This is a genomic window from Streptomyces sp. NTD91 (assembly GCF_059510455.1).
Window position 1 is genome coordinate 1 of the sequence record NZ_JCAJZW010000002.1, and the last position, 112,496, is coordinate 112,496.

At 71.2% G+C, this 112,496-nt stretch carries 103 protein-coding genes and 2 pseudogenes; 33 read left to right on the forward strand and 72 right to left on the reverse strand.

Annotated elements, in window-relative coordinates; genetic code table 11:
• The 4 genes from AC5WRT_RS02695 to AC5WRT_RS02710 all read right to left on the reverse strand — a co-directional run.
• Window positions 1-693 (reverse strand): aggregation-promoting factor C-terminal-like domain-containing protein (locus tag AC5WRT_RS02695; RefSeq protein ID WP_496099893.1); only part of this gene is annotated, 693 nt, incomplete at its 3' end.
• A gap of 422 nt (window positions 694-1,115) precedes the next feature.
• Window positions 1,116-2,441: an RNA 5'-3' helicase PhoH2 gene (phoH2, locus tag AC5WRT_RS02700; RefSeq protein ID WP_496094513.1), complete on the reverse strand. Its 1,326-nt coding sequence runs from the start codon at window positions 2,439-2,441 to the stop codon at window positions 1,116-1,118.
• 346 nt (window positions 2,442-2,787) lie between these two features.
• The gene (locus AC5WRT_RS02705) at window positions 2,788-3,561 is read right to left on the reverse strand and encodes an isoprenyl transferase (protein ID WP_496094514.1); all 774 of its coding nucleotides are present in this window, start codon (window positions 3,559-3,561) and stop codon (window positions 2,788-2,790) included.
• Between the two features lie 682 nt (window positions 3,562-4,243).
• Window positions 4,244-5,029, reverse strand: a complete 786-nt coding sequence (locus AC5WRT_RS02710) for a class I SAM-dependent methyltransferase (RefSeq protein ID WP_496094515.1) — start codon at window positions 5,027-5,029, stop codon at window positions 4,244-4,246.
• A gap of 52 nt (window positions 5,030-5,081) precedes the next feature.
• Between AC5WRT_RS02710 and AC5WRT_RS02715 the strand changes: the two genes are divergently transcribed.
• Window positions 5,082-5,591, forward strand: coding sequence for a DinB family protein (locus tag AC5WRT_RS02715; protein ID WP_496094516.1), 510 nt, complete (start codon window positions 5,082-5,084; stop codon window positions 5,589-5,591).
• 12 nt (window positions 5,592-5,603) lie between these two features.
• Here the strand turns inward: AC5WRT_RS02715 and AC5WRT_RS02720 are convergent, their stop codons facing one another.
• Window positions 5,604-6,095, reverse strand: coding sequence for a GNAT family N-acetyltransferase (locus AC5WRT_RS02720; protein WP_496094517.1), 492 nt, complete (start codon window positions 6,093-6,095; stop codon window positions 5,604-5,606).
• Window positions 6,096-6,141: 46 nt separating this feature from the next.
• Window positions 6,142-7,014, reverse strand: a complete 873-nt coding sequence (locus AC5WRT_RS02725) for an LLM class flavin-dependent oxidoreductase (protein ID WP_496094518.1) — start codon at window positions 7,012-7,014, stop codon at window positions 6,142-6,144.
• Between the two features lie 92 nt (window positions 7,015-7,106).
• Here AC5WRT_RS02725 and AC5WRT_RS02730 point away from each other — a divergent pair, with 92 nt between their 5' ends.
• Window positions 7,107-7,481 (forward strand): DUF192 domain-containing protein, encoded by a 375-nt coding sequence (locus AC5WRT_RS02730; RefSeq protein ID WP_496094519.1) that lies wholly within the window; start codon window positions 7,107-7,109, stop codon window positions 7,479-7,481.
• Between the two features lie 54 nt (window positions 7,482-7,535).
• Here the strand turns inward: AC5WRT_RS02730 and AC5WRT_RS02735 are convergent, their stop codons facing one another.
• The 3 genes from AC5WRT_RS02735 to AC5WRT_RS02745 form a co-directional block, all read right to left on the reverse strand.
• On the reverse strand, window positions 7,536-8,021 hold the full coding sequence (locus tag AC5WRT_RS02735; protein ID WP_496094520.1) for a hypothetical protein: 486 nt from the start codon (window positions 8,019-8,021) through the stop codon (window positions 7,536-7,538).
• Between the two features lie 92 nt (window positions 8,022-8,113).
• Entirely contained in the window at window positions 8,114-9,961 is a 1,848-nt protein-coding gene (locus AC5WRT_RS02740) for an alpha/beta hydrolase (protein WP_496094521.1), read from the reverse strand.
• Complete coding sequence (locus AC5WRT_RS02745) at window positions 9,958-10,332, reverse strand: hypothetical protein (protein ID WP_496094522.1); 375 nt, start codon at window positions 10,330-10,332, stop codon at window positions 9,958-9,960. Before AC5WRT_RS02745 ends, AC5WRT_RS02740 begins: the two co-directional genes overlap by 4 nt.
• A 472-nt stretch (window positions 10,333-10,804) precedes the next feature.
• On the opposite strand from AC5WRT_RS02745, the gene AC5WRT_RS02750 reads away from it, so the two are divergent.
• A complete protein-coding gene (locus AC5WRT_RS02750; RefSeq protein WP_496094523.1) occupies window positions 10,805-11,227 on the forward strand; it encodes a DUF3224 domain-containing protein in 423 nt (140 codons plus the stop codon).
• 370 nt (window positions 11,228-11,597) lie between these two features.
• Here AC5WRT_RS02750 and AC5WRT_RS02755 read toward each other — a convergent pair whose 3' ends face one another.
• The 14 genes from AC5WRT_RS02755 to AC5WRT_RS02820 form a co-directional block, all read right to left on the reverse strand.
• Window positions 11,598-12,212: an OmpA family protein gene (locus AC5WRT_RS02755; RefSeq protein WP_496094524.1), complete on the reverse strand. Its 615-nt coding sequence runs from the start codon at window positions 12,210-12,212 to the stop codon at window positions 11,598-11,600.
• A gap of 7 nt (window positions 12,213-12,219) precedes the next feature.
• On the reverse strand, window positions 12,220-12,804 hold the full coding sequence (locus AC5WRT_RS02760; RefSeq protein ID WP_496094525.1) for a hypothetical protein: 585 nt from the start codon (window positions 12,802-12,804) through the stop codon (window positions 12,220-12,222).
• Window positions 12,805-12,838: 34 nt separating this feature from the next.
• Window positions 12,839-13,426, reverse strand: a complete 588-nt coding sequence (locus AC5WRT_RS02765) for a pilus assembly protein TadG-related protein (protein ID WP_496099938.1) — start codon at window positions 13,424-13,426, stop codon at window positions 12,839-12,841.
• Complete coding sequence (locus tag AC5WRT_RS02770) at window positions 13,423-13,620, reverse strand: Flp family type IVb pilin (protein WP_496094642.1); 198 nt, start codon at window positions 13,618-13,620, stop codon at window positions 13,423-13,425. The genes AC5WRT_RS02765 and AC5WRT_RS02770 overlap by 4 nt, the downstream gene beginning before the upstream one ends.
• A 134-nt stretch (window positions 13,621-13,754) precedes the next feature.
• Entirely contained in the window at window positions 13,755-14,507 is a 753-nt protein-coding gene (locus AC5WRT_RS02775; protein WP_496094526.1) for a response regulator, read from the reverse strand.
• A gap of 15 nt (window positions 14,508-14,522) precedes the next feature.
• Window positions 14,523-15,911, reverse strand: coding sequence for a sensor histidine kinase (locus AC5WRT_RS02780; RefSeq protein WP_496094527.1), 1,389 nt, complete (start codon window positions 15,909-15,911; stop codon window positions 14,523-14,525).
• 7 nt (window positions 15,912-15,918) lie between these two features.
• Entirely contained in the window at window positions 15,919-16,806 is an 888-nt protein-coding gene (locus AC5WRT_RS02785) for a DUF5936 domain-containing protein (RefSeq protein ID WP_496094528.1), read from the reverse strand.
• Between the two features lie 13 nt (window positions 16,807-16,819).
• Window positions 16,820-17,764: a type II secretion system F family protein gene (locus AC5WRT_RS02790; protein ID WP_496094529.1), complete on the reverse strand. Its 945-nt coding sequence runs from the start codon at window positions 17,762-17,764 to the stop codon at window positions 16,820-16,822.
• 6 nt (window positions 17,765-17,770) lie between these two features.
• Complete coding sequence (locus AC5WRT_RS02795) at window positions 17,771-19,108, reverse strand: TadA family conjugal transfer-associated ATPase (RefSeq protein WP_496094530.1); 1,338 nt, start codon at window positions 19,106-19,108, stop codon at window positions 17,771-17,773.
• A 16-nt stretch (window positions 19,109-19,124) separates the two neighbouring features.
• Window positions 19,125-19,466: a TadE/TadG family type IV pilus assembly protein gene (locus AC5WRT_RS02800; protein ID WP_496099894.1), complete on the reverse strand. Its 342-nt coding sequence runs from the start codon at window positions 19,464-19,466 to the stop codon at window positions 19,125-19,127.
• Window position 19,467: 1 nt separating this feature from the next.
• Window positions 19,468-19,845, reverse strand: a complete 378-nt coding sequence (locus tag AC5WRT_RS02805) for a TadE/TadG family type IV pilus assembly protein (protein WP_496094532.1) — start codon at window positions 19,843-19,845, stop codon at window positions 19,468-19,470.
• Window positions 19,846-19,852: 7 nt separating this feature from the next.
• Window positions 19,853-21,085, reverse strand: a complete 1,233-nt coding sequence (locus AC5WRT_RS02810) for a CpaE/TadZ family protein (protein WP_496099895.1) — start codon at window positions 21,083-21,085, stop codon at window positions 19,853-19,855.
• Window positions 21,086-21,097: 12 nt separating this feature from the next.
• Complete coding sequence (gene cpaB, locus AC5WRT_RS02815) at window positions 21,098-21,805, reverse strand: Flp pilus assembly protein CpaB (RefSeq protein ID WP_496099896.1); 708 nt, start codon at window positions 21,803-21,805, stop codon at window positions 21,098-21,100.
• Between the two features lie 57 nt (window positions 21,806-21,862).
• The gene (locus AC5WRT_RS02820; protein ID WP_496094643.1) at window positions 21,863-22,693 is read right to left on the reverse strand and encodes a hypothetical protein; all 831 of its coding nucleotides are present in this window, start codon (window positions 22,691-22,693) and stop codon (window positions 21,863-21,865) included.
• A 360-nt stretch (window positions 22,694-23,053) separates the two neighbouring features.
• Between AC5WRT_RS02820 and AC5WRT_RS02825 the strand changes: the two genes are divergently transcribed.
• The gene (locus AC5WRT_RS02825) at window positions 23,054-24,769 is read left to right on the forward strand and encodes a chitinase (protein ID WP_496099897.1); all 1,716 of its coding nucleotides are present in this window, start codon (window positions 23,054-23,056) and stop codon (window positions 24,767-24,769) included.
• 107 nt (window positions 24,770-24,876) lie between these two features.
• On the opposite strand, the gene AC5WRT_RS02830 is transcribed toward AC5WRT_RS02825, so the two are convergent.
• Together AC5WRT_RS02830 and AC5WRT_RS02835 are read right to left on the reverse strand one after the other, a co-directional pair.
• Window positions 24,877-26,403, reverse strand: coding sequence for a GMC family oxidoreductase (locus AC5WRT_RS02830; RefSeq protein WP_496099898.1), 1,527 nt, complete (start codon window positions 26,401-26,403; stop codon window positions 24,877-24,879).
• 243 nt (window positions 26,404-26,646) lie between these two features.
• Window positions 26,647-27,906 (reverse strand): MFS transporter, encoded by a 1,260-nt coding sequence (locus tag AC5WRT_RS02835; protein WP_496094537.1) that lies wholly within the window; start codon window positions 27,904-27,906, stop codon window positions 26,647-26,649.
• Between the two features lie 152 nt (window positions 27,907-28,058).
• On the opposite strand from AC5WRT_RS02835, the gene AC5WRT_RS02840 reads away from it, so the two are divergent.
• Window positions 28,059-28,661 carry a CGNR zinc finger domain-containing protein gene (locus AC5WRT_RS02840; protein ID WP_496094538.1) on the forward strand — a complete coding sequence of 201 codons (603 nt, stop codon included), beginning with the start codon at window positions 28,059-28,061 and terminating at the stop codon, window positions 28,659-28,661.
• Window positions 28,662-28,691: 30 nt separating this feature from the next.
• Here AC5WRT_RS02840 and AC5WRT_RS02845 read toward each other — a convergent pair whose 3' ends face one another.
• The 9 genes from AC5WRT_RS02845 to otsB form a co-directional block, all read right to left on the reverse strand.
• Window positions 28,692-29,480 carry a Gfo/Idh/MocA family protein gene (locus AC5WRT_RS02845; RefSeq protein ID WP_496094539.1) on the reverse strand — a complete coding sequence of 263 codons (789 nt, stop codon included), beginning with the start codon at window positions 29,478-29,480 and terminating at the stop codon, window positions 28,692-28,694.
• A gap of 520 nt (window positions 29,481-30,000) precedes the next feature.
• Complete coding sequence (locus tag AC5WRT_RS02850; protein WP_496094540.1) at window positions 30,001-30,507, reverse strand: flavin reductase family protein; 507 nt, start codon at window positions 30,505-30,507, stop codon at window positions 30,001-30,003.
• A gap of 60 nt (window positions 30,508-30,567) precedes the next feature.
• On the reverse strand, window positions 30,568-31,485 hold the full coding sequence (galU, locus tag AC5WRT_RS02855) for a UTP--glucose-1-phosphate uridylyltransferase GalU (protein WP_496094541.1): 918 nt from the start codon (window positions 31,483-31,485) through the stop codon (window positions 30,568-30,570).
• A 97-nt stretch (window positions 31,486-31,582) separates the two neighbouring features.
• On the reverse strand, window positions 31,583-33,103 hold the full coding sequence (locus tag AC5WRT_RS02860; protein ID WP_496094542.1) for an alpha,alpha-trehalose-phosphate synthase (UDP-forming): 1,521 nt from the start codon (window positions 33,101-33,103) through the stop codon (window positions 31,583-31,585).
• Window positions 33,104-33,195: 92 nt separating this feature from the next.
• The gene (locus AC5WRT_RS02865) at window positions 33,196-34,149 is read right to left on the reverse strand and encodes an IS481 family transposase (RefSeq protein WP_496099899.1); all 954 of its coding nucleotides are present in this window, start codon (window positions 34,147-34,149) and stop codon (window positions 33,196-33,198) included.
• 123 nt (window positions 34,150-34,272) lie between these two features.
• Window positions 34,273-35,340 (reverse strand): zinc-dependent alcohol dehydrogenase, encoded by a 1,068-nt coding sequence (locus AC5WRT_RS02870; RefSeq protein WP_496094543.1) that lies wholly within the window; start codon window positions 35,338-35,340, stop codon window positions 34,273-34,275.
• A gap of 59 nt (window positions 35,341-35,399) precedes the next feature.
• Entirely contained in the window at window positions 35,400-36,611 is a 1,212-nt protein-coding gene (locus AC5WRT_RS02875) for an acyl-CoA dehydrogenase family protein (RefSeq protein ID WP_496094544.1), read from the reverse strand.
• A gap of 162 nt (window positions 36,612-36,773) precedes the next feature.
• Window positions 36,774-37,772: a ParB/RepB/Spo0J family partition protein gene (locus AC5WRT_RS02880; RefSeq protein WP_496094545.1), complete on the reverse strand. Its 999-nt coding sequence runs from the start codon at window positions 37,770-37,772 to the stop codon at window positions 36,774-36,776.
• Window positions 37,769-38,683 carry a trehalose-phosphatase gene (gene otsB / locus AC5WRT_RS02885; protein WP_496094546.1) on the reverse strand — a complete coding sequence of 305 codons (915 nt, stop codon included), beginning with the start codon at window positions 38,681-38,683 and terminating at the stop codon, window positions 37,769-37,771. The genes AC5WRT_RS02880 and otsB overlap by 4 nt, the downstream gene beginning before the upstream one ends.
• 663 nt (window positions 38,684-39,346) lie before the next feature.
• Here otsB and AC5WRT_RS02890 point away from each other — a divergent pair.
• Window positions 39,347-40,429 carry a helix-turn-helix transcriptional regulator gene (locus AC5WRT_RS02890; RefSeq protein WP_496094547.1) on the forward strand — a complete coding sequence of 361 codons (1,083 nt, stop codon included), beginning with the start codon at window positions 39,347-39,349 and terminating at the stop codon, window positions 40,427-40,429.
• 87 nt (window positions 40,430-40,516) lie between these two features.
• Here AC5WRT_RS02890 and AC5WRT_RS02895 read toward each other — a convergent pair whose 3' ends face one another.
• The 4 genes and pseudogenes from AC5WRT_RS02895 to AC5WRT_RS02910 form a co-directional block, all read right to left on the reverse strand.
• Entirely contained in the window at window positions 40,517-41,074 is a 558-nt protein-coding gene (locus AC5WRT_RS02895) for a hypothetical protein (protein ID WP_496094548.1), read from the reverse strand.
• Window positions 41,075-41,142: 68 nt separating this feature from the next.
• Entirely contained in the window at window positions 41,143-41,553 is a 411-nt protein-coding gene (locus AC5WRT_RS02900) for a RidA family protein (RefSeq protein WP_496094549.1), read from the reverse strand.
• Window positions 41,550-42,311, reverse strand: coding sequence for an IclR family transcriptional regulator (locus tag AC5WRT_RS02905; protein WP_496094550.1), 762 nt, complete (start codon window positions 42,309-42,311; stop codon window positions 41,550-41,552). The genes AC5WRT_RS02900 and AC5WRT_RS02905 overlap by 4 nt, the downstream gene beginning before the upstream one ends.
• A gap of 77 nt (window positions 42,312-42,388) precedes the next feature.
• Window positions 42,389-42,595 (reverse strand): annotated as a pseudogene (locus AC5WRT_RS02910) (sugar kinase); the annotation flags it as partial.
• A 121-nt stretch (window positions 42,596-42,716) separates the two neighbouring features.
• On the opposite strand from AC5WRT_RS02910, the gene AC5WRT_RS02915 reads away from it, so the two are divergent.
• Window positions 42,717-43,985 carry an amino acid deaminase gene (locus tag AC5WRT_RS02915; RefSeq protein ID WP_496094551.1) on the forward strand — a complete coding sequence of 423 codons (1,269 nt, stop codon included), beginning with the start codon at window positions 42,717-42,719 and terminating at the stop codon, window positions 43,983-43,985.
• A gap of 19 nt (window positions 43,986-44,004) precedes the next feature.
• A complete protein-coding gene (locus tag AC5WRT_RS02920; RefSeq protein ID WP_496094552.1) occupies window positions 44,005-45,621 on the forward strand; it encodes an N-acyl-D-amino-acid deacylase family protein in 1,617 nt (538 codons plus the stop codon).
• A 768-nt stretch (window positions 45,622-46,389) separates the two neighbouring features.
• Here AC5WRT_RS02920 and AC5WRT_RS02925 read toward each other — a convergent pair.
• Window positions 46,390-47,223 (reverse strand): S1 family peptidase, encoded by an 834-nt coding sequence (locus AC5WRT_RS02925; protein ID WP_496094553.1) that lies wholly within the window; start codon window positions 47,221-47,223, stop codon window positions 46,390-46,392.
• Window positions 47,224-47,604: 381 nt separating this feature from the next.
• Window positions 47,605-48,189 carry a hypothetical protein gene (locus tag AC5WRT_RS02930; protein WP_496094554.1) on the reverse strand — a complete coding sequence of 195 codons (585 nt, stop codon included), beginning with the start codon at window positions 48,187-48,189 and terminating at the stop codon, window positions 47,605-47,607.
• 412 nt (window positions 48,190-48,601) lie between these two features.
• Here AC5WRT_RS02930 and AC5WRT_RS02935 point away from each other — a divergent pair, with 412 nt between their 5' ends.
• From AC5WRT_RS02935 to AC5WRT_RS02950, 4 genes and pseudogenes are all read left to right on the forward strand, one after another.
• Window positions 48,602-49,813, forward strand: a complete 1,212-nt coding sequence (locus AC5WRT_RS02935; RefSeq protein ID WP_496094555.1) for a pyridoxal phosphate-dependent aminotransferase — start codon at window positions 48,602-48,604, stop codon at window positions 49,811-49,813.
• A gap of 32 nt (window positions 49,814-49,845) precedes the next feature.
• Window positions 49,846-50,193: pseudogene (locus tag AC5WRT_RS02940) on the forward strand (SCO4983 family protein); the annotation flags it as partial.
• Window positions 50,194-50,492: 299 nt separating this feature from the next.
• Window positions 50,493-51,047: a tetratricopeptide repeat protein gene (locus tag AC5WRT_RS02945; RefSeq protein ID WP_496094556.1), complete on the forward strand. Its 555-nt coding sequence runs from the start codon at window positions 50,493-50,495 to the stop codon at window positions 51,045-51,047.
• 53 nt (window positions 51,048-51,100) lie between these two features.
• The gene (locus AC5WRT_RS02950) at window positions 51,101-52,375 is read left to right on the forward strand and encodes a glycosyltransferase (RefSeq protein ID WP_496094557.1); all 1,275 of its coding nucleotides are present in this window, start codon (window positions 51,101-51,103) and stop codon (window positions 52,373-52,375) included.
• An 83-nt stretch (window positions 52,376-52,458) separates the two neighbouring features.
• On the opposite strand, the gene AC5WRT_RS02955 is transcribed toward AC5WRT_RS02950, so the two are convergent.
• A complete protein-coding gene (locus AC5WRT_RS02955) occupies window positions 52,459-53,595 on the reverse strand; it encodes a glycosyltransferase (protein WP_496094558.1) in 1,137 nt (378 codons plus the stop codon).
• Window positions 53,596-53,936: 341 nt separating this feature from the next.
• Between AC5WRT_RS02955 and AC5WRT_RS02960 the strand changes: the two genes are divergently transcribed.
• Window positions 53,937-54,386, forward strand: coding sequence for a tetratricopeptide repeat protein (locus AC5WRT_RS02960; RefSeq protein WP_496099900.1), 450 nt, complete (start codon window positions 53,937-53,939; stop codon window positions 54,384-54,386).
• Between the two features lie 102 nt (window positions 54,387-54,488).
• Here the strand turns inward: AC5WRT_RS02960 and rfbD are convergent, their stop codons facing one another.
• The 7 genes from rfbD to AC5WRT_RS02995 form a co-directional block, all read right to left on the reverse strand.
• Window positions 54,489-55,400 carry a dTDP-4-dehydrorhamnose reductase gene (gene rfbD / locus AC5WRT_RS02965; protein WP_496094560.1) on the reverse strand — a complete coding sequence of 304 codons (912 nt, stop codon included), beginning with the start codon at window positions 55,398-55,400 and terminating at the stop codon, window positions 54,489-54,491.
• Complete coding sequence (rfbB, locus tag AC5WRT_RS02970; RefSeq protein WP_496094561.1) at window positions 55,397-56,371, reverse strand: dTDP-glucose 4,6-dehydratase; 975 nt, start codon at window positions 56,369-56,371, stop codon at window positions 55,397-55,399. The genes rfbD and rfbB overlap by 4 nt, the downstream gene beginning before the upstream one ends.
• Window positions 56,372-56,541: 170 nt before the next feature.
• Entirely contained in the window at window positions 56,542-57,201 is a 660-nt protein-coding gene (locus AC5WRT_RS02975; protein ID WP_496094562.1) for a hypothetical protein, read from the reverse strand.
• A 225-nt stretch (window positions 57,202-57,426) separates the two neighbouring features.
• A complete protein-coding gene (gene rfbC / locus AC5WRT_RS02980) occupies window positions 57,427-58,071 on the reverse strand; it encodes a dTDP-4-dehydrorhamnose 3,5-epimerase (RefSeq protein ID WP_496094563.1) in 645 nt (214 codons plus the stop codon).
• A 106-nt stretch (window positions 58,072-58,177) separates the two neighbouring features.
• A complete protein-coding gene (gene rfbA, locus AC5WRT_RS02985; RefSeq protein ID WP_496094564.1) occupies window positions 58,178-59,122 on the reverse strand; it encodes a glucose-1-phosphate thymidylyltransferase RfbA in 945 nt (314 codons plus the stop codon).
• A 168-nt stretch (window positions 59,123-59,290) separates the two neighbouring features.
• Window positions 59,291-60,382: a tetratricopeptide repeat-containing glycosyltransferase gene (locus tag AC5WRT_RS02990; RefSeq protein ID WP_496094565.1), complete on the reverse strand. Its 1,092-nt coding sequence runs from the start codon at window positions 60,380-60,382 to the stop codon at window positions 59,291-59,293.
• Window positions 60,383-60,566: 184 nt separating this feature from the next.
• Entirely contained in the window at window positions 60,567-62,048 is a 1,482-nt protein-coding gene (locus AC5WRT_RS02995; protein WP_496094566.1) for a DUF2079 domain-containing protein, read from the reverse strand.
• 801 nt (window positions 62,049-62,849) lie between these two features.
• Here AC5WRT_RS02995 and AC5WRT_RS03000 point away from each other — a divergent pair.
• The gene (locus AC5WRT_RS03000) at window positions 62,850-63,293 is read left to right on the forward strand and encodes an SCO4983 family protein (RefSeq protein ID WP_496094567.1); all 444 of its coding nucleotides are present in this window, start codon (window positions 62,850-62,852) and stop codon (window positions 63,291-63,293) included.
• 112 nt (window positions 63,294-63,405) lie between these two features.
• Here AC5WRT_RS03000 and AC5WRT_RS03005 read toward each other — a convergent pair whose 3' ends face one another.
• Window positions 63,406-63,582 (reverse strand): hypothetical protein, encoded by a 177-nt coding sequence (locus AC5WRT_RS03005; RefSeq protein WP_496094568.1) that lies wholly within the window; start codon window positions 63,580-63,582, stop codon window positions 63,406-63,408.
• Between the two features lie 184 nt (window positions 63,583-63,766).
• Window positions 63,767-65,587: a phosphoenolpyruvate carboxykinase (GTP) gene (locus AC5WRT_RS03010; protein ID WP_496094569.1), complete on the reverse strand. Its 1,821-nt coding sequence runs from the start codon at window positions 65,585-65,587 to the stop codon at window positions 63,767-63,769.
• Window positions 65,588-65,893: 306 nt separating this feature from the next.
• Here AC5WRT_RS03010 and trhA point away from each other — a divergent pair, with 306 nt between their 5' ends.
• The 3 genes from trhA (at window position 65,894) to AC5WRT_RS03025 (ending at window position 68,715) form a co-directional block, all read left to right on the forward strand.
• The gene (gene trhA, locus AC5WRT_RS03015) at window positions 65,894-66,607 is read left to right on the forward strand and encodes a PAQR family membrane homeostasis protein TrhA (RefSeq protein ID WP_496094570.1); all 714 of its coding nucleotides are present in this window, start codon (window positions 65,894-65,896) and stop codon (window positions 66,605-66,607) included.
• 710 nt (window positions 66,608-67,317) lie between these two features.
• Window positions 67,318-67,950 carry a TetR/AcrR family transcriptional regulator gene (locus tag AC5WRT_RS03020; RefSeq protein WP_496094571.1) on the forward strand — a complete coding sequence of 211 codons (633 nt, stop codon included), beginning with the start codon at window positions 67,318-67,320 and terminating at the stop codon, window positions 67,948-67,950.
• A 33-nt stretch (window positions 67,951-67,983) separates the two neighbouring features.
• Complete coding sequence (locus AC5WRT_RS03025; protein WP_496094572.1) at window positions 67,984-68,715, forward strand: Mut7-C RNAse domain-containing protein; 732 nt, start codon at window positions 67,984-67,986, stop codon at window positions 68,713-68,715.
• Window positions 68,716-68,767: 52 nt separating this feature from the next.
• Here AC5WRT_RS03025 and AC5WRT_RS03030 read toward each other — a convergent pair whose 3' ends face one another.
• The 4 genes from AC5WRT_RS03030 to AC5WRT_RS03045 form a co-directional block, all read right to left on the reverse strand.
• Complete coding sequence (locus AC5WRT_RS03030) at window positions 68,768-70,804, reverse strand: thioredoxin domain-containing protein (protein WP_496094573.1); 2,037 nt, start codon at window positions 70,802-70,804, stop codon at window positions 68,768-68,770.
• Window positions 70,805-71,309: 505 nt separating this feature from the next.
• Window positions 71,310-71,762 carry a nucleoside deaminase gene (locus AC5WRT_RS03035; RefSeq protein ID WP_496094644.1) on the reverse strand — a complete coding sequence of 151 codons (453 nt, stop codon included), beginning with the start codon at window positions 71,760-71,762 and terminating at the stop codon, window positions 71,310-71,312.
• A gap of 181 nt (window positions 71,763-71,943) precedes the next feature.
• The gene (locus AC5WRT_RS03040) at window positions 71,944-72,336 is read right to left on the reverse strand and encodes an FAD binding domain-containing protein (RefSeq protein WP_496094574.1); all 393 of its coding nucleotides are present in this window, start codon (window positions 72,334-72,336) and stop codon (window positions 71,944-71,946) included.
• A gap of 383 nt (window positions 72,337-72,719) precedes the next feature.
• The gene (locus AC5WRT_RS03045; protein WP_496094575.1) at window positions 72,720-73,382 is read right to left on the reverse strand and encodes a helix-turn-helix domain-containing protein; all 663 of its coding nucleotides are present in this window, start codon (window positions 73,380-73,382) and stop codon (window positions 72,720-72,722) included.
• A 674-nt stretch (window positions 73,383-74,056) separates the two neighbouring features.
• On the opposite strand from AC5WRT_RS03045, the gene AC5WRT_RS03050 reads away from it, so the two are divergent.
• Complete coding sequence (locus tag AC5WRT_RS03050) at window positions 74,057-77,260, forward strand: tetratricopeptide repeat protein (protein WP_496099939.1); 3,204 nt, start codon at window positions 74,057-74,059, stop codon at window positions 77,258-77,260.
• Between the two features lie 8 nt (window positions 77,261-77,268).
• Here AC5WRT_RS03050 and AC5WRT_RS03055 read toward each other — a convergent pair whose 3' ends face one another.
• Complete coding sequence (locus tag AC5WRT_RS03055) at window positions 77,269-77,520, reverse strand: hypothetical protein (protein ID WP_496094576.1); 252 nt, start codon at window positions 77,518-77,520, stop codon at window positions 77,269-77,271.
• On the reverse strand, window positions 77,513-78,373 hold the full coding sequence (gene mca / locus AC5WRT_RS03060; RefSeq protein ID WP_496094646.1) for a mycothiol conjugate amidase Mca: 861 nt from the start codon (window positions 78,371-78,373) through the stop codon (window positions 77,513-77,515). The genes AC5WRT_RS03055 and mca overlap by 8 nt, the downstream gene beginning before the upstream one ends.
• 136 nt (window positions 78,374-78,509) lie before the next feature.
• Between mca and AC5WRT_RS03065 the strand changes: the two genes are divergently transcribed.
• Both AC5WRT_RS03065 and greA read left to right on the forward strand, forming a co-directional pair.
• Entirely contained in the window at window positions 78,510-78,908 is a 399-nt protein-coding gene (locus AC5WRT_RS03065; protein ID WP_496094577.1) for a DUF4307 domain-containing protein, read from the forward strand.
• Window positions 78,909-79,098: 190 nt separating this feature from the next.
• Complete coding sequence (greA, locus tag AC5WRT_RS03070) at window positions 79,099-79,599, forward strand: transcription elongation factor GreA (RefSeq protein ID WP_496094578.1); 501 nt, start codon at window positions 79,099-79,101, stop codon at window positions 79,597-79,599.
• Window positions 79,600-79,822: 223 nt separating this feature from the next.
• Here the strand turns inward: greA and ilvA are convergent, their stop codons facing one another.
• Window positions 79,823-81,052: a threonine ammonia-lyase gene (gene ilvA / locus AC5WRT_RS03075; RefSeq protein ID WP_496094579.1), complete on the reverse strand. Its 1,230-nt coding sequence runs from the start codon at window positions 81,050-81,052 to the stop codon at window positions 79,823-79,825.
• Between the two features lie 161 nt (window positions 81,053-81,213).
• On the opposite strand from ilvA, the gene AC5WRT_RS03080 reads away from it, so the two are divergent.
• The 3 genes from AC5WRT_RS03080 (at window position 81,214) to AC5WRT_RS03090 (ending at window position 82,640) form a co-directional block, all read left to right on the forward strand.
• Window positions 81,214-81,720 carry a MarR family winged helix-turn-helix transcriptional regulator gene (locus AC5WRT_RS03080; protein WP_496094647.1) on the forward strand — a complete coding sequence of 169 codons (507 nt, stop codon included), beginning with the start codon at window positions 81,214-81,216 and terminating at the stop codon, window positions 81,718-81,720.
• Between the two features lie 133 nt (window positions 81,721-81,853).
• Window positions 81,854-82,357: a sigma factor-like helix-turn-helix DNA-binding protein gene (locus AC5WRT_RS03085; RefSeq protein WP_496094580.1), complete on the forward strand. Its 504-nt coding sequence runs from the start codon at window positions 81,854-81,856 to the stop codon at window positions 82,355-82,357.
• A gap of 34 nt (window positions 82,358-82,391) precedes the next feature.
• Window positions 82,392-82,640, forward strand: coding sequence for a hypothetical protein (locus AC5WRT_RS03090; protein WP_496094581.1), 249 nt, complete (start codon window positions 82,392-82,394; stop codon window positions 82,638-82,640).
• Between the two features lie 100 nt (window positions 82,641-82,740).
• Here the strand turns inward: AC5WRT_RS03090 and AC5WRT_RS03095 are convergent, their stop codons facing one another.
• Window positions 82,741-83,895 carry a cystathionine gamma-synthase gene (locus AC5WRT_RS03095; protein ID WP_496094582.1) on the reverse strand — a complete coding sequence of 385 codons (1,155 nt, stop codon included), beginning with the start codon at window positions 83,893-83,895 and terminating at the stop codon, window positions 82,741-82,743.
• A gap of 242 nt (window positions 83,896-84,137) precedes the next feature.
• Here AC5WRT_RS03095 and AC5WRT_RS03100 point away from each other — a divergent pair, with 242 nt between their 5' ends.
• A complete protein-coding gene (locus AC5WRT_RS03100; RefSeq protein ID WP_496099901.1) occupies window positions 84,138-85,256 on the forward strand; it encodes a hypothetical protein in 1,119 nt (372 codons plus the stop codon).
• A 958-nt stretch (window positions 85,257-86,214) separates the two neighbouring features.
• Here the strand turns inward: AC5WRT_RS03100 and AC5WRT_RS03105 are convergent.
• Window positions 86,215-87,255, reverse strand: a complete 1,041-nt coding sequence (locus AC5WRT_RS03105) for an NAD(P)-dependent alcohol dehydrogenase (protein ID WP_496094584.1) — start codon at window positions 87,253-87,255, stop codon at window positions 86,215-86,217.
• A 170-nt stretch (window positions 87,256-87,425) separates the two neighbouring features.
• Between AC5WRT_RS03105 and AC5WRT_RS03110 the strand changes: the two genes are divergently transcribed.
• Window positions 87,426-88,337 (forward strand): helix-turn-helix domain-containing protein, encoded by a 912-nt coding sequence (locus AC5WRT_RS03110; RefSeq protein WP_496094585.1) that lies wholly within the window; start codon window positions 87,426-87,428, stop codon window positions 88,335-88,337.
• 67 nt (window positions 88,338-88,404) lie between these two features.
• Here the strand turns inward: AC5WRT_RS03110 and AC5WRT_RS03115 are convergent, their stop codons facing one another.
• From AC5WRT_RS03115 to AC5WRT_RS03135, 5 genes are all read right to left on the reverse strand, one after another.
• The gene (locus tag AC5WRT_RS03115) at window positions 88,405-91,701 is read right to left on the reverse strand and encodes a S8 family peptidase (protein ID WP_496099940.1); all 3,297 of its coding nucleotides are present in this window, start codon (window positions 91,699-91,701) and stop codon (window positions 88,405-88,407) included.
• A gap of 242 nt (window positions 91,702-91,943) precedes the next feature.
• Entirely contained in the window at window positions 91,944-92,627 is a 684-nt protein-coding gene (locus AC5WRT_RS03120; RefSeq protein ID WP_496094586.1) for an ABC transporter ATP-binding protein, read from the reverse strand.
• 44 nt (window positions 92,628-92,671) lie between these two features.
• Window positions 92,672-94,126 carry an ABC transporter permease gene (locus AC5WRT_RS03125; protein ID WP_496094587.1) on the reverse strand — a complete coding sequence of 485 codons (1,455 nt, stop codon included), beginning with the start codon at window positions 94,124-94,126 and terminating at the stop codon, window positions 92,672-92,674.
• 170 nt (window positions 94,127-94,296) lie between these two features.
• The gene (locus AC5WRT_RS03130; RefSeq protein WP_496094588.1) at window positions 94,297-95,541 is read right to left on the reverse strand and encodes a L,D-transpeptidase; all 1,245 of its coding nucleotides are present in this window, start codon (window positions 95,539-95,541) and stop codon (window positions 94,297-94,299) included.
• 221 nt (window positions 95,542-95,762) lie between these two features.
• Window positions 95,763-96,128: a hypothetical protein gene (locus AC5WRT_RS03135; RefSeq protein WP_496094589.1), complete on the reverse strand. Its 366-nt coding sequence runs from the start codon at window positions 96,126-96,128 to the stop codon at window positions 95,763-95,765.
• Window positions 96,129-96,237: 109 nt separating this feature from the next.
• On the opposite strand from AC5WRT_RS03135, the gene AC5WRT_RS03140 reads away from it, so the two are divergent.
• A complete protein-coding gene (locus tag AC5WRT_RS03140; RefSeq protein WP_496094590.1) occupies window positions 96,238-96,543 on the forward strand; it encodes an LAETG motif-containing sortase-dependent surface protein in 306 nt (101 codons plus the stop codon).
• A 42-nt stretch (window positions 96,544-96,585) separates the two neighbouring features.
• The gene (locus tag AC5WRT_RS03145) at window positions 96,586-97,362 is read left to right on the forward strand and encodes a hypothetical protein (RefSeq protein ID WP_496094591.1); all 777 of its coding nucleotides are present in this window, start codon (window positions 96,586-96,588) and stop codon (window positions 97,360-97,362) included.
• Window positions 97,363-97,419: 57 nt separating this feature from the next.
• Here the strand turns inward: AC5WRT_RS03145 and hutH are convergent, their stop codons facing one another.
• The 3 genes from hutH to AC5WRT_RS03160 form a co-directional block, all read right to left on the reverse strand.
• Window positions 97,420-98,958 (reverse strand): histidine ammonia-lyase, encoded by a 1,539-nt coding sequence (gene hutH, locus AC5WRT_RS03150; RefSeq protein ID WP_496094649.1) that lies wholly within the window; start codon window positions 98,956-98,958, stop codon window positions 97,420-97,422.
• Window positions 98,959-99,046: 88 nt separating this feature from the next.
• Complete coding sequence (locus AC5WRT_RS03155) at window positions 99,047-100,192, reverse strand: GGDEF domain-containing protein (RefSeq protein WP_496094592.1); 1,146 nt, start codon at window positions 100,190-100,192, stop codon at window positions 99,047-99,049.
• A gap of 123 nt (window positions 100,193-100,315) precedes the next feature.
• Window positions 100,316-101,110, reverse strand: coding sequence for an enoyl-CoA hydratase/isomerase family protein (locus AC5WRT_RS03160; RefSeq protein ID WP_496099902.1), 795 nt, complete (start codon window positions 101,108-101,110; stop codon window positions 100,316-100,318).
• 180 nt (window positions 101,111-101,290) lie between these two features.
• Between AC5WRT_RS03160 and AC5WRT_RS03165 the strand changes: the two genes are divergently transcribed.
• Entirely contained in the window at window positions 101,291-101,875 is a 585-nt protein-coding gene (locus AC5WRT_RS03165; protein WP_496094594.1) for a hypothetical protein, read from the forward strand.
• Between the two features lie 31 nt (window positions 101,876-101,906).
• Here the strand turns inward: AC5WRT_RS03165 and AC5WRT_RS03170 are convergent, their stop codons facing one another.
• Together AC5WRT_RS03170 and AC5WRT_RS03175 are read right to left on the reverse strand one after the other, a co-directional pair.
• The gene (locus tag AC5WRT_RS03170; protein WP_496094595.1) at window positions 101,907-103,013 is read right to left on the reverse strand and encodes an adenylate/guanylate cyclase domain-containing protein; all 1,107 of its coding nucleotides are present in this window, start codon (window positions 103,011-103,013) and stop codon (window positions 101,907-101,909) included.
• A gap of 309 nt (window positions 103,014-103,322) precedes the next feature.
• A complete protein-coding gene (locus tag AC5WRT_RS03175; protein WP_496099903.1) occupies window positions 103,323-104,183 on the reverse strand; it encodes a biotin--[acetyl-CoA-carboxylase] ligase in 861 nt (286 codons plus the stop codon).
• Window positions 104,184-104,294: 111 nt separating this feature from the next.
• On the opposite strand from AC5WRT_RS03175, the gene AC5WRT_RS03180 reads away from it, so the two are divergent.
• From AC5WRT_RS03180 to AC5WRT_RS03195, 4 genes are all read left to right on the forward strand, one after another.
• Complete coding sequence (locus tag AC5WRT_RS03180; protein WP_496094597.1) at window positions 104,295-105,887, forward strand: acyl-CoA carboxylase subunit beta; 1,593 nt, start codon at window positions 104,295-104,297, stop codon at window positions 105,885-105,887.
• Between the two features lie 9 nt (window positions 105,888-105,896).
• Window positions 105,897-106,106 carry an acyl-CoA carboxylase epsilon subunit gene (locus tag AC5WRT_RS03185; protein ID WP_496094598.1) on the forward strand — a complete coding sequence of 70 codons (210 nt, stop codon included), beginning with the start codon at window positions 105,897-105,899 and terminating at the stop codon, window positions 106,104-106,106.
• Between the two features lie 78 nt (window positions 106,107-106,184).
• Window positions 106,185-106,313, forward strand: coding sequence for a morphogenic membrane protein MmpB (gene mmpB / locus AC5WRT_RS03190; RefSeq protein WP_496094599.1), 129 nt, complete (start codon window positions 106,185-106,187; stop codon window positions 106,311-106,313).
• Window positions 106,314-106,365: 52 nt separating this feature from the next.
• Window positions 106,366-106,983, forward strand: coding sequence for a Maf family protein (locus tag AC5WRT_RS03195; protein ID WP_496099904.1), 618 nt, complete (start codon window positions 106,366-106,368; stop codon window positions 106,981-106,983).
• On the opposite strand, the gene AC5WRT_RS03200 is transcribed toward AC5WRT_RS03195, so the two are convergent.
• On the reverse strand, window positions 106,955-107,515 hold the full coding sequence (locus AC5WRT_RS03200; protein ID WP_496094601.1) for a hypothetical protein: 561 nt from the start codon (window positions 107,513-107,515) through the stop codon (window positions 106,955-106,957). The genes AC5WRT_RS03195 and AC5WRT_RS03200 overlap by 29 nt on opposite strands.
• A gap of 392 nt (window positions 107,516-107,907) precedes the next feature.
• On the opposite strand from AC5WRT_RS03200, the gene AC5WRT_RS03205 reads away from it, so the two are divergent.
• Window positions 107,908-109,680, forward strand: a complete 1,773-nt coding sequence (locus AC5WRT_RS03205) for an acetyl/propionyl/methylcrotonyl-CoA carboxylase subunit alpha (protein ID WP_496094602.1) — start codon at window positions 107,908-107,910, stop codon at window positions 109,678-109,680.
• 235 nt (window positions 109,681-109,915) lie between these two features.
• Here the strand turns inward: AC5WRT_RS03205 and AC5WRT_RS03210 are convergent, their stop codons facing one another.
• Entirely contained in the window at window positions 109,916-110,848 is a 933-nt protein-coding gene (locus AC5WRT_RS03210; protein ID WP_496094603.1) for a DeoR/GlpR family DNA-binding transcription regulator, read from the reverse strand.
• A 170-nt stretch (window positions 110,849-111,018) separates the two neighbouring features.
• Window positions 111,019-112,467: an NAD(P)H-quinone dehydrogenase gene (locus AC5WRT_RS03215; RefSeq protein WP_496094604.1), complete on the reverse strand. Its 1,449-nt coding sequence runs from the start codon at window positions 112,465-112,467 to the stop codon at window positions 111,019-111,021.
• Between the last annotated feature and the right edge of the window lie 29 nt (window positions 112,468-112,496).

Here is a 112,496-nt window from a genome sequence, read left to right on the forward strand (position 1 = left end):
CCAGTGGTTGGCCTGCCAGAAGGACCACGCCTGGCAGGGGCTGTGGTACCGGCTGTTCATGTAGTTGAGGCCCCACTTGATCTGGGTCGCGGGGTTGGTGCGCCAGTCGGCGCCGGCGGAGGCGTACTTGCCGGCGGGCAGGGCCTGGAAGAGGCCGTAGGCACCGGAGGAGGCGTTGACCGCCTGGTAGTTCCAGCTCGACTCGTTGTTCACGATGTTGCTGAAGCACTGGAACTGGTCGGCCGCCACCATCTGACGTGCCATCGCCTGGATCTGCGCGACGGTATAGCTGCTCTGGACCGGGAAGCTGGAGGAGTCGCGGGCGCTGTCACGGCTGGCCGCGGACTTGGCCTCGGCGCGCGCCTTGGCGTCCTTGGCAGCCTGCTCGGCCGCCGCCTTCTTGGCGATGGCGGTCTCGGCGGCCGCCTTGCGGGCCGCCTCCTCGGCGTCCTTCTTGGCGCTCGCGTCCGCCGCGATGGCCTGGGCGTCGGCCTGATGCGTCAGCGACGCGGACTGGACCTGCGCCTGCTGACCCGCGGGTATGTCGGCGAGGAGCGTGGTGTCGGCTGCCGTCGCCTCGGCGTCGTTGTTGTTCTGCGCGACGCTGCCCGAGGCAACTCCGACGACGCTTCCGACGGCGGTGACCGCGGTGGCCGAGGCCACTGCGAATCCCCGGACCGAAATCCGGCTCACACGGTTTCCTTCCAGCATCGCCCGCTTCGGTGACCCTGGCGGACGCAATCGTGCCCCTGACGCTGGCCTCCCAACTGCGGGGTCACGGGAGGCACGGGCCCGGTGGGCAACTCCCGCTGCGGGGAGAGGCCGCGTGGTGCTCGGGCGGCATACGACGAACTCTATGGAGTTGGTGGTGCTGCACCTCCCCCACTGCCTTGAGGGCGTGGGCGGTGCGCCCAGGGGTACAGGTGTGTCGTATGCGGGGCCTGACAGGACTGAGACTCTGCCGTAACCGGACGCCGGGTGGCAATTCTGTGTTGCGTGTGAAAGCTCACATCCCGTTTGGCCCTGGGGATTTCCGGAAAGCTCCACACGCCGAGGCGCCGTCCGGCTAGGCTCTGGGCCTTTGCCGAACGGCGCCAACGGCCGCGCGCGAGGGGTCAGATGTGGCCGTCCTCCAGCATTTCGGTCACAAGTGCCGCGATCTGGGACCTCTCGGACCGGGTCAGCGTGACGTGCGCGAAGAGCGGGTGCCCCTTCAACTTCTCCACCACGGCGACGACTCCGTCGTAGCGCCCGACGCGCAGATTGTCCCGCTGCGCCACGTCATGGGTGAGAACCACCCGTGAATTGGCGCCGATCCGGGACAGAACGGTCAGCAGCACGTTCCGCTCCAGCGACTGCGCCTCGTCCACGATCACGAACGCGTCGTGCAGCGAACGGCCCCGGATGTGGGTGAGCGGGAGCACCTCCAGCATCCCGCGCGCGGTGACCTCCTCGATGACCTCGCGGCTGGTGACCGCCGAGAGCGTGTCGAAGACGGCCTGCGCCCACGGACTCATCTTCTCCGCCTCGGTGCCGGGCAGATAGCCCAGCTCCTGCCCGCCGACCGCGTACAGCGGGCGGAACACCATCACCTTCTGGTGCTGACGGCGCTCCAGGACCGCCTCCAGGCCCGCGCACAGCGCCAGCGCCGACTTGCCGGTGCCGGCTCGGCCCCCCATCGAGACGATCCCGACGTCGGGGTCGAGCAGCAGGTCGAGCGCGATGCGCTGCTCGGCGCTGCGACCCTTGATGCCGAACGCCTCCCGGTCGCCGCGCACCAGGCGGATGTTGCCCTCGGCGGTGACCCGGCCGAGCGCCTTGCCGCGCTCCGAGTGAATGGTCAGGCCAGTGTGCACGGGCAGTTCGGCGGCCTCGGGGACGTACAGGCGTCCTTCCTCGAAGAGGATGTCCACCTGCTCACCGGACAGCGTCAGTTCGGACATTCCGGTCCAGCCGGAATTCTCCGTGATGGCGAGTTCGGCGCGGTACTCCTCGGCGAGCAGCCCGACGGAGGACGCCTTGATCCGCAGGGGCAGGTCCTTCGAGACGACCGTGACGTCGTATCCCTCGGCCTGCAGGTTGCGGGCGACCGCGAGGATGCGGGAGTCGTTGTCCCCCAGGCGGTAGCCGGTGGGCAGCACGCTGGGGTCCGAGTGATTGAGCTCGACACGGACGGTGCCGCCGAGATCCCCGATCGGGATGGGGGCATCGAGACGGCCGTTCCGGACCCGGTAGTCGTCCAGCAGGCGCAGGGCCTGGCGGGCGAAGTAGCCGAGTTCCGGATGGTGCCGCTTGGCCTCCAGTTCCGTGACCACCACGATGGGAAGCACGACCTCGTGCTCGTCGAAGCGGGTCAGGGCGTTCGGGTCGGCCAGCAGGACGCTGGTGTCGAGAACGTAGGTGCGCCGGTCTGGCTTGTGGCGCTTTGCGCTGGTCACCACGGAAGGACGTACCCCCTCGGATGAGGTCGGGGAGCGACGAGAACGAGCTGGACCGGTCGACGGCCGCCCTGCGCGGGCCGCGAACCGGCCCCCCGCCTCTTCGTCCGTGCTGTGACCGCACGATCGGGCTGGTGCAAAGGGCCTCCCGGGCGGACGGCCCCGTGCCGCCCGCTGAGATCCGACACCCGTGGTTCGGGTGTCGACCTGTCTGGCTTATGCCCTCGAACATGCACCGCCATGCAAAAGCGGCCACCGGCGTGCCGGTGAACTCCTCGTTACGTCCGCACGAATCCGGGGTACAGGAACGCCCCGCCGGTGCGGTGGCCGGCGGGGCGTCGGGTGCGGTTCAGCCACCGTAACGGCGGTGACGTGCGGCGTAGTCGCGCAGGGCGCGCAGGAAGTCGACCTTGCGGAAGGCAGGCCAGAAGACCTCGCAGAAGTAGTACTCGGAGTGCGCGGTCTGCCACAGCATGAATCCGGACAGCCGTTGCTCACCGCTGGTGCGGATGACCAGGTCCGGGTCGGGCTGGTCACCGGTGTAGAGGTGACGGCCGATCATGTCGATGTCGACGGACTCGGCGAGGTCCTCCATCGTGCTGCCCTTGTCGTGGGCGTCGAGCAGCATGGAGCGCACGGCGTCGGCGATCTCCTGCCGGCCGCCGTAGCCGATGGCCACATTGACGAGTATGCCGTCGACGTGGGCGGTGGCCTCCTCGGCCTCCTTCAGTGTGCGCTGCATCCCGGCCGGCAGCAGGTCCATCGTGCCGACGTGGTGCACCCGCCAGCGGCCGTCGGCGGCGAGGGTGCGCACGACGTCCTCGATGATGCCGAGCAGCGGGACGAGCTCCTCCTGCGGCCGGTCGAAGTTGTCCGTGGACAGCAGCCACAGGGTGACGACCTCGACGTCGGTCTCGGTGCACCAGCCGAGGAATTCCTCGATCTTGTCCGCGCCGGCCCGGTGGCCGTGGACGGTGGTGGAACCGGACGCCTTCGCCCAGCGGCGGTTGCCGTCCATGATGACGCCGATGTGCTTGGGCACCTGAGCGTGGTCCAGGTGGCCCTCCACCCGGCGTGCGTAGAGCCTGACGAGCAGGCTGCGCAGGTTGTCGCGCAGGTTCACGGGGCCCTCCGGGGGTTTGGCGGCGGGATCGGGGTGCGGTGGGTGCCGGAGCCGTTGAGCCTACCCCCGCCGCAGGCTCGGCTCCGGCCCGGGGTTTGGGGCCTGGGGGCGGGGACTTGGCCCCTTCCCTGGGACGCCGGGCCGGCGCCCGCCGGTTCCCGCGGTTCCCGTCGAAAGGCCCGCGGACGGCCGGGACGAAAAACGGGCCGGTCCGTGGGGGGGAGACGGACCGGCCCGAGGGGGGGTTTCCACCATAACCCTTCGTGAGGGATCGCGGGTGCATCAGCGACCCACCACTACTCTCCGGAGTCGACCGGCGACGCCCCGGTGAGCGTGGAAGGTGCGGTTCAGGGGGGCCTCATGGCTGATTCACAGCCGATTCCCAGGGAAAAACGGTCGGATACGACCTGATTCGGAGGGTTCTGAAAGGTTTACGCCGTCCAGTGGGCATGTCGGTGAGTCGCATCCGGCGTCCCCCCGACGGGCTACCGTGTCGGCGAACGGCGACTTGACGGTTCCGGTGCATCGTCCGGTTTCACGGCACCGCGCAGCCCCCTCCTCTGCGCGGTACCGGCCGCGCGGGTTTGCCAACGCGCATTACCTTGGTCTGAACCTATGTGACGGATGAGGCCGCCGTGAACCTCACGGGATAACGATGTGGAAACCTTCGGTCCCGGGTCCGTCAGCGGGTCGGTTTGCGGGCATCGAAGAGGTGTCGGGTGCTGTGCGCCACGAACGGGCCCTCCTTCTCGATCCGCCCGTGCAGCGCGCGAAGTCGGGGCTCGTACGCCTCCACCGTGAAACCCGGCACCATCCACACCACCTTGCGCAGGAAGTGGACGACGGCGGCGATGTCGTGGAACTCCATCCGCAGCCGCTCCGCACGCAGCCCGGCCACCTCCAGGCCCGCCGCCTCGGCCCCGGCCCGCTCGCGCTCCGGATCCCGGCCGGAGCGCACCTCCTGAGGCAGTGGCCCGAGGAAGTACTCCACCAGCTCGAAGACGCTGGCGGGCCCGACGTGCTGGGCGAAGTACGTTCCGCCCGGCCGCAGCACCCGGGCGATCTCGCCCCAGTAGGGCCGCACCGGATGGCGGCTGAGCACCAGGTCGAACGTCTCGTCGGCGAACGGCAGCGGCGCGTCGTCCGGGGCGGCGACCACCACGACCCCGCGTGGCCGCAGCAGCGCGCTCGCCTTGGCCACGTTCGGCGGCCAGCCCTCCGTCGCGGCGGCCAGCACCGGCCGGGCCGGGGCCGCGGTGGTGAGGACGAAGTCGAGCACCTCGCCACCGCCGGTCTGGATGTCCAGCACGGCCTCCGTCCCGGCCACCCGCTCCCCCGCCGAGGCGGCGTAGCCCCACGAGGGCCGCTCCTCGCTCGCCCGCCCCTCGAACCAGGAGAAGTCCCATCCCTCGGTCGGCACGGCGACGCCCTCGGCCACGAGGTCTTCGAACGAACGGTTCATCGGCATGTGCGCCATGGTTCCAGGGCGATGTCCACAGGGCCTGCTATTTTCCGCCCGCATGACGACGCCTACGACGACGTACTTCGCCGGTGAGAAGCAGACGCTGCACGCGAGCCTGGACCGGCACCGGAACGCCGTGCTCTGGAAGCTCGACGGCCTCGACGACGAGCAGCTGCGCCGGCCGATGACCCCCAGCGGCACCAACCTGCTGGGACTGGTGAAACACCTGGCCTCGGTCGAGTACGCCTGGTTCGTGGAGACGTTCGGCGACGAGCCCGAACCGCTGTGGTTCGACCCGCACGACGACATGCGGGTCACCCCCGAGGAGACGACCGAGCGGATCGTCGGCTTCTACGGCCGCGCCCGCGCCGCCGCCGACGCCGTGATCACCCGGCTGCCGCTGGACGCCCAGGGCAGCCCGGCCTGGCGGGACGTCACCGTCAGCCTGCGCTGGACCCTGGTCCACATGGTCGAGGAGACGGCGCGGCACGCGGGCCACATGGACATCCTGCGGGAGCTGATCGACGGCGCGACCGGCGACCATCCGCCGGTCACGGGCTCCGGCTGACCGCGATCGAGGTCACGCGGTGGCCCCCGGACCGCCGAGCACGAGCAGGACGTGCTCGGCGTCCCCGTGCCGCACGGTGCCGACCCGCTCGAAGCCGTGTCTCTCCAGCAGGCGGACGGAGGCGGTGTTCGCGTGGAAGGGGTCGGCGTACAGGGGCCGCACGCGCTCCAGCTCCAGGAACATGCCGAGCGCACGGGTGCCGACGCCACGCCCCCAGTACGGCCGCCCGAGCCAGTACCCCACGAACCGCCGCTCGTCCTCAGCCGTCCAGGAGACGACGTGCCCGGCCGCCTCGCCGCCCACGGTGACGGTCCGTACGAGGCAGCCGGGATCACCGAGGACGCGCTGGCGCCAGTGCGTGAGGAAGGCCTCCCGCGGCCGAGGGGAGAACCTCGACCGCCGGACGGCCTCCGGCTCGTGCTCGTAGGCGAGGAAGACGAGCAGATCCTCGTCGCTGACACCCCGCAGCCGCACTTCACTCCGCCCGTCGCGCTCGTCGCTCATGCCAGGAAGTGTGTCAGCCACCACTGACAACGCCCACCACCTGCGGTTACGGCACCAGCGGCCGGACTTCAGCGGCGGCGAACCGCACGAACCCCTCCGGGTCGGGCTCGTCTCCCGTCGGCTGCAGTACGACGGTGTCGGCACCGGCCTCGGCGAGCCGCCGTACGGCCGCGGCCACGGCGCCCGCGTCCCCGGCCACTCCCACCTCCGTGGCCGACGCCAGCCCCTCGGCGGCGAGTTCGGCGCGCAGCCGGGCGGAGGCGTCGGCCCCGGTGGCGGCGAGCAGATAGACGACGACCTGGTGACGCTCGCCGCGCCCGGCCTCCTTCTGCCCCTCCTCGATGAGCCGCCGGGCCCGCCGTACGTCGTCCGGGGAGCAGGAGGCGGTGAGGACCGTGCCGTCCGCCTTGGCTCCGGAGAGCCGGAGCGTACGCGGCCCGGTGGCACCGGCGAGGACCGGCACCGGCCGCTTCGGCGCCCAGTCGAGGCCGACGTCGTCCAGGGACACGTACCGCCCCCGCACGGTGAGGCGTTCGCCACCCAACAGGGAGCGCAGGGCGTCCAGATGCTCACCGAGGAGGGTGAGCGGCGAGGCCGGACGGGCACCGACCTGCCCCATCCAGTCCTGCACCCCGTGCCCGACGGCGACGGTCGCGCGCCCCGGGAACATGCGGTGCAGGGAGGCGGCCTCCATCGCGGTGAGCGCCACGTTCCTGAGCGGCACCGGCAACAGCCCGACCCCCACCCGCACCCGCTCGGTCCAGGCGAGTGCGGCTGCGGCGGTCGACATCCCGCCCTCGCGGAAGCAGTCCTCCCACAACCACAGCTCCTCGAGCCCCGCTTCGTCCGCCACACGGGCCACGTCCTTCAGCCGCTCGGGCGGGAGCTGGGGGCGGAAGACGACACCGAGTCCAGTCATGAGGTTCTTCCTAGTGGGGAGAACGTGGGGTGACAACTGGTTTCTGCTGGTGGAGGGTTGGCGGCGCCGAGGGATCCCGGGAGGAGACGGACGTGGGAAGACGCTGGCGGGACGGCGCAGGCAGGTTGATCGTACCCGGGCCTGAGGAAGGGGCAGCCCCGCTGGTCCTTCCCTTGGAAGTCTCCGCTTCCCACCGGGCCCGGACGAAGGGCCTGCTGGGCCGCGACTCGATCACCGGGGCGATGCTGCTGTCACCGGCAAGCGGGGTCCACACCTTCGGCATGCGCATCCCGATCGACGTCGCCTACCTGGACCGCGACCTCACCGTCCTCGCCGTCCGAACGATGAAGCCCGGTCGCATGGGCCTGCCCCGGCTACGGGCGCGGCACGTGTTGGAGGCGGAGGCGGGTGCCATGGCGGGGTGGGGGCTTGCCGCCGGCGTTCGGGTTGCGGTCGAGGCGAACTGAGCGTCGTCGCGTGGCGCGGCCCGGCAGCCTGACGCACCGCCTGCCGACGTCGCCTCAGAACTCCTTGCTGAGATCCGTTCCTTTGGGGGCGCGGAAGCAGCCGGAGACGACGTGGACCTGGATCATGGGTTGCTGGGTTCCCTCTGAGCCCGTGATGTGCAGGGAAGCGTTGACCGAGAAGGGCTCAGTTTGCGAATCGGCGGTGATTTCGAGGTTCTTGTTGGCACTGGTGTCACGGCCGTATGCGACAACTTTCCAACCGTTCTTGGGCAGACTCTCCCTCAGGCGGCGGAAACCGGCCTTCAGTTTGTCAGGAGCCACTTCGTAGATCGACCACGGGTGACGCATGCGGTAAGAGTGTTCAGGGTCGTCGTCGCAAAGGGAGACACCAGCGCCCCCGCCTGCCACCCTGCCTCCATCGATTCCGATCATGTCAAGAATCTGACTGGAGAGGCGGTTGGCTTTCGTCCTTGCCTGGTCGACCGCGAGAGTCGCCCGCTGAGCGGTATGATCGGCAGAACTCACGTCATCGCTTTTCATGTCGTTTGAGCACCCCGTCATGACGAGGGCCAAGACACCGGCTGCTGAGCAGAAGGCCAGTCGGCGCCAAGCCAGTTGCTGCCTGCGAGGGTTCACTTCTCTTCCTTGACGTCACCGTATTTACCGACTACAACCGCCCCCTGGTTCCCCAGTGACGTCGATCCTCTGTCCCAGTAGCCGCTGTGCCCACTGGTGTCCACATCCATCCGGTGACCCCCGAACGCCTCGTCGGACGGGATGGTCGTGATGTAACCGACGTCGTAGGGAATCCCGTGGTAATGGTGCACGCCCCACTTCTCCCCACCGAGGAACCCCCGGCCGATGTAGGGCACCGGATCGTCGCCGGCGGCCTCGGACCATACATGGTTGCTCCCCACGCCCAAGTCGCTCGCGTCGCCGACCAGCATGCCCGGACTGCCCGCAACCACGATGTCGTGGGCCGCGATGTGGTGTTCCTTGGTGGCAGCGCCGACGACGGTGGTGCCGTAACTGTGGGCAATGACCGTGGTATGGCTCGACGGCGTACATGCGCCGGAGCCGCTGCGAGCGGTCTGCAGACCGTCCAGGAAGTTGTTGAGCCTGGGGGCGGAGTCGTAGGCGTAGCTCGACGACGGGGAGTCGGTGAGGACGTTCTGCGGAGCGTCGTAACCGATCCAGGTGATGGTGGACGTGGTCTTGCCCGGAGCCTGCGCATGCGCCTCCTGCCACGTATCCGTCATCCGCTTGATGTCGCCACCGGCATTCGCCAACCGCGACCCCGTCCCCGGCACGTAAACGGCTGTGTTGTCCGCGGTATCCGGGTTGCCGTTGGCGATGACCGCGTGTCCGAGGCCCTTGGTGTCGAAGCCGAGCAGGTACGCCTGTGGCAGGCCGGGCCTGCCATCCGGGCCGGGCACGCCGCTGGCGTCCAGCCGGTCCTGGATCGCGTCCATGCCCTTGAGCATCTCCCGCACCCGCACGCCGCCGACCCTCTGCCACTGCTGCCAGTTCGGGTTGACGACGGCTGACGGAGGGTCGCCGCCCTGGACGTACTGCGGCGGCTCCGGCCCCAGCCGGTCGTACTCCTGCGCGAATTGCGCCCGTGTTTCCGCCAGCACGATCCGGTTGGAGGTGTCACGCACCTCGGACGGCAGGCCGTCGAGCGCGCCGATCTCGGCGGGGTGGAGGGTCGCGTACTCATCGCGCTGGGCGTCGGTGAGGCTGTCCCACCACTTCCTGTTCTCGGCGGGAGACTTTCCGTGCGGGACCTTTCTCTCGTCGAGGTGGTGGGCGACGGCCTTCTGCACGGCTCGCATGTCCTCGGCCGCGTCGACCAGCATGCCGTCGGTGACGTCCAGCCCGGCTGGGGCCTTGAGCCTGCGGAGCACCGACGCGTAGCGCGCGTCGATCTCGCCTGCCTCGCGCATCGCGCTCGCGATGCGTTCGGCGATGTCCTCGGCCAGGGCCTTGTTCGGATTGCCGCCGCCCTCACCCTTGCCCGGCGGACAAGGGACAGGCGCACCCGCCCGCGCCGTACCACCGCCCACGCCCGGAACCGACGGGGCCGACGCCGGGACGCCGTCCTTCGGGGCAGGCGGCGGATACGTCACCGAGCCGTCCCCGTTCACCGTGAACTTGAACGCCTCGGCGTCTTCCAACGCCTGCTTCAGCTTTCGCTGAGTTCCTTCCAGATCGGCGGCGAGGGACTCCAGCGTCGTCCGGACCAGCCCGCACTCGCCGTGGACGTACTGGTAGTTACGACTGAGACGGTCCAACTCGCCTGCCGCCCTGGTGGCCGTCTCCCCCTTCTGGGTGGACCGGACCGGAATCGTCATCTCCCGGTCGACCCGGAGTCGGGCGGCGTCCGCGCGGTGGCTCACCCTGCCCCAGCCGTCGGCGGCGTCCCGGTACTCCGACGGCTTCAGGTCGCGAAGTTGCTGCCAGGTGGGCACGAGCCTCACCGGGCCCAGTCCGGGGTGCTGCCCACGGGGACGCCGCGCACTCGGCCCGCGACGTGGTGGTCGACCTCGCCGAAGCGCTTTCCCGTCCCGGCCAGGGTTCCGTGCAGCCGGCCGCATTCGTTCCGGACGGCGGCGAGCCGGGCCTCCCAGGTGGCGCGTACCTCATTCAGCGCGGCCGTACAGTCGAATCCCTCGGCCCCACGCGTCACACCAACCCCGGTCTCCTTGAGGTCGGTCAGACCGTTGTCTGTACCGGTGTGCAGTTCGTCCGCCACGCGGGACGCGCTCGTCCACGGTGTCCTGCTGATCCGCAGATCGGGGTCGCCGACGCGGGGCGGAACGCCCACGGCCTTCTCCCAGTCAAAGCCCACGCGCCGGCCCTTCTTCCACCATGCGTGGTCCCTCCCCGTGTCTCTCGTCGGCTGCTGCGACCGCGTCCAGCTCGCTGCCGCACTGCCGGCGTGGTCGAGGAAACTGTAGCTACCGCGTGTAATCGACCCGTTCATATCAGTCACCACGCGGCATCGGCGTTCGTCCTCGGACCGCGTGATCGTCTGCCGTGTGGGGAGTGCGTCCCTCCGGCAGAAACGATTCCGGGCTGTGGCTGCCGCCCTGGGGCTTCGCGGCTTCCTGACGGTGACGCGCGGCACCGATTGGCCGGAAACCGACTGCTGCCCGCAGGCTTGCCGCCGTTGACACTCCCACGGCAGGTCACCGACGAGGGGTCCCCCACTCCCTCGCTCAGTCGTGTGCCGGCGTCGTATGCGTCGTCCCCGCGGCCGTCGGCGGCTTCCCCCTCCCGCAGGCACCCCCGTTGTCAGTGGCGCGCCCTAGCATCGCGGCATGCGAGCTTCAGGGACGTTCAGGGTCGAGGAGTTCACTCCGGCTCAGGTGCGACTGCCGGAGCCGGTCGTCGAGACGGCGGTGCCGGTCGGGGTGGCCACGATGCGGAAGCGGTACGAGGGCGAGGTCGCCGGCGTTTCGGGGACGCTGTTCACCGCGGCGTACGACCAGTCCACGGGGACCGGCACCTATGTCGCCATGGAGTCCTTCGAGGGAAGCCTCGGCGGGCTGAGCGGCGGCTTCAACTTCGCCCACTCTGCGACGACCCTCGGGGAAGGCAGAGAGGCTGAGTTCTTCGTGATCGTGCCGGGGAGCGGGACGGGAGCACTCGCCGGGATCCGCGGGGCCGGCGGTGTGCGGATCGAGGCGGACGGCACCCATCGGATCTGGTTCGAGTACGAGGTGAGCGGCGGCGGTTCCTAGAGTCCGGTCGGGCTTGTCGCCCGCGGCGTGGTCAGCGGTTCAGCGGCGTGACGCCGAATCCGGATCCGTCATGGGCTTCCGGTGCGACGGTGGCCATCAGCGCCCCGTCCGGGAGCACGGGATTCCGCCGTGCCACGCGCACGGCCGCCGCGACGCCGAAGGCCGCGATCCGCCCGCGCCCTGATCTGCGCAGGAGTCAGCGTCCGAGCCGCTCTTTCCTGCAGGAGGGCATGCAGACTGGTCTCTCGTGCCTCCGCCACGATGGCGAGCCGGTCACGGACTTCGGCGGGTACGCGGATCACGCCATCAGCCATTCCGGCAGATACGTCGCGTACACACCGAGCGCCGCCCTCTTCCCGACCGGTACCGGTCAGCTCGACGAGCGCGGGAACGACACCTCCACGCGGCGGTTCTTGCGCCGACCCTCCTCCGTGGAGTTGTCCGCGATCGGGTACTGCTCGCCGTAGCCTCGGACCTCGAAGGTGATGTTCGGGTCGTTCAGGTCCTGGTCCAGGACGGCCTGTACGGCGTCGGCGCGTTGCCGGGACAGGACGTCGCCGTGGGCGGCGGAGCCGAGGTTGTCGGTGAAGCCGAAGACACGGACCTGGGCCGCGTTCTGCTTCTTGATCTCCTCCGCGATCGTGGCGATGCGGGACTTGGCCTCGTCGCCGAGTTTGGCACTGTCCTTGCTGAAGAGGACCTCCGCCTGGAGCGCGAAGGTCACGTCGGCGTTGGTGTCCTCCCGGCGCTCGTCCCCGCTCTGGTCCTCCACGACCGACTTGATGTCCAGCACCTTCGGCGCGGCCAGGGTGGCGCCCTCGGGGAGTTTCAGGTCGGGGTCCTTGGGGTCGATCTTCACCGGTGCCGCGGCGGAGGGCGCCGTGTCCGGAGGCGGGCTGGGGTCCGTGTCGTCGGCCTGAGCCGGGGTGACGGCGAGGAGGAGGGCGACGGCCGTCAGGGTGAGGGCGAGGCGGGGTGTGGTCACTTCGGCCTCATCCGGAGATCTTGATGGTGGCGGAGGAGAAGGTCGGGAGTTGGAACTCCACCTCGGACGTGTTCGTCGGCGGAGCCGGGAACTGCATGAAGACGGCCAAGGTTTCACCGGCCTTGAGCGTCGAGAAGCCCGTGGTCGTCAGCGGGCGGCCCTCGGTATCCCGCAGTACGTAGTAACGCTTCTTGCCCTGCGGGTCGACCAGTGTCGCTCCGCCCAGAGACCTGCCGTTCTTGATGATCTCGGTTTCATTGCCGCTCAGAGCGGACGGGATGACAACGGTCTGGGCCTCGTCGTTCTTCAATGTGCCGTTGACCGTGACGAAGCCACCCGAATCACGCTGAGCAGAGGTGATCTGGAGGAGCAGGCCGTCCGACCCCTTCAACTCGGCCAGCGGCTGGTCCGCCTGCCCCTCCTGAGTGCTCGGGTTCGCGCCACTTGTCCTGGACGCGGGCGCCGAACGTTCCGGCTTCTTGTCGTCCCCGCCGCCGCTTCCACCGCAACCGGCCACGCCGACGGCCAGACCAGCCGCAACGGTCAATGCGACCATCCCCCTGCGGGCCCTCGCAGTGAACCGCATGCTCATCGCTCCGCTTCCTTCGTCATTGATCGTTCGCTCGTCAGTCGGTCAGGTGGACGTCGAAGAGGTCTTCCGGCTTCGGCAGCCCCGCCGTGTCGTCCGGCTCGAGATGCCAGACCTTGTCCCTGCACGTGAGTTGGGGCAGCGTGCCGCCGCCGCCTGCGTCGGGAAGCTTGAAGGTGCACAGGGATTCGATTTCGGCGGTGGCGGAAGCCTTCGACTTGTAGTTCTCCGACCCGGGCACGACGGAGCGGCCGACGGACTTGTCGGTCTGCACGTCGACGCGGTACTTCAGCACCCCGGGGGGAAAGCAGTCGGTCAACACGGCATCGTTCTGCGCGGCGAGTCGACCGGCCCGTCCGCACGGGTCGTCGAACGTCACCCTGCCGTCGAAGATGTCCTGCCACTTCGTCGGGTCGGCCAGTACCTTCACCCATCGGGCCGTGAGTTGGTCGCGCTCGTTCTGCGCCGCCGCGAGCGCTGCCGCGTCCGCCGCCGTCTGGGCGCCGCCCCGGTTCACCGCGGCCTGTCCGACGGCGAGGTAGGCCAACGCAAGAAAGAGCAGGCCTGCCACCACCGTGATGTAGATGGGGAAGGCCTGCCCTGCGTCGCGGCGTGGGGGACTCAGCCGCCGGTGACCTCGGCGATCTTGTTCGTGATCGCGTCGTAGATCGACTGTCCGATGCTCGTGCCCGTAATCGCCAACACGATCGCCACCACCACCGCGATGATGCCCAGGTACTCCACCGCGGTCTGCCCCTTGTCGCTGCGGGCCGCACGGGCCTGCAGATACGCGACGGTGGTGTTGAACCAGTTGTTCATGGTGGTCCCCTCCGGGTTCGCCTCCGATCCGGGCAACGTATGCCGGGACACGGCGCCCGCCCGAGGGTCCCAGGACCCAACCCCGGACCCATTCCCCCCGCAGACCGCTCCCCCGCGTCCCCCGCGCATCCACCTCACGCCACCCCCAGCCACTTCGCGGCCGCCTGGGAGCGGCTGGTGCTCTGGAGTTTGGCGAAGATGCGGTTGATGTGGTTCTTGACCGTCTTCTCGGAGATGAAGCAGGCGGCGGCGATCTGCTGATTGGTCATGCCGGACGCGATGAGGTCCATGATCTCCGCCTCCCTCGTGCTCAGCCGGAAACGTGAACGGAACGACTTTCCCACGAATGATTGCACTTGCGAAAGAGGTTGGGGGGCGCTTTCCCCTAAGAAGGCCAGTGTTTGACGCTCAGGGTGTGCAGTTGCACTTGCTCGCAGCTCCGTCAGCAACGCCTTCGCCGCCCCCGGGGTCACATGCGGCCGCCCCTCCCGGACATCCCGCACCGCCCGCACCAACTGCTCGGTGGTGAACTCGCCGTGCACCAGGTATCCCCCCGCCCCCAGCCGCAGCGCCTCCCGTACCGTATCCGTCTCGTGGCTGTACGTGAGCATCATGACCGGCGCCAGCCGTACCAGGTGCGGCAATGCGGAGATTCCGTCGACGCGGGGCATGCGGACGTCGAGGAGGATCACATCGGGGCGGTGCCGCAGCGCGGCCTCGTACGCCTCGCGGCCGTCCGTCGCCTCCGCCACCACCGTGGTGTCCGCGCGCCCGGAGAGGAGCGCCGTCAGGCCCGCCCGGACCACGGGGTTGTCGTCGGCCACCAGCAGTCGCAACGGTGATGCGGCCGCCGCCGGTTCCGCCGGCCAGGGGTGGGTGTGCCGCATGATGCCGCTCTCCTCTCAGGCTTCCCGGGGTGAGGGGTCAGGGGTGTTCAGAGCCGAGAGCGGCAGTTCCACGCGGACCTCCGTGCCCCGTTCGTGGCCGCCCCGGCCGATGCGGATGCGGGCGCCCGCCTGTGCGGCCCGCTCGACCATGCCGAGCAGACCGAAGTGGCCGCGGCCGCGCAGTCGTTCGAGCGTGGTATGGGATGGCAGGCCGTGGCCGTCGTCGTGGATCGTGAGGCGCAGGAGGTCGCCGTGGATCGCCGCCCCTACCGCCACGTGGGTCGCGGACGCGTGCCGGTGGGCGTTCTCCAGTGCCTCGGCGGTGATGGAGAGCAGGTGACGGGCCAGGGCGGGCGGCACCGCGGGGAGGGCCGGGTCGGTTCCGGCGGGCCAGTCGCGGGTCACCCGGAGGCCCGTGCGGGCCGTGAACCGGTCCACCTCGTGGGCGAGTTCCTGCCAGAGTGGCTGTTCCTCGGGCGGATCACCCGGCTCGCGCCGCAGGTCCGCAAGCAGTTCCCGGGATTCCGCGGCGGCCCGGCGCGCCGAGCGGGACACCAGTTCCGCCTGCCGGCGGATGCGGTCGGGGTCAGGAGCGCCGGACGAGGCCGTGGCCGCCAGACCGTCCGCGGCGAGCGCCACGCCGTAGAGCGTCTTGGCCACGGAGTCGTGCATCTCGCGGGCCAGCCGGGCGCGTTCCGCGCTCACCGCCTCCGCCGCCGCGAGGCGTGCCTGGACCGTCGTCAGGGCGTGGGTCGCGGCGCCGAAGCGGAGCATCAGGCCCCGCAGGGTGGATCCCATGGCGCCGGAGATCACGCACAGGCCGGGCAGGAGCAGCGCCTCCGCGACCGGGGCGTGGCGGTCGGCCTTCAGGGTGGCGTGGACCAGCAGCAGGATCAGGGACTGAAGGGAGGCGAAGCAGGCCGCGCCGCGCCAGCTGTAGACGAGTCCCGCGAGGAGCGGGGTGCAGACGCTGACGTAGGCGAGGGTGGTGTCCGGGCCGGCGGAGATCAGCAGGAACGAGCCGAAGAGTGTGTCGGCGGCGAGGAGGCTCGGGTGGCGCAGCAGGAGGGGGCCGAAGCGTTCCCAGTCTCGGAAGAGGACGTACGACACCATGAAGGTGACCACCACGGCCGCGCCGACCAGGCGGGCGCCCAGGCCCGGGGCCGCGTGGAGCAGGGCGGCGGGGGCGGCCAGGGCGATCATGGCCAGGCGGAAGCCGAAGACCTGCCGGCACAGGGCCTGCAGGGCGCTGATCTGGATCTTCTCCGAGGGCTCGGCGGTGGCGGGATCCGTCCCGGCGGCCGTCCTGCGACGGCGTGCGAGCCGGACGAAGAACGCGCGCAACCGGCCCGCGGCCCCGGAGAACACTCCACCGCCGCGTCCCGTCAGGCCCGCCGCCGTCACGTCCGCCTCACTTCCCCGTGAGCGAGCCGAAGTCCACACCGGAGCCGAGGACCAGGCCGGCGCCCAGCAGCAGCATCGTGGCCGGGACCATGAACGTGGTGATCATCAGCGTGGCCTTGGGCACCGCGCGGGCGGCCTTGCGGCGGGCGTTCTGGGCGTCGGTGCGGCGCATGTCCTTCGCCAGGGAGACCAGCGTGTCGACGATCGGCGCGCCCAGTTCCTCCCCTTGCTGCAACGCGGTCACGAACATCGCCACCTGCTCGGAGTCGTTACGGCGCCGCAGTTCGGCGAAGGCCTGGCGGCGGCTCATGCCGAGGTCCATCTGGCGCAGGGTGATGCGCAGTTCGTCCGCCCAGGGGCCCTCGTACCGGGAGGCCACGCGGTCCAGGGCCTGGCGGAAGCCGAGGCCGGCGCCGACCACCACCGCGAGCACGTCCAGGAAGTCCGGCAGGGTGCGCTCGATGACGTCCTTGCGGACCCGGATCGCCGACCAGATGCCGACCTCCGTCCAGAACGCGCCGAAGAGCAGGAGCAGTACTGCCACGAACCACTGGCCCCGCAGCAGGAACACCAGGCAGCCGACGGCGCCCAGTGCGCCGTACACGGCGCGGCGGGCCGCGTAGCGGTCGAGGGTCAGGCCGCCGGGGTTGCCCGCGAGGTCGATCTTGCGGCGGTACCTGGCGACCAGGCGCGGGCCCATCAGGCGCAGGACGGCGGGTGCGTAGCGCATGCCCATGCGGTCGACGACGGAGCCGACCGCGCCGGTGCGGGTGGCGCCGACCTCCAGGGCCACGGCCAGGTCGCCGGGGAGCCTGGCGTCCGTGCGGTACATGCGGATGCCGGTGAAGGCGCCCCAGACGCCGAGGCCCATCAGCAGGGCGAGCAGGAAACCCATCGGATGCACCTCCTCACACGTCGATCCGGCTCAGGCGGCGGATGAGGACGAACCCGACGGCGTACATCGCGAAGGCGATCAGCACGCAGCCCTGGCCGATCGGTGACCCGGTCATGCGGGCCAGCGCGCCGTCCTTGACGCCGTTCATCAGGAACAGCGCGCCGACGCCGAGGACGGGGACGGCGTACGACGTCATGGTCACCTGACTGAGCTGGGTGCGGATCTCGCGCCGGGTCTCCTTGCGTTCCTCCAGGGTCTCGGTGAGGTTCCGCAGGGCGGACACGACCTGGCCGCCGGCGCGGTTCGACAGCACCAGGGTGGTGACCAGGACGACCAGTTCGCGGGAGGGGAGACGGTCGGCCAGTTCGCCCAGCGCGTCGTCCAGGGACTGCCCGATGGCCAGCTGGTCGGCGACCTTGGCCAGTTCCTCGCCCGCCGGGGCCTCCAGCTCCTCGGCCGCCATGCCGATCGCGGTGCGCAGGGCGAGCCCCGCCTGGGTGGCGTTGGCCAGGATGCGTGCCAGTTCGGGGAGTTGGTTGATGAAGCGCTCGATGCGTTTCTGGCGCTGCCAGTTGAGGAACTGCACCGCCGCCCAGATGCCGAGCAGGCCGGCGAGCGGGCCGAAGAAGGGGGCCAGGGTGGCCTGGCCGATCAGCCAGAGCGCGGCGACGGCCGCAAGCATGCAGACGAAGAACTCGCCCGGTGTCACGTCCAGTCCTGTCGCGGCCAGCCGGAGTTCCAGCCGGCGGCCGAAGCGGGTACGGCGCAGCCGTCGGTCCAGGTCGCGGAAGCGGCGACTGCGGCCGGTGGCCGGGACGGGGCCGGTGTGGCTGAGCCGGTCCACGAGGGCGGCGCGCCGGGCCCGGCCCGCGGCGTAGGCGTGCACCCCGGCCACCGCGAGGACGCAGGTCAGCAGCGTCACGCCGGTGGTGACCCGGACGAGGGTGTGGAGTTCCATGGGGGCCTACCTGGCTTGTCGGGTGGCGAGCTGGTCCACGGAGTGGGCGACTCCGAAGGACTGGGGGACGGGCTGGCTCGCCATGTAGAGGCGGTCGGCGGTGCGGCGGGGCAGCGGGAAGTACCGGAAGCTGCCGTGGACGCGGCCGTCGGGGGTCATGGGCTGGGCGTCGAAGCGGGCCGCGGTCGCCAGCCGGTACGGCTCCCCGCCGTGGCTGTCGAGCAGGGCGATCTCGGTGATGCGGCGGGCGCCGTCGGCGAACCGGGTGAGCTGGACGATGACGTCGACGGCGCTGTTGATCTGGTCGTGCAGGGCGACGAAGGGCACCTCGACGTCGGACATGGAGGCGAGGGTCTGGAGCCGGGTGAGGGCGTCCTCGGCGCTGTTGGCGTGGACCGTCGCCAGCGAGCCGTCGTGGCCGGTCGACATGGCCTGGAGCATGTCGAGGGACTCTCCGCCGCGGACCTCGCCGACCACGATCCGGTCGGGCCGCATGCGCAGGGAGTTGCGGACCAGGTCGCGGATGGTGACCTGGCCCTTGCCCTCGACGTTCGGGGGCCGCGACTCGAGCCGGACCACGTGCGCCTGCTGAAGCTGGAGTTCGGCGGAGTCCTCGATGGTGATGATGCGCTCGTGGGACGGGATCAGGCCCGACAGCGCGTTCAGCAGGGTCGTCTTTCCCGTGCCCGTGGCGCCCGAGACGATGATGTTGAACTTCGCCTGGACGAGGCCCGCCAGCAGATACACCATGTGCTCGTCCAGCGAGCCGAAGGAGATCAGCTCCTCGAGGGTGAAGGAGCGCGGGAAGCGGCGGATGGTGAGGACGGGGCCGGTCAGGGACAGCGGCGGGATGATGACGTTGACGCGCTCGCCGGAGGGCAGGCGGGCGTCCACCATGGGATTGGACTCGTCCACCCGGCGGTTGACCGTGGACACGATCCGCTCGATGGTCTGCATGAGCTGGTCGGAGGACGCGAACCGGAGCGGCAACTGCTCGACGCGGCCGCCGCGTTCCACGAAGATCGCGTCGGGGCCGTTGACCATGATCTCGGTGATCGACGCGTCTTCGAGAAGGGGCTCCAGGATGCCGAGGCCCAGCGCCTCGTCCACCACCCGGCGGATCAACTGCGCGCGTTCCACCGTCGACAGCACCGGGCCCTCGCGGCTGATGATGTGCCCCAGCACCCGCTCGAGCCGCGCCCTGCGCTCGGCGGCGGCCAGCGCGCTCATCTCCGCGAGGTCGATCTCCTCCAGCAGCTTGGCACGGTACGAGGCGACCAGATGCCCGTCCTCGCCCCGGCCGGCGTGCTCCTCGGGGGTGGTGATGCGTGCTCGCAGGCTCATGTCGGCACCTCCTCGGTCAGTGGTCGAGCGGCATGGTCGCGGTCTTGGTCGCGTCGCCGAAGTCCCAGACGACCCTGGGGATGTGGACCCGTGCGGTGACGGTCACGGTGTCGCCTCCTGCGCCGGACGAGCAGGTCACGGTGAGGGCGCCGCTGACGGCCTCGGAGCATGCCTGCTGGGCGTCCTGCCGTAGCGAGGCGGCGCGGGCCCCCGCCCGGGCCGCCGTACCGGCCTGCTCGGCGGCGTAGGCGACGGCCCCGATCTGGATGCCGGCCAGGCCGACGATCAGCAGGACCGGGATGAACCCGAGGTACTCGATGGCGACCTGGCCCCGGTCGCCTCCACGGCGGTACGGCATCTCAGTGCTTCACCTCCTCGACGGCACCGGCGTGGCCGGTCACAGCGGCCGGGAAGTCGATCAGCCCGGGGAAGAGGACGGGGACGTGCAGCCTGACGTCGGCCGTCACAAAGCCGCTCCCGCCGCAGGACACCGCAGCACTCCCCCTCCATGCCGCCGACAGGTGCCTGAGCCCCGCCGCCGAGCAGGCCGCCTGCCGCCCGCCCGGCGGCACCGCCGTCCCCGCCCGCACGGCCTCGTCGGCAGCATTCCCGGCGAGCGTGAAGGTGTATCCCACGAGCACGGCCTGCCACACGAGCACCAGCGTCAGGATGATCAGCGGCGTCATGCCGAGGAACTCGATGCTGACCTGTCCCCGGTCGCCGCCCGGCCTCCTCATGGCCCGCTCACTCCTTCCGCCGCCGGAATCCGCCCGGGCCGCGCCCGCTCCCCCGGTGCGCCCCTTCGGTAGCCCGCACCAGTCCCAGCTCTCCGGCGAGCGCCCACAGGGCCTGCTTGACCGTGCTCCTGCTGTCCAGTTCATGGACCCGCCCGGCGTCCACGACGGCTTGAAGTTCCTTGAAATTGGCCGGAATCGCCGTGCGGGTGAGGGCGGTGCCGGTGATGCGCTGCACCAGCGCCGGCTGGATCTCCGTGCCGCGTGTGTGCCGGTTGACGACGGCCGTCGTCTCCTCGGCCTTGCGGATCTGCAGCCGGTCCCACATCCGCACGGTCCGTTTCGCGGCGCGTACGGCGATCACGTCGGGCGTGGTGACCAGCAGCGCGGTGTCGGCCATCTCCACCACGGCGGCCCCCGCGCCGCTCAGCTGGGCGCCGCAGTCCACGACGACCACCTCGTAGCGGGAGCGCAGGGCGCTGACGATCTGGCGGGCGGCGCGGTCGGTGACCTCCTCGCCGCGTTCGCCCTCGGCGGGGGCGAGGAGCAGGGCGAGCCCGGTGTCGTGGCGGAAGACGGCGTCGGCGAGGACACGGGGCGAGATGTCGGTGATGGCGGCGAGGTCCACCACGGACCGCCGGAACTGGATGTCCAGGTAGGAGGCGATGTCCCCGGTCTGGAGGTCGAGGTCGACCAGGGCCGTCGGCCGGCCGGAGGCCTGTGCGGCGAGGGCCAGCTGGACGGCCGTGAGCGTGGCGCCGACGCCGCCCTTGGCGCCGCTGACGGTGACGACCGTGCCACCGGCTCCGCCGAACAGCTCGGCGCCGTGTCCGAGATGGCGCCGTACCCCCGTCGACCACTGGGCGACGGCCTGGACGCGGCTGGCGAGTTCCTCGTACGACAGCGGGAGCGGGACCAGGCCGCGGGCGCCGGAGTCCATGGCCGCGGAGAAGAGGCCGGGGCTCGCGTCGGTGGTGACGAGGATGACGCCGACGGCCGGGAAGCGCAGGGCGACCTCGCGGATCAGCTCCAGGGCCGGGACCGGACCGATGCGCTCGTGGACGACGACCACTTCCGGGAGTTCGTCGACGGACTCGGCGGCGAGCCGGGCGAGGTGGTCGACGAGCTGGGTGGAGTCGCCGACCGGTGGCTGGGGCTCGGCGTCGGGGAGCTGGCTGAGCAGGGTGGTCAGGGAGCGGACGGCGTCCGGGTCCGCGCCGGCCGGGAGAATCCTGGTGGGCATGCGGGCCGCCTCTCACTTGTCCGTCGCGAGTTCGTAGGTGCGGTCCTTGTCAGGGACGCTGGTCTCGCTGCCGGGCGCCACCAGGGCGAGCCGGACGCGCTGGGCGAAGGACTCGGCGTAGGTGATGCGCTGGGCATCGAGGGTGGACAGCGCGAAGGTGATGGGGACGGCCTCGCCGGGCTGCTGCTGGTTCTTGCTCTGGTCGGGGTCGAGGGCGGTGATCTGACCGACGTCCAGGACCCGGGCGTCGGTGACGATGATCTTCGACTGGTCCGGGTCGCCCTCTTTCCTGCCCGCGAAGGTGGCGTACACGTTGACGTGCGAGCCCGGGGTGATCTTCCCTGCCACTCCGGTGGCCGCGTCGATCATGATGGCGACCTCCTGCTGTCCGGGCTGGAGGGCGGGCTGGTCGACGATCATGTCGGTCTGGAGCAGGGAGCCCCTGCGCAGGGTGGTGACCGCGATCTTGCCCTGGATCTGGCGCAGGTCGGTGACGGCGTTGCCGGAGAGCCACCGCTTGGGCATCTCGATCTTCTGGAACTGGCCCGCGTCCAGGGCGGTGTACGGCTTCACGTCGGATTTCACCCGGTAGGCGCTGACCTCGGGCCCGACCTTGGAGTCGACGTCATGGACGACGGAGAGCACGCCGGCGAACGCGCCGAGAGCGCACAGGACCGACAGGATCAGGAGTATCACGCCGCGGCGCTGACGGGAGTTCATGAACCGTGCAACCTCATTGGGGGAATCGGTCGAGCGGGTGGGAACGTACGGGGCGGGTCAGGCGGGCGTGCGCTGTTCCAGGGCGCGGGGCGGGGCGGGTTCGTACGCGGGCGGGGTGGCGGAGCAGAAGACGCAGCGGTCGCCGATGACGTCGAGTCCGCACCAGTGGCAGGCGGTCTGCCGTACCGACGTGACGAGCTGGTAGAGCACGGACAGGTCGGCGAGGTAGCTGCAGAACTCGGTCATGCGGCCGGTGCCCCACCACACGGGGGACTCGGCGGGCAGCGGGACCTCGCGCAGCCCGTGCACGCTCCACCGCCCGGCGAGCCCGGTGACCCAGTCGCCCTGGGCCTGCTGTCCCTTGGCGACGAGCATCCAGGTGTTGAACTCGGGTCCCTTGAGGGTGGCGCCGGGCCCGATGCGCACCAGTTGCGGTTCCGGGTGGGCGAGTACCGCGAACTGGTTGCCGGGCATCCAGGACTTGGCGTGCGCCTTCAGTCCGACCGGCACCCGGTCCAGCTTGGCGACGGAGGCGAGGACGGCCCCGGCGTGCAGGTAATGGGTGAGCAGCCGGCCGGCGGAGGCGAGCACGCCGGGGCTCAGGTCGCAGGAGGCCAGCTGGCGCAGCTGGCGGGCGAGCACGGCGACGGCGAGCGGCGGCAGTTCGGGGCGGAACACGGCGATGCGGTCGCTCTCCAGCAGCGAGCGCAGGGTGTGCAGCCGGCGCACGACGGGCTCGGGGGTGGCGGCCGAGCAGAGGACGATCACGTATCCGTACTGTTCGGTCAGGGTGTGGAGTTCGACGAGGGCGTGCTCGAGCGGGCGCTGGTCGACACCGCCCAGCACGACGGCCGGCACGGTCCGTTCGTCCTGCGCCGGCAGTGCCATGTCGGCACTGGTGACGGCAATGGCAGTGGGCACGCGCAGCTCCCCGCTCTTCCCATCCGCCGGCCCACCGGAAGGTCACTCCTGTGCGCCGGGACGACTTCACTGCGTGACTACGTGAGCACTGTAACCACGGCCGTATGACCGGAGAACAGCGTTCGTGAAGCTCGCGTGGAACTCTGTGGGCACAACTCCCGCCAAATCCGGACAGCTTGTGCGGCGACACGGAAACGGTTTTGGTCTGGACCTCTTGACACCCCGATTGGTCTGGACCAACTTGGAGCCGGACGGTGGCCACCGCATCTCCCCCCTCATCTCCCAAGGCGCTCCCGCCCCATCCGACTTCCCCCACCGGAGGCCCCAGTGGACCATGCACCAGGCATACCCAGACCCCGCGGACGCCGAATCACCCTCTGGTCCGCCGCCACGGCTCTGGCCCTCTCCGTCGCCGGGCTCGCCGCGGCCCCGGCCTCCGCGGCGGACGTCAACAACGTGAGGAACGCGGGCTTCGAGTCGGGCCTCGCCGATTGGACGTGCACGGCCGGCAGCGGTACGACCGTCTCCTCCCCGGTGCACTCCGGCTCCTCCGCGCTCGAGGCGACCCCGGCCGGCCAGGACGACGCCCAGTGCACCCAGACGGTCGCGGTCGCGCCCAACTCGACGTACACGCTGAGCGCCTGGGTGCAGGGCAGCTACTCCTACCTGGGCGTGACGGGCACGGGCACCACGGACGTGTCCACCTGGACGCCGGACACGACCTCCTGGAAACAGCTGTCGACGACGTTCACCACCGGTGCGTCGACCTCGTCCGTCACGGTCTACACGCACGGCTGGTACGGCCAGGCGGCCTACTATGCCGACGACGTCTCGGTCTACGGCCCCGACGGCGGCGGGGGCGGCGACCCGGTCCCGACCGTCCCGGCCGCGCCGAACGGCCTGTCCGTCTCCGGTACGACGTCGTCATCGGTGTCGCTGTCCTGGAGCGCGGTGTCGGGGGCGACGGGCTACAACGTCTACCGCGACGGCGCCCAGGTGACCGCGGTGACGGGAGCGTCCGCCACGGTGACCGGCCTGTCGGCGTCGACGTCGTACTCCTTCCAGGTGACGGCGACGAACGCGGCCGGCGAGTCGGCGAAGTCGGCGGCGGTGACGGGTACGACGGCCTCCGGCGGCAGCAGCGGCGGAGGCAGCTCCCTGCCCAGGCACGCCGTGACCGGCTACTGGCAGAACTTCAACAACGGCGCGGCGGTGCAGAAGCTGTCCGATGTGCCGTCCGCCTACGACATCATCGCGGTGGCCTTCGCCGACGCGACCTCGACGCCGGGTGCCGTGACGTTCAACCTGGACTCCTCCGGCCTGGGCGGCTACACCGTCGACCAGTTCAAGGCCGACATCAGGGCCGAGCAGGCCGCCGGCAAGAAGGTCGTCGTCTCGATCGGCGGCCAGAACGGCACGGTGTCCGTCAATGACTCCGCGTCGGCGACGAACTTCGCGGACTCGGTCTACTCGCTGATGCAGACGTACGGGTTCGACGGCGTCGACATCGACCTGGAGAACGGCCTCGACGCCACCTACATGACGCAGGCCCTGCGCGCCCTGTCGTCGAAGGCGGGTCCGTCCCTCGTCATCACGATGGCCCCGCAGACCATCGACATGCAGTCGACGTCGAACTCCTACTTCCGGACGGCCCTGAACATCAAGGACATCCTCACAGTCGTCAACACGCAGTACTACAACAGCGGCTCGATGCTCGGCTGCGACGGCAAGGTCCACAGCCAGGGGTCCGTCGACTTCCTCACCGCCCTCGCCTGCATCCAGCTCCGGGGCGGCCTCGCCCCCTCCCAGGTCGGCCTCGGCCTGCCCGCTTCGACGAGCGCGGCGGGCAGCGGCTACGTCTCACCGACGGTGGTGAACAACGCCCTGGACTGCCTGGCCGCGGCCACCGACTGCGGCTCGTTCAAGCCGTCCAGGACCTACCCGGACCTGCGCGGCGCGATGACCTGGTCGACGAACTGGGACGCGTCGGCGGGGAACGCGTGGTCGAACGCGGTGGGGGCGCATGTGCACGCGCTGCCCTGACGCGGGCCGTGCCCGGCGCCGACGCCCGGGCCGTTCGGCCCGGGCGTTCACGCGGGTGCCCCGACCGGCCGGGGGATTGCCGGTCGGGGCGGTTCGCGGGGAGGGGATCACGCCTGGAGGAGTACGTCCGCGGCGCGTTCGGCGAGCATGGTGACGGGGGCGTGGGTGTGCGCCCGCACCAGGGTCGGCATCGCGGAGGCGTCCACCACGCGCAGGCCCGTCAGGCCCCGCACCCGGAACTCGGGGTCGACCACCGCGTGCTCGTCCGTGCCCATCCGGCAGGTGCTCACCAGGTGGTGGATGCTGCCGCCGGTGGCACGGACGTAGGCGATGATCTCGTCCAGGTCGTCGGAGAGCGCGCCGTCCGTGAGCGGCTTGCCCAGCCACTGGGCGAGGTCCGGCTGCCTCAGGATGCGCTGGGCGGCGCGTATGCCGTTCACCAGGGTCGCCAGGTCGTCACCCGCCTCGTCGGACAGGTAGCGGGGGTCGATCAGCGGGGCGTCGTGCGGATCGGCGCTGCGCAGGCTGATCGTGCCGCGGCTGCGCGGGCGCAGCAGGATGACGCCCAGCGCCATTCCGTGGGCCGCCGGCCGTTCGTGCTCGCCCAGCGGCACGACCAGGTGGACCACCTCGATGTCCGGGGCGTCGAGTTCCTCGCTCGTGCGCAGGAACAGCAGCGCCTCGGAGATGATCGAGTCCAGGGTGCCGGAGCGGTCCCGCAGGTACTGGTCGATCTGTCCGGGCGTTGCCGTCGCTCCGGGCGACTGGAAGCCCACGGCCTCGAAGGCGAGGGGCACCAGGAGGTGGTCCGTCAGCTCGCGGCCCACCGAGGGCAGGTCGTGGACGAGCGGGACCCCGTGCCGGGCGAGTTCCTCGGCGGGGCCGACGCCGGAGAGCAGCAACAGGTGAGGGCTGCCGACGGATCCGGCCGAGAGGACGACCTCGCGCGAGGCGTGCAGGCGCTCGGTCCCCGACGCGTTCTCCACCTCGACGCCCGTGGCGCGCGTGCCCTCGAACAGCACGCGGCGCACCAGCGTGTCCGCCAGCACGGTGAGGTTCGGTCGCTGCCGGGCGGGGCCCAGGTAGGCGTCCGCCGAACTGTGCCGCAGGCCGTCCTTGTGGGTGGCGCGGGCCAGGGCGTAGCCCTCCTGGGTCTCCGCCGCCGGGGTGTGGCCCAGGCGGGCGCAGGCGTTGACGAACGCCGGGGTCACCGGCAGCGGATAGCGCAGCCCCGCCAGGCTGATCCGCTGCTCGGCCCGCTCGAAGTACGGCTGCAGGTCGGCGTGGCCGAAGCCGGCCAGGCCCGCCTCGGCCCAGGCGTCGTAGTCCGCGCGGTGGCCGCGGGTCCACAGTTGGGCGTTGATCACCGAGGAGCCGCCGACCGCCTTGCCCCGCGGGATCGGGATGACGCGGTCGGCCAGGCCCGGCTGCGGGGTCGTGGCGAAGTTCCAGTCGAGGCCGCCGCCGAAGAGACGCGGGAACAGGATCGGCACCCGCACCTCGGGGCGGGTCTCCGGGTTCCCGGTGCCGGCCTCGATCAGCAGCACCCGCGCCGTGCCGTCGGCGCTGAGCCGGTCGGCGAGCACGCATCCGGCGGAGCCGGCCCCGACGATGACGTAGTCCCACCGGCTCACCGGGCGACCGCCTCTCGGACCGGGGCGGCGGCAGCCGGAGGCGGCGGCGTGCTCACTCCCCAGGTGGTGCTCTTCCGGCGGAGTCTCTCGACCGTGACAGCCATGACAGCTCCTTGCTGTGTGCGGTGATCTGTGGGTGGTGAACCGTTGCGGTGAACTGCGTGCGGTGGACTGCGTGCGGTGATCGGTGATCCGTGACCGGCGGCCCGGCTGCAGGCGGTCGGTGGGGTGACGTGGCGTGGCTCAGCGGGCTGCCGGTACGCCGTTCGTGCCGGCGGGCGCCGGAGCCGGGACCTCGGCGGGGGTGACCGGGCGGCGGCGCAGGGCGTGGCGGAGGAGGGCGAGGCCCGCCAGGAGGGCGACCAGGCCGCACACGCCGTTCCAGCCGAAGGCGGAGTAGGCGCGCACGCCCAGCCAGGATCCGGCGCTGCCGCCGAGGAACGCGCAGGTCATGTACGCGGTGTTGAGGCGTGCGCGGGCCTCCGGGCGCAGCGCGAAGATGCGGGCCTGGTTGGCGACCTGGCCCGACTGCATGGCCACGTCGAGCAGCAGCATCCCCGCCCCCAGGCCGATCAGTCCGGCGGCGCCGCCCAGGCGGCCGGTCAGCAGGACGGCGGCGGCGACGATCGCGCCGACCATGCAGACCAGGTTCACGGCGTCGGGCCCGCGCCGGTCCGTGCGCCGGCCGGCGATCGGCGTGGCGAACATGCTCGCCGCGCCCACCAGGGCCAGCACACCCACGGCCGGGGTGCCCAGGTCGTAGTCGGGGCCGGTGATGTACAGGGCGAGCGCGGTCCAGGCGGCGCTGAACGCGGCGAACACCAGGACCTGGTACTGGCAGGAGCGCCGCAGCAGTGGTTCGGTGCGCAGCAGGTGCAGCGTGGCACCCAGGAGGGCCGGGTAGCGCTGGTCGGTGCTGGGCGTCGTACGCGGGAGCGCGGCGGCCATCGCCAGCGTCAGGACGAGCGCCAGGCCCGCCGCCACGAGGTAGGGGGCGCGCCAGCCCAGCCAGTCGCCCAGGGTGCCGGAGAAGGTGCGGGCCAGCAGGATGCCGCCGATCAGGCCCGACAGCAAGGTACCGGTGACCGCGCCGCGGCGCTCGGGCTCGGTCAGTCCCGCCGCCATCGGGATGAGGATCTGGGGCACCACCGTGGTCAGACCGACCAGGGCGCTGGCGACGGCGAGGACGGGCAGGGACGAGGCCGTCCCCGCCAGCACGAGCCCGGCGCAGGTGATCAGCAGCAGGGTGGTGATCAGTCCGCGGTGCCGCAGCCGGTCACCGAGCGGCACCAGCAGGAAGATGCCCGCCGCGTAACCGAGTTGGGCGCAGGTGACGACGACGGCCGCGGAGGCCGCCGACACGTGCAGGCTCTTGGCGATGAGCGGGCTGATCGCCTGCGGGAAGTAGATGTTGGCCACCGCGACGCCGCAGGCGAGGGAGAGCAGCAGGATCAGACGCCTGCTCAGCGTCGGCGCGACGGAGGAAGGAGGGCCAGCGGACACGACACACACCTCGACAAGGAAGGAGGGGGACGGAGGAGAACGGAAGAGAACGGAGACGGGAGGCGGCGGCAGAAGGCCGCCCACCCCCCGAACCGGTTTAACCGGTTCCCCGAAGGTACCAGTAAAACCGGTTCCGGAGTAGGGTGGTTTTCATGGCTCTCCCCCCCGCGCCCCCGGCACCGCGCTTCCGCAGCGGCGCCGGGCGGCTCTGCCTCGACTTCATGCGCACGCTCCGGCTGCGCGGCATGGACGGCGCCAGCGAGGAACTCCCGACCCCTCGGGCACTGGCCGCCTGGGTCGCCCAACTGGGGCCCTTTCCGGACGACGTGACCGTCCCGGCCCCGACGCAGGACGTGCTCGACCAGGCGCGGCGGCTGCGGGAGGCGGTGTACGCGCTGCTGACGGCGGCCCGCGGGGAGAGCCCCGCCGGCTGTTCGCCGGACGAGCGCGCCCTGTTGAACCGGGCCGCCGCGGGTTCGCCTCCCGTTCCGGTGCTCGGCGAGGACGGCTCGGTGACGTACACCGCCGGCGATCCCGTGGGCGCCGTCCTCACCGCGATCGCCCGCGACGCGCTCGACCTCGCGACCTCCGCCGCGCTGGAGCGGGTGCGGGCCTGCGCCGGACCGCGCTGCGCCGCGTGGTTCCTGGACACCTCACGCCCGGGCAACCGGCGCTGGTGCTCGATGGACGCGTGCGGCAACCAGGCCAAGAAGAACGCCTGGCGCAGCAAGCACACCTCGGCAGCGTCGAGTTGACCGTCCCGCACCATGCGTGACCACAGCGCGTCATACGGCGGCCGCCTCGGCCACCGCCTCCATGACGCGCGCGCACGCCACGGCGTCCTCCAGGCCCGCCGGCTCCCGGGGGTCCGACAGGAAGGCGGTCGTCGCGTCGCCCGCGGCCGGCGGTCGACGCGACTCCCGGAGGATCCCGTCCGCCGTCGTCAGCGTCAGGTCGCCACCGTCGACGCGCAGCGTTCCCCGCGTCCCCTCGAGCACCAGGCGTACGCCGCCCGGGTACGACGTCCACCCCGCGTGCAGGGTGGCCGGGACCGAGCCCCACTCCAGCAGGGCGGTGCCGCCGGCGTCCCCCGGCCCGCCCGTCGGCAGCGGGGACAGCGCGGCGGCGCGCACCCGGAGTGGGGCGTCGGGGCTGAGCCGGCGCAGCAGGTCCACCAGGTGCACACCGAGATCGGCGAAGGCGCCCCGGCCGCCCCACGCGGGGCTGAGCATCCACGCCGCGTCCCCGGCGAACAGGCCGTCCTGGAGCCCGGGATGGGTGAACCGGGCGTCGCACGCCACGAGCCGGCCGAGCCGGCCGTCGGCCAGGAACTCTGCGGCCCTGCACAGCCCGGGGGCACGGCGCAGGAACATCGCCACGGCGACCGGCACCCCGGCCGCCGTGAGCCGTCCGGCCAGGTCCTCCGCCTCGGCGGCGGTGGCCGCGAGGGGTTTCTCGACGAGGACCGGCAGTCCGGCCCGCGCCACGGCCGTGACCAGCTCCGCGTGCTCGGCGGTCGTGGAGCAGATCAGAGCCAGGTCGGCATCGGCAAGAGCAGCACCGGGCTCGGCCACCAGGGGAACGCGACACAGCCCGAGCGGTCCCGGTGCGCCTGGTGGCGAAGGGAGCCCTGGTGGTCCAGGCATCCCCAGGAGCCCCGATGCCCCGGGTGATCCGGATGGCTCGGGTGGTCCCGGTGGCCCTGGCAGACCATGTGGCCCCGTCGACCCCGGTGGTCCGGGTGGCACGGGTGGCCCCGGCGGCCCGGGCAGGCCGCGCGCTCCTCGCACCCCGGCGGCCCCGACAGGCGCGTCTGCTCCGAAGGACCCGTCGGCCCCCGCAGCCCCGGCGGCCCCACACGACGGGTCGGCCCTGAAAGACCCGGCTGCCCCGAGGAACCCTGCGCCCTCCACGGACCCGGCGGCCCCGCCGGGCAGGTCGGCCCCGCGGGAAGCGCCCGTCGGATGGCGCCCCGGGTACACGGCACACACCTCGGCACGGCCGGACAGCGCGTGCAGGTGGTCGGCCAGATGGGGATGCGCCGTGCCCAGGACCGCGACCCTCGGCCGGCGCGGAGCCCCGGCCGGAGCGCGGTCACCGGGCACGGACGGCTTCCTGGGCCACGGTGCGGACGAAGCCCCGGTCGACGTACACCAGTGCCTCGCGGCCGGCGGCGGTGACGCAGTCCAGGACCCGGCCGACCAGGATGCTGTGGTCGCCGCCGTCCACGACGTCGTGCATGCGGCACACGAGCCGGACCACCGCCTCCGGGACGCCCGGCAGCCCCCGCTCCAGGGGGACAGTGTCCCCGGCGGCGAACCGGTCGATGCCGGAGGTCGCGAAGCGCCGGGCGATGTCCGCCTGGTCGTGGGCCAGGACGTTGACCATGAAGTGGCCGGCGACGGTGAAGGCGGCGTGCGTACTGGCCTTCTTCCCCAGGCTGACCGTCACCAGGGGCGGGGCCAGGGACAGGGAGACGAAGGAACTCGCGGTGAAACCCCAGTGGCGACCGCTCTCGTCGACCGTGGTGGTGACGACCACGGGGCCGGGGACACGGGCCATGGCGCGAGTGAAGTCGAGTTCTTCGGCAGCGACGGACATGGGATACGACGCCTCCTCGGGCGTGACTCACGGTTGGGGCGGTGGAAGTGCGGTTCCGGCTCAGGCGGCGAGTTCCCGCGCGGTGAACGTCCGCAGCCAGGCTCGGAACTCCGGGCCGATGTCCTCGCGCGCGCAGGCGAGGCGGACGGTGGCGCGCAGGTACTCGCCGCGGTCACCGGTGTCGTAGCGATGGCCGGTGAAGACCACCGCGTGCACCGGGCCGGCGATCCCGGGATCGCGGGCCAGGATGCGCAGGGCGTCGGTGAGCTGGATCTCGCCGCCGCGCCCGGGTTCCGTCTTGGCCAGCACCTCGAAGACACCGGGATCAAGGACGTAGCGGCCGATGACCGCGAGGGTGCTGGGCGCGCGGCCCGCCTCCGGTTTCTCGACCAGGTCGGTCACCCGTACGACGCCGCCCGGGCCGGCGGGCTCGACCGCGGCGCAGCCGTAGCGGTGGATGTGCCCGGCGCCGACGTCCATCAGGGCGATGACGCTGCCGCCCAGTTCCTCGCGCAGACCGGTCAGGTGCGCGAGGAGGGGCTCGGCCGGGTCGATCAGGTCGTCGCCGAGGAGTACGGCGAAGGGCTCGTCGCCGACGTGCGGCGCGGCGCACAGCACCGCGTGCCCGAGGCCCTTGGGGTCGCCCTGGCGCACGTAGTGGACGGTGGCGAGGTCCGTCGCGGCGCGCACCAGGTCGAGCCGGGCGGTGTCGCCCTTGCCGGTGAGGACCGCCTCCAGCTCGGCGTTGCGGTCGAAGTGGTCCTCCAGGGCGCGCTTGCCACGGCCGGTGACCATGAGGACGTCGTCCAGCCCGGCGGCGACGGCCTCCTCGACCACGTACTGGATGGCGGGCTTGTCGACGAGGGGCAGCATCTCCTTCGGGGTGGCCTTGGTCGCGGGCAGGAAGCGCGTGCCCAGCCCGGCGGCCGGGATGACGGCCTTGCGGACGCGCGGCGATGGCGGGGGTGTGGCGGGCATGGGAGGTCTCCGCGTGGTCGGGGTCGGGCGGTTCGGGACGGTGGCGGGGTGGTGTGATGCCGAGGAGTGAGCCGGCCGGCTCCCGGCGCGCCGGCCGTTACGCGACGACCGCGGCCTGCGGCGAGTCGCCGGAGTCGGACGGCAGCGCGCCGCCACCGGCGTGCAGCACGGCGAGGAAGGAGCGGGCCCAGTGGTGGACGTCGCGTTCCCGGACGCGCTGCCGCAGGTCCCGCATCCGGCGGCGTCCCTGTGCCGGGTCCTGGCCGAGGGCGGCGGCCATGACGTCCTGGAGTTCGGCCGGATGGTGCGGATTGACCAGCAGTGCCCGGGTCAGTTCGTGTGCGGCACCGGCGAACTCACTGAGGACGAGTGCCCCGCCCAGGTCGGGGCGGGCGGCGACGAACTCCTTGGCGACCAGGTTCATCCCGTCGCGCAGCGGCGTCACGAGCATGACGTCGGCGGCGCCGTAGAGGGCGGCGAGTTCGGCGCGGCCGACCGTGGTGTGCAGATAGTGCACCGGGAACCGACCGACCTGCCCGAACGTCCCGTTGATCTGCCCGACCAGGGCCTCGGTCCGGGCGCGCTGGCGCCGGTAGTGCTCGACCCGTTCCCGGCTCGGGGTGGCGATCTGCACCAGGACGGTGTCCCGCGCGCCGGCCCGGCCGTCGGCCAGGAGCGCCCGGAAGGCGCACAGCCGCTGGTCGATGCCCTTGGTGTAGTCGAGCCGGTCGACGCCCAGCATGATCCTCCGGTGCTCGCCCAGCTGCCGGCGGATCTGCCGGGCTCGGTCCCGTACGGCCTTGCTGCGGGCCAGTTCCTCCAGGCCCGCCGTGTCGACGGAGATCGGGAAGGCACCGACGCGGACCTCCCGGCCGCGCACGAGCACGCGGCCCAGCAGGGACGAGCGGGAGGCGCGGCCCACGCTGCCGCCCCGGCGCAGCCGGCGCACCAGCTGCAGGAAGTTCTGGGCGCCGCCCGGCAGTTGGAAGCCGACCAGGTCCGCGCCGAGCAGGCCGTCCACGATCTGGTCGCGCCAGGGCAGCTGGAGGAAGAGTTCCGGCGGGGGGAAGGGGATGTGCAGGAAGAACCCGATCCGCACATCGGGGCGCAGGGTCCGCAGCAGCGCCGGGACCAGCATCAGCTGGTAGTCCTGGACCCACACGGTGGCGCCGGGTGCGGCCAGGGCGGCGGTGTGCCGGGCGAACCGCTGGTTGACCCGCAGATAGCTGTGCCACCAGGCCTGGTCGAAGTCGGGCGGCACGACCACGTCGTGGAACAGCGGCCACAGCGTGGTGTTCGAGAATCCCTCGTAGTAGTCCCGGTACTCGTCCTCGGCGAGGGGCACCGGGTGCAGCCGGATGTCCTCATCCGGCAGGGTGGGGCGGTCGCCGCCGTTGACGGTGCCGGCCCAGCCGACCCAGGCGCCCCGCCGGGTCCGCAGGATCGGTTCCAGAGCGCTGACCAGTCCGCCCGGGCTGCGCCGCCAGCGCGGTGCGTCCGCCTCGCTCGTGTCGAGGTGGACGGGGAGGCGGTTGGCTACGACGACGAAGTCCGCGTCGGACGCCGCGGGTGCCTGCCGGTGCTCGCCGGCGGTGCGACCGGGCCTTGGGGTGTCCACGTCCTGCTTCCCTTCTGCGGGGGCCGGACCCGGCGGACACGGCGGGGATTCGGGCGCCCGCCGGGCTCGGCAGCATGTGCGGGGGGATTGGTCTAGGTGTATTGCCCTGTGAGGTTGGGGACGCGGCTGGCGGGTGGTTGGCCTTTCAGCGCGGTGTGTCCGCGGTGGTGATTGTAGGTGTGCAGCCAGTCGGGGAAGGCGTCGCGTCGTTCCTGTTCTGAGCGGTAGGGGCGGGCGTAGGCCCATTCGTCGAGCAGGGTGCGGTTGAAGCGCTCGACCTTGCCGTTGGTCTGCGGCCGGTAGGGCCGGGTCCGCTTGTGGGCGATCCCGGCTGCTGCCAGCGCTTCGCGCCAGTTGCGTGAGCGGTAGCAGGAGCCGTTGTCGGTCAGGACCCGCTCGACGGTGATCCCGCACTCGGTGAAGTAGGCGTGGGCCCGCTGCCAGAAGCCGGTCGCGGTTTCCTTCTTCTCGTCGGCGTGGATCTCGCTGTAGGCCAGGCGGGAGTGGTCGTCGACGGCGGTGTGCAGGTAGCTGTAGCCGGCGTTCGCCCGGTTCTTGCGCCCCGCAGCCCGGCCGAGAACCTTGTGACCGCCGCCGTCGGGGATGTTGCCGAGCTTCTTGATGTCGACGTGGACGAGTTCGCCGGGCCGGTCTCGTTCGTAGCGGCGGATGACCCGGCCCGTCGCCCGGTCCAGATGGGCGAGGCGGGCCAGTCCGTAGCGGGTCAGGACGCGGTGCACGGTGGAGGGCACCAGATTCAGCAGGTGCGCGATGCGGGCCGGTCCCCACCGGCGCAGGAGCCGGACCTTGATGATGCGGCGCTCGGTGCGGGTCGGGGTGCGGCGCGGACTGTGGCGAGGGCGGCTGGATCGGTCGGTCATGCCCGCCTCGCCGAGCCGGCGGTAGCGGTCGGCCCACCGCTGGGCCGTGGTCGGCGAGACCTGGAAGCGTTCGGCGGCCCGGCGCAGGGGCCAGCCGTCCTCGACCACGCAGCGGGCCAGGCGCAGTCGTCCGGTCTCCGTCAGGGGTGCATTACGGTGGGGCATGAGGGCCTTTCGTTGCTTCGGTGGAGATGTCGCAATCCACACCGAACCGGAAGGCCCTCACCCGTTCAAGATCCCTCAGCCGAGACCTGGCTCACCCGTCCACAACCTCCCGAGACAGAACATCTAGGCGGCGCGGAAGTCGACGATCGTCTTCAGGTCGGTGGTGCTGCGGTAGTTCTTGAAGATCTCGACCAGGCCGTCGTAGTCGCCGAACCGGTGCACGGTGGACAGCAGGCGTTTGCCGTCGACGATGCCCGACAGCAGCATCTGCATGGCCGCCTGGATCACGTTCGCGGAGTGGTGCATCGGGAACGCGGTGACGTCGAAGGGCGAGGCGCTGATGTTGATGCCCTTGGCGAGCATCAGCCAGGTGTCGAACTTCTGCATCTCCTGGGATGCGCCGTACAGCACGTACCGGCCCTTGGGCTTCAGCCGCCGCATGGCCACCCGGCGGGGGTCCTTCTCCTCGTCGTCGACCTGGACGGTGGGCAGCGCGTCGAAGACGTAGTCGAAGGTGTTCTCGTCGACCTCCGCGATGAGTTCCTCGGGCAGGTAGGCGCGCTCGGAGAAGTGCTCCTCGGCGTGCCGGTTGCGCACCGGGTTGGCGTCGACGGACACCACCAGGTTCGGGGCGAGCAGACGCTTGATGACGCTGCCGGCGATGATGCCGATCGGTCCGGTGCCCATGATGAGGACCTTGTCGCCGATCTTCGGCGGGTTGGCGAGGATCGAACGCAGCGCGCCGGTGGTGGGTTCGATGAAGGACGCCTGCAGGTCGTCCAGGGCGTCGGGCACCTTGACGGCGGCGGCCCGCAGGTCGTCGCTGAAGTTCCGGTCGGCCCAGAACACGTCCTCCTTGATCTCCCCGGAGAAGATCGGGCGCAGCGAGCGGTACTCGGCGAACCCGCCGAAGTCGGTCTGCCCCCAGTACACGACCCGGTCGCCGATCCCTATGTCGGAACGGGTGAACTCCGGGCCCTTCTCGACGACTTCGCCGAGGTACTCGTGCCCGAGGATGATCGGGTACTCGGAAGGGAAGAGGTGCCCTTCGAAGAAGGAGATGTCGGTCGAGCAGATCGACACGCAGCGGGTGCGCAGCAGCAGTCCGTCGGCGGGTACGGCCGGGCGCGGCACCTCGGCGAGGACCGTCTGGCGCGGGGCTACGAGCTGAAAGGCCTTCATGGTCGGCATGGTTGTCCTTCCGGGCGGATCACGGTTTCGGTCAGGAGCGGGGCCGGGCGTGGGCCGGGTCAGCGGCGCATGGCGAGGCCGCCGCCGAGGAGGTACTGGCCGGTCATCTCGACGTTGGTCGGCGACAGGGTGATGTGCTTGGCGGCCGAGTGCGCGTCGCGGAAGTAGCGTTCGAGCATGCTGCTCGCGTACAGCGACGAGGTGCCCGCCACGGTGAACAGGCTGGCGATCGCCGCGCAGGAGAGCTCGGCCACGGTGGACGCGGCCAGCCGGACGGTGGCGCTCAGCGCGTCCCCGCCCGTCTCGCCGCACCGTTCGGCGTGCCAGGCGGCGTCCGCCAGCAGCAGCCGGGCGGCCCGCACCTGCGCCTCGGCCCGGGCGTACCGCTCCTGCGCGGTGTGGCTCGCCGCGAGCGTGGCCGTGCCGGCCATCGGCTTCTTGGCGGTGGCGAGCCGCTGGAACTCGCGCAGCGCGCCACGGGCAGCGCCGAGGACGGTCGACGACGACCCGAACAGGCCGAAGTCGTAGTAGCTGATGCCGTAGCCGCGGGACGGGCGTGTCGGGGGCGGGGCGAACATGGCCCGCTGGTCCACCGTGTACTGCTCGGCGACGAAGACGTCGTCGATCTCGTAGTCCTCGCTGCCCGTGCCGCGCAGTCCCAGGGTGTGCCAGTTGTCCAGCATCCGTACGGCGGACTTCGGGACGAACAGCATCCGGATCTCGGGGCCGTGCCCGGTGGGCCGCGGTGCGCCGCCGGCGGTGGTCCGGGCCGCGCACACCAGCCAGGCGGCGTGCGCCGAGCCGCTGGCGAAGCCCCAGCGTCCGCTGAGGCGGTAGCCGCCGTCGACGGCCTCGGCCGTGCCGGTGGGGTTGACCGATCCGACCACCAACTGGTCCTGCTCCAGGAACAGCTCGCGCGCCGCCGGCTCGGGCAGGTAGTCCGAGAGTCGGCCGATGGCGGCCTGCACGCCCATCTGCCAGGCGACGGCCGGGTCGATGCGGGCCAGCGCCTGCAGCACGTGCGAACCGGTCTCCAGCGACACCTGCGAGCCGCCGAGGTCACGGGAGACCAGCATGCGATGGATGCCGGCTCCCTGGAGCGCCTCGAACACCGGGAGCGGGGAGAACCGCTGCCGTTCGCCCTCCTCGCGCCACTTCTCGATGACGGGGGCGATCTCCTCGACGCGGGAGAGCCACTGAGCCGTCTGTGCCGGCACGGGCTTTTCGTCGATCAGGGCGAGAGGCTGCTCGCCGTCGTGGTTGTGTGCCATGCCCACCTCCTCGGGTCGCTCGGAGCGTAGGCAGCGCGAAGGCCTGTTCAATACGGGAACTCCGGTGCGGGAGAGCGCCGTCGAGGCCGCTCGTGCGCGTGCGCCCGCACAGCGGGAGCGGCCGGCGTCGAGGACGCCGGCCGCTCCGGGGAAAGCGCGTGTTCAGCTTGCTTGGTCGAGCACGGTGACGAACGACAGCCACAGGTCGATGTGCTGGTGCACGGCGGCGACCAGCACGGCCCTGCTGTGCCGGGGCACGGCCGCGAGCAGGGTCTGGGAACCGCCGTCCACCAGTGCGCGGTTGTCGAGCAGACGCAGCAGCCGCCGTCCCGGTTCCGAGAACCGCAACGAGGGGTCGCGGGCGAGGGCGGCGAGGGGGTCGGAGGCCGGGGTACGGCGCCGGCCCTGGGCCGGCGGGTCCTGGTCGCGGGAGGCCGCGTCGCGTCGGCCGTGGGCGACCGAGGCCAACGGGAGGGGCGCGGCCGGGGTACAGGTGTCCTTGCGTGCGACGGGGTCCTCGCCCCGCTGCACCCGGGCCCGCACGTCACGGGCGGTGCCCACGGACACCTGGGCGGCGGAGGCGATCTTCCGCAGGGACGCGTCCGGATGGTCGCGCAGGTAGACCGCGGCCCGCTGCCGTCCGGCGGACGGGTCCACCGGGCGCGCCCGTCCGTCCCGCCCCACCCGGGTGTTCAACTGGGGCCCGTCACCGGATGAACTGCGCCGGATCGCGGCGACCGTCTTCGTGGACAGCCCGGCCGCCTGGGCTATCGACCGGTTCGACCACTGCGGGTAGGCGGCCAGGATGCGGCGGGCAGCCGCGGTCCGCTCCTGCTGGGACAGTCGCCGCCCGTGGTGCAGATTGGCCTGCACGGCCTGGACGAACGCCTCCTCCTGGTCGCCGTCGAAGTAGCGCACCTCGACCTCGGCGCGCCCGGCGAGCAGTGCCGCCGTGAACCGGTGCATGCCGTCGATGACCCGCATCGTGCGCCGGCACACCAGGATCGGCGGCAGTTCCGGCAGCGCCATCAGTGACCTCGCGTAGGCGAGGTCGACCTCCCCGGCCCGGGGCGAGTCGGCGGGCGCCAGCGCCGAGAGGGGCACCCGCTCCGTCCGGGGCGCCGCTGAGCCGCTGCGCCCGGGAGTCGTCGGCGCGGTCATGGTCGGCCCTCCCGCAGGGCCCTGGCGACGGCGGTGAGCAGCTCTGCGACCCCGACCGGACCGGACACCCGCAGGTCGGAGCTGTTTTGGAGAGCCGTGACGACCTCGCCGGGGCACGCGGGCGCGCTGTGGACGACGAGGGCCGGTGCGCCGTGCGCGCGGCGGTCCGCCAGCATCCGGGCCACCGGGAGGTCGGCGAGGTCGTCGCCCGCGTACAGCACCGCGCGCACCGGCCGCTCGGCCAGGAAGGCGGCCAGCGCCGTGGCCTTGTCGACACCGGCCGGGCGCACCTCCAGGGCGAAGCGCCCCTTTTCCAGGCGCAGTCCGAGGCCGTCGGCCAGGGCACGCGCCGGCGGTTCCAGCAGCCGTAGGGCGTGGGCGGGATCCGGGCACGCACGGGTGTGCAGACAGAGGCTGTGGGTCTTGTCCTCGATCCGGGCGGGGATGCCGTGGCCGGCCACCAGCCGGTGCAGGCGGGTCCGTACCCGGGCCATCGCCGGATGCGGCGCGGGCGAGCGCAGTTCGCCGGTCGCCGAATCCCAGCGCTGCAGCCCGTAGTGGCCGAGCACGGTGACGGGCGGCTCGGCGGCACCGGTCCGCAGGCCGGCCGCGGCCACCACGTACCCGGCGGGGCGGCCTGTCACGATCACGACGCGCACGCCTCTTCGGGCCAGGGCGGTGAGCGCCGCCACAGCCCGGGGCAGGGGCCGCGCCGCCGCGGGGTCGGGCACGACCGGCGCGAGGGTGCCGTCGAAGTCGACGGCCACGACGGCCTGTTCCGGGGCGCGCAGCAGTGCCTCCAGCCAGTCGGCGCCCGAGGACGGAAGGTGCGCCGAACCGGCCGCGGCCAAGCGCCGTACCAGCGCTTCTTCCGGTTTCCGGGCAGGAGAGAACGAGGGCGTACTGGTCATGGGAAATGTCCCCCTGGATGTCCATGACGTGCGTCGAGCGGTACGGAACTGCCGGGAGCGTCACTGATCCGCGACTGGACTGTTCCGGGCCCGGGTGACGGTCGGCTGCGGGCAGCCGCTGGTCAACGGCGGAAGAAGAGGACGACGGCAGCGATCGGCTGCCGTACGGGCCGGGCCGGCCCGCGGCTCACCGCTGTGCGAAGAAGGGCCCTGGCGTGGACGAGCAGGTCGGGCTCGCGCCGTACCGGGGCCACCGGGCGACAGAGTCGGCTGCCCGGTACGTCGTCGTCCCCGGCCCGCCGTCCACCATGGTCATGCTGATGTACATGCTCAGACTTCCCCCGCCGTGCAATCACACGTGCCGCTGTGCACTGGCGAGTTCACAGGGTGGGCACGTCGATGGCCAGGCGGACTTGTGGCCGATTGGACGCAAGTGGCCACCGCACCGCCCTGCGGCGTCCGTCCGGCACCGCTGCCGCCATCGGGCCGCCGTTCGGCCACCCGGACGCGCCGGCCCGCGACGCCCTCCCTACAGAAACCCTGTGACCTGCGGTGACTTGAGGGTGTCGGGCCCGTGACGAAGGTTTCAAGCCGTTCGCAAAACGACTGTCACGATCCGTTGCGAGACTGCACGATGGGCACACCGAAACGGGGAGGAAGATTGTGGACAGCAGGCCACCGGGAGACGCCCAGCTCATTGACAGACCCGTCGCCCTCACCGCCAGGGCCTCCGACTTACTGGCCCGGACGGTCGGCACGCTGACCGCTCTGACGACCACCGAACTGGCCGAGGGCTACCGCATTCTAGCGGAGGCGGACGGGCCGATTCCGTTGGAGGGGGCGGATGCACGGCTGGGCGGCGAGGGGCGCAGCGCGCGTCTGCTCGCCATGGGTCTGGCCCACGTACTCCCGTACGACCCGCCGGTCCTGGCGGCCGCGGCGCCCGTCCCGGCGCTGGAGGCGGCGCTGGCCCAGAAGCAGCACGATCTCCACGCGCAGTACGACATCGTGGCCCGCGCGCAACGGGAGGCCGCGCAGATCCGCCAACTCACCGACCGGCAGGCGCAGGAGGGCTCCTCGCACCGGCTGGCGCGCGTGCTCACCGACTCCGACGACATCGCCGCGCTGTCCAACACCATCGGCACGGCGGCCACGGAGGAGCACCTGACGCTGGAGACCTTCCGTTACGACCTTCCGCTGACGGAGAGTTCCGCCCAGCCCCCTACGGCCGCCTCGGTCGCCCGCGGGGTGCGGCACCGGAGCATCTACGAGACCGGGTTCTTGAGCGACCCCGTGGGCTCGGCGATCGTCGAGCGCTGCGCGGCGGCCGGCGAGGAGATACGCCTGCTGCCCCGCCTGACCATGAAGATGAAGATCACGGACGGCTCGCAGGCCCTGCTGGCGCTCACCCCGACCGGCTCCAGCGTGGCCCTCCACCTGACCTCACCGGTCGCCGTGGACGCCCTGCGCCACTACTTCGAGCTGCTGTGGCAGGAAGCCCGGCCGCTGACGGCCCCGCCGTCCTCCTCGGGCGCTCTCGGCGAGCGGGAACGCCAGCGTCTGGGAATCGCGGCGCTGATGCGGCAGGGCCTGAAGGACGAGGCCATCGCCCGGCGCCTCGGTCTGACCCCGCGCACCGTACGCCGACGCATCAGCGAGCTGATGGAGGAACTCTCCGCCGAGACCCGCTTCGCCGCGGGCGTCGAGGCCCAGCGACGGGGCTGGTTCGACGACACGGGCGAGTAGACCCCGACGGCACGGGTCCGTGGGCCCCCGACGACGCGGGCGCGTGGGCGAGGAGAACGAGCGGACGGCCGGCGGGACGACGAGGTCTCAGCCGGCGTCCTCGAAATACGCGTCCAGCACCGCGTCCAGCTGCTCGTCCCACTCCTTGAAGCGGGACCTCGACGCCGCCTCGATCTCGATCGGGTACCAGCGGCGGTCCGGGGTGTGGACGGTGATCGTGAAGCGCTTGCCGAAGCGGGGGGACTCGGTCTCGACCGCGGCGATCTCGTCCCAGCGGAAGTCGCACCCCTCCTCGTCCAGGCGCAGGCGTACGCCCCTGCGGTCGGCCACGATCCTCGCGCGGCGATCGGAGGCCTCGAAGACCGGGCCGTCGTCCGGGCCGTGGTCGTCCGTGGGCTCGTCGGCATCCGCGGCCTGCGCGACCTCCGCGGTCCCCGCGGGCTTCTCGGGCGCCGCCGCGTCCCTCGGCCGGTCCGACGGCTCGTCCCGGTCCGGCACGGCGTCCGCCGGTTCGTCCGGCCCGGCCTGTGCCGGAACCGTGATTCCGGGGATGAACGCCGGGTCGAAACCGGCGCCCGTCACGGGCTCGGCCTTCAACGGCTGTGCTTCGGACGGCTTGCTGCTCGCTCCTGTGCGCTGCTCCACGGCGGCAGTATGGACGACTTCCCTGTGCCGGAACCAGTCACCCCGCCCGTCCCACCGCGTGCACCGGGTCAGCCCAGTACGGCGAGCGCGTCGATCTCGATCAGCAGGCCCCTGGGCAGACCGACGTACACCGTCGTACGGGCGGCGGGCGGCCGGGTGAGGCCCTGCTCCTCGAAGTACGCGTCGTAGATCTCGTTCATCTCGGCGAAGTGGTCCACATCGGTGAGGTGGACGCGGATCATCATCACGTCGTCCCAGCTCGCGCCGCCCTCCTGAAGGATCGCCTTGACGTTGGCGAGGGTCTGGAGCGTCTGTTCGCGCAGGGTGGGCCCGGCGGGCGTGGGAGGCTGCCCGTCGACCGCGGGCAGGAAGCCGACCTGGCCGGCGACCTGGAGCAGGTTCCCCTTGCGCACACCGTGAGAGAACTTCGCCGGCGGGGTGGTGCGGGTCTTCGGGGTGAGCGCGATCTTGTCGGTCATACGGTGTCCTTCACCGGTGTTCTTCCGGAGTACTCGCCGCTGATGGCGTCCGCGGTACGGCGGACCTGCGGGAGCAGCGCGAGGAGTTCCTCGGCGGTGACGACCACGCTCGGCGCGGACACCGACATCGCGGCGACCACCCGGCCGTCCGCGCCGCGGACGGGGGCGGCGACGCAGTTGATGGACTCCTCGTGGCCACCGAGGTCGGCGGCCCAGCCCTGTTCGCGCACCTTCTCCAATTCCCGCACGAAAGCGACGGCGTCGGGAGTGGACCGGGGCGTGTACTGGGGGTATTCGAGCTTGTCCGCGAGGGCGCGGCGCTCGGGTTCGGGCAGGTCGGCGAGGAGGATTTTGGCGACGGCGGCGACCGTGATGGCGACGGGCTTGCCGATCCGCGAGTACATGCGGACCGGGTAGCGGCTGTCCACCTTGTCGATGTAGAGGACCTCGCCCTCCTCGTACACGGCGAGGTGCACGGTGTGCCCGCAGGCCTCGCCCAGCCGTACGAGGTGGGGGTGGGCGATCTCGCGGATGTCGAGGTTCTCCATCGCCTCCTGGGCGAGGGCGAACAGGCGGGCGCCCAGGCGGTAGCGCTGGTCGGACTGGCGGTAGACCAGACCGTGTTCGTGCAGGGTGCGCAGCAGGCGCAGGGCCGTGGACTTGTGCACGCCGAGGCGTTCGGCGACCCGGCCGAGGTCGGCCGGTCCCTCGGCGAGGAGCGGCAGGATGCTCAGGGCGCGGTCGACGGTCTGGCTCATGGGGTGTTCGCCTCCTGTGCGGCCCGCGTCCAGCCGGGGGGTCGCTCCGCCCTTGCCCTGCTTGACGACGACCGTCGCCGGCTCGGGCAGCGCGTCGTGTGCCCGGCGGCGGCCAGCACACAGGCCACGTCGGACTCGGCGCCGCCGACGGCACGGTCGAAGGAGGGCACGTCGGCGAGGCGGCCCGGCCGGCCGGGCAGGAAGGTGACCATGGACTCGCCGAGCGCGACCACGTCCACGACGTTCCCGACCGTGGCGTTCCCGGCGCCAGCAGTGTCGTTGATGATGGCTCCTGTCCGAGGTCCGCAACGGGTCCGTTGACCCGGTGTCGGGGAGATGCTAGACACCGAATGACACTGTGTGCAATGACCGTTGCAGATGATGCAACGGCAGGAGAGGGGCTCCATGAGCAGCAGCGAAGCGCTCGTCCGGCTGGCCGGGGAACGCGTCGACCACCGCTTCAAGGGCCTCCCGCCGGACGCCGAGGGCCTCACCGTCGGCGAGCTGGCCGCCCAGCGTCGCAACCTCTTCACGGACGGCTTCCCGACCCCCGTCCTCGTCCTCTCCGCCGAGCGCCTGGAGCACAACCTGGCGCTCATGGAGACGTACATCGCCCGGCACGGCCTCGCCTTCGCCCCGCACGGCAAGACCTCCATGGCCCCGCAGCTCTTCCACCGCCAGATCGGGCACGGAGCCTGGGGCATCACGCTGGCGGTGCCCCACCAGGTGCGGGTCGCCCGGGCGTTCGGCATCCGGCGGGTGTTCCTCGCCAACGAACTCGTGGACGCCGCCGCGCTCCGCTGGATCGCCGGGGAGCTGGCCGACGATCCCGGTTTCCGGTTGATCTGCTACGTCGACTCCGTGCACGGCGTCGAGCTGATGGACCGCGCGCTCGAGGGCACCGCACGGCCCGTGGACGTCGTCGTGGAGCTGGGTGCCGGCGAGGGCGCGCGGACCGGTGTGCGCACGGAGGCGGAGGCGCTGGCCGTCGCCGACGCGGTGGCCGGCAAGCAGACGCTGCGGCTCGTCGGGGTCGCGGGGTACGAGGGCGAGGTCCCGCGGGCCGACGCGGAGCGGGTGCGGTCGTATCTGCGGCGGCTGGTCGCGCTCGCCGTCGCCCTCGACGAGGCCGGGCACCTGGAGGACGCGGAGGAGATCGTGGTGAGCGCGGGCGGCAGCGCCTGGTTCGACGCGGTGGCCGAGGTGTTCGCGGAGATCCCCGCTCTGTCCCGCCCCGTGCTGAAGCTGCTGCGCTCGGGGGCGTACGTCTCGCACGACGACGGGCACTACCGCAGGATCACGCCGTTCAACCGTGTCCCCGAGGAGGGTGCGCTGGAGCCCGCGTTCCGGCTGTGGGCGCAGGTCGTCTCCCGTCCCACCCCCGAACAGGCCTTCGCCAACGCGGGCAAGCGCGACGCGGCCCACGACCTGGACCTGCCCACCGCCCAGGTGGTACGCCGAAGAGGGGTGGAACGCCCGGCGGACGGCATCACCGTGACCGGCCTGTCCGACCAGCACGTCTGGCTGCGCACGGGCCCCGGCGCGGACCTCGAGGTCGGTGACTGGATCGGCCTCGGCCTCTCGCACCCGTGCACGTCGTTCGACAAGTGGCAGCTGATCCCGGTGTCCGAGGCGGACGGGACGGTCGTCGACTACATCCGCACCTTCTTCTAGAGCCAGAGAGGTACCGGCCGTGGAGCAACTCGTCATCCGGGACGCCGACGTCGTCGACGGCAGCGGCGAGCCGTCGTACCGGGCCGATGTGGTGGTCGACGGCGGCCGGATCGTCTCGATCGTCAAGGAGGCCGCCGCGGCCGGCTGCCAGCGTCCGCGCGCCATGCGGGAGCTGGACGCGGAGGGTCTGGTCCTCTCCCCCGGCTTCATCGACATGCACGCCCACTCCGACCTCGCCCTGCTGCGCGACCCCGATCACGGCGCGAAGGCCGCGCAGGGCGTGACGCTCGAGGTCGTCGGCCAGGACGGGCTGTCGTACGCGCCGGTGGACGACCGCACGCTGGACGAGGTCCGGCGGGCGATCACCGGCTGGAACGGGTACGGCGACGACATCGACGTCGACTGGCGGACGGTGGGCGAGTACCTCGACCGGCTCGACCGCGGGATCGCCGTGAACGCCGCCTGTCTCGTCCCCCACGGGACGGTCCGCGCGCAAGTCGTCGGCTGGGAGGACCGCGCGGCCACCCCCGGAGAGCTGGACCGGATGCGGCGGCTGGTCGCCGAGGGGATGGAGCAGGGCGCGGTCGGGCTGTCCTCGGGGCTGACGTACCCGCCCGGCATGTACGCCCCGGACGCGGAACTGACCGAGCTGTGCCGGGTGGTGGCGTCGTACGGCGGCTACTACTGCCCGCACCACCGCTCCTACGGCGCCGGCGCCCTCGAGGCGTACGCCAGGACGATCGCCCTCGCCCGGGCGGCCGGCTGCCCGCTGCACCTGGCGCACGCGACGCTGAACTTCGGTGTGAACCGGGGCCGCGCGCCCGAGTTGCTGGCCCTTCTGGACGAGGCCCTCGACGCGGGCGCGGACATCACCCTCGACTCATACCCCTACACCCCGGGCTGCACCACCCTGGCCGCGCTGTTGCCGAGTTGGGCGAGCGAGGGCGGCCCGGAGAAGATCCTGACCCGGCTCACCGACCCGGCGACGGCCGCGCGGATCCGGCACGACCTGGAGGTCACCGGCTCGGACGGCTGCCACGGCGTGCCGGTGGACTGGGGGACGATCGAGATCTCCGGGGTCACCGACCCGGCGCTCGGCGATTTGGTGGGCCGTACCGTCCGGGAGGCGGCCGGGCCGCACGGCGAGGCGCCCTGGGAGACGGCCCGCCGACTGCTGGTCGAGGACCGGCTCGGTACGACGGTGCTTCAGCACGTCGGCCACGAGGACAACGTCCGCGCGATCATGCGGCACCGCACCCACACCGGTGGCTCCGACGGCATCCTCCGGGGCGCCAAGCCGCACCCGCGCGCCTACGGCACCTTCCCGCGCTATCTAGGCCACTACGTACGGGAACTGGGGATCCTGTCCCTGGAGGAGTGCGTCGTCCACCTCGCCTCCCGGCCCGCGGCCCGGCTGCGGCTGCCGGACCGGGGGCTGGTGCGCGAGGGGTACCGGGCCGACCTCGTGCTGTTCGACCCGGAGACGGTGGCGCCCGGCGCGACCTTCGCCGAGCCGCGCAGGCTGCCCATCGGGATCCCGTACGTCCTGGTCGACGGCCGGTTCACCATCGAGGACGGGAAGCGGACGGACGTGCTCGCGGGCCGGTCCGTCCGCCGTACGGGCGTCCGACACTAGGCGTGTTTCGAAAGTAGCGTCGTCCGCCCGGAGGGCGGGGTCCGCGGCGTCTGGTGCGGTGCATCGCAAGGCGGAGGGTCGTCCTCGTACCGGGCGTACGGGGCCGATCCCGACAACGCGGCGAGGTGCCGTGCCAGGCGTCGCGGACCAGACAGGACTTTCGAAACACGCCCTAGGCCTGTCCGACCATTCGCGTCGTTGCGCGAAGGGCGGCCGCACGGCGTCAGGTGCGTGCTCTGCCGTGCCGGCCCCAGGCCCTCGTACTGTGGACGTGCTCGGGTCCGGGGCCGGTGCGGCGAGTGGGGGCACCTCCCACGCCCCCGGGCAGTGGGAGGTGCCGGGCCTCGCGCGGCAGACGGGAATTCTCGGACACGCCCTCCAGCGCCCCGGCAGGCAACGTCTGCCCGTCAAGGAGCGGCCTCGGGTGCGTGCTGTCGGCGTGCCGGCCAGAAGCCCTCGTACCGGACGTACGTGGGCTTCCGGTCGGTGCGGCGAGTGGCACCTCCCACGCCCCCAGGCAGTGGGGGAGCGTGCCGGGCGTCGCGCGGCAGACGGGAATTCTCGGACACGCCCTCCAGCGCCCCGGCAGGCAACGTCTGCCCGTCAAGGAGCGGCCTCGGGTGCGTGCTGTCGGCGTGCCGGCCGGAAGCCCTCGTACCGGACGTACGTGGGCTTCCGGTCGGTGCGGCGAGTGGCACCTCCCACGCCCCCAGGCAGTGGGGGAGCGTGCCGGGCGTCGCGACGGGGCGAACGTTGCCTGTTGGGCCACTAGGGCTTGGGCAGGGTGCAGCCGGCGGCGCTCAGGTCCAGCTTGTTGCCCGTGCCGAAGCAGGCCGGGATCTGATACGTCTCCTCGGCGTAGTTGATGCCCTGGTGGACGGTGACGTTTCCGCTCTCGTCGACCTCGCAGGGGTTGTCCACCGTGCAGGTCTCGCCGTCCTCGTTGCCGGTGTTGTTGACGGCTACGACCTTGCCGGTGCTGGTGTCGACGACCGGGGAGCCCGAGGTGCCGCCGATCGTGTCGCAGGCGGAGGTGTAGCGGACGGAGTCCTTCCAGGTCCAGTCGCCCTCCTTCAGCCGGTACACGAACCCGTCGATGCTGCAGCTGTAGGTCCGCTTCCAGTAGCCGGAGACGACCTTGATGGCGGTGCCGGCGATGGGGTGGGTGTCGTTCACGGTGAGCGGGCTGATCCCGTACGCGCTCTTGATCTGCGCGTAGGTGGTGGTCAGCCGGTAGATGGTGACGTCGGTGTCCGTCATGGTCGAGTAGACGACCTGGTTGGCGCGCAGGGTCGCGACCCGGCTGCCGGAGGCGTTGAGCAGGCCGAAGCTCCGGCTGGAGGACTGGCCGGTGATGACCTCGCCGGGGTCGGGGAAGCCGGTCTCCAGGCAGTGGCCGTTGGTGAGCACGAGCGCGGGGTCGCTGTCGGCGGAGCCGGGGAAGCGGATGACCGAGCCGGAGCAGTTGCTCAGCGCGACGGTGCCGGCGTACGAGACGGTCACCGCGGCGCGCCCGGCCGTGTGCGGTGCGGCGACCGCGGGGGCGGCGCCCAGCGCGGCCAGGGCCAGCGAGGAGAGTGCGGCAAGGAGAGGCTTGTTCATGTGGGGGTCCCCTCTCACGACGTGCGCGACCGGAGATCTTCCGGCCGCCGTCGCTTGTCATGCGCATTGTCAGCATCGGAGGGGGGTGGGGGCAAGAAGGCGGGCCGGGCCGTAGGGGTTTCCCTGTGCGCCGGGCAACTCCTATGGAGAAACGGCGACTTGACAGTCCCGGAGGGCCTGGGTCGCTGCCTGCGGCTCCGGCTTCTTGACGACGGCGCCGAACCGGGCCGGGAACCCTCACGAGGGCGCGCGCCCGTTCGCACCCCCGGCCGCTTCGCTCCCGCCGGACGGCAACCCCGTGCGTCGGGACGGCGGTTCGCCCGGCGCCTGGACGCCGTGCGGCTGCTCACACGTTCCCGGCCCGAACGCGTCGCGCGTCCGTCACTGACGGTGCTTCCCGCCCCGGCCGTGCCCCCGGCCGGGGAAGGCCGTCCAGGAGGTCGTCGGGGTGGGCGTGGGCACGCCGGACGCGGCGGAGGCCGGGGCGGAGGCCGTGAGGCTCGGGCTGCCGGCCGTCCGCGACGGGGCCCCCCGGACGGACGGAGCCGTGGACGACGGGGACGGGGAGCCCACGGGGACACCGGCGGCCGATGTCGAGGCGGCCGCGGCCGGGGAACCCGCGTCCGTGCTGCCGCTCGGGCCGGCGGAGTCGCCGACGGTCACGCGTGCGCCGCGGGCCGGGCCGGAACCGTCCGGCGCGGGGGAATCCGAGCCGCCCGCCACGGTGGCGATCACCGCGACCGCGCCGGCCACTCCCAGCGCCCCGGCCACGGCCGCCAAGCGGCGAGGGCCACCCGTACGCCGCTCGGCACGCCGACGCGCGGCCCGCCCCTCACTCGGCGGGGCCGGCTCGGTCAGCCGGGGCAGCCGGCTGGTCTCGTCGTAGGCGCTGGTCCAGCCGTGGGCGGCGGCGGGGTCGGTGTACGCGTCGTATGTCGGAGCGGCGGACGCCTGAGGGAGGTACACGCTCGGCGCAGCCGCACCCGGCAGGACCTGCGTCGACTCGGCGCTGTGCCCGCTCGGCGAAAACGGAACCGGCGGCTCGGCGACGTGCCCGTTCGGCGGAACCGGCAGTGACGAATCCGCGGTGTACCCGTTCGGCGCAGTGCCGGGCGATTCGCCCGGTCCGTGTCCGCCGTCCATCCCCGTCTCTGCGCGCATCCCCGCCCCACTCCGCCTCGTTGTGCACACGCCGCCACCAGGCCCGCCCCCGGACGGCCCCGCCGTACCGGCCCGGGCCGGCGCGGCGGAGCGGCACCGCATTTTAGGGACGCGAGTGGCTCCTGAGACAGCCTTCGGCGATATCCGGGCAAATCGCTCCGTCTCACGTGTCGGAAAACACGACCCATGAGGCGTTACCGGGCCGTAAGCTCGCGACATGCAGGTGATCCAGTCGACCAAGCTCGCCAACGTCTGTTACGAGATCCGGGGCCCGGTTCTCGAAGAGGCCATGCGGCTTGAGGCGGCGGGTCACCGCATCCTCAAGCTCAACACCGGCAACCCGGCCGCCTTCGGCTTCGAGTGCCCCCCGGAGATCCTGGAGGACATCCTCCGCAACGTCTCCAGCGCGCACGGCTACGGCGACGCCAAGGGCCTGCTGGCCGCCCGCCGCGCGGTCGTCATGCACAACCAGACCCTGGGCATCGAGACGGACGTCGAGCACGTCTTCGTCGGCAACGGCGTCTCCGAGCTGATCGTGATGGCGATGCAGGGCCTGCTGGACGACGGCGACGAGGTCCTCGTACCGGCCCCGGACTACCCGCTGTGGACCGCCGCCGTCTCGCTCTCCGGCGGCACGGCCGTGCACTACCGCTGCGACGAGCAGGCGGACTGGATGCCGGACCTGGCGGACATCGAACGCAAGGTCACCGACCGCACCAAGGCCATCGTCATCATCAACCCGAACAATCCCACGGGCGCGGTGTACGACGAGGCGATGCTGAAGGGCCTGACCGACATCGCCCGCCGACACAACCTGCTCGTCTGCTCGGACGAGATCTACGACAAGATCCTCTACGACGGCGCCACCCACACCCCGACCGCGAAGATCGCCCCCGACCTGCTCACCCTCACCTTCAACGGCATGTCGAAGGCGTACCGGGTGGCCGGTTACCGGGTCGGCTGGATGTCGATCTCCGGTCCGCGCGCGCACGCCGACTCCTACATCGAGGGCCTGACGATCCTGGCGAACATGCGGCTGTGCGCCAACATGCCGGGGCAGCACGGGGTGGTCGCCGCACTCAGCGGACGCCAGTCGATCAAGGATCTGGTGCTGCCGGGCGGCCGACTGAAGGAGCAGCTCGACACCGCGTACGAGCTGCTGACACAGATCCCGGGCGTGAGCTGCGTACGGCCGAAGGGCGCGCTGTACCTCTTCCCGCGGCTGGACCCCCAGGTCTTCAAGATCAAGGACGACCGGCAGATGGTCCTCGACCTGCTGCGCCAGGAGAAGATCATGGTCGTCCAGGGCACGGGCTTCAACTGGCCCGAGCCCGATCACTTCCGGGTGGTGACCCTGCCGACGGTCGGCGACCTCCGGGACGCGATCACCCGGATCGGGAACTTCCTGGACGGGTACGGCCAGCCGTAGCGAAGAGGGTCCCGGAGACCCCTTTCCGTCCCCACTCGACGAGGCGCGAAGGCCGACGCCGCACCAGCCCCCACTGGTCGCGCGCGAAGGAGCTGGACGTCCGGCTCACCGGACACCTCGCGGCCCCGCTCGCCGGCACGGACGAACTGTACGCGTTCGTGCCCTCCATCGGCCTGGACCCGGCGGCGGCCGAACGGCTCGCCGAGCAGGTGACCCGGCTGCGGAGCGGACGGACGCGGGCCCGCGCGACCGGCACCGCGTCCGAGCCCCGGTCGGCGGCCCCGCACGAGCGGGCCCACCCCTTCGCCGGTCGCGCCCCGGCCGTCGCAGCCTCCCGCGCCGATACGGCGGTGGCGAACCCGTCCGCCGACCGCACGGACACACCGCCGCACCGGCCGAGTCGAAGGAGCTCTGCGCACCCCGCCGAACCCCGCCCCCGGTATCCGCGACGGCGACCCGGTCCGCGCGCACGCGCGGCGACGCGCGGACCGGACGCCCTTTTTTCGCGCGCGCGACGCGTACATTCGGGTGGACTGCAAACGCCAAGTGGCCGCCAAACGGTGGCCGCACCCCCACTGCCTCGTAACGTCGGTGGAAATGACGGTGGTTCGGATTCCGACACCCCATCGTCCCTCACTATTCCACGAGATGTGACAAAGTGAAACGTAGGAAATTGTTGGTGGGGCTTGTCACGGTGGCTGCGGTTGCCACCGGAGTGACATCGTGGGCCATTCGTTCGTACTCGGCAGAGCCCCCGGATTCCAAGGACCCGTCATCAGCGGATCAGAATCTGGAGGATGCCGACACCCTGTTGCAGGCCGGCATTGCGCAGCAGGAGCATCACGACGTCGAAGGGGCCGACCGTACCTACCGGCGCGTCCTGGAGCTGGACCCGCAGAACAAGTACGCCTGGTACAACCTGGGGGTCATGGCGCACGAGGGCGGCAGGACGGCCGATGCCCGTGCGGACTACGACAAGGCCCTGAAGATCGACCCGGTGTTCACGTCGGCTCTCTTCAACGAGGCGCTTCTGCTGGAGTCAAGCGATCCCGACCAGGCCGGCGAACTCCTGAAACGTGTCATTGCCGGTAAACCCAAGGCGGGCCCGGCACATCTGCACCTCGGACGAATCCGGGCGCGCCAGAAACGCACCAAGGAAGCCGCGGACGAGTTCCGTCGTGCGATCGCCGCCGATCCCTCACTGCGTTCCCAAGTGCCGGCGGAATTCCGGTGATTCCCGGCTCCGCACTTCCTCTCACCGACATCGAGCCAAGCAGGGAGCAACAGATGACGTCGACCGCGACACCGAGGTTCTCCGTCTTCACCCCCAGCCACCGGCCCCGTTTCCTCGATGAGTGCCTGGCAACCCTGCAGGCACAGACCTGTTCGGACTGGGAGTGGATCGTCCTGCTCAACAACGGCGCCCGGTGGCGGCCGGAGCGGCCCGACGACCGCGTACGCGTCGAGATCGCGGACGGCGTGGAGGGCGTGGGTGCTGCGAAGCGCAGGGCCTGTGAACTGGCACGCGGCGAGATCCTCGTGGAACTCGACCACGACGACCTGATGGCGAAGTCGTGCCTGGCGGAGGTCGGCAAGGCGTTCGACGAAAATCCCGACGCCGTCTTCGTCTACAGCAACACCGCGCAGATCGCCGAGGACGGGGGACGGGACGAGAGCCGTTTCGACGAGACGTGCGGCTGGCAGTACGAGGACGTGGACGTCGACGGCCGCAAACTGCTGCAGGTCGTCTCCCTCGCGCCGACGCCGCACAACGTCGCCTACATCTGGTACGCACCCAACCACGTGCGGGCGTTCCGCAAGGAGAGCTACGAGAAGGCCGGCGGGTACGACGCCGAGCGTACGGTTCTGGACGACCAGGACCTGATGTGCCGCCTCTTCCACCTCGGCGACTTCCACCACGTCAACCGATGCCTCTACCTCCAGCGGGTCCACCCCGGGAACACCCAGCGCGACCCGGAGATCAACGCGCACATCCAACGCGAGACGGTCGCCCTGTACGACAAGTACATCGAGGCCAACGCCCTCGCATGGACCTACCGGCGCGGACTGATCGCATTGGACCTCGGCGCGGCCCACCGGAAACCGCCGGGCTACGTCGGCGTGGACCGGCGGCCGGGAGCCGGTGTCGACATCGTCGCGGCCCTGCCGGGGAAGCTGGACCTGCCCGACGGCTCCGTCGGCCTGATCCGGGCGGTCGACTTCCTCGAGTACGTGCCCGCGAAGGTGCCGCTGATCAACGAGCTGTACCGGCTGCTGGCGCCCGGCGGCATGCTCCTCACCATGACGCCCAGCGCCGACGGCCGCGGCGCCTACCAGGATCCGACGCACGTCGCCTACTACAACGAGAACTCGTTCTGGTACTACACGGACGACCAGTACCGCACCTTCGTACCGGACCTGGAGGCCCGGTTCCAGTCGTCGCGGCTGGTCACCTACTTCCCGACCGAGTGGCACGCCCAGAACGACATCTCGTATGTGGTCGCGAACCTCATCGCGATGAAGGACGGGGCCGCGCGATGCGGCGGAAAGCTGCTCGTCTAATCCGTCCGGAACAGTGGGCGCCCGGAGGACCGCGAGGTCTCCACCGGGCGCCCTCGGCGCATGTGGGCCGCACTCACACCACGTCAGACTCCGACGCGTTGCTTCACCCCGGCGACTTGCCTCGAACGCAGGTGGCGTCGTGTGAGCTCCAGATTCCGGAGCACGCGGTCACGATGTTCGGCGGGCAACCTGCCGCCCGCCAGCAGGCGTTCACCGCAGTCCTCCGCCTCCTCGTACTCCCCCACCCAGTAGGCGGCGATCCCGAGTTCGTCGAGCGCGCGCCAGTCGTACCAGTCGGACTCGACGAACAGGTGGTCGTTCCCCGGATACGGCAGGCGCGCCGCCTGCCGCGCGAAAAGGTGGGCGAGCGGCCACCGCTGCCCGCTGAGACGGCACCAGCGCGCCAGCTCTCCGAGTGCTTCGGCACGTGTGGGGCGGCTCTCGTGCGCGCCGAGGTAGCGTTCCATCACCTCGGCCGGCGGCCGCTCCAGCTTCTCGGCCAGCTGTGCGGCGAACAGGCGGGAGCAGAAGACCTCCTCGGCCCAGCCGCCCATACCCGCCCGGCGGTCGTAGGCTTCGATCGCCTTGTCGGACTCACCGACGCTGCGCCAGCTCTGAGCCAGGTAGAACACATAGCGCTCGTTGCCGGGCTCCTTGATCAGGCCCTGCTGGAGGATCTCGACATCTCCCAGGTACTTCTCCCGCGGGCTCTTCCCCCTGCTGCGTCCACCGCCGCCCAGGACGACGATGGTGGCGCCTTCCAGGTTCCCGAGGCTGTACTGCGTACCGCAGTCGAGGTACTCGTGCAGGACACCGACGTACCGCCACGGCAGCCGGGTCGAGACCAGGGCGCGGCGCCGGTGCGTGTAGCGCCCGCTTCTGATCTTCAGCCGGTAGGCGTCGAGGGTCAGCTCGGGCATGCGAGAGCCGGGGGCCACCTCCATCACGTCGTCGGCGTCCATGAAGAGCAGGTAGTCGGCCCCGGCACGAGCGAGTTCGATCGCCTCGGTACGGCTGCCGTCGAACCCCTTCCAGGGCCGTTCGTACAGTTCGCCGGGCAGGTCGCCGTAGACGTCGCGGACGATGTCCTGCGTGCCGTCCGTCGAGCCGGTGTCCACGATGACCCAGGTGTCGATCAGGGGCCGTACGGATTCGAGACAACGCCGGATCACCGGAGCCTCGTCCTTGACGATCATGTTGAGACAGACCGTTGACTTCACGGGTCCCATCCAATCCAGCCGATGAAACCCATGCAAAGAGGCCGGGCCGCAACCCCTTCTCAGGACTCGTGCATTCGAGTGGTCTGAACGCCCCTGGCGCCTGCCGTACGACAGCACCGTCCGGGGCGCCTCGTAACGTCGGTGCCGACGACCAGAGACAGGCGAACTCCATTCGTCCGCCACCTTCCACGAAAAGTGAACAAGTGAAACGTACGAGATTGTGGGCAGGGCTCGCCGCGGCCGCGACGGTTGCCACCGGGGTGACCGTCTGGGCGATTCATTCCCCGTCGGCCGAACCCTCGGAATCCAAGGCCGCTTCAGTGACCCGGAACGCGGAGTCGGTGGACGCGCTGCTGAAGTCCGGCCTCAAGCGCCAGGTTCAACAGGATTTCCCTGGTGCCGCCGAGGACTTCCGGCACGTTCTGGAACTGGACCCCGGAAACAAGAACGCCTGGTACGGCCTCGGGCTCGTCGATCAGCAGTCCGGCCGGACGGTGAATGCCCGGGCAGAATTCGACAAGGCCCTCGAGATCGACCCGCACTTCATGTCCGCTCTCTACAGCGAGGCGTACATGCTGAGAACGAGTGCCCCCGACCGGGCCATCGACCTCCTCAAGCGCGCCGCTGCCCTCGATCCCAAGGCGGGAACGATCACTCTGCAACTGGGGCAGCTCCTGACGGAGAACAACCGTAAGAGCGAGGCCGAGGCCGTGTACCGTCGTGCGGTCGCGGCCGATCCCAAGTTCCTCTCCCAAGTGCCGAAAGAGTTCCGGGACGCCGTGCGCCGGTGAATGCCCGGAGCGGATCGCGGGGTTCGCCGGGCGCCCACGCCCGGACCGGACGCAGGACTCCGAGAGGCGCCCGGCGGACCGTGTGGTTCCGCCGGGCGCCTGTCATGTGCGGCGGGCGCCGAGGCGCGCCGCGGCGGCCCGTGCGGCGAACTCGGGCACCTTCAGGGCGGCCGTCAGCTGGTCGCCCCAGGGGGAGAGGGGCGCCAGGCCGGCTCGCGGCCAGTTGCCGTGGCCGAGGACGCCGAAGGCCGGACGGGTGGCCGGACGCGGGAACTTGTCCGAGCCGACCGGGCGGACGCGCTCGGGATCGAGACCGCTGAGCCGGAAGGTCTCACGCGCCAGGCCGCACCATGTGGTGCTGCCCGCCGCCGTGCCGTGGTAGATGCCGGCCGGTGCCCGTCCGGTCAGCACGGCGCGGCCGAGAGCGGCCAGCTGCCGGGCGAGCGCCCGGGACCAGGTCGGCTGACCGTGCTGGTCGGCCACCACGTCCAGGGTCTCGCGCCGTGCGGCGAGTTCGAGCATGGTGGCCACGAAGTTCGTGCCGTGCGCGCCGTAGAGCCAGGCGGTGCGCACGATGTAGCCGGTGTGCGGGAGCAGTTCGACGACCGCCCGCTCCCCCGCCAGTTTGCTTCGCCCGTACGCGTTGAGGGGCCCCGTCGGCGCGTCCTCCGGGTACGGGCGGCGGGCGTCGCCCGGGAACACGTAGTCGGTGGAGATGTGCAGCAGGATGGCGCCGGCCTCTGCGCACGCGTGGCTGAGGTGGCGGACGCCCGTGCCGTTCACGGCAGTGGCCGCCGCCTCGGACCGCTCCGCGCCGTCGACGTCCGTCCACGCGGCGCAGTTGACGACCACTCGGTGACCGGCGACGGCGGCGCGCACGGCTGTCGGATCGGTGATGTCGAGCCTGTCCCTGCCCAGTCCCGTCACCCTGGCGTCCGGATCGAGGGCGAGCTCGGCCAGCACGTCCCGGCCGAGGAGCCCGCCCGCACCGGTGACCAGCCAGGTCGTCGTCATCGCGGCTCGGCCCTCTCCTTGAGCGGCTGCCACCAGGAACGGTGTGCGCGGTACCAGGCGACGGTGGCGGCCAGGCCTTCCGTGAAGGACACCTGCGGGGCATAGCCGAGGTGCTCCCGGATCTTGCTGTCGTCCAGCGAATAACGCAGGTCGTGGCCCTTGCGGTCGGCCACGTACTCGACCCGGTCCCAGCTCGCGCCGACCGCGTCCAGCAGCAGTCCGGTGAGCTTGTGGTTGCTCAGCTCGGTTCCGCCGCCGATGTTGTAGACCTCCCCGGGCCTGCCGCCGTGCAGGGCCAGCTCGATGCCCCGGCAGTGGTCGGAGACGTGCACCCAGTCGCGGATGTTGCGGCCGTCTCCGTAGAGGGGGACGGTCTTCCCGTCGATGAGGTGGGTGATGAAGAGCGGGATGACCTTTTCGGGGAACTGGTACGGCCCGTAGTTGTTGGAGCACCGGGTGATCACGACGTCCAGTCCGTGAGTGCGGTGGTAGGCGAGCGCCAGCAGGTCGGAGCCGGCTTTCGAAGCGGAGTACGGGGAGTTCGGCGCCAGGGGCCACCCCTCCGTCCATGAGCCCTCGCTGATCGAGCCGTACACCTCGTCGGTGGAGACGTGGACGAAGCGGCCGACACCGTGCCGGTGGGCCGCGTCCAGGAGCACCTGGGTGCCCATCACATTGGTGCGCACGAACGGGCCGGCCCCGTCGATCGACCGATCCACGTGCGACTCGGCTGCGAAATGGACCACCGCGTCCTGGCCGGCCATCACCTGGTCGACCGCGTCCGGGTCACAGATGTCGCCCCGGACGAAGGTGTGGCCCGGGTGTTCCGCCACCGGCGCCAGATTCGCTTCGACCCCCGAATAGGTGAGTTTGTCGAGGACGGTGATCCGCGCTGTCGGATCCGCATTCAGTTTTTGGCGGACGAATTCCGAACCGATGAATCCGGCACCGCCGGTGACAAGGATGCGCATGGTTCTCCGAGTCTTTCGTGCTGCCCGGAGTCCGGCACCAGAGCCTTGGACGCCGGGCCGCGGCCGTGGGCACAAAGCGGACGGTGCCCGCGAGGCCGAAGCCTCGGGGCACCGTCACTGGTTCCCATGGGGAGCGGTCGATCCGCACGGTACCGCCGCTCGCGTGGGAATCAATGCGCGTTGCAGACCACGAACGCGGTGATGAAGGCGGTGCCGGGAGGCGCACCCACGGTAGCCGGGGTCCCGACCTGCCACCCGCTGGGGATGGTTCCATCGGGGCCGGGAGGGAGGGGCCTGTTGATCGAGATGTTGGAGCCAGTGGCTTCGTATCCGCCGCCGGTGGCCACGTCGCCGGTGTCGCAGGTGACTTCCACGTGGTGGACGTTCTCGTCGACAGTAGCGCTCTTGTAGTACGTGTGGACGCCGCTTGCGCCCTGAGCGCCCTGCGGACCCGTCGCACCCTGCGGACCCGTCGCACCGGCCGCACCAGCCGCACCCTGCGGACCCGTCGCACCGGTCGCACCGGCCGCACCAGCCGCACCCTGCGGACCCGTCGCACCGGCCGCACCAGCCACACCCTGCGGACCCGTCGCACCCGTCGCACCGGCCGCACCCTGCGGACCCGTCGCACCCGTCGCACCCTGCGGACCCGTTGGGCCTCGCTTGCCCGGCTTGCCGTCATGGCCGTCATGGCCGTCATGGCCGCCCCGGCCGCCCCGGCCGCCAGCCATGTCCTCGTTCGTGCTGCTGGACGACGCCTGGGGCAGAGAGCCCGACCGGTGGATCGCGTCGGCGATGGCCACCGAGCTCTGCCCGACATTGAGCGCCAACGCGAGAGCGCCCGCGGACACGAGCGTGGCGGACCTCAGGCGTGAACTTCGGATCGTTCTACGGTTCAAGAGAACCTTCCTCAGTAACTGGGAGTCAGACCGCAAGCGTGCGCACCGGTGTACGCTTTCCGCATGCGTGTCACGTCGCCTCTGGCTACGGACAAATCCATTCTTAAACTCGCGGCAACCGAATGGTTACGGATCAGACCGCGACTTGCGTCAAGATCACCCGTGCGGCCTCAAGGAGCCCACTTCCTCCGCGTCTTCCCTGCGGATTCCATTGACGAGCCCTCTGCGATATGCGACGCAGTCCTCGTAGAGCGGCAGCAGGCCAAGTCGCCGTGCTTCCCCCAGCGTTGGCGCAGCGGCGTCCTTGTCGGAAAGATGTGGGGTGAGTTCCTCGGGCCAGGAGATGGCCAAATCGGGGTCGAGCGGGTTGATCCCGTATTCGCGGTGCGGCGCGTATGCCTCCGAACAGAGGTAGATGACAGTTGAATTATCCTCCAGAGCCATGAAGCCGTGTCCCAGGCCTTCCGAGATGTAGACGCAACGGTGCGTCGAGTCGTCGAGCCTGACGGCCTCCCATTTCCCGAAACTGGGAGAACCGGTGCGGATGTCGACCACCACGTCCAGGACGGCGCCGCTGACACAGGTGACGAACTTGGCCTGGCCCGGTGGGACCGATGCGTAGTGGATGCCGCGGAGTGTGCCGAGAACGGAGCGGGAGCAGTTCGCCTGCGCGAGCAAAAGTCCTTGGCCCGTGGAGTCCTGGAACCTGTCGCCCCTGAACCACTCGTGGAAACGTCCTCTGCCGTCTGTGAACACCTTCGGCGTGTCCACCCAGGCGCCTTCGATGCGAAGTCGTCGCATGTGCAAGCTCCATTCCGCTGCCGCTCTTCCCTGCTGACCACCGGATGTGCCTTCCGGGACATCGCCACCGGTCCACAGGCCAGGGCGCGGATGGTGACGAAGACCGTCAGGCAGGAACGCCCGGCCCTGTTCGCAGCGGTTCCTCCCGGTGCGTCCGGCTGCCGCGCTGGGACATGAGAACGCACCGGGAGTCATCCAGCAGGCCAAGCAGATAGTGCCCGTAACCGCTCTTGAGCAGCGGCTGGGCCAGTGCCCGGAGTTGGTCGTCGTCGATCAGGCCGGCCCGCCAGGCCGCCTCCTCGACACAGCCGACCTTGAAGCCCTGACGCTCCTCGACCACCCGGACGTATTCCGAAGCCTGGACCATGGAAGTGAAGGTCCCCGTGTCAAGCCACACGGTGCCTCGGTCGAGTCGGGTGACGTGCAGCGACCCGGACTCCAGATAAACCCGGTTGACGTCGCTGATCTCCAACTCCCCCCTGATGCTCGGCCGCAGGCCCCTGGCGATATCCACGACATGATTGTCGTAGAAGTAGAGACCCGGCACGGCGTACCGGGACCTGGGCCGGGTCGGCTTCTCCTCGACGGACAGCGCCCTGCCCGACTCGTCGAACTCCACGACACCGTAGGCCGAGGGATTGGCCACCTGGTAGGCGAATACCCTGGCGCCCCTCAGCCCAGCGTTGTGAGCGAGTCGAGTTCCAAGGCCGCTCCCGTGGAAGATGTTGTCACCCAAAATCAGGCCAACCGTATCGCCGTCGATGAATTCCGCGCCCAGCACGAGTGCCTGCGCGATGCCCTCCGGCCGTTCCTGTGCCAAGTAATGCAGCTGCAGTCCGAGTTGACTTCCGTCACCCAGCAACCGGCGGAACTGCCACTGGTCTTCCGAAGTGGTGATGATCAGAATCTCACGGATGCCGGCCATCACCAGTGTGGAAAGGGGGTAATAGACCATGGGCTTGTCGAATACCGGGAGCAGTTGCTTGGACACCGCCCGGGTCAACGGCCACAACCGCGAGCCGGTACCTCCGGCCAACAGAATTCCACGCATGGCATCACCATAGGGGAACCTGTCCCGGATGGCACTTCTCCAAGAACGGCCCGTGTCCCCGCAGATGCCTGGGAAGCGGTCCTCCGGTATGCCGCCACAGAATCGACCGGCACTGGCGACGGACCCTTGGCCCATTCCAGCCACCAAACCTTGGGAGTCGAGAAGATGTCAGGCGGAAGACCTCCGTTTCGCCTTCCCCTTGACCAAAGGCTTGGGAATCCCGGGAGCGCGTTCCGCGGGAAAACGGCGGTTGTCGATCGTCTGCCTGCGTACGGCATCCGGCAGATCGGGCATGGCGAGGAGACGGTCGCAGGCGCCCAGCGAGCTTGCCGCATCACCCACCCAGTAGGCGGCGATGGAGTATTCGAAGAGCAGGCCCCATCGGTAGACCCAAGGCTGGACGAAGAGGATGTCATCGGGCATTTCCGTGTCCAGCACGCCGCGTACGAGAGCGTGCGCCATATGGTGGTGGCCTCTTTGCCTCAGTCGCGAGACGAGTTCATAGCAGGCTTCCAGCCTCTGCGGCCGCGACTGCCAGGCTTCCGAGAGTGTGTCCACGGCCTTGGGCCAGTTGCCCGTCTCGGCGTACAGGACGCCGACTTGGAGCAGTGAGTAGTAGACCTCCTCCTCCCAGCCACCCATTGCGGCCCGCCGCTCGTACAGGCGAATGGCCTCGGTGGAGTCGTCCATGTCCCGCATGGTCTGCGCCAGGTAGAACACCGTGCGTGTGTTGCCCGGGTCGCGTTCCAGTTCGGCCCTGAGCAGACGTGCGTCCCGTTCGAACTTGTCATGACGGCATCCGCCGTCCGCGTGGTCCTCGATGACGAGCGCGTCGAGGTGCTCTTGGGTGTGATGCCGGCCGGTGTCGATGTATTCGTGAGTGACGCCTTCGTAACGCCAGGGAAGGCTTCCCCGTACCAGGCGCTTGATGCGGTATTCGGTGGCCCCCTCGTGACGGAGCATGTAGGCGTCGGCGCTCAGCTTCGGCAGGGGGCCTTCCCTGCGCAGGACGTGATCGGCGTCCAGCAGAAGGAGGTAGTCCGCCTTCCCTCGGGCGTGCTGGATGTTCAGGGACCGGTTGTGGCCGAAGTTGACCCAGGGCTCCTCGTGCAGCTCGCCCGGGATCCCCTCCAGGGCGGCGCGGATGAGCCGTTGGGTTCCGTCGGTCGACCCGGTGTCTGAAATGACCCAGGTGTCGACCAGGTCACGGACGGAGGAAAGACAGCGTTCGATGACGGCTGCCTCGTTCTTGACAATCATGCACAGGCAGATGGACTGCTTCACTGCATCACCAACCGTGTGATTCCGCAGGGGTCGGGAGGAGGAAGGCGGCGTCGGTGAACTCACCGGCTGCCGCCTTGGTGGGTGCGGGACGGGTGCGGCCCGGCACCTCGACAACGGCCCGGGGCCTGGGCCTGAGCGTCGTGAATCGTCGCTTGACGCGTCATGTCCGGCGGCGCAGCAGGATGAAGCCTTGCTGATCGGTGACGGTGCGGTAGTCGTGGTCCTGGGCCTGCTCCAGTGACTGGTGCTCCGCCTCCCAGCTCAGCGGCCACCGCATACTCATGGGGATCCACGTGTCCACCATGATCCACTCAGGGTTTCGACGACTGCTGTACCAGCCGTAGAGGCTCACGCTGGTGCGGTTGCTGAGTTGCGGTACCAGATTGGTCGAGGCCTGGACTGTTGCGTTGTCCGGGATCTTTTCCATGATCTTGTGGGCGAGGGCGACCCGTGGGCTCGTTCGCCACGTTTCCGGCTGGACCAGTTGCCACAAGGGAAAGTTCGGCAGGATGAGGAGGGTGACGGCGGCAGACCCGAGGAGATAGCGCCGCACGCTTGCGCTGTTCGAACAGCGCAGGGCAAGCGCGTCGACGAAAGCGGCGAAGACGATGGGCATCAGCACCATCGAGTAGTGGTAACCGGTGCCCCAGTGCACCGAGTTGCTGGAGAAGAAGCGCCACGCCAGGGTGGGCACCGCGATCAGCAGCAGTGGGGAGCGGATCGCCAGGAACAAGGTCGGGGCCAGCACGAGCACGAACGTGGACAGCTTCGTCATGGGCGTGATGAGCCCGATCGTGCTCTTGTACAGCAATCCGGCCAGTCCGCCTCCCGAGCCGGCGGTACCCTGCGGGCTGTCGGCGAGCCACCAATAGGCGAACGACCCGCTGGGATTGAAAGCCGGCAGGATGACCAGGAGGCACAGTGCCGTTCCGATCACGCCGAGCGCCGCTGTGGACAGGCCCAGCCTGCGGTCTCCTCGCCAGGCGATCAACACGCCGATGACGGCCACGGTGAGGCCGAGGTCCTCCTTGACGAGGAGCAGTGGCAGGGCCCAGGCCGCCGCGGCTTTCGACTTGCCGAGTGACAGTGCAGCAAGGGAGAAGCTGATCAGCGGAACCGCGAAGGCTACTTCGTGAAAATCGAAACCAACGCCACTGGCGATTCCCCAGGAAAGGCCGTAACAAACGGTGATGACCCTGGCGGCGAATTCGCCGAGTGCCTGGCGGGCCCAGAAGGCGAGCGGCACCACGCTCACCGCCAGCAGCGCCGCCTGCACCACCAGCAGGCATTCAGGCGACGCCCATAGTCGGTAAAAAGGCGCCACAAGAGCGAGGATCGGGGAGAAGTGATCCCCCAGAATGGGGAAGTCGGGCCCCTTGAGCTCCGACACCGGCAGATGCCCTGATGCGTAGGAGCGAATCACCTGGTCGAAGATGCCCAGGTCGTAGCTGTTGGACAGCATCCGCTGATGGATACGCAGCGACACGGCCGAGTAGACGACAAAGAGTGATCCTGCCAGTGCCCACACCCACCAAGCGGATGGCGAGCTCGAGCGGGGCAACGCCGCATCGTCCGCCTTCTCCTTCTCTGCCACGACCAGCTGCTGGGGCAGCCTGGCACTGTTCACGGTGGGTGACTGCATGCCAAATGCCTTTCGCCCGGAAGAGGAGGAGTCACACGTGCGCAGAGCTCACAAGATGCCATGCGAGGGAGACGGCACCTCAGTCCAACGCGAGGTGTGCGCGAAATCCACCGATCGGACGCACCGCGCTACAGGTGATTTCTTCGGATTTCCGTCGAGCGTGCTCAAGGGAGCGCACGACCGGACGAAAGCAGAGCCGACCCGCGCCGCGCTCCAAAACAGGTTGCTTTTCCCGTGGTTGGAGGCGAAGAACGCGTGCCCGGCGGTCGAAGCCGTTGAAGCCTTCTGGTCGTCGACGGGGTCCGCCGCCCGCGCCATCGCGTTCGGGCTCCGGCGAACACCTCCCTGCCAAAGGGCATGAGGTGCACGTCGCGTGCCCACTGTCGATCTCCCGCAGGGGCACGTACGCGTGGTGTGGGGTCCGAGTGGACATACCGAAGAAATCGGATATGCACACGTGTGTGAGTATCCGACCTCTTGCGGGTCCACACCGGGGCGACGTCTCAGGTCACGACACGTCGCGGCCGACCTCGGAGCTCAGGCCGAACAGGGGTCGGCGAGAGGTTGCGGCACCTCGGCCCAGGCGGGCGACCAGCGCGCGGTCGGGGTCCGGCGCGCCCTCGACCGGCAGCGCACCGCACCGGTGTGCTCACCGGTGTTCGGTGGGCTCGAGAGCTTCCCGGCCGAGTACGGCCGACCGTTGCGGAGGAGTCCTGGAGACTCCCTCCCGTGATCCGACTCAACTTTAGACGAAATCCAAGCTAGGATGGCTTCCTGTCCGAGCACAGGAGGCCATCCCCCATGTACGAACCGATCCGCACCAAGTCGGTCCACAGCACGAGGGCCGGCTCCGCCTCCGAATTCCCCCACCGGTCGCGCGAGGAGGAGCTGGACATCCAGCTCGCCGGACACCTCGCCGCGCTGCTGACCGTGACCGACGAGCTGCGCGGGCTGACGCCGTCGCACGGGCTGGACACCGCCGCCGAGCGGCTGGCCGCGCAGGTGGGCCGGCTCCGTGGCGGGCACGGTCCGCTGCGGGCGGCGCCCACCGCCGCCGGTGACCCCCTGGCGCTGCACCAGCGCGCGCACGCCCTCGCCGGCCGCGCGCTGGTGGTCGCCGCCTCGCGTGCCGACACGGCGGCGGCGATCCTCGCAGCCGAGCGGATGGACGCGCACGCCGACGCACTGGCCGAGCCGGGGCGCGACGCGCCACTGGAGGCGAACGAACTGAGCACCACCGCCTGACCCGCTGGGGTCCCCCCGATCGGCCCCGGTCCGCGTGCACCCGCAGCGACGCGCGGACCGGGCGCCACAGTCCTCCTCGTCTCCTCCCATTTCCCGGTGTTCTTCCTGCGCCTCAGATGAAGATGAAGAAGAGGATCAGGATCACCACCGCCAGGACCAGCCACCACACCCATGCGTGCCGGTGACCGGTCCGCGGCCGGCTCTCGGGACCGCCGCCGCGCGGGCGGTCCTCCGCCAGCTGCGGATTCTCGGGACGATCCTGGGAGTAGAAGTCATTGCCGCCTGCCATCCGCCATCCCTCCTTCCCCTGGTCACAGCCGGGTACCCGAGGAGCCGGATGCCGAAGCACGGCACGAGGGCCCCGCACTTCCGTCGATGCTGATGCGGGGCCCTCGGTCGTTGTCACCACGGCCGGCCGTGACGATCGCTGGTCAGGGCATCCGGACCGGCCGTGGAGTCTTTCGGCGGGCTTGTCAGCCCAGGCGCTCCACGAGCGCGTGGTACTGGTCCCACAGCTCCTTCGGGGTGTGGCCGCCGAAGGTGTCGAGGTGCTCGGGGATCAGGGCGGCCTCCTCGCGCCAGACGCCCTTGTCCACCGTGAGCAGGAAGGCCAGGTCGGACTCGGACAGCGCCAGGCCCTCGGTGTCCAGCGCGCCCTTGCCCGGCAGCACACCGATCGGGGTCTCGACGCCCTCGGCCTTGCCCTCCAGACGCTCCACGATCCACTTCAGGACCCGGGAGTTCTCGCCGAAGCCGGGCCAGACGAACTTGCCCTCGTCATTCTTGCGGAACCAGTTGACGTAGTAGATCTTCGGCAGCTTGGACTGGTCCTTGTCCTTGGCCACGTCGATCCAGTGGGCCATGTAGTCGCCCATGTTGTAGCCGCAGAAGGGCAGCATCGCGAACGGGTCGCGGCGCAGCTCGCCGACCTTGCCCTCGGCGGCGGCGGTCTTCTCGGAGGCCACGTTGGCGCCGAGGAAGACGCCGTGGTTCCAGTCGAAGGACTCGGTCACCAGCGGCACGGCGCTGGCGCGGCGGCCGCCGAAGAGGATCGCCGAGATCGGCACGCCCTCGGGGTCCTCCCACTCGGGCGCGATGATCGGGCACTGCGAGGCCGGCACGGTGAAGCGGGCGTTGGGGTGGGCGGCCGGGGTCTCGGACGCCGGCGTCCAGTCGTTGCCCTTCCAGTCCGTGAGGTGGGCCGGGAGCTCTTCGGTCATGCCCTCCCACCACACGTCGCCGTCGTCGGTGAGCGCGACGTTGGTGAAGACCGCGTTGCCCCACAGGGTCTTCATCGCGTTGGCGTTGGTGTGCTCGCCGGTGCCGGGCGCGACGCCGAAGAAACCCGCCTCGGGATTGATCGCGTACAGGCGGCCGTTCTCGCCGAAGCGCATCCAGGCGATGTCGTCGCCGATGGTCTCCACGGTCCAGCCGGAGACCGTGGGCTCCAGCATGGCGAGATTGGTCTTGCCGCAGGCGCTCGGGAAGGCGGCGGCGACGTACTTGGACTCGCCCTGCGGCGGGGTGAGCTTGAGGATCAGCATGTGCTCGGCCAGCCAGCCCTCGTCGCGCGCCATGACGGACGCGATGCGCAGCGCGTAGCACTTCTTGCCGAGCAGGGCGTTGCCGCCGTAGCCGGAGCCGTAGGACCAGATCTCGCGGTCCTCGGGGAAGTGCGAGATGTACTTGGTGGAGTTGCACGGCCACGGAACGTCCGCCTCGCCCTTCGTCAGCGGGGCGCCGAGGGAGTGGACGGCCTTCACGAAGAAGCCGCTGTCGCCGAGTTCGTCCAGGACGGCCTGGCCCATGCGCGTCATCGTGCGCATGGAGACGGCGACGTAGGCGGAGTCGGTGATCTCCACGCCGATCGCGGAAAGCGGGGAGCCGAGCGGTCCCATGCAGAACGGGACGACGTACATGGTGCGACCGCGCATGGAGCCGCGGAACAGGCCCTTTTCGCCCTGGAAGATCTCCCGCATCTCGGCGGGGGCCTTCCAGTGGTTGGTCGGGCCGGCGTCCTCCTCCTTCTCGGAGCAGATGAAGGTGCGGTCCTCGACGCGGGCGACGTCGGTCGGGTCGGAGGCCGCGTAGTAGGAGTTGGGGCGCTTGATCGGGTCGAGCTTCTTGAAGGTGCCCTTGGCGACGAGCTCTGCGCAGAGTCGGTCGTACTCCGCCTCCGACCCGTCACACCAGACCACCCTGTCCGGCTGCGTCAGTTCGGCGATCTCGTCGACCCAGGAGATCAGCTCCTGGTGGTTGGTGGGAACGCTGGAAGCCGATGTGTCGCGCGCCACGGTTGCTCCTAAGTGAGGGATTTATGCCCTTGTGAGGGATTTTGTCCTTTGCCCCGTGGGGGCTGCGACCCGGATGCTTCACGGGATGCTCATCCGGTGCCGACCGCACTCATTTGATCATCCGCCCAGAGTGCGCATCTGTCCAGGGGAGGCCACAGGTGAGCGAAGTGAGGAAGGCCACGGTTTCCAGGCGCGTTTACGTTCCCTTTACGTCCAGGTTTGCGTCACCTGACGGTCTTTTTGCGTTCGATGAACCAAGTCCCGCCCTGACACCCGACTTACGGTGTCGTCGGTACCATGCGGCCCATGACTGCGTCCGCCCCCGACGCGCCCACCGAGACGCCGGCCGACGGCCGCGGTCCCGTGGCGCTCTCCCTGCCGCATCCGGTCAAGCCAAGGCTGCGCGGTTGGCTGCACCTCGGCATGTTCCCGGCCGTGCTCATCGCGGGCCTCGTGCTCACCGCCCTCGCCGACTCCACCAGAGGCCGCATAGCCTGCGGGATCTACGCCCTCACGGCCTGCCTGCTGTTCGGCGTCAGCGCGCTGTACCACCGGGGCAGCTGGAGCCCGCGCATGGACGGCGTCCTGCGCCGCCTCGATCACGCCAACATCTTCCTGATCATCGCCGGCACCTACACCCCGCTGACCCTGCTGCTCCTGCCCGGCGCCAAGGGCCAGTGGCTGCTCTGGGGCATCTGGGCCGCGGCGGCGGCCGGCATCGTCTTCCGCGTCTTCTGGGTCGGCGCCCCGCGCTGGCTCTACACGCCCTGCTACATCGCGATGGGCTGGGCCGCAGTCTTCTTCCTGCCCGACTTCCTGCGCACCGGCGGCATCGCCGTCCTGGTCCTCGTGGTCGTCGGCGGCCTGCTCTACAGCGCGGGCGGCGTGGTCTACGGCATCAAGCGACCGAATCCGTCACCGCGCTGGTTCGGCTTCCACGAGGTCTTCCACTCCTTCACCCTGGCCGCGTTCGTGGTGCACTACGTCGGCATCTCGCTGGTGGCCTACCAGCACACGTAACCCGCCCCCCTCCCCTTCCGGCCGCGGCTCACCAGCCGTGGCCGTTTTCGTGTGCAAAGAGCCACCGCAATGTGACAGCTACTTTCATGTCATAGCTACTGCCACGAAGCGGGAGGCGCGGCGCCCCGCCGCTGGTGGGCCCCCGGCGCCCTGGTCGCGAGCATGCTCACGCTCGGGTTCGACAGGACGACCGTCAGTGTGGCACTGCCGACCATGGCCGCCCGACCGGGCGCGACCACCGGCGGCGGCTTCGGCTTCCGCGTCGTGCAGGCGATGGACGGCGTCATCGGCAGGCTGCCCAGCGACCGGGCCGTCCGGGGTCCCCCCACGCCTTCGGGGGGCTCGGGCCTGCTCATGACGCTGCGCCAGGCGCCGCGATCGGCATCGTGCTGCTGGGCAGCCTGCTGTCGGGGATCTTCCGCGGCCGGCTCGACGTCACGGGGCTGCCCCCGCGAGCCGCCGACACCGCCTGGGACTCCGTGGTCGCCGCGCACTGGTCGGCGACAGGCTGGGCTCCACCCGCCCGGTGGCGTCCGCGGACGGCGCCTGCGCCCACGGCACGGGCGTCGTGCTGCTCGTGTGCGGCACGACGCCCCGGTCTCCGCCCTGCCGGCGGCCGCCTTCCTGCCGAAGGGGACACCGGGGAGGAGCCCTCAGGGCGGCGGACCCGACATGGTCCCGATGCCGGAGGATCCCCGACAATGACCAGCATGACGGCAGCACGCTCCCCCCTCTCCCCCGTCGGCCGGCCCCGGCTGAGCCTGCGGGAACGCAAGAAGATCAAGACACGGGAGGCGATCCGCGCCGCGACGTACGGCCTGATCCGGGAGCAGGGGTACGACGCCACGACCGTCGAGCAGATCGCCGAGCGGGCCGAGGTGTCGCCGTCGACCGTCTTCCGCTACTTCCCGACCAAGGAGGACATCGTCCTCACGGACGAGTACGACCCCCTGATGGTCGAGGAGCTGCGGGCCCGCCCCGCCGACGAGCCGCTGACGGACTCGCTGCGGCACGTCGTGCACATCGCCCTCGACGCCGGCCTGGCGGAGGAGCCCGAGGTGGTCCGGATGCGCACGCGCCTCGGGGCCCAGGTTCCCGCCGTCCGCTCCCGGATGTTCGAGAGCATGTCGCGGACCGGGACCCTGCTGCGCGAGGTCCTCGGCGAGCGCACCGGCCTGGACCCGCAGAGCCTGGAGGTGCGCGTCTACGCCATGTCCCTCATCGGCGGCCTCATGGAGGTCTCCATGTACTGGGCGGAGAACGGCTTCCAGGGCGACCTGCGCGACCACGTGAACCGCGCCCTGGACGTCCTGGAGCGCGGCCTGCCCGCCGAAAAGCCCTGAGCCCGGCGGCCGGGCCCATGACATCCTGACCAGGTGAACGGTCCCGAGATCCGCGTCGAGTTCGCCCCCGGCCTGGCCCTGTTCGTCCCCGGGAAGCGCCGCCACGGTGCCACCCCGCTGACCACCGACGGCGTCTCCACCCTCGGCCATGTCGTCGAGTCCCTCGGCGTCCCGCTGACCGAGGTCGGCGCGCTGGTCGTGGACGGCCACCCGGTGCCGGTGTCGCACATCCCACGGGCCGGCGAGTCGGTGAGCGTACGGCCCGTCGACCGCCCGCAGCGGGTCCCCGGCGCCCCGCTCCGCTTCCTCCTCGACGTCCACCTCGGCACGCTCGCCCGCCGGCTGCGTCTGCTCGGCGTGGACACGGCCTACGAATCGACCGACATCGGCGACGCGGCGCTGGCCGCCCGCTCGGCGGCCGAGAAGCGGGTGATGCTCAGCCGCGACCGGGGCCTGCTGCGCCGCCGCGAACTCTTCGCCGGCGCCTTCGTCTACAGCACCCGCCCCGACGACCAACTCCACGACGTCCTCGACCGCTTCGCCCCCGCCCTGAACCCGTGGACCCGCTGCACCGCCTGCAACGGCCTGCTGAAACAGGCCACCAAGTCCGAGGTCGCCGACCAGCTCAGGCACGGCACCCGGCGCTCCTACGACGTCTTCGCCCAGTGCACCGCATGCGGCCGCGCGTACTGGAAGGGCGCGCACCACGAACAGCTGGAGGCGGTCGTGGAGCGTGCGTTGAGCATGCGTACCCATTGCCGGTGAAACGACGGCATGAAGGAGTTCGGACTTCCCGCCGCCCGGCTCCCCGCGCTGCTCAGTGGGCGTTCAGCGCCGTGCGCAGCCGTTCCGGGTCGGTGGTCGGCGCGTCACAGGTGAAGTTGCGGCAGACGTACGCCGCCGGTTCACCGGACACGAGGGGGCGGTCGGCGAGCAGCGGGAACTCGTCGCTCTCGGCGGTGCCGGCGGCGACGACGGCGCCGGGGGCGGTGCCCAGCAGTGCCGTACGGTGCAGGGTCGCCGTCCGCTCGTCCGCGAGGCCGCGACCGACCACGGCGATCTCCCTGGGCCCGTCCAGCAGGGCCTCGGCGACGGCGAGGCCCCAGCCGATGAAGCGGGGCACGCGCGGCCCGAGCGTCCTCACCACGCCCAGTGCCCGCTCGGCCGCGGTCCGGTGCGCCTCGGAGCCGGTGTGCGCGGCATAGCCCAGCAGTGCGCCGGCCGCCGCGGTCCAGCCGGACGGGGTGGCGTTGTCGGTGGGGTCCTGCGGCCTGCGGATGAGCCGCTCGGCGTCGGCGGCCGTGTCGTAGAGGGCGCCCGTCGCGGGGTCGGCGAAGCGGGTGAGGACATGGTCGAGGAGCAGTCCGGCGAAGTCCAGCCAGACACCCTCGCCGGTCACGGAGGCGAGCGCGAGGAAGCCCTCGGCGACGTCGGCGTAGTCCTCCAGCACACCGGCGTTGGGGCCGACCCGGCCGTCCTTGCTGGTGCGGGCGAGCCGGGCGTGCTCGTCCAGGTGCACGCGCACGATCAGGTCCGCGGCGGCGACGGCGGCCTCGACCAGGTCGGGCCGGTCGAAGTAGGCGCCGGTCTCGGCGAGCGCGGCGACGGCGAGGCCGTTCCAGGCGGCGACGACCTTGTCGTCCCGGCCGGGCGCGGGGCGCAGGGCGCGCTCGGCGAGGAGCCGGGCGCGGACCGAGTCGATCCTCTCGGCGTCGAACACTCCCTCGCTCTGCGGGAGTTGCAGGACGGACTGCCCGTGCTCGAAGGTGCCCTCGTCGGTCACGCCGAAGTACTGGGCGGCGAGGACGCCGTCCGCGTCGCCGAGGACGGCGCGCAGCCGCTCGGGCGTCCACACGTAGTAGGCGCCCTCGACGTGCCGGCCCGTGGTGTCGTCGCTGTCTGCGTCGAGCGCGGAGGCGAACCCCCCTTCCCCGGTGCGTAGTTCACGCACGAGGAAGTCGGCGGTCTCCAGGGCGACGCGCCGGGCGAGGCCCGAGCCGGTGGCCCGCCACAGATGCGCGTACACACGGCAGAGCAGGGCGTTGTCGTACAGCATCTTCTCGAAGTGCGGCACGACCCAGTCCCGGTCGACGGAGTAGCGGGCGAAGCCGCCGCCCAGCTGGTCGTAGATGCCGCCGCGGGCCATGCGCTCGCAGGTGTCCTGGACCATCTGCAGCGCACCCTCGGCGCCGGTGCGGGCGTGGTGCCGCAGCAGGAACTCCAGCACCATGGAGGGCGGGAACTTGGGCGCCCCGCCGAAGCCGCCGCGCTGCGGGTCGTACTCGCGGGTCAGTCCGAGCAGCGCCTGCGCGAGGTCCTGCTCACCGGGCGCACGGTCGACGTGCCGGACGATCTCCCGCTGGGCGAGGTCGCGCACGATCTTCCCGGCGACCTCGGCGACCTCGTCGCGGCGGGTGTTCCAGGCCTGTCGCACGCCTTCCAGGACCTGCCGGAACGAGGGCATGCCGTGCCGGGGCTCGGGCGGGAAGTAGGTGCCGAAGTAGAAGGGCTCCGCGTCCGGGGTGAGGAAGACGGTCATGGGCCAGCCGCCCTGCCCGGTGGCGGCCTGCACGGCCTCCATGTAGACGGCGTCCACGTCGGGGCGTTCCTCGCGGTCGACCTTGACGCTGACGAAGTGCTCGTTGAGGTAGTCGGCGGTCGCCCGGTCCTCGAAGGACTCGTGGGCCATGACGTGGCACCAGTGACAGCTCGAGTAGCCGACGCTCAGCAGGACGGGCCGGTCCGTCCTGCGGGCCTCTTCGAAGGCCTCGGCCGACCAGGGCCGCCAGTCCACGGGGTTGTCCGCGTGCTGCAGGAGGTAGGGGGACGCCTCATGGGCCAGTCGGTTCGGCATGCCTCCATCCTCCCGCATGCCCGTCCACGGCGCGTGCTCCGATCGCCCGGCGACGCGTCCTCGGGCCACGGGGCCGTACGGGGCGGATCCTGCCCCTGAACCGCCGACCGCCGTGACGCGTCGCCGGGGACGTCACGCCACGACAGGCTGCGGGAGGCGGACTTCGGCGCCTGGGAGGGGCGGCGTACGCGGAGGGGCGCGAGCGCCACCCCGCCGAGTTCGCGGCGTGGCTCCGGTCGCCGGCGGCCGTGCCGGGCGGCACCGGTGAGACGTTCGAGTCGGTGACGCGCCGGGGTCGTACGGGTGCGGGACGATCCGCCGGCCCGGCTCGCCGAGCGGACCGTACCGGTCGTGTCGCACGTCGGCCCACCGCGGCGGCGGCCCGGTTGTCCGAGGCGGTGTCCGACGGCGACGCGAATGCGTCCGCGCGCTCGCTGGCGACACCGCACAGCTGAGGTGAGTCCGCCCGCCGCCGGCACCCGTCCGGCCGGCGGGTGAGCCGGACTCAGTAGTCGGTGCGGTCGGGCTTGGCCAGCCACGCGTCGAACGGCGCGGTCCGGTGCGGCAGGTCCAGTTGCTCGACCCGGGTCGGCCACATGGACTGGGGCTTCTTCTCGAACAGGTCGTAGAACTTGAGGTCGTCGAAACCGGCGACCGCGGCATCGTGCCGGTCGGCGCAGTAGACGATCCGGTCGACCCGCGCCCACAGCGCGGAGGAGAGGCACATCGGGCACGGCTCGCACGACGTGATCAGGAGGCAGCCCTCGAGCAAGAAGGTGTCCAGCTTCCTGCAGGCGGCGCGCATCGCGCTCACCTCGGCGTGCGCGGTCGGGTCCAGGGTCGCGGTGACCTGGTTGTTCCCGAGCGCGACGATCTCTCCGTCCTTGACGACCAGGGCGCCGAACGGACCGCCGCCGTTCGCCACGCTGTTCGTGGCCAGTCGGATCGCCTCGTCCATCCACACACGCTCGAGGTCCTGGATGCTCTCTTCTCGGGTCTGCGCTGTCACGATCACTTCTTTCGGAGAGGGTGGGATTTCCCGGAGGCTCTTCCCGTACGGGGCCTCGCGCCCGGGGCGACTGGGGGACCCGCGGGTGCCGTCCGGAGGCCGGCCCGGCCGGCGACGTCCGCGGGGGTGGTCACGGCTCGACGCCGCGGATCTGCTCCGCTGCGACCGGGAGGTGGGTCGGTTCCGGCCCCGTCGCATTGCGGATGGCGTTCATGATCGGGGCGGCGAGGAACAGGGCCAGCCCGCCGTCCTCGGCGGGGACCGCCGGGCCGGGGAGCCGGGTGCCGAGTCCACGGATGATCCGGGCGTACGGCACGGCCGCGCCGATCCGCACCCGTCCGCCGGCCTCGGACCACTCGGCCGGCTCGTCGATCCGGGTCAGGTCGAGGAGCGCTCCGGGCCGACGGAGATCCATGTCGATCCCGGTCATCACGTCGGTGCCGCCCGCGACCGGCGGCGCGTCCGGACGCCGAGCTCTCACGTCCGGCGCGTCCGCCCAGGTGGCGGGTCGGAGGAAGTCCACGGCACTCATCCCTTGCTTCGTTCGGCCCGTGTGAGGAGTACACCGCCACCGGAGCGAAGTCAGCCAGGGGTGGAAGACATGAGACATCCGTCGGCCCCGGACCGGCTCTTCGTAGATTTCCACAAGAGGTGGTTCTTGGGGGATGTCACCACTGGACGACGTGGAGGTCAGTGCGGGGAACCGGTGAGGTCACGGGGGATGAGGGCCGGCGGCGTGGGCGTGGAGCCCGGCTTCGGGGTGAGTCCGCCGGGGGCGGCGGGGCCGTTCCGGGACGGAGGTTCTCGCGGGAGGCCGTCCGGGCGGCGGGGGCGCGTGCGGGGAACTTCGTCCGGGGGCAGGAGGCCGCTCGAGGGATGCCTCGGGATCCCGCGTTCCGGGGTGCCTCACGCTCCCGCCGGTTCGCCCCTCCGCTCGCCCACCGGTCCCGGGGCGGCGTGGCCGTCCGGCTCGGAGTCGGCGTGGCCGTCCGGCTCGGAGTTGGCGTGGCCGTCCGGCTCGGGGACGGCGTAGAAGCGCATCAGCACGGGGCGGGCCCCTTCGGGAGCCGCCTCGCGCGGGTGGCCGTAGCGCTCGAGCAGCGCCTGGTACTCGCGCATGAAGTCGAGGAGTTCCGCCCTGGTCAGCCAGGTGCCGTGGCGCTGGACCTGGGCCCAGCCCTCGGGACCGCGGTACTCCTCATGGGCACGGCGGTACAGGGCGGTGTCGAACTCGATCTTCAGGCGGGCGAGCTGGACGGCCGCCCGGTACTCCTCGGGGCTCATCGCGGCCGGGTCGGGCGTGGTGTGCGGGAAGGGCAGCGCCCGCCACCAGCGCTCGCGTCCGCCGGACTTCTCCGGGATCTCCTCGATGAGCCGCTGCTCGGCGAGTTTGCGCAGGTGGTAGCTGGTGGTGCCGGAGCTCTCGCCGAGTTCGCGGGCGAGGACGGTGGAGTTCGCCTCGCCGTGCCGGCCGAGGTACTCGAGGATCCGGCGGCGCAGGGGGTTGCCGAGGGACTTGTAGAGGGCCGTGCGCTCCAGGCCGGTCATCTCGGTCAGGCCGTCGGTCATCCCGCCACGGTAACCCCGAGAACCCTGAGAGGCCCCCGATCCCTGCCGAGTTTTCTTTGCAGAAATTTCTCTGCGTTCTAGCCTGGGGCAGTCGGCGCGATGCGAGAGGGGGAGGTCATGCGAAAGAGGTGGACCCTGGGCCTGCTGGGCACGGCGGCGGTCCTGCTGGTGCCGTGGATGGTGGTGCTTGCCCTGACCCTGCCGGGCAGCACCGAGGTGGACAACTGGCCGCTGGCCTGGATCGGCCTCGACGTCCTCATGGCGGCGGGTTGTGCGGCCACGGCCCTGCTCGGCCTGCGCGACGACGCGAGGGCCGGCCTGACGGCCTCGGCGACGGCGTCGGTGGCGGTGCTGGACGCCTGGTTCGACACAACGACGGCGGGCACGGGCGCCCCACTGGCCGAGGCGCTGCTGTGCGCGGTGGCCGAGGGCGCGCTGGCGTGGGCGTGCGTGTGGCTGGCGCTGGGCAGAGGGGCGGGGCGACCGGCACCGGGCGACGGACGCCGACGTCCGCACAGCCGCCGGCCTCCCTTCCCGCACCGGACCGCACGGCACGCGCTCACAAGGACATCGCCGCACCTCCCCAACTCCTCACCGGCTGTCACCCCTCCCGTTACCGCCTTGCCCGAAGGACACTCGTGGGCAAGGGAGTTGACACCGGAGGGGGACGGGACATGCGGGACGGCCACCGGGCGGAAGCCGAGCGTCTGCTGGCGCGCGCCGTCGAGGAGGAGGTGCGGCGCTCGGGCGGACGGATCGACGGCGGGCTGCTGCTGTCGCGGGCGCGCGCCGCGCTGGACGCGATGGCCGGGGCGGCGGACGAGGAGTACGAGGCCTACACCCGCGCGCTGGACGAGACCGAGGCCGGCCGGCCGACCTTCGCACAGCGGTACGCCCGCGACGGCGCCGGAACGGCGTTGTGGGCGGCGGTCGTCGCCGCGGTCGCCGCCGCCGTGGCCGACCTCTCCCTCGGCACCGGTACCGGTACGGCCGTCGGCGCGGGCGTCGTCGCGGGCGTGGCCGGTGCCGCCGCCTCCGTGGTGAAGGTGGCCGGTGCCCATCTGCCGGCCGCGCATCACCACGCGGGCGTGGCCGGCCGGCCCGGTGGACCCGAGCAGCTGCGGCTGCAGTGGCTGACGGCGTTGGAGGTGCGCGGCATTCGCCCGTTCCTCGACCAGCAGCGGGTGCTCACCGCCTCCACGAACCCGAAGACGAGGGGTGGCCCGCCCCTGCGCGGCACGGACAAGAGCGCGGCGGCCCGCCGGCGCTCGGTACTGGAACGGTCCTTCGGGCATCTCCCGGACACGGACGGCCCGTTCGCGGGGCGGCGAGCGGAGCTGGCGCGGATCCGGCAGTGGGCGCAGTCCGCCCGGGCGGCCACGGAGACCCGGCCCACGGTGGTGGTGCTGCACGGCGAGCCCGGCTCCGGACGGTCCACGCTCGCGGTGCGCGCGGCGCACGAGCTGCGCGACCACTTCCGCGGCGCGGTGGTCGTGGACCTGCGCGGCGGCAGCCGGGAGGAGACGCCGCTCACGACCCGGGACGCCCTGCTGCACCTGCTCAATCGGCTCGGCGCGCCGCGCGAACAGCTGCTGTTCCGGGAGCGCTCCTCCCCCGACCAGCAGGTCAAACGGCTCGGCGAGCTGTACCACCGGCATCTGGCCGGCCTTCCCGTGACGATCGTGCTGGACGACGCCTTCGACCCCGAGCAGGTGCGGGCGCTGGTGCCGGAGCGCTCCGACAGCCTGGTCCTGGTCACCGCGCGCACTGCTCTGGAACTGCCCGCGGACCTGTCGGCCTGGGTGCACCACCTGCCGGTCGGGGCACTGGACGCGGCGGGCGCCGAGGACCTGCTCGGCGCCGTCGCCGAGGACGCGTCGGGGCCGTACGACGCCGAGTCCGCCGACCGGATCCGGGAGCTGACCGGCGGACTGCCGCTGGCGCTCAGGATCGCGGGCTCCGCGCTGGGCCCGCGCTCGCCCCGGCAGCTGGCCACGGACCTGGGCGCCTACGGCCCGGTGAAGCCGGTCGAGCGTGCCCTGTGGCTGCGCTGCACCGACCAGCCGGAGGCCTCCCGCCGGCTGCTGCGCCGGCTCGCCCTCGCGGGCCGGGCCTCGCTGGGCGCCGCGGCTGCCGCCGCCCTGCTCGCCACCGACGAGGCCGAGGCGTCCCAGCACCTCCTCGCCCTCGCCCGCGCCGGCCTCCTCGACCACGTGCGCGGCAACCGCTACCGGCTGCACGACCTGGTGCGCTCCTTCGCCCAGGCCAGGCTGCTGGACGAGGAGGACCCGGCCGAGCGCACGGCCGCGCAGGAACGGCTGCTCGTGAACTACGCCGAACTGGCCGACTCGGTGCTGCGCCTGGTCGACGGAAACATGTCAACGCGGTCGCACCGGTTCGGCCCGCACGGCTTCACCTCGCTGGACGAGGCGCTGCGCTGGCTGGACGACGAGTCGAGCTTCATCACCGCGGCCCTGCGCCACTCGGAGGGCGTGAACCAGCGAGCGGTGCAGAACCTGCTGGGCGCGCTGTGCGACTACTGCCTGCTGCGCGGCGACCTGTACCGGCTCGGTGAGATCAGCGAACTGGCCGAGGCCGTGGACCAGGGGCTGCTGGTGCGCTCGGTGCAGTGGCGCACCGGCATCGCGGCCCGGCAGCTGGGCGAGCTGGACAAGGCGCGTACCACGCTGGCCTCGGTCGTCGACCTGTACCGGGAGGCCCACCACGACGCGGGGGCGGCCCGCGCCCTGTGCTCCCTCGGCATCACCCTGCACCACCAGGGCAACCTCGCCGAGGCCGCCGCCAAGCTCCAGGAGGCCCTCGACCTGCAGGCGGCGCCGGAGCTGGCCACGGACCGGGCCTGGACGATGCACGCCCTGGCCGCCGTCCAGCGCGACCGGGCCCGGCTGGCGGAGGCACTGGACCTGCTCACCCGTTCCCTGGTCCTGCACCGCGAGGGCGGCTCACTGCACGGCGAGGCCTGGGCGCACTTCCAGCTCGGCCAGTTGGCGCTGCGGCTGGGCGACGTACGGCGCGCGGAGACGGAACTGCGGGCCGCCCTGGACCGGTACGGCAGGACGCACGACGCGCGCGGCGAGGCCTGGGCGCTGACCCAGCTGGCCCGCGCCGGTCTGGTGGCCGGTGACACCTCACCGGCCGTGGAGAACCTGCGGCAGGCCGCCGCCCGGCACCGTGAGAACGAGGACGCGCGCGGCGAGGCCTGGACGCTGTACTACCTGGGCCAGGCGCTGGAGGAGGCCGGCGACCTGGACCTGGCGGTGCGCGACCTGGAGCGCTCTCGCACGATGTTCTCCCGGATGCGCGACGTCTACGGCCTCGCCTGCGCCCGGCACCACTCGGCCCGGGTCACCCGCGACCAGCGGGCCGCGCAGACCGGCGGCTTGCGCAACTCCGGCTTCGCCCGGCAGCTCCTCGTCGACGCCCGCGCCGACTTCCAGCGCATCGGCGTCGCCCACGGCGAGGCCTGGACCTGCCTGGAGCTGGCGGTCGTCGACGCCGGCAACGCCCGTACGCAGGCGGCGCTGGCCCTCGCCGACGAGGCGCTGGACCTGTTCGCCTCCTACGGCGACCGGCGCGGGGTGGACTGGGCCCGCTTCCTGCGCTGCACCCTGCTGCCGTACGCGGCGCCCGGCGGAGTGGAGGTGGGCACGGCGGTCGCCCAGGAGGAGCTGGCGCAGCTGGCCCGCACCGGCCATCCCCTGCGGGACGAGAAGCTGGCCGAGTACGTCCCGGCGTACGCCCTGCTGCTGGAACGCGGGGTCAGCCTGGAGGACGGCTGGCAGGCCTGGCGGCTGCGCATGACCCCGGACCGCCACGCCCGGGAGGTGATGGGAGTGGCGGTACCGGCGGCGCGCTGAGGCTCTGGTCAGCCCCGCCGGGCCGTGGAGTCGGCCTTGCCGGACTTCTCGCCCTGCTCGGCCCCGGAGTCCGGCGGCTCCTTGAAGTCGACCCTGTTCATGTGCTTGCTCATCGACTTCATCAGGCCCCACACCGCCAGGGCCATCACCGCGAAGACGATGAAGCCGAGGACACCGGGGGTGACCTTGTTCTGGTCGAGATCGGCGAGGGGGACGAGGTGCGTCACTGCCTGGCTCACGCTTGCGCTCATGTCAGGCATTGTCCCGGATGCCCGCGAAGAGGTCGTCCTCGGGGAGGGAAGTGTCGACGAGCGACTTCGCCAGCTCGTACTCCTCCGTCGGCCAGACCTCCTTCTGCAGCTCCATCGGAACCCGGAACCAGCCGCCGTCGGGGTCGATCTGCGTGGCGTGCGCGATCAGCGCCTTGTCGCGGATCTCGAAGAAGTCCGCACACGGGATGTGCGTGGTCAGCGTGCGCTCGGTGCGCTCCATCTCGCTCCAGCGCTTGAGCCACTCCCCGTACGGCGACTCCAGGCCGCGCTCCAGCATCGCGTGGTGCAGCGCCTCGGTGCGGGGGCGGTTGAAGCCCTGGTTGTAGTACAGCTTCAGCGGCTGGTAGGCGGGGCCGTACTCGGCCTCCGGATACTTCTCGGTGTCCGCCGCGCCCTCGAACGCCACCATCGAGATCTTGTGGGTCATGATGTGGTCGGGGTGCGGGTAACCGCCGTTCTCGTCGTAGGTGGTGATCACCTGCGGGCGGAAGGCGCGGATCCTGCGCACCAGCTCGCCGGCCGCCTTGTCCACGTCCTCCAGGGCGAAGCAGCCCTCGGGCAGCGGCGGCAGCGGGTCGCCCTCCGGCAGGCCGGAGTCGACGAAGCCAAGCCACTCCTGCTTGACCCCGAGGATGTCCCGGGCCTCGTCCATCTCCTTCTTGCGCACCTCGTGGATGTGCTCCTCGATGTACGCGTCGCCCTGCAGCTTGGGGTTGAGGATGGACCCGCGCTCTCCGCCGGTGCAGGTCACCACCAGCACGTCCACCCCCTCCGACACGTACTTCGCCATGGTGGCCGCGCCCTTGCTCGACTCGTCGTCGGGGTGCGCGTGAACGGCCATCAGTCGCAGCTGGTCAGTCAAGACTCAATCCTCGGTCAGTCGGCGCCCCGTGGTCCCGGCGCGATCGGCGGCTTCTATAGTGACGGAATCGGGGGGCGAATAATTCCGGGCCCGGTCCCCGGCGGAGAGGACGACCATGAGTACGGCGAGCACGCGACTGCCCGAGGGCCGCTACGGCCGTTCCTCGGACGAGCGCGCCGACCGGAAGCTCAAGGTCGCCGCTGCCGTGCTCGGCGCCGCCCTGCTCGCACTGGTCGCCTACTTCGCCTACCACTACGTCGTGGAGAGCAGGATCAGCGCCCAGGTGATCGCCTTCGACGCCACGGACAACGCGGTCAAGGTGCATCTGGAGGTCCACAAGGACTCCGGCACCTCGGGCTACTGCACCCTGCGCTCCCAGGCGGCGGACGGCTCCGAGGTGGGCCGGGCCGACTTCCGCTTCACCGGGCCCGCCACCCGTATCGACAAGGTCGTCACGCTGCGTACGACGGCGAAGGGCACCACGGCCGAGCTGCTCGGTTGCCATACCGGCTGATCACGCAGCGGACACTCCCCGTCTTCACCGGAATACGTGGACCGTGACCTGCGTTGATGTGAATCTGATGGCTTATGTCCTCCCCCTCCCGGCCTCGAATTGTTAGGCTCGTGGTTTCGCCCACCCGAGAGGGAACATTCTTCTGGGTAGGGCGATGCTTTGTATTCCCAGTACCGACGAGGAGCACCCTGTGACCCAGACCAGCGAGAACGTCACCTGGCTGACCCAGGAGGCGTACAACAAGCTCAAGGACGAGCTTGAGTACCTTACTGGTCCTGCGCGCACGGAGATCGCCGCCAAGATCGCGGCCGCGCGCGAGGAGGGCGACCTGCGCGAGAACGGCGGGTACCACGCGGCCAAGGAGGAGCAGGGCAAGCAGGAGCTGCGCGTGCGGCAGCTGACCCAGCTTCTCGAGAACGCCAAGGTGGGCGAGGCCCCGGCCTCCGCCGACGGTGCCGTCGCGCCGGGCATGGTCGTCACGATCGCCTTCGACGGTGACGAGGACGACACACTGACCTTCCTGCTCGCCTCCCGCGAGTACGCGAGCTCGGACATCGAGACGTACTCGCCGCAGTCCCCGCTGGGCAGCGGCGTCATCGGCCACAAGGTCGGCGAGGACGCGGAGTACGAACTGCCGAACGGCAAGAAGGCCTCGGTGAGGATCCTGAAGGCCGAGCCGTACTCGGGCTGATCCCCGCCCTTTGCGACCCCGGGCCCCCGGTGTCCGCCGGCTTCCGCCGGACACCGGGGGCTCCGCCGTGTCCGGGGCCGTCGGACGGTGGACGAGCACACGGTGCGTGCGGACCGAGGGTGCGGAAGACCGCGACGGTCAGTGGTATTCGCGTCTGTCGACGCACTGGGGGCGGGGACAGCGCGAACGAGTGGTCGGAGCGCTTTGCGCCCGTGGGGGGACCTCAGCCGATGACCGTGTAACCCGCCTCCCGAAGGGCCTGGCCGAGCTCGGTGCAGTGTTCCGGGCCCTTCGTCTCGAGGTGCAGTTCCACCTCCGCCTCCGTGAGCCCGAGCCGAGGATCGGTTCGTACGTGACTCACGTCGAGGACGTTGGCGTCCACCGCTGACAACACCCCGAGGAGCGTGGCGAGCGCGCCCGGGCGGTCCGTCAGCCGCAGCCGGACGGCCAGGTAGCGGCCCTGCGCGGCCATGCCGTGCCGCAGCACCCGCTGCATCAGCACCGGGTCGACGTTGCCACCGGAGAGCACCGCGACGACCGGGCCCTCGAAGGCTCCCGGCGCGGCCAGCAGCGCCGCGACCGGGCTGGCCCCGGCCGGCTCCACGACCAGCTTGGCCCGCTCCAGACACAGCAGCAGCGCCGCCGACAGCTGGTCCTCGCTGACCGTGCGCACCTCGTCGACCAGGTCCCTGACGATCCCGAACGGCACCACGCCCGGCCGCCCCACCTTGATGCCGTCGGCCATGGTCGTCGGGGTCTCCACGGACACCGGGTGTCCGGCGGCCAGCGAGGGCGGGTAGGCCGCTGCACCCTCCGCCTGGACGCCCACGATCGTGACGTCCGGCCGGATCGCCTTCACCGCCACCGAGATCCCGGCCGCGAGCCCGCCGCCGCCGACACCGACGACGATCGTGCGCACCTCGGGGCACTGCTCCAGGATCTCCAGGCCGACCGTGCCCTGACCGGCGATGATGTCCGGGTGGTCGAAGGGGTGGATGAGCACCGCGCCCGTCTCGGCCGCGTACTCCTCGGCGGCGGCCAGCGTCTCGTCGACCACCTGGCCGTGCAGGCGCACCTCGGCGCCGTAGTCGCGCGTGGCGCTGATCTTCGGCAGCGGGGCGCCCTTCGGCATGAACACCGTGGAGTGCACGCCGAGCAGCGAGGAGGCCAGCGCCACGCCCTGCGCGTGGTTCCCGGCGCTCGCCGCCACCACACCGGCCGCCCGCTGCTCCGGCAGCAGCCCGGCGATGCGCACGTAGGCGCCGCGCAGCTTGAACGAGCCGGTCCGCTGGAGGTTCTCGCACTTCAGCTGCACCGGGGCGCCGACCAGCTGGGACAGGTGCCGGCTGCCCTCCATCGCGGTGGTGCGGGCCACACCCGAGAGCATTTTCTGCGCGCCGCGCACGTCGTCGAGGGTGACGGAACGCAAGGAGTCAGCCGTGCCGTAGCTCATGACTCCAGCATCGCAGTCCGCTGGCGCGTACGACTGGTGTGACCAAGCTCCGAGACCGGTTTGTGCAGCGCCGGTACGGCCCGCCGCCGAGCCGCGTACCCTGTCCCCCAACCAGCAGCCCTTCATGAAGCGAGCCTCCGGCCATGCCCACAACACCTGAAATGTCGATGGACATGACGACCGTCGGTGACACCGGTCTTCTCGACGTCCTCCAGCACGAGGTGGCGGTGTTCGCCCGGCGTGCCGAACAGACGCGGCTCGGCGGGGTCGGGCAGGTGCGCAACTCCATGGACCGTGCGGCGTATCTCCTGCTCAACCGCCTCGACAGGGAGGGCCCGATGGGCGTCAAGGCGCTCGCGGCGAGCATGGGCATCGACTCCTCCACGGTCACCCGTCAGGTGGCTCCGCTGGTCGACACCGGACTCGTCAAGCGCACCTCGCACCCCGAGGACGGGCGTGCGGTGGTCCTTCAGCTCTCTCCGCGCGGGGCGGCCCGCCTGGAGGAGGTGCGCTCCTCGCGGCGCCAGCTGATGGCCGAGCTGACGCAGGACTGGGCGCCGGAGCAGCGCGAGCAGTTCTGCGTGCTCCTTACCCGCTTCAACCGCGCCCTGTCCGCGCGGATGTCGGTGCAGGGGCCGGCGCCGGCGGAACAGCCCCCGGCGTCCTGAGCCGCGGCGGGGAGAGTTGCGGGTCCGGAGTCTTGACCCCGGGCCGCCGCTGGCCTCATATGAGACCGGGTCCTGTGTCGTACGCGGTTCACCCTTTCCCGTGGCGGACGGGGCCCCTCTGGGGGGAGGCAGGGTGCGTGATCGGCAGGTGTCCCGAGGTGCCCGCCGGGCCCGGGAGTTCGAGGCGTTCGTCGCGGGCGCGGCCGGACGTCTGCTGCATGCCGCCACGCTGATGACCGCGGAGGCGCCGAAGGCCAACCCGCGGGCGCGGCGCCTGCTGACGCTCGCGCTCGCCCACACCTACGCACGTTGGGAACGGCTGCACGGCGAGGATCCGTACGACTGCGCCCGTCAGTACCTCGCCACCCGTTTCGCGCGCGCGGCCTGGCACCGGTACGGCGCCTTCGGCCGTGCCCGCCCGGACCCGCGCAGCCCGCTCGCCGCGCTGACCCCGCAGGAACGGCTGATCCTGGTGCTGCGCCTCTACGAAGGCGTCGCCGAGGAACAGACGGCGGCTCTCCTCGGCCTTCCCGCGGAGCGCGTGCACACCATCTGCGACCGCGCGACGGCCGGCCTCCTGCACCCGCGGACCCCGCCGACGCCACGCACGGCGGGCCGGGAGGTGGCACCGTCATGAGGGGGAGGCACGCCGGGCGCACGCGGAGGGCACGGTGAACCGGCCGCAGCGGGAGGCCGCCGCGCGGCAGATCATGGAGCAGGCCCCGGCGCCGGTGCCGCCGGACCTGTACGCGGAGGCCGTGCGCCGCGGCGAGCGCCTGCTGCGGCGCAGGCAGCTCGTCGGACGCGTGCTGTGGCTGCTGGCCTGCGCCGCGGCCGTCGCGTTCGGGGTGTGGGCCGCCCGCGTACACCCGTGGACGGCACCGCCCGCCCAGACGACTCCGCCGATCACCGGGTGGTGAGCCGAGCGGCCGACGGGGGTGCCGGTGCGGCCGACCGGCCGACGGGAGCACGCGTTTTTCTCGTGGCCGCCCTCCGAGGGCCCCGCGTTCCCGGCGGTGGCTAGCCCAGGGCCTGCTGCAGGTCGGTGAGCAGGTCGTCGACGTTCTCGATGCCCACGGAGAGGCGCACGAGGTCGCCGGGAACCTCCAGGGCGGAGCCGGCCGCGGAGGCGTGGGTCATCCGGCCGGGGTGCTCGATCAGGGACTCGACGCCGCCGAGCGACTCGCCGAGGGTGAACACCTGGGCGCGGTTGCACACCTCGACCGCGGCCTGCTCGCCGCCCTCGACGCGGAAGGAGACCATGCCGCCGAACGTCTTCATCTGCTTCGCGGCGACCTCGTGGCCGGGGTGCTCGGGCAGGCCCGGGTAGAGGACGCTGGTCACACGCGGGTGCCGGGTGAGCATCTCGGCGATCCTCGCGGCGTTCTCGCTGTGCCGGTCCATCCGCACCGCGAGGGTCTTGGTGCCGCGCAGCACCAGCCAGGAGTCGAAGGGGCCGGCGACGGCGCCCATCGCGTTCTGGTGATACGCCAGCTCCTCACCGAGGCCCTGGTCGGAGACGATCAGCGCGCCGCCGACCACGTCCGAGTGACCGCCCATGTACTTGGTCAGGGAGTGGACGACGACGTCCGCGCCGAGCGACAGCGGCTGCTGGAGGTAGGGCGTGGCGAAGGTGTTGTCGACGACGAGCCTGGCGCCCGCGTCGTGCGCGACGGACGCGACGGACGCGATGTCGGTGATGCCGAGGAGCGGGTTGGAAGGGGTCTCCACCCAGACGGCCTTGGTCTTCGGGGTGATCGCGGCCCGTACGGCGGCCGGGTCGCTGGTGTCGGCGACGGACCACTCCACGCCCCAGCGGGTGACGACCTTGGCGAAGAGACGGAACGTGCCGCCGTAGGCGTCGTTCGGGATCACCACGTGGTCACCGGGGCTGAGCAGCGTGCGCAGCAGGGTGTCCTCGGCCGCGAGGCCGGACGCGAAGGCGAGACCGCGACGGCCGCCCTCCAGCGCGGCGAGGTTCTCCTCGAGGGCGGTGCGCGTGGGGTTGGCGCTGCGGCTGTACTCGTAGCCGCCGCGCAGCCCGCCGACGCCGTCCTGCTTGTAGGTCGAGACCTGGTAGATCGGCGGGACGACCGCGCCGGTGAGGGGATCCGCGGTGTTGCCCGCGTGGATCGCGAGGGTCTCGAAGTGCTGACTGATGTGCCTGTCGCTCATGTGCACCGAGCGTAGTGCGCTCGGCCGGATGCTGACGCCCGCCGGGCTGGGCCGGCACGGGGGGAAGGGTTTTCCCTGCGGGGGCGGGCCCGGCACCGCGGAACACGCCGCAGCTCCGCGGGACGCGGCCCGGCTGTGCGGGAAGACGGCCCGGGCTGGTCGTCCGTTGGACCGGACGGGGTTTTCCACAGCCTCCGCGACGGGGTTGGCCAATTGTCGGCGGCGTCTGGTTCGCTTGGGGCATGGCGATTCTCTGGCTGCTGATGGCGCTGCTCATGCTGAGCTTCGTGCTGCTCTCGGTCGTGCGGCGCAGGCGCGGGGTGATCCAGCAGGTTCCCCCGGGACACCCGGACGCCGCCGACCCGGCGGCCTACGGCTTCGTGCGCCAGGAGGAACTGGACGTACGCATGCCCGGCCCGGACCAGGACCTGCTGGACGTCCTGGAGTTGGTGCAGCGCACGCAGGACTATCGCGCGGCCTCCCAGCTGCTGGCCGGCACGGAGACGGCGGGCGAGCTGCGCTGGCAGAGAGTGCAGGCCTTCGCGGGTGCCGCCGCGCTGGAGCTGCAGCAGCGGCCCGGCGGGGTGCACGAGACGCCGGGCGGCCAGTGGCTGCGGGTGTGGCGGGCCGAGCAGCCCAAGGACGCGGGCTGCGCCGCCGTCTACGCGGAGTTCCTGGTGCAGCAGGCCTGGCGGACGTCGACGCCGGGCACGGACGACTTCAGGATCATCATGGAGGAGGCCCGGGACGCCTGCGGGCGGGCCGCGCTGCTGGCCCCCGGCGATCCGGTGCCGTACATCGTCGAGCTGTCCATCGCCCGTGGACTCGCCTGTTCCCAGGCCGAGTTCGACCAGCTGTGGCTGAAGATCCTCGATCGTGCCCCGCACCACATGGGCGCACATCTGGCCGCCCTGCACTACTGCTGCGAGAAGTGGCACGGCTCACGCGAACAGGCGTACGCCTTCGCCGAGGCCGCCGCGGCCCGTGCCCCGGAGGGCTCGCTGCTGGCCGCGCTGCCGCTGTTCGCGGTCTTCGAGCACCTCCCCGAGGTGAATCTGGTGGCGAGTTTCTACCAGAGCGAGGTCGTCACCAAGGCGATGCACGGCGCCCTGCACGCGGTGCACTCGGCGCGCCCCGACGACCCGATGCTCGCCCACGTCCGCCATCTGCTGATCTTCTTCCTGGTCCGCGCCGAGCGCTGGCACGAGGCCATGTACCAGCTGATACAGGTGGACGGGCACGTCGGCGCGCTGCCCTGGACGCTGTCCGCCGACCCGGCGGCCGAGTTCGCCCTCTACCGTGCCCTGGCGGTGGCCGGTTACGAGGCCAACGGAGGCAGCCCGGCCGCCCTCCCGGGCTGATGCGGACTCCGGCGCCGCCAGGGTCCGGGAAGCGCCGGCCCCGGCGGTGACGGTGGGCGGCGCGGGGTAATTCCGGCGACGGCGGTGGCCTGCCCCCCGTACATTCGCCGTTCGCGGCGACAGCACCGGACGGCGAGGGGGAGGAAACCGGATGAGCACGTTCCTGATCGGTGGCGGGTGGGACACGGCCGAGGTGTACGAGCCGTTCGTCCGCGCGGTCGGAGGGGAACGGCGGATCGGATGCCTGATCGTCGACGAGGGGGACGGGGCGGCGCAGTTCGAGCGGTATGCCGGGGCGCTGCGGAAGGCGGCGGCGGACACGAGCGTGCCGTTGCTCGTGCCGCTCGGCGTCCGGTTCGAGCCGGAGGCCGCGCTGAGCGGGGTCGACGGGCTGCTGGTGTGCGGTGGGCTGACCCCCGCGTACCAGGAGGCGCTCGCCGGCTGCCTGGAGCGGCTGCCGGAGCTGCTCGCCGCGCGCGGGGTACCGTACGCCGGTTTCTCCGCCCGTGCCGCCGTGGCGGCGCGGCGCGCCGTGGTCGGCGGCTGGCTGGTGGACGGGGTGCCGGTGTGCCCGGAGGAGGCCGGGGAGGACCTGGCGGAGGTCGAGGTGCGGGCAGGGCTCGGGCTGGTGCCGTTCGCGGTGGACGTCCACGCCGCCCAGTGGGGGACACTCCCCCGGCTGATCGCGGCGGTCGGACGGGGTGCGGCGCCGTACGGTGTCGCCGTGGACGAGAACACCCTGCTGGAGGTGGCGGACGGGGAGGGCCGGGTGACCGGAGCGGGTCGCGCCCATGTCGTACGGCCGGGCGGGGACGGAGACGCCCTGGTGCGGGCCTACCGCGCCGGGGAGTCGTTCCCGGTCGCGCAGGTCCGGCGGCCACCGGTCACGGTCCCGGCCCGACGCGAATCGGCTCGCACCCGCGCGGGACGCACCCGCCCCCGTCGCTCCGGCCCGACCTCAGATCGTCGCCGTGTCGATCACGAACCGGTAGCGGACGTCGCTCGCGAGCACGCGCTTGTAGGCCTCGTTGATGCGGTCGGCGGTGATCAACTCGATCTCGGCGCCCAGGTCGTGCTCGGCGCAGAAGTCGAGCATCTCCTGGGTCTCGGCGATGCCGCCGATCATCGAGCCGGCGAGGGTCTTGCGGCCGCCGATCACCGAGAACAGGTTGAGGGAGATGGGCTCCTCGGGAGCACCCACGTTCACCAGCGCGCCGTCCACCTTCAGCAGCGACAGCAGTGCGCCGAAGTCCATCGGCGCCGAGACGGTGGAGACGATCAGGTCGAACGTGCCGGCCAGGTCCTCGAAGGTCTTCGGGTCGCTGGTGGCGTGGTAGTGGTCGGCCCCCAGCTTCAGGCCGTCGTCCTTCTTGCGCAGGGACTGCGACAGGACGGTGACCTCGGCGCCCATCGCGTGCGCGATCTTGACGGCCATGTGGCCGAGACCGCCGAGGCCGACGACGGCGACCTTCTTGCCGGGGCCCGCGTTCCAGTGCTTGAGCGGTGAGTAGGTCGTGACGCCGGCGCAGAGCAGCGGGGCCGCCACGTCCAGGGACAGGCCGTCCGGGATACGCACGACGTAGTTCTCGTCGACGACGATCTTCTCGGAGTAGCCGCCGTAGGTGGGCTCGCCGTCCTTGCCGACGCCGTTGTAGGTGGGGACGTTGCCCCTGAGGCAGTACTGCTCCTCTCCCCTGACGCAGTTCTCGCACTCGCGGCAGGAGTCGACCATGCACCCGACGCCGACGCGGTCGCCGACGGCGAACTTCGTCACACCGGGGCCGACCTCGGATACGACACCCGCGATCTCGTGGCCCGGGACCATCGGGAAGATCGCCTCGCCCCAGCCCTCCTGGGCCTGGTGGATGTCGGAGTGACAGATGCCGGCGAACTTGATGTCGATCAGGACGTCGAACTCTCCGACCGCGCGTCGCTCGATGGTCGTCCGCTCCAGCGGAGCCTTCGCGGCGGGGGCGGCGTACGCAGCAACAGTGGTCATGCCGGGGTTCTCCTAGCAGCTGGTCCGTGCCCGGCCGCCTTCCGGCCGGGTACGCGCTCCAGCCTGCCCGAGGCCGCCCGGGTCACCCAGACCACGCTGTTGCGTACGACCCCTGTGCCTACCACTGGCGGGGTCAGGCTCGTGTGCGTACGACCAGCGATACTGGGCGTATGGAACGCAGGGACCAGGCGCAGGAGGCCACGGCCACCGCAGCGCACGCGCTTGACCGGCGGGCCGAGCTGAGCGAGTTCCTGCGCAGCCGGCGGGCCCGGCTGAAGCCGGAGGACGTGGGCCTGCCGGACTTCGGGCGGCGCCGGCGGGTGCCGGGCCTGCGCCGCGAGGAGTTGGCACAGCTGGCCGGAGTGTCGGTGGCGTACTACACGCGCCTGGAGCAGGGCAACGGCCGGAACGTCTCGGCGGAGGTCCTGGACTCCATCGCGCGGGCGCTGAGGCTGTCGGACGCCGAGCAGGCCCATCTGACGCATCTGGCCAAGCCGAAGTCGCACAAGAAGAAACCGGCGGCACGGCAGCAGCAGGTCCGGGGCGCGCTGCGACAGCTGCTGGACAGCATGGACGGCGTACCGGCGTACATCGTGGGGCGCCGGTCGGAGATCCTCGCCTGGAACCGGATGGCTGCGGCGATCTTCGGCGACTGGGCGGAGCTGCCGGCGGCCGAGCGGAACTGGGCCCGCCTGACGTTTCTGCGTCCGAACTACCGGGATCTGTTCGTCGAGTGGGAGCAGAAGGCGATCGACATCGTCTGCGCGCTGCGCATGGACGCGGGCTGCCACCCGGACGACCCGAAGCTGTCGGCGCTGGTGGGTGAACTGTCGGTCAAGAGCGAGGAGTTCCGCCGGCTGTGGGCGACGCACGACGTCAAGGAGAAGAGCCACGGCGTCAAGCGTCTGCACCACCCGCTGGTGGGCGACCTGTCCCTGCACTTCGAGTCGTTCCGGCTGACGGACGACTCGGAGCAGTCGCTGGTCACCTATCACGCCGAGCCGGGTTCCCCGTCCGCCGACTCCCTGCGGCTGCTGGCCAGCTGGGGCACGGAGGCGGCCCGCACGGTGCCGTCGGCCTGAAAGCTGCAAGGGGCGCCCGGAGCCTGTGCTCCGGGCGCCCCTCACCTCACGCGGCGGGCGCTGCGGCTCACTTGCCGAAGTACGCGTCGTAGATCGTGATTCGCGAGGTGTTGCCCTTCTTGTCGGTGATCTCGGAGCGGAAGGAGACGGACCCGCCCTTCGCCGGGTTCCTCACCGTGATCCTCCCGCCGCGGACGTCGACCTTCTTGAAGGTCTTGCCGTCGTAGGAGACGTACACGGTCAGGGACTCGAGGTTGCCGCCCGCCGCCGCGCCCTCGACGGTGACCGGGAAGGTGACCGTCCGGCCCGCCGGCACCCGGCTGTCCAGGTCGGTCGTGGCGCCGTAGTGCAGCACGGAGGCGGGGAGCCGGACGGCGGTGCCGGACACCTTCTTGGAGCGGAAGGTCCAGGTCGCGTCGATCCGCGAGGACGCCTGGGCGACCTTCGCCGATCGGGTGACCGAGGTGGTCAGCCTGTACGCGGCGTCACCGGCCGGAACCTTGAACGTCGCGTCGCCGAGCAGCGGGTCGTCGGTGGAGCCGACCTCGGTGCCGTCGCGGTACAGGGTCGTGCGCGCGGAGGCGAACTCCGAGGAGCCTGGGTGCCTGCCGGAGTCGGCGAACAGGGGCAGCAGACCGTAGATCTCGTTGCCGTCGCGGAACAGGCCGAGGTCCTTGCCGACGTGCGGGCCGAAGACGGCGGTGTTCGCGGTCCTGGTGTAGCTGTGGCCGGCCTTGAAGGAGGACTCGCCGAGCGAGTACCCGGCGTCGGCGACGGGGAATCCGTCCTGGTCCTTCCCGCCGTACTGGGTGAAGTACAGGTCCCACAGCACCCCGTCGGCCGTGGACAGGTGCAGGGTGCGGGTGCCGGGCAGCTTCTGCGCGATGTCGACGGAGGAGGCGCCCACGCTGTCGGGCAGCCAGCCCACGGCACTGATCGAGCCGGTCTTGCCGCTCGCGGAGGCGCCGAGGCGGGCCTTGACGGTGGCCAGCTCGCTCGCCCTGTAGTGCTTGGTGTATCCGGTGGCGAGCTGCCTGACCGGACCGCCGGAGGTGGTGTCGTACTCCTCGCTCGCGCCCTTGGTCCAGTGCCCGTCCCACTGCTGGATCAGCCGGCCCGCGGGCAGCCGCGGGCCGAGGTGGGCGGTGCGGAAGTTCTTGTACGAGTCGAGGAACCAGCTGTAGCTGTACTGGTTGTCGCCGATGGTGAGCTGGTAGCCGGGGCAGGCGAACTGCGAGGTCGCGCCCGCGGCCGGGACGGTGATGTCGACCGGCTTGGCCCGCCGTGCGTCGATCGTGACCGTCTGCTTCTTCGTGACGGTCAGCGTCGGCTGGGCGATCCAGTCGGTGCCCTTGACGCCGTCCTTGTCGACGAAGACGGCGGAGTTCAGGGCGTAGGTGCCCTTGGGCAGGCGCGCCCTGACCGTGCCGGACGGGTCGTAGGGACTCACGCTCGTGCCGCTCGCCAGGCCGGACAGGCCGGAGAGGTCGGCGGTGTAGTACTTGGCGGGCTTGCCTCCCCGGCCGATGACCTTCAGCGTGACGTCGTACGACTCCACCTCGCGCTGCACCGCGGCGCCCGTGCGGACCGCCTGGCCGGCGCCGGTCGCGGTCACGTACGCCGAGTAGGCGCCGTCGAGGGTGCCGCCCAGCCTGGTGTGCGCGGTGAGGGCGACGGAGGCCTTCCCGTGCGCCGGGACGGTGAGCCTGGTCGCGCCGAGCGTGAAGAAGCCGACCGGTGCCGCATGGCCCTTGGGGTCGAGGGCGGTGCTGCTCAGGGTGAGCGTGACGTCCTTGTCGCCGAGGTTGCGGTAGGTCACCTTCCTGGTGACCGGTTTGTCGTCGGTGTGCGGCCACGCCTGCGTGCCGAAGTTCACCGAGACCGGGTCGGCGATCACGGACTGCTTGATCGCCTTGTCCACCGCGATACGGCCCGCACCCTGCTGGTACGGCGTGTAGTCGCCGCCCTTGGCGGAGCCGGTGAGCGCGCCCTTCAGCTCGGCGTATCCCCAGTCGGGGTGTTCCTGCTTCAGGATCGCGGCGGCGCCGGCGACGTGCGGGGTGGCCATCGAGGTGCCGGAGATGGTCAGGTAGCCCTCGGGCTTCTCGCCGACCTCCTGGTCGATGACGCTGCCCTTGGCCGCGGCGGCGGTGATGTCCACGCCGGGCGCGGTGACGTCGGGCTTGATGGCGCCGTCGCCGAGGCGCGGGCCGGTGGAGGAGAAGTCGGCGAGCTTGTCCTTCTTGTCGACGGCGCCGACGGTGAGCGCGGCGTCCGCGCTGCCCGGCGAACCGATCGACTGGGGACCGTCGTTGCCCGCGGCGATCGCGAACAGGATGCCCTTGGTCGCGGAGAGCTTGTCGACCTCGGCCTCGAGCGGGTCGATGCCGGGGCTGTCGTAGCCGCCGAGGCTGAGGTTGACGACGGAGGCGCCCTGGGCGGCCGCCCACTCCATGCCGGCGAGGATGCCGGAGTCGTCGCCGGAGCCGGTGTCGTCCAGCACCTTGCCGTTGAGGATCTTGGCGTCGGGAGCAACACCCTTGTACTTGCCGCCCGACTTGGCGCCGGTGCCGGCCACGATGGAGGCGACGTGGGTGCCGTGCCCGTAGTGGTCGGTGGCGTCGGCGGCGGAGGTGAAGTTCTTGGAGGCGATCACCTGGTCCTTGAGGTCCGGGTGGCCGGTGTCCACGCCGGTGTCCAGGACGGCGACCTTCACGCCCTTGCCGGTGTAGCCGGCCTTCCACGCGACCGGGGCGCCGATCTGCGGCACGGACTTGTCGAGGGAGGCCTTGCGGACGCCGTCGAGCCAGACGTGCGCGATGCCGGAGGCGGCCCGGTCGCCGTCGGTGACGGCGTGCCAGAGCGCGGCGGTGTCCTTGACCGGTGTCTGCACGGCGTCGGCGTCGAGCGCGCTCAGGCTGCGCCGCAGCCGACTCGCGCTTCGGACGCCGGACTTGGCGGCCGCGGCGGAGCCGCTGTATCCGACGATGACCTTCAGGCCGTCCTTCTGGGCCCGGCGGGTGGCGGCCTTGTTCAGCTCGGTGACGTCGAACAGGCGCTGGTCCAGCGTGCCGGAGGCGATCAGGTGGGCCGCGTCGACCGGGACGACCAGCGTGTGGCCCTCGGTGCGGCGGATCTGGAAGGGTACGTGTGCGCGGCCCTTCGCCCGCTGCAGACCGACGATCCGGCCCTTGGCGTCGAGGGCGACGCGGTCTCCGGTGATCAGCGTGACGTGGGTCCGCGCGGTGAGCGCGGAGGCAGCGGCGGTGCGCTCCACGGGCCTCGCCGACGCCGGGCTGGTCATACCCGCTGCGAGGGCGACGGCTGCTGCCGCGGCCACGGTGGCCGCGGCAGCCCTTTTCACTTGTCTGCGCAAGTTCTCCCCCTGGAGATGAGGTCCCGGGTGAATTCCCCGTTCACCCGGCCGGGGGCGGTCTCGCACGCATGTGCGTCAACCCCCCGGATCCCGCAGTATGCCGGGGGGCGATCAGACGGCTCAACAGATGAGAGGAGGGTAAGAAAGAGTGACGGGAAACTGTTACGTCGTGGGCGGGACACCGTTACAGATCCGCGAAGTGCCCTGGGTTCAAGGGGCGTTGCGTGGCGTCAGGCGCCGGCGTTCTCCTTCACCGTTATCTTGCCTTTGCGGATGGTCGCCAGGCGCGGGGCCTTCCTCGCGATCGCGGAGTCGTGAGTGACCATGATGAAGGTCAACCCGTGCTCCTCCCACAGGCGTTCCAGTACGTCCATGATCTCGTCCCGCATCCCCTCGTCGAGGTTGCCGGTCGGTTCGTCCGCGAGCAGCACCTTGGGTTTCTTGACGACGGCCCGGGCGATCGCGACGCGTTGCTGCTGGCCCCCGGACATCTCGCCGGGGAGGTGGTGCAGGCGTTCGCCGAGACCGACCGAGTGCAGGGCCTCCGCGGCGAGTTCGCGGCGTTCCCCGACCTTGAGACCGAGGGGGACGAGGGCCGTCTCCACGTTCTCCTGGGCGGTGAGGGTGGGGATGAGGTTGAAGGACTGGAAGACGAAGCCGATGTTCTCGCTGCGCACCTTGGTCAGCCGGGCCTCGCTCAGCTTGGCCAGGTCGGTGCCGTCCAGGACGACCTCGCCGGAGGTGGGACGGTCGAGGCCGCCGAGCATCTGCAGGAGGGTGGACTTTCCGCCGCCGGTGGGGCCCTGGATGACGAGCCGGTCCCCGTCGCCGATGGTCAGGTCCACGCCGTCGAGGGCGTGGACGGTGTCCTTGCCCCTGGTATAGCGCTTGGTGACGTTTCTGAGGTCGTACATGGTGGCTCCTGAGTAGGTGGGTTCGGGGAGTACGCCGGCGCCGGCTACTCGACGCGGCGCAGTGCGTCCGCCGGGCGGAGGCGGGACGCGCGCCAGCCGCCGAACGCGCCCGCGACGAGACCGCCGGCCACCGCGAGGGCCACCGCCAGGGCGATCGTCGTGACGCTGACCGGGGCCGTGAGGGCCACCTCCAGGGTCTTCGCCGCCTGGCGCCCGGGGCCGAAGCCACCACCGCCCGGGAAGCCACCGCCGCCGCCGAAGCCCCCGCCGGTACCGCCCAACTGGGCCTGCAGGGTCGGGCTGATCTCGGTGACGGCGTACGCGCCCGCGAGGCCGAGGGCGATGCCGAGGACGCCGCCGACCAGACCGTTGACCATGGCCTCGCCGACCACCTGCCGGGTCACCCGGCCCGACTTCCAGCCCAGCGCCTTGAGCGTGCCGAACTCGCGGACGCGCCGCGAGACCGCGGCGGAGGTGAGCAGTCCGGCCACGAGGAACGCGGCGACCAGCACCGCGACCGAGAGCCACTTGCCGACCTTGGTGGCGAGGGAGGAGGCGGTGGAGAGGGAGCCGGAGACCGTCTTGGCGAGGTCGGAGGACGTGGTGACCGTCGTGCCGGAGACGTTCTTCTGGATGGCGCTCTTGACGGCGTCGATCTGCTGCGAGTCGGTCGCCTCGACGTAGATCGTGGTGATCCTGTCCTTCTCGCCGGCGAGGGTCTGCGCCTGCTTCAGCGGAATGTACAGGTTGGCCGCCGAGTCGCCGCTGTTCGCGGTCGCGATGCCGATCACCGTGAACTTGGTGCCCTTGATGGTGACGGTGGAGCCGACCTTGTACTTCTTCTCCTTGGCGTACGCGGAGTCCGCCACGGCCACCGCGGCGTCGGTCTCGGTGGCCTTGAAGGTACGGCCACTGGTGATCTTCGAGGAGGACAGCGGGCCGATCCCGCTGTGGGTGACGTCGGTGCCGAAGACCGTGTACTGGTTGAGGTCGAAGTCGGCGCCGCCGCCCTTGACCTCGCCCTGCGGCGCGCCGGTGGTGCCACCCCGCCGGAATCCTCCGGCGCCGCCGCTCTGCTGGAACTGGCCACGGGTGAACTGGCCGCTGATCCGGAACACGTTGAGGCTGAGCCCGCCGACGGCCGACGACACGCCCTTCTGGCCGGCGACCTGGGTGACCGTGGAGGAGGCGAGGGTGGTGAAGCCCTGCACCCGCACCCGGTCGCTGCTCTGGGTGGACTTGTCGTCGTTGCTGCGCGCCCCGAACCGGAAGCGGGGCTGCTGGGCGCCGGCGGCGGTCGGCGTGGCGGCCTTGGTGACGGTCATGTCCGTACCCAGGCCGTACAGCGACTGCAGGACCTTGTCCTGCGCCTTCCCCATGCCGCTGGACACGGAGTCGACCACGATGACCAGCGCGATGCCCAGCGCGAGACCGGAGGCGACGACGAGGGCCGCCTTTCTACGGCGGCGCAGTTCGCGCCTCAGGTAGGTGAAGAACATGGCCCGGAAGTTAGGCACGGACCGTGACGGCACACTGAGGCCCGCATAAGAGATCCATGAGAAGGCCGCGGGCACACCCGCACCGGGCTCTCGGCGGGCCCGGAAATGCCGGTGCCGCCCTCGGGAGAGGGCGGCACCGGGCAGCTGTGGCAGTCCGTCAGGACGAACGGTCAGACGGCCGAACCGGCCTTCCACTGGGCCCAGTTCATGTTCCAGCCGTTGAGGCCGTTGTCCGGGGCGACCGTCTTGTCGCCGGTGTTCTGCACGACAACCACATCACCGATCAGGGAGTGGCTGTAGAACCAGGCGGCCGGGGTGTTCGGGTCGCCGGCGCCCTTGACGTCCTGCAGGCCGACGCAGCCATGGCTGGTGTTGACGTTGCCGAAGACGGACGGCGCGCCCCAGTAGTTGCCGTGGATGAAGGTGCCGGACGTGGTCAGGCGCATGGCGTGCGGCACGTCCTTGATGTCGTACTCGCCCTTGCCGTCCGAGTCCTTGAAGCCGACCGTCGCGCCGTTCATCCGGGTCTGGGTGAACTTCTCGGAGATCACCATCTGGCCCTCGTAGGTGGTGTGGTCGGGGGCGCCCGCGGAGATCGGGATGGTCTTGATGACCTTGCCGTCCTGCGTGACCTTCATCTGCTTGGTCTTCGCGTCGACGTAGGAGACCTGGTTGCGGCCGATGTGGAAGGTGACCGTCTTCTGCTGGACGCCGTGGATGCCGGGCGCGCCCTCGACACCGTCGAGCGCCAGCTTGAGGGTGACGGTGGAGCCTTCCTTCCAGTACTGCTCCGGACGGCAGTCCATGCGGTTGGCGTTGAACCAGTGGCAGGCGACCTCCTGGCCGCTGCTGGAGGTGACCGTGACGCCCTTCTGGACGGCCGCCTTGTTGGTGATCGCCTTGTCGAAGTTGATCGAGACGGGCATGCCGACGCCGACCGTGGCGCCGTTGTCCGGGGTGAAGGTGCCGATGAAGCTGTGGGCGGGGGCGACCGTCGTGAAGGTGGCGTTCTCGTGGGCTATGCGGCCCTGTGAGTCCTTCGCCTCCGCGGCGAGCTTGTAGGTGGTCGAACGCTCCAGCTGGACGCTGGGCTTCCAGCTCGTCCTGTCGGCGGAGAGCTGCCCGGCGACGGCCTTGCCGTCCTGGGTGGTGAGGGTGACGCCGGTGAGCGTGCCCTTGCTGACCGTGACGACGCCGGAGTTGTTGATCGACGCGTTGTCGGAGCCGTCCTTCGGCGAGACCGTGATCTGCGCCTCGGAGGACTTCTTCGCCGCCGCCGCATCGGCCTGTGCCTGCGAGTCCTTCCCGCTGTCGGAGGCCTTGGCGCCGCCGCCGGAACAGCCCGTGAGGGCCAGGACACCACCGAGCAGTGCGGACGCGGCCATCAGACCCTTGCGCCGCTTACCGTCCGTCATCACACGCTTCTCCATCGTTGCCGATTCGCCGAAAACCCCGACTGTCCCCGTAAGAACGTTCAACGCTACGGCCGTACCGTCCCGTTCCACATCCGCTGGATCTGTGGGGCACACCACGTCCAAGGCGTGCGGGTGGTACGGGAGTCGGTTCCGTGCGTCCCCTGAGACGACGAAACCCCGGACGATGGTTGCCGCCCGGGGTCCTGGGTGCCCCGGGACGCTCAGCCGATGCCGTCCTCTTCCTCGTCGTCCTCGTCGTCCTCGTCGTCCTCCTCGTCATCATCCTCGTCCAGTTCCCACTCGGGCGAGTCCGGGTCGTAGTCGATCCACTCGCTCGACCAGGACGCCTGTTGGAGTTCCACTCCGGGCACCTCACTGACCAGGTCGAACGGGTCCACGAGATACGCCAGGGCCTCCGCGGTGTCTTCCGTCACAGCGCCCTCGGCCCGGGTCCGCTCGGCCGGCGGCAGCTCCGGATCGGCGGCGATCCGGCGCAGCGCGGCCTTGCTCACCCCGTCCTCGTCCTGGACCTCGAGGACCAGCTCCACCCGAAGTCGTACAAACCGTGATGTCTCTTCAGCGTTCATGGCGGGAGCGTACGACCGAAACCTCCCGTGACTTTCCTGTGACCCGCGTCTTTCACTAACATCGCTGCCCACGGCCAATTCGCCAGCGTCACAAGGGGATCGATATTCCGTGTCATCCGCTCGCCGTCCGCTGCTGACCGCCACCGCCGCGGGCACCCTGCTGTGCGCCCTGTGGTTCGTCCCGTCCGCGAACGCGTCACAGGACACCTCGGCCAGAGCGGGCGCGGAAGTCTCCGCCACGCACCTGGCCCAGCAGGCCAGGGCGGTGACGGCGGCCGCCGGCGAGGACGATCCCCAACTCGCCGACACCGGAGGCCCGGACACCACGCCGTACGTCGTCGGCGGCACGCTCTTCCTCGGGGTGGGCGCCGGGTTCGTGGTCTATTCGGTACGCCGCGAACGCATGGACTTTTAATTCCTCTTGACGAATCCTTGACGGTCCGCACATAGTTCGCCCATGGAGAGATCGTCGGGCGTACGGCCGTGCGCCGCCGCGGTGGTGGGCGCGCTGTCGTTCGTCCTTGTCACGGGCTGTTCCGGCGGGGAGCCGGGCGGGGATGCGAAGGGTTCCGGTACGGCCGCGAAGGCGCTCGGCACCGCGGAGTTGAACAAGCTGATCATCACCCAGCGCGACGTCCCGGGGTACGCGGTGGGACCGGTGTCGGCCGGCCGCGCCGAGCCGATCACGACCGACAGCACGGCGTGCCGGCCGCTGGTCCGTGTGATGAGCGGGCTCCCGCCGGTCGACGCGGCGGCGCGAACCGGCCGTCTGGCGACTCAGAACAAGAAGAGGAGTCCCGCGGCGAAGCCCACTTCACTGGACGACCTCGACAAGGGCGCGTTCGAGGAGACGATGCGCAAGTCGCTGGACCGGGACGTCACCACGGTCACCCTGGCCTCGTACGAGGGGGACGGCGCCGAGAAGGCCCTCGCGTCGGTCTCCGCCGCCGTGCAGTCCTGCACGGGCGGCTTCCCCGGCGAGCAGGCGGGGACGACGGTGCGTTTCACGAAGGTCGCCGAGGAGAAGGCGACGGGCACCGGGGACGGTGCGGTGGCGTTCACCGCGACCCTGAACTCGGACGAGGGCGACGCGGCCCCCGTCCATGCCGAGGTCGTCCGGCTCGGGAACATCCTGTCGGTGTACTTCACCTCGAACCTGGGCGCGATGATGGCGAAGCAGGCGTACACCGTGTCGCCGGAGGTCGTCAAAGCGCAGCAGGCCCGGCTGAGGTGACGAGCAAACGGACAGGGGCCCCGCACTCGGCGGGGCCCCTGCTGTCGTGCCGGGACGTCACCGCAGCGGGCCGGTGACCGCCTCCACCGCGGCGACGAGGTGCCCACCGCGCACGAACGCGTCGGCGGCGGCGAGGTCGGGCGCCAGGAACCGGTCGGGACCGGGGCCCTGCACGCCTGCCGCGCGGGCGGCCTCGATGACGGCCTGCGAGGCGGGTGCCGGAGCCAGGCCCGCGCGCAACTCGATGGCGCGGGTGGCCGCGTACAGCTCGACGGCGATGATCCGGGTGAGGTTGTCCACGGCGGTGCGCAGCTTGCGCGCGGCGGACCAGCCCATGGACACGTGGTCCTCCTGCATGGCGGAGGACGGGATGGAGTCCGCCGAGGCCGGTACGGCGAGCCGCTTCATCTCGCTGACCAGCGCGGCCTGCGTGTACTGGGCGATCATCAGCCCGGAGTCGACACCGGCGTCGTCGGCGAGGAACGGCGGCAGGCCGTGGCTGCGGTTCTTGTCCAGCAGCCGGTCGGTACGGCGCTCGGCGATCGAGCCGAGGTCGGCCGCCGCGATGGCGAGGAAGTCCAGCACGTAGGCGACGGGCGCGCCGTGGAAGTTGCCGTTGGACTCCACGCGCCCGTCGGGCAGCACGACCGGGTTGTCGACGGCGGAGGCCAGCTCGCGCTCGGCGACCAGCCGGGCGTGCGCCATGGTGTCGCGGCCGGCACCGGCCACCTGCGGGGCGCACCGCACCGAGTAGGCGTCCTGGACGCGCGGGGCGTCGTCCTGGTGGTGCCCGGTGAGGCCCGAACCCTTCAGCACCGCCAGCATGTTGGCGGCCGAGGCTCCCTGCCCCGGATGCGGCCGGATCGCGTGCAGCTCGGGCGCGAGCACCTTGTCGGTGCCGAGCAGCGCCTCCAGGCTGAGAGCGGCGGTGACGTCGGCGGACTTGTAGAGGGTGTCGAGGTCGGCGAGTGCCATGACCAGCATGCCGAGCATGCCGTCGGTGCCGTTGAGGAGGGCCAGACCCTCCTTCTCGCGCAGCTCGACCGGCTGGATCCCGTGCTCGGCGAGCAGCTCACCGGCGGGCCGTACGACGCCGTCGGGCCCCTCCGCGTCCCCCTCGCCCATGAGGGTCAGGGCGCAGTGGGACAGGGGGGCCAGGTCGCCGGAGCAGCCGAGGGAGCCGTACTCGTGCACGACCGGGGTGATCCCGGCGTTCAGAACGTCGGCCATGGTCTGCGCGACCTCGGGCCTCACGCCGGTGTGCCCGGAGCAGACGGTCTTCAGCCGCAGGAACATCAGGGCCCGCACGACTTCCCGCTCGACCCGCGGCCCCATCCCGGCGGCGTGCGAGCGGACGATGTTGCGCTGCAGCTGGGCGCGCAGTTCCTGGCTGATGTGCCGGGTCGCCAGGGCGCCGAAGCCGGTGGAGACGCCGTAGACCGGGTCCGGCTTGGCCGCCAGCGCGTCCACGATCTCGCGCGCCGCCGCCAGGGCCGCCACCGCCTCGGCCGACAACTCGACACGGGCACCGCCGCGCGCCACGGCGAGCACGTCGGACGCCGTGACACCCGACGTCCCCACCACCACAGTGTGCATATCCATATTCAGGAGCGTACGCATTGAATGTGGCGATGTCACTAGTGGGGACCGGGGGTGACCCTTACCCCGGGATGTGTCCTTCGCCTCACGGCCGACGCCCCCGGAACCGGCGCCGCTCGGCGGGCGCCAGGTGCGGCGGCTCGTCGGCCAGCCGTACGACCGGATCCCCCGGCCCCTCCCGGCCCGCGACCACCGGCCGGTCCGCGCGCAGCGCCTTGGCCCGGTACTGGGCGGCGTCGGCGAGCCGGAACAGCCGCCGGGCGTCCCGCACCTCCCCGATCGGGTCCTCGGTGGAGGCGACCCCGCACGCCACCCCTTCCCCCAGTTCCAACTCCCCTGCCCTGCGGCACAGTTCGTCGGCGGTCTTGACCACGTCGTCGGCCGGCGGACCGACGGCCAGCAGACAGAACTCGTCCCCGCCGAGCCGCGCCACCAGCGCGCCCGGCACCATCGCGCCGCACAGCGACAGCACCGAGCCGAAGCGCTCCAGCAGCCGGTCGCCGACGGCGTGCCCGAGGGTGTCGTTGACCCGCTTCAGACCGTTCAGATCGCAGACCACCAGACTGACGACCACACCCTCCCTCCGGTGCCGCTCGACGGCCTCCCCCAGACGGACGTCCACGGCACGGCGGTTGGCGAGCCCGGTGAGGGCGTCGGTGTACGCCAGCCGGCGGGCCTCCTCCAGCCGCTCGGTCTGCGCGAGCCCGGCGGCGACGACGGCGGCCAGCACGGTGGCGAAGTCGGCGTCGCCGCGATCGAAGACGGGGGCCTTGACGGCACGGGCGACGTACAACTCGCCCCAGGCCCGGCCGTGCAGCACGACCGGCGCGACCACACAGCACCCCCGGCCCCGGCGGCGCAGGGCGGCGACCCGCTGATGGAAGTACCCCGGGGTACCGGCGGCGGTCCCCTCGGCCGTCTCCACCCACGCGTTCGGCCCGCGCCCTCCGGCCCACCGCTCGTGCAGGAACTCGGTGATCTCCGGGAACTGGTGCACCGGATACGCCTCGGACTCGGGAAACTCCTCCTCGTCCGGGCGCCGGTCCCCCACGTTCACGAGGACCCGCAGCCGGCCGAGCTCCCGCTCCCACACCGACAGCGCGGCGAAACTGCCGTCCAGCGCGCGGCAGGCGCCGCGCGCGGCGGCCTGCCACGAGTCCCGCGGGGTGCGTGCCGCCGCCATTCCCTGAGCCAGCGCCACGACTGCGGCCAGCCGCTCGTCCTCAGCCATTACTCCAGGTTAGGGATGATTTGGGGTGATCGGGACATGGATGGGGCGATCAGGTGGATGACTGTGCCCACGAGCTGTCATCTGCCGCACAGCGACACCGACCCGCGCCCCTCACGGGGTGCTTCACTCCCCCGGCCACTGCGGCTTGCGCTTCTCGTTGAAGGCCGCCACGCCCTCCGCCCGGTCGCCCGAGAAGGCCACGGTCCGCCAGGCCGCGTCCTCGACCTCCAGGCCCGCCCGGAGATCCAGCCCGTGCCCGAGCCGCAGCGCGCGCTTGGCGGCCCGCAGACCGACGGGGGAGTTGCCGGCGATGCGAGCGCCCACCTCCAGCGCCTCCTCCCGATCCCGGCCCTCCTCCACCAGCCGGTCCACGAGTCCGAGTTCGGCCGCCTCCGCGGCCTCCACCCGTCGCGCCGAGAAGATCAGCTCGGCGGCCCGCGCCGCACCGACCCGCCGCGGCAGCAGCTGCGTGCCGCCACCCCCGGGGATCACGCCCACCGACACCTCCGGCAGCCCCACCACCGCCGTACGGTCGGCCACGATCAGGTCGCAGGACAGGGCCAGCTCGAAACCCCCGCCCAGCGCGAAGCCGTGCACCGCCGCGATCGTCGGCATCGGCAGCTCGAGCACCCCGGTGTACGCCCCGCGGGTCACCGGGCGCTGCCGCCGCAGATCGGCGTCGCTGAAGGAGTTCCGCTCCTTCAGGTCCGCCCCGACACAGAACGCCCGCTCATGGGACGAGGCCAGCACCACCACGCGCGCGTCCCGGTCGTCGGCCAGCGCCGCGCACGCACCCGCCAGGGAGCGGGCCATCTCCGTCGAGACCGCGTTCATGGCCTTGGGCCGGTCCATGACCAGCTCCGCGACATGCCCGTGCCGCCGCACCAGCACGTACTCCCCGAACCGCTCCTCGCTCATGACACCCTCCGGCTCACGTGTTAACGCGGGTTAACGCACTCTCGGCCCGATCATCGCAGCCGCACCCGATCCCGGGAAAGTCCAGGGGGCTACACCCGTTCGAGTGACATCCCGACTGTCTCGCCGCAGATCACCCACAGGAACGCATAGCGTGCGTCCGCCACTGCGGGGAGGGAAACCATGACACCGATACCGGACGAGACCGCAGACGCCGATGTGACCGGCGAGCCCGTCCCGCACCGCGGACGCCACCGCAAGCCACGCCCCCGCAAGGTCCTGCTCGCCGCCGGCGGTCTCGCCCTGGCGGCTGGGGTGCTCAGCCTGGTGCGGATCGCACCGGAGTCGGGCGTGGGCGTCCCCGGGACGGCGGAGGCCGAGCCCCGCGCCGGCGCGAACGGCAGCGCCACGGACCACGCGACGAACACCGTCGCCACGGTCTCCGCCACCCCCACCGCACCACCGTCGGCGACCTCCGTCATGGGCGGCAGCGGCCCCACACCACTCAGCACCGGGTCACCCGGAACCACCACGCACCCGACCACGCCCGGCACGCAGTCCGGAGCCGGCACGGCACCGACCGCCGCCCCGACAGGCCGCACCCCACTCCCCGGCACCACACCGCGGCCCACGACGCCGACGTCCGCCCCACGCCCGGCCCCGACCACCCCGACGCCGAGTCGGAGCGCGCCCGCCCAGGGTCCCGGCGGCCTGTGCGTCCCGGTGCTGGGCCTGTGCGTGGACGTGCTGGGCGGCACCGGCCACTAGGGGACCTCGGGTGTACCCGGCCAAGAGGTACCTAGGACTGCCCGTCACGACGGTTCAGCAGCCAGGGCTCGACCACGCCCAGCCCACGCACCGGACGCTGCCACATCGGCTGGAGAGCGAACCGGTACTTCGGCGGCTCCTCGCCCTCCTTCTCGGCGGCCGCAGCGGCCTCGGCGGCCTCGGCCTCGGAGGCGGGGGCCTCGCCGGTGCGGATCATTTCCTCGGCGAAGGCGCTGTCCACCAGCACGGCGTCCCGGGGGGCTATGGAGGTCAGCCGGGAGGCCAGGTTCACCGTCGTACCGAACACATCACCCATACGGGTGGTGACCGTGCCGAAGGCCATGCCGACCCGCAGCTCCGGCATCGTCTCGTCGTTCGCCAGCGTCTCGACCAGCCGCAACGCGATGTCGGCGGCCGTACCCGCGTCGTCCGCCGCGTAGAGCACCTCGTCCCCGAGGGTCTTGATGAGCCGCCCGCCACGCGCCGCCACCAGATCGGCGGCAGTGGTCTCGAACGCCTCGACCAGTTCCCCGAGCTCTTCCTCCTCCATCCGGCGGGTCAGCCGAGTGAACCCCACCAGATCGGCGAAGCCGACGGCGAGCCGCCGGTCGACCATCTCCTCGTCATCGGCCGACTGCACGACCCGCCCGGCCGAGGCGGCGAGCTGCCGCCGCCACACATAGACGAGAAACTCCTCCAGCTCGGGCAGGAGCAGCTCGACGATCGGATACGTCACCTCGGTACGGGTCATGCCGGGCTCGGGCGGCTCCGTCAGGCCCTCCAGGAACGAATCCATCTGCCACTCGGCCAACCGGGCGGTGGTCTGCCCCGTGGACCGCGCGACCTGCACCGCCATGGCCTCGCTGAGCAGTCCCGCCTCGACCAGGCCGGCGAGCCGGCGCAGGGCGAGCACATCGGCCTCGGTCAACGCCTTGGCCTGCCCGATGTCCGCGAACCCCATCGCCCGCCAGAACCGCGAGGCCAGCTCCATGGACACACCGGCGCTACGGGCCGCCTGGAACGGCGTATAGCGGCGCTCGGCGCCCAGAATGAGCTGCTCGAGGCGCAGGGCCAGCGGGTCCTCGCCGGAGTCGGCGGCGTCCGCGCCCGCGCCGGAGCCCGTGTCGTCGACGGTCACGCCTGCTGCCCTTCCGATCTGCCGCGGTCACGTTCCGACCGGCCTCAACTCTACGGCAGGTGTGCGCCAGCTCACTCCGTCGGGTTCGGCCGGGCGTTCGCCTCCCGGCACCGGATGCGCCGACCGGCGTCACCCCCGGGCCGCGTTCCCGGGCCCCGCATCGGAGCAGGTCCGCGCGGTACCTCGCGGTACCCGGCCACGGCTCCGTGGTGGCCGGTCGCGCAGTTCCCCGCGCCCCGGCGGGGCACCGCGGGAGCGTCACGGAGCGGGCGAGCGGCGCGGGCACCCCGCACCGCCACCGCTCCGCGCCTACACCGCCCGCAGATGCACGATGTCCCCCGCCCCCACGGGTTCCTGCACCCCCGCCTCCGTAGCGATGACCAGCCGCCCGTCCCCGTCCACAGCCACGGCCTCGCCCACGAGCGAACGATCCCCCGGCAGCTCCGCCCGCACCGTGCGCCCCAACGTCGCGCACCCCGCCGCGTACGTCTCCTGAAGCCCGCTGACGGCCGGATCACCCCCGGCGGCCCGCCACCGCCCGTACCAGTCCTCCAGCGCCCGCAGCACCGCCCGCAGCAACGCATCCCGGTCCGTCCCCACCGCCCCGGCCAGTGCCAGCGACCCGGCCTGCGGCACCGGCAGCTCCTCCGCCCGCAGCGTGACGTTGATGCCCACGCCCATGACCACACCGTCCGCACCGGCCCGCTCGGCGAGGATGCCCCCCGCCTTGCGCTCCTGCCCGCCCACCGTGACCAGCAGGTCGTTCGGCCACTTCAGCGCCGTGTCCACGCCCGCCGCCCGCGCCAGCCCGGTCGCCACGGCGACCCCGGTGAGCAGCGGCAGCCACCCCCACCGGGCCACCGGAACCTCGGCGGGCCGCAGATACACGGAGAAGAACAGCCCGGACCGGGCGGGAGCCGACCACCGGCGGTCCAGCCGGCCCTTGCCCGCCGTCTGCTCCTCCGCCACCAGCACGGCGCCCTCGGCCGCCTTCCCTGCGGCCACCCGGGCGACCAGATCGGAGTTGGTGGAGCCGGTGCGCTGCACCACGTCCACCTCGCTGTACATGCTCCCTTCGCGCACCAGCGCACGCCGCAGTGCCGCGGCGTTCAGGGGCGGACGGTCCAGGTCGGACCAACGGCTGTCGTCTGATGCATCGTGCGGCGTCATGCAAGTCACCCTAGGTGTGGGAAACGCCGCACTGCCGCCCCACCGGCCCAGCACTACTCTACGGATGAGTAACTGTCCCCCCTTTTGAGCAGGCAGGGAGCCGCGATCCCGATGTCCGAGCCGGAAGAGATCGACATCCACACCACCGCGGGCAAGCTCGCGGATCTCCAGCGCCGTATCCAGGAAGCGACGCACGCCGGCTCGGAACGCGCCGTCGAGAAGCAGCACGCGAAGGGCAAGCTGACGGCCCGTGAGCGGGTCGAGCTCCTCCTCGACGAGGGTTCCTTCGTCGAGCTGGACGAGTTCGCCCGGCACCGCTCCACCAACTTCGGGCTGGAGAAGAACCGCCCGTACGGCGACGGCGTGGTCACGGGGTACGGCACGGTCGACGGCCGCCCGGTCGCCGTCTTCTCGCAGGACTTCACCGTCTTCGGCGGCGCCCTGGGCGAGGTCTACGGACAGAAGATCGTCAAGGTGATGGACTTCGCGCTGAGGACCGGCTGCCCGGTCATCGGCATCAACGACTCCGGCGGCGCCCGCATCCAGGAGGGCGTGGCCTCCCTCGGCGCCTACGGCGAGATCTTCCGCCGCAACACCCACGCCTCCGGTGTGATCCCGCAGATCAGCCTGGTCGTCGGCCCGTGCGCGGGCGGCGCGGTCTACTCCCCGGCCATCACCGACTTCACGGTCATGGTCGACCAGACCTCGCACATGTTCATCACCGGCCCGGACGTCATCAAGACCGTCACCGGCGAGGACGTCGGCTTCGAGGAACTGGGCGGCGCCCGCACCCACAACACCGCCTCCGGCGTGGCCCACCACATGGCCGGCGACGAGAAGGACGCCATCGAGTACGTCAAGCAGCTGCTGTCGTACCTGCCGTCCAACAACCTCTCCGAGCCCCCGGTCTTCCCGGAGGAGGCGGACCTCGCCGTCACCGACGAGGACCGCGAGCTGGACACCGTCGTCCCGGACAGCGCGAACCAGCCGTACGACATGCACACCGTGATCGAACACGTCTTGGACGACGGCGAGTTCTTCGAGACGCAGGCCCTGTTCGCGCCGAACGTCCTCACCGGGTTCGGCCGCGTCGAGGGCCGCCCGGTCGGTGTCGTCGCCAACCAGCCGATGCAGTTCGCCGGCTGCCTGGACATCGACGCGTCCGAGAAGGCGGCCCGTTTCGTGCGCACGTGCGACGCCTTCAACGTCCCGGTGCTGACCTTCGTCGACGTCCCCGGCTTCCTGCCGGGCGTCGACCAGGAGCACACCGGCATCATCCGGCGCGGCGCCAAGCTGATCTTCGCCTACGCGGAGGCCACGGTCCCGCTCATCACGGTCATCACCCGGAAGGCCTTCGGCGGCGCGTACGACGTCATGGGCTCCAAGCACCTGGGCGCCGACCTCAACCTGGCCTGGCCGACCGCCCAGATCGCCGTGATGGGCGCCCAGGGCGCGGTCAACATCCTGCACCGGCGCACCATCGCCGAGGCGGAGTCCGCCGGACGGGGTGAGGACACCCGGGCCCGGCTGATCCAGGAGTACGAGGACACCCTCCTCAACCCCTACGTCGCGGCCGAGCGCGGCTACGTCGACGCGGTGATCATGCCGTCCGACACCCGTTCCCACATCGTCCGCGGCCTGCGTCAGCTGCGCACCAAGCGGGAATCCCTTCCTCCGAAGAAGCACGGCAACATCCCCCTGTAAGGAGCCGCTGTGACGATCAGAGTCGTACGGGGCAACCCGACCCCGGAGGAGCTGGCCGCCGCCCTGGCGGTGGTCCGCGCCCGCGCCGCGGCGGCAGCGGCCCAGCCGCCCGGCGCCGAGGGTCCGAGGGACGCCTGGTCGGACCCGTCGCGGATCGCGGCGGCCCGCCTTCCGCAGCCGGGGCCGGCGTCCTGGACCCGTACCTACTGGCCGAGCTGAGGACGCGCGAGCCGGCCGGGCGCCAATTGAGTACACGTACTCAGGCGCCCGCCCGGCGCATGGCCGCAGTCTGGACGAATGCTGTGGTCAGACCCGGAGGACGAGCCGCCGAAAGAACTGCGCGAGACGGAGCACATGCTCCGGCGGCTCGGCTTCCTCATGGCCCTGGCGATGGTCCTGGCCATGCTCGTGATCGGCCTGCGGTGAACGCGCGGCCCGCGAGGTGAGCCGACCGGCGCCCCGCCGCTAACCTGGCCGCATGACCGCTACGCGCCGCAGGCGACTCGTGCTCGCATCGCAGTCCCCCGCCCGGCTGGGCCTCCTGAGGCAGGCCGGCCTCGACCCCGAGGTGATCGTCAGCGGGGTGGACGAGGATGCCGTCACCGCACCCACGCCGGCCGAGCTGGCGCTCGCTCTGGCCGAGGCGAAGGCCTCGGTCGTGGCGGCGAAGCCCGAGGTGCAGGGTGCCCTGGTGATCGGCTGCGACTCGGTGCTGGAGCTGGACGGACAGCCCCTCGGCAAGCCCGCCGACGCCGAGGAGGCCACCGCCCGCTGGAAGGCGATGCGCGGGCGGGCCGGCACCCTCCAGACGGGGCACTGCATCTGGGACACGCGGGCCAAGCGGTACGTGTCCGGGACCGCGTCCACCGTGGTCCGCTTCGGCGAGCCCACCGACGAGGAGATCGCGGCGTACGTGGCCTCCGGCGAACCCCTCTACGTCGCCGGGGCCTTCACCCTGGACGGCCGTTCGGCGCCGTTCATCGAGGGCATCGAGGGCGACCACGGCAACGTGATCGGCATCAGCCTGCCCCTGGTGCGCAAGCTGCTGGCCGAACTGGGCGTCGGCATCACGGAGTTGTGGTCACCGGCCGAGTGACCTGGGCGGGCACGGAGTCCTGCGGCTCGTCGTCCCCGCCGTCCCCGTCCTGCGGCTCGTCCGCGCGGGGCGCCGGTACGGCCGCCGGGGCCGGGGCCGGCTCGGCCTCGGCCTTCGGGTCGCCACCCGGGCCCGCCGCACCGCCCGGTGCGGTCTCCTGCGGCCCGCCGTCCCGGTCGTACGTCATCAGCAGCAGGACGACGAGGCCGAGCACCACCACCATGAACAGGAACGCCGTCCAGCCGACCAGCCCCCAGGCGAAGGCACCCAGCAGGCCGTGCACGACCGCCACGCTGATCAGCAGGACGCGTCCGAAGCCCGCTGGGGCGCGGTCGCGTACGGCGACCAGGGCGGCCACCAGCGCGCACAGCGCGAAGTAGAGGCCGAAGACGATCCCGCCGATCTTCGAGGACGTCGCCATCACGTTCGGATCGAGGCCGGCCAGGGACATCTTCTGACGGTCGACCACCATGCCGAGGAACCAGTTCAGCGCCGCGATGAAGAACGCCTCCGCCAGAAGGACGATCGTCACGACCCATGCCACCGGTCTGCGCACCACCGGTCCCCACCCACTCTCAAGCCGCGCTCACTGTTACCACAGGTACGTTCGAGTCATCGCGAACGCTACTAACGGGTAAACCCCGGGACAAGGGTTCGCGTGGCAGCAAAGAATCATTGGGCCATTCGTAGGGACTCGACAAAGAAACAGAGTGGGCCGCAGCACGCTCTCACAGAGACCTTGACCACATGACGGGGCTAGGGTTTCCCGGAGGACCCCTGCGTACGACCGTGCGACAAGGGTTTTCGCGGGTCGAGCGCGCCTCGCATCACGCTCCGTGTGGGCAAGCTCACCATTGGGGACGGGTCGAAGTGCCGTGTCGGCAGTCCCTAAACTCGGCTTGTTTCAAGGAGGGAGCCTCAATCGTGCGCAAGGTGCTCATCGCCAACCGTGGCGAAATCGCTGTCCGCGTGGCCCGGGCCTGCCGGGACGCCGGGATCGCGAGCGTGGCCGTCTACGCCGACCCGGACCGGGACGCTCTGCATGTCCGCGCCGCGGATGAGGCGTTCGCCCTGGGCGGTGACACCCCGGCCACCAGTTATCTGGTCATCGACAAGATCCTGAACGCGGCGCGCGAGTCCGGCGCGGACGCCGTCCATCCGGGATACGGCTTCCTGTCGGAGAACGCCGACTTCGCCCAGGCAGTCCTGGACGCCGGCCTCATCTGGATCGGCCCGCCGCCGCAGGCCATCCGCGACCTGGGCGACAAGGTCGCCGCCCGGCACATCGCGCAGCGCGCCGGCGCCCCGCTGGTGGCCGGCACCCCGGACCCGGTCTCCGGTGCCGAGGAGGTCGTGGCGTTCGCCGAGCAGCACGGCCTGCCGATCGCCATCAAGGCCGCCTTCGGTGGCGGTGGCCGCGGCCTGAAGGTCGCCCGGACCCTGGAAGAGGTCCCCGAGCTGTACGACTCCGCCGTCCGCGAGGCGGTCGCCGCCTTCGGCCGTGGCGAGTGCTTCGTCGAGCGGTACCTGGACCGACCGCGGCACGTGGAGACCCAGTGCCTGGCCGACAAGCACGGCAACGTGGTCGTCGTCTCCACGCGTGACTGCTCGCTGCAGCGCCGGCACCAGAAACTGGTGGAGGAGGCCCCGGCGCCGTTCCTCTCCGATGAGCAGGTCGCCGAGCTGTACCGCGCCTCCAAGGCCATCCTGAAGGAGGCCCACTACGAGGGCGCGGGCACGTGCGAGTTCCTGGTCGGCCAGGACGGCACGATCTCCTTCCTGGAGGTCAACACCCGGCTCCAGGTCGAGCACCCGGTGACCGAGGAGGTCTCCGGCATCGACCTCGTGCGCGAGATGTTCCGCATCGCCGACGGCGAGGAGCTGGGCTACGACGACCCGCCGCTGCGCGGCCACTCCTTCGAGTTCCGCATCAACGGCGAGGACCCGGGCCGCAACTTCCTCCCGGCGCCCGGCACGGTGACCCGGTTCGACGCCCCCTCGGGCCCCGGTGTCCGCCTGGACGCGGGCGTGGAGTCCGGCTCGGTCATCGGCCCGGCCTGGGACTCGCTCCTGGCCAAGCTGATCGTGACCGGCCGTACCCGCAAGGAGGCGCTGGAGCGGGCCGCGCGCGCCCTGGACGAGTTCCAGGTCGAGGGCATGGCGACGGCGATCCCGTTCCACCGCACGGTCGTCAGGGACCCGGCGTTCGCCCCCGAACTGACCGGTTCCAGCGACCCGTTCACGGTCCACACCCGCTGGATCGAGACCGAGTTCGTCAACGAGATCAAGCCGTTCGCCGCTCCCGCCGACGTGGAGGCGGAGGAGGACACGAGCCGCGAGACGGTCGTCGTCGAGGTCGGCGGCAAGCGCCTGGAGGTCTCGCTGCCGGCCTCGCTCGGCATGTCGCTGGCCCGCACGGGCCTCGCGGCCGGCGCCAAGCCGAAGCGCCGCGCGGCCAAGAAGTCCGGCCCGGTCGCCTCCGGCGACACCCTCGCCTCCCCCATGCAGGGCACGATCGTGAAGGTCGCGGTCGAGGAGGGCCAGGAGGTCAAGGAGGGCGACCTGGTCGTCGTCCTGGAGGCCATGAAGATGGAGCAGCCGCTGAACGCGCACAAGGCGGGCACCATCAAGGGCCTGACCGCGGAGGTCGGCGCGTCCGTCACCTCCGGCGCCGCGATCTGCGAGATCAAGGACTGACACCGGGACGGAAGTCCCGCAACGGGCGACGAGGTCGGCCCCCGGTAGCACGTACCGGGGGCCGACCTCGCCTCGTTTCCGGGCCTGAGCCGGAGGCGTGGCTCTCGTCGACCAGCCCGCGAAGCCCGCGTCGTACCGGCGGCTCACCTTGTTTCCGGGCGTGGGCCGGCCGCGTGGACCTCGTCGACCGGTTCGTGGAGCGGCCGCCGCCGAGAGACCTCGGTTCCGAGGGCCCTCAGCGTCGCCGCAGGTCGGCGACCCGCCCCCGCTCCGCTCCGGTCTGCTGCTCGCCCATCACCCCGCGCAGCCCGCCTGCCGGAACCCCCCGCCGTGGCCCCGGCAGGGCGGCGCGCCGCGCCGGGGCCTGCTCACCCCCCGGAGAGTTCCCCGCCCCCGCCACAGCGATCTGCACCCCTTGGTCGGCGAGGGCCTGCAGCTCGGTGGCGGCGCGGTCGTCGTGGGTGGGCGGCTCGTCGGTGACCAGGCGGGTGATGAGGTCGGTCGGCACGGTCTGGAACATCGTGTCGGTGCCGAGCTTGGTGTGGTCGGCGAGGACCACGACCTCCGCGGCGGCCTGGACGAGGGCCCGGTCGACGGACGCCGAGAGCATGTTGGACGTGGAGAGTCCACGCTCGGCGGTCAGACCGCTCCCGGACAGGAAGGCCTTCGACACCCGCAGCCCCTGCAGGGACTGCTCGGCGCCGGAGCCGACCAGGGCGTAGTTGGAGCCGCGCAGGGTGCCGCCGGTCATCACGACCTCCACCCGGTTGGCATGGGCCAACGCCTGGGCCACCAGGAGGGAGTTGGTGACGACGGTGAGGCCGGGCACCCGCGCGAGCCGGCGGGCCAGCTCCTGCGTGGTGGTACCCGCGCCGACCACGATGGCCTCGCCCTCTTCGACAAGGCCCGCCGCGAGGTCGGCGATGGCCGTCTTCTCGGCGGTCGCGAGATGGGACTTCTGCGGAAAGCCGGACTCTCGCGTGAACCCGCCCGGCAGTACCGCACCGCCGTGCCGGCGGTCGAGGAGTCCTTCTGCCTCCAGTGCCCGCACGTCCCGCCGTACGGTCACTTCGGAGGTCTGGACGACGCGGGCGAGCTCACGGAGCGACACGGCACCGTTCGCTCGCACCATTTCGAGGATCAATTGGCGACGTTCAGCAGCGAACACGAAACTGACAGTAACCCCGGCGACCGTCTGGTTTCAGCAGTTTGCGCCGAATAACAGAAGTTGTTCGCATGGCACCACGGGAAGTGGTATAGGACCTACCCTCTCCCATCGACCATGCCGGACGCACACGCCGCAACTCCCCGTGACCGGCGGGAAACCCGAACCGGCCGTCAGGCCTCCGCGCCCGCCTTGCGGGTGTGCAGCTGCCGGGCCACCTCCGCGATCGACCCCGAAAGTGAGGGGTACACCGTGAACGCGTTGGCGATCTGTTCGACCGTCAGATTGTTGTCGACGGCGATCGAGACGGGGTGGATCAGTTCCGAGGCACGGGGCGCGACGACCACGCCCCCGACCACGATGCCCGTGCCCGGCCGGCAGAAGATCTTCACGAAGCCGTCCCGGATGCCCTGCATCTTGGCGCGCGGGTTGCGCAGCAGCGGCAGCTTCACCACCCGGGCGTCGATCTTGCCCGCGTCCACGTCCGCCTGCGAGTAGCCGACGGTCGCGATCTCGGGGTCGGTGAAGACGTTCGAGGAGACCGTCTTGAGGTTCAGCGGGGCCACCGCGTCGCCGAGGAAGTGGTACATGGCGATACGTCCCTGCATGGCGGCGACGGACGCGAGTGCGAAGACTCCGGTCACGTCACCGGCCGCATACACGCCGGGAGCGGTCGTCCGGGACACCTTGTCGGTCCAGATGTGACCGGAGTCGCGCAGCTTGACGCCGGCCTCCTCCAGGCCCAGCCCGGCGCTGTTGGGGATGGCGCCGACGGCCATCAGGCAGTGCGTGCCGCTGATGACCCGGCCGTCGGCCAGCGTCACCTCCACCCGGTCGCCGACCCGCTTGGCGGAGGCGGCGCGGGAGCGGGCCATGACGTTCATGCCACGGCGCCGGAAGACGTCCTCCAGCACGGCGGCGGCGTCGGGGTCCTCGCCGGGCAGCACGCGGTCGCGCGACGACACCAGGGTGACCTTGGACCCCAGGGCCTGATAGGCGCCGGCGAACTCGGCACCGGTCACGCCGGAGCCGACCACGATCAGCTCTTCCGGCAGCTCGGTGAGGTCGTAGACCTGGGTCCAGTTCAGGATGCGCTCGCCGTCGGGCCTGGCGTCGGGCAGCTCGCGCGGGTGACCACCGGTGGCGATGAGGACGGCGTCGGCGGTGAGAGTCTCCTCGGTGCCGTCGGCGGCGGTGACGACGACCTTCCGGGACCCGTCGAGGGCCTGCATGCCCTCCAGCCGGCCGCGCCCGCGCATCACCCGGGCGCCGGCGCGGGTCACGGAGGCGGTGATGTCGTGCGACTGCGCGAGGGCGAGCCGCTTCACCCGCCGGTTCACCTTCCCGAGGTCGACCCCGACCACTCGGGCCGCCTGCTCCAGCGGCGGGGTGTCGTCGGCGACGATGATGCCCAGCTCCTCGTACGAGGAGTCGAAGGTCGTCATGACCTCGGCCGTAGCGATAAGGGTCTTCGACGGCACGCAGTCGGTGAGCACCGACGCTCCGCCCAGACCGTCGCAGTCGACGACGGTCACCTCCGCCCCGAGCTGGGCGGCCACCAGGGCCGCTTCGTATCCGCCGGGTCCGCCACCGATGATCACGATCCGAGTCACGTACTCCATTGTCCCGCACCCATCAAGGTGCTACTGCC

What these genes read in the sequence shown, in the direction of transcription:
- AC5WRT_RS03120 (WP_496094586.1), bottom strand. Translation starts at nt 92,627, where the DNA reads ATGTACGACCTCAGAAACGTCACCAAGCGCTATACCAGGGGCAAGGAC.
- AC5WRT_RS02770 (WP_496094642.1), bottom strand. Translation starts at nt 13,620, where the DNA reads ATGAACAACTGGTTCAACACCACCGTCGCGTATCTGCAGGCCCGTGCG.
- AC5WRT_RS02900 (WP_496094549.1), bottom strand. Translation starts at nt 41,553, where the DNA reads ATGACCGACAAGATCGCGCTCACCCCGAAGACCCGCACCACCCCGCCG.
- AC5WRT_RS03160 (WP_496099902.1), bottom strand. Translation starts at nt 101,110, where the DNA reads ATGAGCGAGGAGCGGTTCGGGGAGTACGTGCTGGTGCGGCGGCACGGG.
- AC5WRT_RS02720 (WP_496094517.1), bottom strand. Translation starts at nt 6,095, where the DNA reads ATGAGCGACGAGCGCGACGGGCGGAGTGAAGTGCGGCTGCGGGGTGTC.
- AC5WRT_RS02800 (WP_496099894.1), bottom strand. Translation starts at nt 19,466, where the DNA reads ATGCCGTACCGCCGTGGAGGCGACCGGGGCCAGGTCGCCATCGAGTAC.
- AC5WRT_RS03000 (WP_496094567.1), top strand. Translation starts at nt 62,850, where the DNA reads ATGTACGAACCGATCCGCACCAAGTCGGTCCACAGCACGAGGGCCGGC.
- AC5WRT_RS02810 (WP_496099895.1), bottom strand. Translation starts at nt 21,085, where the DNA reads ATGCCCACCAGGATTCTCCCGGCCGGCGCGGACCCGGACGCCGTCCGC.
- AC5WRT_RS03165 (WP_496094594.1), top strand. Translation starts at nt 101,291, where the DNA reads ATGACACCGATACCGGACGAGACCGCAGACGCCGATGTGACCGGCGAG.
- hutH (WP_496094649.1), bottom strand. Translation starts at nt 98,958, where the DNA reads ATGCACACTGTGGTGGTGGGGACGTCGGGTGTCACGGCGTCCGACGTG.
- AC5WRT_RS02865 (WP_496099899.1), bottom strand. Translation starts at nt 34,149, where the DNA reads ATGCCCCACCGTAATGCACCCCTGACGGAGACCGGACGACTGCGCCTG.
- AC5WRT_RS03050 (WP_496099939.1), top strand. Translation starts at nt 74,057, where the DNA reads ATGCGGGACGGCCACCGGGCGGAAGCCGAGCGTCTGCTGGCGCGCGCC.
- AC5WRT_RS02710 (WP_496094515.1), bottom strand. Translation starts at nt 5,029, where the DNA reads ATGCCGATGAACCGTTCGTTCGAAGACCTCGTGGCCGAGGGCGTCGCC.
- AC5WRT_RS02950 (WP_496094557.1), top strand. Translation starts at nt 51,101, where the DNA reads ATGACGTCGACCGCGACACCGAGGTTCTCCGTCTTCACCCCCAGCCAC.
- AC5WRT_RS03065 (WP_496094577.1), top strand. Translation starts at nt 78,510, where the DNA reads ATGAGTACGGCGAGCACGCGACTGCCCGAGGGCCGCTACGGCCGTTCC.
- cpaB (WP_496099896.1), bottom strand. Translation starts at nt 21,805, where the DNA reads ATGAACTCCCGTCAGCGCCGCGGCGTGATACTCCTGATCCTGTCGGTC.
- AC5WRT_RS02905 (WP_496094550.1), bottom strand. Translation starts at nt 42,311, where the DNA reads ATGAGCCAGACCGTCGACCGCGCCCTGAGCATCCTGCCGCTCCTCGCC.
- AC5WRT_RS03105 (WP_496094584.1), bottom strand. Translation starts at nt 87,255, where the DNA reads ATGACCACTGTTGCTGCGTACGCCGCCCCCGCCGCGAAGGCTCCGCTG.
- AC5WRT_RS03055 (WP_496094576.1), bottom strand. Translation starts at nt 77,520, where the DNA reads ATGCCTGACATGAGCGCAAGCGTGAGCCAGGCAGTGACGCACCTCGTC.
- otsB (WP_496094546.1), bottom strand. Translation starts at nt 38,683, where the DNA reads ATGACCAGTACGCCCTCGTTCTCTCCTGCCCGGAAACCGGAAGAAGCG.
- AC5WRT_RS03155 (WP_496094592.1), bottom strand. Translation starts at nt 100,192, where the DNA reads ATGGCTGAGGACGAGCGGCTGGCCGCAGTCGTGGCGCTGGCTCAGGGA.
- rfbC (WP_496094563.1), bottom strand. Translation starts at nt 58,071, where the DNA reads ATGCGACGACTTCGCATCGAAGGCGCCTGGGTGGACACGCCGAAGGTG.
- AC5WRT_RS02725 (WP_496094518.1), bottom strand. Translation starts at nt 7,014, where the DNA reads ATGACTGGACTCGGTGTCGTCTTCCGCCCCCAGCTCCCGCCCGAGCGG.
- AC5WRT_RS03100 (WP_496099901.1), top strand. Translation starts at nt 84,138, where the DNA reads ATGGCGATTCTCTGGCTGCTGATGGCGCTGCTCATGCTGAGCTTCGTG.
- AC5WRT_RS02820 (WP_496094643.1), bottom strand. Translation starts at nt 22,693, where the DNA reads ATGGCACTGCCGGCGCAGGACGAACGGACCGTGCCGGCCGTCGTGCTG.
- ilvA (WP_496094579.1), bottom strand. Translation starts at nt 81,052, where the DNA reads ATGAGCTACGGCACGGCTGACTCCTTGCGTTCCGTCACCCTCGACGAC.
- AC5WRT_RS02785 (WP_496094528.1), bottom strand. Translation starts at nt 16,806, where the DNA reads ATGGGTTTCCTGCTCGCCCTGCTGATGGGCCTCGGCGTCTGGGGCGCC.
- AC5WRT_RS02840 (WP_496094538.1), top strand. Translation starts at nt 28,059, where the DNA reads ATGGCTCTCCCCCCCGCGCCCCCGGCACCGCGCTTCCGCAGCGGCGCC.
- AC5WRT_RS02735 (WP_496094520.1), bottom strand. Translation starts at nt 8,021, where the DNA reads ATGAAAAGCGATGACGTGAGTTCTGCCGATCATACCGCTCAGCGGGCG.
- rfbB (WP_496094561.1), bottom strand. Translation starts at nt 56,371, where the DNA reads ATGCGCATCCTTGTCACCGGCGGTGCCGGATTCATCGGTTCGGAATTC.
- AC5WRT_RS03110 (WP_496094585.1), top strand. Translation starts at nt 87,426, where the DNA reads ATGGAACGCAGGGACCAGGCGCAGGAGGCCACGGCCACCGCAGCGCAC.
- AC5WRT_RS02990 (WP_496094565.1), bottom strand. Translation starts at nt 60,382, where the DNA reads ATGATTGTCAAGAACGAGGCAGCCGTCATCGAACGCTGTCTTTCCTCC.
- AC5WRT_RS03130 (WP_496094588.1), bottom strand. Translation starts at nt 95,541, where the DNA reads ATGACGGACGGTAAGCGGCGCAAGGGTCTGATGGCCGCGTCCGCACTG.
- AC5WRT_RS02870 (WP_496094543.1), bottom strand. Translation starts at nt 35,340, where the DNA reads ATGCCGACCATGAAGGCCTTTCAGCTCGTAGCCCCGCGCCAGACGGTC.
- mca (WP_496094646.1), bottom strand. Translation starts at nt 78,373, where the DNA reads ATGGCCGTTCACGCGCACCCCGACGACGAGTCGAGCAAGGGCGCGGCC.
- AC5WRT_RS02925 (WP_496094553.1), bottom strand. Translation starts at nt 47,223, where the DNA reads ATGAACAAGCCTCTCCTTGCCGCACTCTCCTCGCTGGCCCTGGCCGCG.
- AC5WRT_RS02935 (WP_496094555.1), top strand. Translation starts at nt 48,602, where the DNA reads ATGCAGGTGATCCAGTCGACCAAGCTCGCCAACGTCTGTTACGAGATC.
- AC5WRT_RS02715 (WP_496094516.1), top strand. Translation starts at nt 5,082, where the DNA reads ATGACGACGCCTACGACGACGTACTTCGCCGGTGAGAAGCAGACGCTG.
- AC5WRT_RS02760 (WP_496094525.1), bottom strand. Translation starts at nt 12,804, where the DNA reads ATGAGCATGCGGTTCACTGCGAGGGCCCGCAGGGGGATGGTCGCATTG.
- AC5WRT_RS03180 (WP_496094597.1), top strand. Translation starts at nt 104,295, where the DNA reads ATGTCCGAGCCGGAAGAGATCGACATCCACACCACCGCGGGCAAGCTC.
- rfbD (WP_496094560.1), bottom strand. Translation starts at nt 55,400, where the DNA reads ATGACGACGACCTGGCTGGTCACCGGTGCGGGCGGGCTCCTCGGCCGG.
- AC5WRT_RS02880 (WP_496094545.1), bottom strand. Translation starts at nt 37,772, where the DNA reads ATGACCGCGCCGACGACTCCCGGGCGCAGCGGCTCAGCGGCGCCCCGG.
- AC5WRT_RS03030 (WP_496094573.1), bottom strand. Translation starts at nt 70,804, where the DNA reads ATGCCGAACCGACTGGCCCATGAGGCGTCCCCCTACCTCCTGCAGCAC.
- AC5WRT_RS03195 (WP_496099904.1), top strand. Translation starts at nt 106,366, where the DNA reads ATGACCGCTACGCGCCGCAGGCGACTCGTGCTCGCATCGCAGTCCCCC.
- AC5WRT_RS03215 (WP_496094604.1), bottom strand. Translation starts at nt 112,467, where the DNA reads ATGGAGTACGTGACTCGGATCGTGATCATCGGTGGCGGACCCGGCGGA.
- AC5WRT_RS03035 (WP_496094644.1), bottom strand. Translation starts at nt 71,762, where the DNA reads ATGGACGAGGCGATCCGACTGGCCACGAACAGCGTGGCGAACGGCGGC.
- mmpB (WP_496094599.1), top strand. Translation starts at nt 106,185, where the DNA reads ATGCTGTGGTCAGACCCGGAGGACGAGCCGCCGAAAGAACTGCGCGAG.
- galU (WP_496094541.1), bottom strand. Translation starts at nt 31,485, where the DNA reads ATGCCCGCCACACCCCCGCCATCGCCGCGCGTCCGCAAGGCCGTCATC.
- AC5WRT_RS03080 (WP_496094647.1), top strand. Translation starts at nt 81,214, where the DNA reads ATGTCGATGGACATGACGACCGTCGGTGACACCGGTCTTCTCGACGTC.
- AC5WRT_RS03175 (WP_496099903.1), bottom strand. Translation starts at nt 104,183, where the DNA reads ATGACGCCGCACGATGCATCAGACGACAGCCGTTGGTCCGACCTGGAC.
- AC5WRT_RS02915 (WP_496094551.1), top strand. Translation starts at nt 42,717, where the DNA reads ATGAGCAGCAGCGAAGCGCTCGTCCGGCTGGCCGGGGAACGCGTCGAC.
- AC5WRT_RS02805 (WP_496094532.1), bottom strand. Translation starts at nt 19,845, where the DNA reads ATGAGGAGGCCGGGCGGCGACCGGGGACAGGTCAGCATCGAGTTCCTC.
- AC5WRT_RS03095 (WP_496094582.1), bottom strand. Translation starts at nt 83,895, where the DNA reads ATGAGCGACAGGCACATCAGTCAGCACTTCGAGACCCTCGCGATCCAC.
- AC5WRT_RS02795 (WP_496094530.1), bottom strand. Translation starts at nt 19,108, where the DNA reads ATGAGCCTGCGAGCACGCATCACCACCCCCGAGGAGCACGCCGGCCGG.
- AC5WRT_RS03005 (WP_496094568.1), bottom strand. Translation starts at nt 63,582, where the DNA reads ATGGCAGGCGGCAATGACTTCTACTCCCAGGATCGTCCCGAGAATCCG.
- AC5WRT_RS03135 (WP_496094589.1), bottom strand. Translation starts at nt 96,128, where the DNA reads ATGAACGCTGAAGAGACATCACGGTTTGTACGACTTCGGGTGGAGCTG.
- AC5WRT_RS02750 (WP_496094523.1), top strand. Translation starts at nt 10,805, where the DNA reads ATGCGAGCTTCAGGGACGTTCAGGGTCGAGGAGTTCACTCCGGCTCAG.
- AC5WRT_RS02875 (WP_496094544.1), bottom strand. Translation starts at nt 36,611, where the DNA reads ATGGCACACAACCACGACGGCGAGCAGCCTCTCGCCCTGATCGACGAA.
- AC5WRT_RS02790 (WP_496094529.1), bottom strand. Translation starts at nt 17,764, where the DNA reads ATGGAACTCCACACCCTCGTCCGGGTCACCACCGGCGTGACGCTGCTG.
- rfbA (WP_496094564.1), bottom strand. Translation starts at nt 59,122, where the DNA reads ATGCGTGGAATTCTGTTGGCCGGAGGTACCGGCTCGCGGTTGTGGCCG.
- trhA (WP_496094570.1), top strand. Translation starts at nt 65,894, where the DNA reads ATGACTGCGTCCGCCCCCGACGCGCCCACCGAGACGCCGGCCGACGGC.
- AC5WRT_RS02850 (WP_496094540.1), bottom strand. Translation starts at nt 30,507, where the DNA reads ATGTCCGTCGCTGCCGAAGAACTCGACTTCACTCGCGCCATGGCCCGT.
- AC5WRT_RS03145 (WP_496094591.1), top strand. Translation starts at nt 96,586, where the DNA reads ATGGAGAGATCGTCGGGCGTACGGCCGTGCGCCGCCGCGGTGGTGGGC.
- AC5WRT_RS02775 (WP_496094526.1), bottom strand. Translation starts at nt 14,507, where the DNA reads ATGCGGCACACCCACCCCTGGCCGGCGGAACCGGCGGCGGCCGCATCA.
- AC5WRT_RS03125 (WP_496094587.1), bottom strand. Translation starts at nt 94,126, where the DNA reads ATGTTCTTCACCTACCTGAGGCGCGAACTGCGCCGCCGTAGAAAGGCG.
- AC5WRT_RS03020 (WP_496094571.1), top strand. Translation starts at nt 67,318, where the DNA reads ATGACGGCAGCACGCTCCCCCCTCTCCCCCGTCGGCCGGCCCCGGCTG.
- AC5WRT_RS02995 (WP_496094566.1), bottom strand. Translation starts at nt 62,048, where the DNA reads ATGCAGTCACCCACCGTGAACAGTGCCAGGCTGCCCCAGCAGCTGGTC.
- AC5WRT_RS03045 (WP_496094575.1), bottom strand. Translation starts at nt 73,382, where the DNA reads ATGACCGACGGCCTGACCGAGATGACCGGCCTGGAGCGCACGGCCCTC.